This is a genomic window from Streptomyces monomycini (assembly GCF_022271435.1).
In the GTDB taxonomy this organism is placed as follows: Bacteria; Actinomycetota; Actinomycetes; order Streptomycetales; family Streptomycetaceae; genus Streptomyces; species Streptomyces monomycini.
The window spans coordinates 115,343-230,685 of sequence record NZ_JAFIQY010000003.1; the positions used below are offsets into that span (position 1 = coordinate 115,343).

A 115,343-nucleotide genomic window follows, 5' to 3' on the forward strand; every position below is an offset into this window, starting at 1 on the left:
AACACGGCGAGCACCCCGCCGCCCGCCTGCAACCGCACCGCGGCGGCACGGTCGTAGTGGATCAGCCGGGCCAGGAAGGCGGCGAGATCCGCCGCCTCCCCGGCATCGGCCAGGCGCAACGCCGTCATGCGGCGACGGCCCCCTCCTGCTGCTGGGCGCCGTCCGCGTCGTCCATGTACTCCTTGAGGAAGGACTTCTCCTCGGCGGTGATACGGCGGGGCCGCTCCGCGCCGAAGTCGTACGGGACGACGACGGTCGAGGCGCGGACGTACACCGTGTCCTCGTCCTTGATCTCGTAGGCGATCGTCATCGACGCGGCGCCTACCTTCGTCACCCAGGACTCGACGGTCACCGGCGCGTGCCGGTGGACCAGCGGCCGTACGTAGTCGATCTCGTGGCGGACCACGACGGACCCGCCGGAGAAGGACGTGCTGCCCTCGCCCGGCGCCAGCCGCCACATGAAGTCGATCCGCGCCTCTTCCAGGTAGCGGACGAAGACCGCGTTGTTGACATGGCCGAAAGCGTCCATGTCGGACCAGCGCAGCGGGCAGGAGTACAGGTGTCGCACGCGGCTCAGCCCCGGGTGAGCTTCTTGTACGTGGCGCGGTGCGGACGGGCCGCGTCCGGGCCCAGCCGCTCGACCTTGTTCTTCTCGTACGACTCGAAGTTGCCCTCGAACCAGAACCACTTGGACTCGCCCTCGTACGCCAGGATGTGCGTGGCGACACGGTCCAGGAACCAGCGGTCGTGGGAGACGACCACGGCGCAGCCGGGGAACTCCAGCAGCGCGTTCTCCAGCGAGGACAGGGTCTCGACGTCGAGGTCGTTGGTCGGCTCGTCGAGGAGCAGCAGGTTGCCGCCCTGCTTGAGGGTGAGCGCCAGGTTCAGGCGGTTGCGCTCACCGCCGGAGAGCACGCCGGCCGGCTTCTGCTGGTCCGGGCCCTTGAAGCCGAACGCCGAGACGTAGGCGCGGGACGGCATCTCGACCTGGCCGACGTTGATGTAGTCCAGCTCGTCGGAGACGACGGCCCACAGCGTCTTCTTGGGGTCGATGTTGGCGCGGTTCTGGTCGACGTAGGAGATCTTGACCGTGTCGCCGACCTTGATCTGGCCGGAGTCCGGCTCCTCCAGGCCCTGGATCATCTTGAACAGCGTGGTCTTGCCGGCGCCGTTCGGGCCGATGACGCCGACGATGCCGTTGCGCGGCAGGGTGAACGACAGGTCGTCGATGAGGACCTTGTCACCGAACGCCTTGCTGAGGTTCTCGACCTCGACGACGATGTTGCCCAGTCGCGGGCCCGGCGGGATCTGGATCTCCTCGAAGTCCAGCTTCCGGGTCTTCTCCGCCTCGGCCGCCATCTCCTCGTAACGGGACAGACGCGACTTGGACTTGGCCTGACGGCCCTTGGCGTTGGAGCGGACCCACTCCAGCTCTTCCTTCAGACGCTTCGCGCGCTTGGCGTCCTTCTGGCCCTCGACCTTCAGGCGGGTCTGCTTCTTGTCGAGGTAGGTGGAGTAGTTGCCCTCGTACGGGTGCGCGCGGCCGCGGTCGAGTTCGAGGATCCACTCGGCGACGTTGTCGAGGAAGTACCGGTCGTGGGTGACGGCGACGACGGTGCCGGCGTACTGGGCGAGGTGCTGCTCCAGCCACTGGACGGACTCGGCGTCCAGGTGGTTGGTGGGCTCGTCGAGGAGCAGCAGGTCGGGGGCCTCCAGCAGGAGCTTGCACAGCGCGACGCGGCGCTTCTCACCACCGGAGAGGTTGGTGACCGACCAGTCGCCGGGCGGGCAGCCCAGCGCGTCCATGGCCTGCTCCAGCTGGGTGTCGAGGTCCCAGGCGTTGGCGTGGTCCAGGTCCTCCTGGAGCCTGCCCATCTCCTCCAGCAGCGCGTCGCTGTAGTCGGTCGCCATCAGCTCGGCGACCTCGTTGAAGCGCTTGAGCTTGTCCATGGTCTCGCGGGCGCCGTCCTGGACGTTCTCCAGGACCGTCTTGGTCTCGTCCAGCGGCGGCTCCTGGAGGAGCATGCCGACGGAGAAGCCCGGGGACAGGAACGCGTCACCGTTCGACGGCTGCTCAAGACCGGCCATGATCTTCAGCACCGTCGACTTGCCGGCGCCGTTGGGGCCCACGACACCGATCTTCGCGCCAGGCAGGAAGTTCAGCGTCACGTCGTCAAGAATGACCTTGTCGCCGTGCGCCTTACGCGCCTTGCGCATCGTGTAGATGTACTCAGCCAAGAGAAACCGTCCGGCAGTCTGGATCTGTCATGGTCAATGCGGCTCCGCCGCGTGGGCCGATGAGCGGCTCCGCCGCGCGAGGGCAGATACACCCCATCTTGCCGTACGGCCAGCCCGCGATGGAAACGAGTACCTCGGGGGCGGTGGTCCGGGACGGTGATCGGGGCGCTGGGGAGAGGGGAACCGGGGGCGGGGCCAGGGGCTTCCGTGGCAGGGCCAGGGGCTTCAGGGGCAGGGCCCGGGCCTTGATCGTGAGCCCCGGATGCGTCCGGGCCGGGAATGTCCCCGGCCGGAAACGCCGCCGCCCTCCGTGGCCGAGGAGCGGTTTCGCTCGGGCACGGAGGGCGGTGGGTGGTGCGCGTACGGTCACAGGGTGACCCGCATCTCGCTTACGGGGTGACGCCCGCCTTCTTCTTACGGAGGAAGAAGACCGCGCCACCGCCGACGACGACCAGCGCGACCGCGACACCCGCGATCACCGGGGTGGCGCTGCTGGAGCCGGTCTCGGCGAGGTCGCCGCCCGCACCGCCGGTGCCGCCGCCGGTGCTGCCGGCGCTGGTGCCGCCGGCCGAGGCCGGGCTGGGCTGCGAGGAGGGCTTGCCGGGAGTGGTACCGGCGGTCTTGCAGTCGAGGACACCGGTGAAGGTCTTCTTGAAGCCGCCCTCACCCGCGATCGTGATCTCGTACGCCTGGTCCTCGCCGACCGGGACGGTGATCGTCTCGGACTTGCCCGGCGCGATCACGTGCTCCTTGCCGGACAGCTGGAACTTGAACGGCGCGTCGCCCTTGTTGCTGGCGGTGACGTCCACGCCGCCCTTGGAGCAGTTCTTCTCCGCGGTGACGGCCGGGGCCGCGCCCTCCTTCTTCCAGGAGGCGGTGGCGGTCGCGGTGGCGGTGGACTCGCTGGAGCCGGCCAGGATCATGGTCTGGCTCTTGACGCGGCCGACGCTGCCGGTGAAGGCGCGGCCGACCGAGACCTTCGTGGCGGCCTGCGCGGTCAGCGAGGTGGCGCCGTCCTTCGCGCCGGCGGGCACGTCGAAGAAGAGCTGGGTGCCGTTGACCGCCTTGGTGACGGGCTTGCCGTCGGCGCCGACCACCTTGACGCCGGCGGGGGTACCGGCGGCCGGGGAGACGGTCACGCTGCCGGCGTTGGTGCGGACCGTGACCGGGCCGAGCTTGCTGCCGGACTTGCCGGAGACGGCCGGCGAGTCCAGCTTCAGCGACGCCTCGGGCTCGCTGAGGCTCTTCGCGTTCTTCTCCAGGTAGTCGGCGAGCTTCCCGGCCGCGGGGTCGACGGCGTCGACCTTCACGTGGTCGGAGAAGCGCCAGATCGCGACCTGGGTACCGGCGGCAGCGGTCTTCTCGCTCAGGCTCCCGGCACCGGCCTTCTGGGCGAGCGAGGCCAGGTCGTTGACCTGCGGGTAGGAGTTCTGCAGGATCCAGCGGATCTTGCCGGCGTCCTGGTTGTCGTGCAGCGACGAGGCGCTCCAGGGCACCTCCTTGTACTTCGCCATCTGCTGCGTCGGCGTGCCGATGTCGATGCAGTACGTCTGGAGGGTGCCGCCGTTGTCGACCTTCATCTCGAAGAGTCCGGCGCCGATCCGCTGGTCATGACCGTCGGCGTGGAGGACGGCCTGACCGTAGGTCTTCAGACCGTCGAGCGTGGCACTGGCGCCACCGTGGACCGGCGCCGCTTCGTCAGCCGCGGCGGGACCCGCGGTGGCTATCGCGCCCGCCGCGACCAGACCCGACGCCAGGACCGCGGCGGCAAGGCGGGCTGCGCCCCGCCTCTTCACTGAAATCATGAATTTCCCCTCTGGGCGAGGCGGGATCGATAGGGGAGTTGCCTCGCCGGAATGAACCCAAAGAACTCAACAGCCGAATACATCAGCCCCCGTGAGTACTCGTGAGTACCCGACGGATCCTAGAGAGCGGGCGGAACACGATCCCCCGCAATACCGTCCTATAAGCGATCCGAATCACAATCGTTACCGACTACACCCCACTTGACCTGGCAATATCGACAAATCACCGGGACGTTCCGGGCACTGATCGCTTCTCCGGCGTAAGGCGCATCGGGGGTGCGGGGGAGATCCGGGAGACGGGCGGGAGAGAGCCGGAAGAGGGTCCGGAGAGGATGGGGCGGGGCAGCCTCGGAGGCTGCCGACAGCCGGTGTCGGCGAGGCTCCACCAGAAGGTTCGGAACCGCTCGGGCCAGGTGTCAGGCCGGGGCAATACCGCCCTCCTCCCGAGTGGGTGCCGGGGGCGGTGACGACCAGTCAGGTTCTGTGGCCGGTCCGGCGGCTGGAGGGGCCGGAGAGGGTGAAAGGGGCGGAGGGGTTGCCGCCTCGGTGGGTTCTTCCCCGTCGCCCGGCCGGCCGCTCGGGGGCGTCGGATCCGTACCCGTCCGGTTGATCCGCCGGAAGGCCGAGGTGCCGCGCGACAGGTCGTGCCCGACGGCCACGGCGTCCACCTCGACCGACACCCGCCGCTGTCCGCCCTTCTCCTCGGGCAGTTCCCGGTCCCACACCCGCATGCGGCCGTGCACGACCAGGGGTTCGCCGCGCGAGACGGAGGCGGCGACGTGGTCCGCCAGCGTCCGCCACGCGCGGACGGTGTAGAAGCTCGTGTCCCCGTCGACCCAGCATCCGCGCTCCTTGTCCCAGCGCCGCGCGGACGTCGCCAGACGGAACCGCGCCGCCGAAGCGCCTGTCGTGGTCAGCCGGTGCTCCACCGCCGTCGCGGCGTTCCCCACCAGCGTCACCATCGTTTCGTACATTGCCGTCGCCTCCCCCGTCATGGGCCCGGGCGGGCCCTGCGGCCCGGCCCCGGGCCTGCGTGGAACCCATGCTGCACGGATTCGCCGGAGCCTGCCGGGGCCTGTGTGCTACCGCGGAGTTGTGGACAACTGCGTCACTCCGGCGAGGGATCATCGTGTCGGCGGGCCCCAGCGCCCCGCCCCCTCACAGCCCCGAAGCCGTACAGCTCCGAAGCCGTACAGCTGCGAAGCCGCACAACCCCGCTGCCTCGCTGCCCCGCTGTCTCCCATTCCCGCTGTCTCCCAGTCCCGCTGCCCCACCGCCTCACAACCCCGCCGCCACCGCGTACTGCTCCCGCACCTCCCGATAGCGCAGCAGTTCGGCGGCGACCGGCTCCAGCACCGCGGCGCGGCCGCAGCCCGCCGCCGCCGTACGCAGCCGGCGTTCCGCTTCCTGGCCGTACCGACGGGCCGCACCGCGCCCCGACACTCCGCACACCCACGACAGAACCGGGCCACCCGTCGTCCCGATGACCGTCACCAGCAGCGCGGACAGCCACTCCCCCGCATCCGCCGCGCCCACCACCACGGCCAGCAGCCACAGCACCCCGGTCACCTGCAACACCGTCAGCAACCCCTGCGTCACCGCGGCCACCGACCACCACCGCGGCCGCACCAGCGGCCCCGCACGCAAGGTCCCTTCCGAGACCGCCGCCGCCCGGTCCAGCGCCTCCGGCAGCCCCTCGGCGCCCCGGAACGCCGCCTCGCGCACCGCCTGCGCCCAGGGCGCCGGCAGCCCTTCCGACGCCTCCCCCGCCACGGCCCGTACGGCCTGCTCGACCAGCGGCCGCGCCGTCGCCCGCCCGTCCACCGGCACCCAGCCGCTCACGGTGCCGTACTCGTCCTCGCCGTCCACATCACCGGCTGCGTCCGCTTCCGCGTACGGGTCCGCGCACGCGTCCCGGTGCCACAGTCCGGACCGTCCCGTACGCCCCGGGCTCGTCCGCCCGGACCGCCCGCGCGCCGCGCCCGGCCGCCGTCCGCGCAGCCGCAGGCGCAGCCACGGCGTGCCGCAGGCCCGCTCCCCGTGGCGCAGCCAGTCGCGTTCCGCCGCGCTGCCCATGGCCCCGGCGCCGACCGCCTCGGCGAGCCAGTCCTCGAACTCCTCCCGGGCCGCTTCCGTCAGCCCGTACCGTCCGTCCGCCACGTACACCGGCCACAGCCGCCCCGCCGCCGCGTCCACGTCGGCGGTCAGCCGCCGGTCCGCCGCGCCGCGCTCCGCGACGAACTGGCGCAGGGCCTCCCGCAGATCCCCGACGCCCTCTCCGGTGGCCGCCGACAGCGCCAGTACCGCGGCGCCCGGTTCGCCATGCTCACCGAGGGCCAGGCCGTCCTCGTCGAGCAGCCGCCGCAGATCGTCGACCACCTGTACGGCGGCATCCCCCGGCAGCCGGTCCACCTGGTTGAGGACGACGAACATGACCTCGGCATGGCCCGCCAGCGGCCGCAGATACCTTTCGTGCAGCACCGCGTCCGCGTACTTCTCCGGGTCGACCACCCAGATCACCGCGTCCACCAGCTCCAGCATCCGGTCGACCTGCTCACGGTGCCCGGCCGCGGCCGAGTCGTGGTCGGGCAGGTCCAGGAGGACGAGACCGGGCAGCGTGGCCGAACCGGCGGCCGGCGCGTGTCTGCGGCGCACCGGTACTCCGAGCCGGTCCAGCAGGCCGTGCGCGCCCGGCTGCCCGCCGGACCACACGCAGGCCACCGGCTCCGAAGTCGTCGGCCGGCGCGCCCCCACGTCCGAGTGGTCCGCCCCCACCAGCGCGTTGAACAGGGACGACTTCCCGCTGCCGGTGGCCCCCGCGACAGCGATGACGGTGTGTTCCCCGGACAGCCGGTAGCGCTCGTCCGCCGCGCCGAGCACCCGTCCCGCCTCGGCCAGCGTCGCCCCGTCCAGGCGCGTCCGGGACAGCCCGACGAGCTCCCGGAGAGCGTCGAGGCGGGGCCGCAGCCGCTGGGCGGGGGTCGGCCGGGTTCTGGGGGCTCCAGGGGTTGCAGGAGTCCCAGGGGCCCCAGGAGTCCTAGGTGTTCCAGGGGGCCTGAGGGTTCCTGGTCTGCCTGGGGACGCGTGGTCGTCGCGGTCTTCGGGGGTTTCTGGGCCTACGGGGGCACTGCGCTCTCTGCGCTGCCTGATGCCACTGGTCCCTCTGACAGCTCTGGTTCCTCTGGGCTCTCTAGGGGTCCGGGGGTCGGGGGCGCACTCCTTCGCCTCCTGGGCGCGGCCGCGCCGGCCCCGCGGCTCCTGCACGGGCTCCGCGGGTTCCTGGAGCACGGCCAGTACGGCTTCGAGTTCGCTGTCGCCCTCGTCCTCCCACTCCTGCCAGTCGCGCTGCTGGTGCCACTCGTCCCCGTCGTCCAGCCACTCGTTCCCGTCCGGGTGGGAACTCCGGTCCCGGTCTTCCCACTCCAGCCACTCGGGCCATTCACGCCACTCGGGCTGTCGGCCTTCGCGTGGCTCCGCCGCCGCTTCCCGTGTGCGGGCGTGTCGCCGCCCGGCGGCGGGCTTCGTGTCGGCACCGTCCTTCGCACGGCGGGCGATCAGCCCGTCGTTCCAGGAGGTGCGCGCCTCGGCCTGGCCGGGGGCCGGCCGGGCAGCTGCCGCGTCCGGGGCTGTCGGGGTTTCCGGGGCCGACGAGGCTCCCGCGGCTGTCAGATCTGCCGAGGCTCCAGGGGCTCCAGGGGCTCCAGGGGCTCCAGGGGCTCCCGGAACTTCCGCATCATCCGAAACATCCGGGGCTGTCTTCGGAGACGCCGCGGAGGCCGCCCCTACGACCGTCGCCGTCTCGGTGGCCATCGCCGTCTCGGTAGCCGTCACCGTCTCGGTGGCCACCGGCGAACCCTCCGCCATCTCCGGCCGCGCCCCGACGTCCCCATCCGCGTACCCGCCGCCCACATCCCCGTCCCCGCTCCCGCCCACATCCCCATCCATACGCCCCACACGAGCAGTCACCGCGTCACCTTCTCCTTCTGCAGTAGAGACAGCGCGGCGATCAGCGCGGCCTGGTGGTCCGGCCGTACGCCCAGCGATTCCAGCGGCGTCAGGCGCCGCTCCCGTTCGCCGTCCAGCGCGCGCCGGAGGTACGTGTCGAGCAGTCGGCCACCCCGGTCGCGCAGCCGTACCGCGGCCTGCGCGCCCAGCAGGTCGGCTAGGGCCTCGCCTGCTGTACGGGCCCGGCGGCCGCCCAGCAAGGTGGTGGCCAGCAGTGCCGCGGCCTCCTCCGGGTCGGCGGCGGACTTCGCGCGCTCCCCGGCCCGTGCCCTGCGCGCCGCGCGCCCGCCTCGTGGCGCGCGCGCTTCCCGTACGCCTTCCTCCGCCAGTTCCTCCAAGCAGCGCCGCCAGCGCCGTACGAGCACGCCCAGGCGGGCCGCCGAGGCCGCGGCGTCCGCCACCTCCGCCAGGGCCGCGTCCGCCGCCGCGGGGTCCCCGCGCCACGCCTCGGCGGCCCGCTCGTCGGCTTCTTCCACCGCGCAGCGCAGCAGGGAGGTCAGTCCGTGGGTCAGGGCGTCCAGCAGTTCGTCGGGGCGGCCGCCGAGTTCGTGGTCGCGCCAGTGGGCGCGGGCGTCGCCGGACAGCACCTCGCCCTGCTCGACCTCGCGCCGTACCCGGGCCGCGGCCTCCTCGTACGCCTGCTCCACCTGGTCGGCCAGCCGCAGCGTGGCGGCGTGCTGGGAGGCGGAGGCTCCGGCGAGGGCCGGCATACGGGAGTGCAGCGAGGCCAGCACCCCGGCGGTGGTACGGGCGGCCGCCGCGTTCCGGACCACGGGGTCCTGCGCGTGCCGTTCCAGCCAGCGCCGCAGGGCCGCCACCGCCGTGGCGGGCAGCAGCCCGCTGCCGCCGCCCGCCGACTCGGGCAGCTCGGGGATGGTGAAGCGGGGTACGTCTCCGAGCCCGGCGCGGGTCAGCAGGGCGGCGTACCGCGCTGAGATGTCGGTGGCGATCTGGTGCGGCACCCGGTCCAGCACGGTGACGAGGGTGACGTCGTACTCCTTGGCCGTACGCAGCAGGTGCCACGGCACCGCGTCCGCATACCGGGCGGCGGTGGTGACCAGTACCCATACGTCGGCCGCGCAGATCAGCTCGGCGGCCAGCTCCCGGTTGCGCGCGACGAGCGAGTCGATGTCGGGGGCGTCCAGGAGGGCCAGTCCGCTGGGCAGGGCCGGATCCGTCTCGATGCGCAGGGGCGCCATGCCCGCCGTGCTCGCCGGCGCGCCGCCGCCCTCCTCCCCGTCCTCACCTTCGTAGGTGTACTCGCACTCGCGTTCACACGCGTCGTCGTACGCGTCGAGCCCCTCGGGGCCGTCCTGCTCGGGCACCCAGACGCGGGTGAACTGTGGCAGTACGCGCCGTCCCGCGAACCAGTGATGATCGTCGGGGTGACACACGAGCACCGGCGTACGTGTCGTGGGCCGCAGTACGCCCGCCTCGCTGACGCGCCGGCCCACCAGGGAATTGACGAGCGTGGACTTGCCGGCGCCGGTGGATCCGCCGACGACCGCGAGCAGCGGGGCCTGAGGAGCGCGTAGCCGGGGCATCACATAGTCGTCGAGCTGGTCCAGCAACTCGGACCGGGTACGCCGGGCGCGGGCGGCGCCGGGCAGTGGCAGCGGGAAGCGCGCGGCGTCGACGCGGTCGCGCAGCGCGGACAGGACGTCAAGGAGCCGGGGTTGTACATCCAAGGTTGCCACTCGTGCAGAATGCCCAATTTTGGCAGGTTTTTGAAGCGTATAGCCCTCTGTGCGTGCCGCGTAAACCCGTACAGATCGGGATCAGCGACGCATGGGGCAGTCGCGATCAGAGGGGCTCAGGCATAACGAGTGCACAACACCCGACGCGTGAGGCGCCAAAAACGGTGCAGAATTCGTACCTGCCTGCGATTATCGGGACCGCTTCACCGAACCTCCACAACGTGCCACGGAGGTGAAGCAACCGGGACGAGGCACACGGAGCCCTATCCTTGTCGGCGGCCCGTGTGATCCACGCCCACCACCTGGCCCCCGTAGCTCAGTGGATAGAGCAGGTGCCTTCTAAGCACTTGGCCGCAGGTTCGAGTCCTGCCGGGGGCGCTCATTTATGCAGGTCAGAGGCCATTTCGAGTCCTCCGCAAGATCACTTGCGGAGGGCCTTTTCGTTGCCTAGGAGTGAACTTTGCCCCGATTTTCACCCTCGCCTTTGGCTCCCCGTCCCACATACGTCCCCCAGTTCGGGAGACAACCGTCGGGCTGTCTCCCGCCGCGAGAGAGTAATACCTGGTCAGAGCCATCCTGACGGCCCATCGGGAACACACAGAGCGGGTGCCAAAGCGGCGCCTGCCCTGTTCATGGCTGCTGGCTCAATCTGCTCCACGCATGTCATCGCAACGCCGCACACGTAAGATTTGATCTCGGTGCCAACCACCCGGTGTGGCGCAGCCGCCGGACCATGCAGGTCGCGGAGCCAGCGGCCCTGCATCGATCACTGACCGGGAGAACCGCTTCGTCCCACAGCCCAGCAACCCGCCGCAGAGGAGCCTCACCCCTCGTCGTCTCCCTCTTCGGGTTCCATGGTCAGCTCGGCCGCGTCCACGAGGTCCGGGTCCGAATCGTTGTCCGTCGTGCTCCCCTGGTCCTGCTCCACAGTGGGCCCCGCCGTCGCTCCTGCTGAACTCCCATCACCCTCCACGAGCATCGGGAGGACGTATGCCTGGGCCAGTCCCGCCAGATGAAGCGGGAGCGGCAGGGACAGCGCCGCCGCATAGTCCGGTGCCTGCCGCAGTTGGTGTACGGCGAGGGCCAGAGCCTCGGCCTCGTCCGGCTTTCCCAGGGCGAGGGCGCCCGGGTCGTCGTCCGCGTGGCAGCCGAGCACCGCGATCTCGAGCAAGGTCGGGTTCCAGGCACTGGTGCCCGCCTGCGAGGTGAGGTTGCCCGCGGCGTTGACCCTGGTGGCCAGGCGGTCGAGGGCGGGCGACACGGCGTGGGTACCCGGGCGTTCCGTGGTGCTGTAGAAGACCCGGTCCCCTGATGAGGCAACGCCCTGCGACGGGATGGTCTGGGCCCAGAAGCCGGCCGGCTGGCCGTGCGGCTTACCGGGTACCGCCAGGCCCCACCACTGCGCGGCCTCCCGCCCGCCGCACCCTCGGACGCGCACAAGGCGGAGTTCGTCGTCGAGCCGGCCCGCGGGGGCGTGGCCCGTCCGGATCAGATCCCGCTCGATCCGGCCGTCCTGCAACCACGGCCAGTGCAGCCTGCTGTTCTGTGCGTGAGTGATCAGCACGGTGGGCTGACCGCGGAGCGAGTGCAGTACGCGCTGGAGGAATGCCGCGGTCTCCTTGCGCTGCTGGGCGAGGTTGGTGCGCCACTGCTTGCCGGTCACACGGGGGGTACTTGATTGCGGGCCGCCGTTCTGCGGGTCGGGCTCCGCGCATGCCTCGGGATCGATCTCGGCCTGTTTCACCAGGCCCAGGAGGAAGCGCGGATACGGCACCCACTCCCCCGCGGCGTCGTCCCAGCCTCGTACGGCAGCCTGACCCGTCGCGTGCGGCAGCGGCGTGGCCAGGACGGCGACGGGCAGGTGCTTGGGCAGCCGGGTCGGACCGTCCTTGCGGCGCTTCACCATCCAAACTGCGGCGTACTGAAGCCCATCGGGCAGGTCGTCACCGAGGGTGTGCTGCGGCAGTACGCGGACGCCGAGCTGACGCAGCCCGTCGAGCCAGGAACTGTGGGTGCGATGCCCGATGCTGTCAGCGTTGTCGATCTGCCGGTCAGTGGACGGAGTCACAACGAACTGGGTCAGTACGCCTGCGTCAGCGCACCCCAGCCGAACGGCGAATTTGGGGTCGGTCGTCGACGGGCGGAAGGTGCTGCGGTGGGCGATCTCCACCAGGGCGAGTTCAGGGCGGCCGGGGTCCGCGCCGTCCGCGCGCAGCCATGAGTCCAGGGAACTGCGGCGCTCGACGACGGCCGTCGAGATGGCCGCACCCTTGCCTTTGACGGCCGGGTCGGGCGTCAGCCGGTCTCCGAGTCCGTCGGCCAGGGGCAGGCACCGCAGCCGCAGGGTGAGTTCCTCCGTCTGCCATTCGAGGACGACCGGTGCCCCGGGCCGGGCTTCGTCGAAGTCCCGGTCCTTGATCGCGGCTGCGGAGGCGCCGCCGTCACCGTCAAGACCCAGGGCGTGCGCGAACTGGGCCACTGCTTCCTTGCGTACCTCTGGTGACTGCCACAGCAACCGGACCTCCACCAGCGGTGGACCACTGTGGTGCGGGGCCGAGCCGGCGATCCGTGCCTGCGCCGCGAGGTTCGCCCTGCGCGCCTGGGTCTCGCGCAGCAGCTCGGTCTTCTTGGCCTCGTCGGTCCTCGGTTTGGGCCGCCGGTTCCCCGGTGCGCCGATGCCCTTGCCGCGCCCCCGCTGCAGATCGGGTACCCGCACCACGGGCTCCGGAAGGGCCTGTTCGGCCCATTCGGTCAGCTGGGCGCGCTGGTTGGGCATGAAGCCGGTGCCGATCTCATGCTTTCCCATCCGGGTGCTGTGCACCACTGCGGCGCGGACCCCTCCACCCTCGCCGATCCAGGAGCCCGGTTCGGCGAGGAGTTGTTCGGGGTCGGGGAAATTGCCGGCGAGGCTGAGTCCGCGCAGGATGCCGGCCGTATCGTTCTCGGACCAGGCGAAGGTGTCCGCTGCCCGGTCCCGGCGCAGTCGGGCGAGTGCGTAGCGCTCGGTGGCCGGTGCTCCGGGGAGCCAGGGGATGGTGGGCCTCAAGTAGACCGTGGTGGCTTCCCGGTAGGAGAGGTTGAGGCGTTTGGTGGTGGCCCGCGGATGCGTCGCCCACCGCCGTACGCTCCAGTGCAGATGCAGACGCGGCCTGGCATCGAACGGCGCGGTGTGCAGGGAGATGTTGAGTACGACGGAGAACCACCACTCCTTGCGCTTGACCGTCCGGCACAGGGGCTGCGACATAAGTTCGGCCCCCTGGTCGCGAGGTCCGCGAGGTACAGCCCGAAAGCGCAGCTCCCCTCCTTCGAAGTGATAGGGATCGAGGGACAGGATGCGGCGGGCCAACGCGTCGGTGGCGAGCTGGAACTGCCGGGGGTCAGGGGCGGCGGTCCCGCCGGGGGTGACAGGACCGGTGAGCAGTTCGACGCCGGTGACCGGCTGCCACTCGGGCAGGTTCCGCTTGAGGTCGGCGCTGCTCGCGAGCAGCAGCGAACGGAACCCGGGGTCCTGCCCCGCACCCTTGGGGCCGAGTGTGCGCAGCCATGCGTCCAGGAGCTGCCGTAGGGATCGCTCCGGGAGAGGATCGGTCGCCGAGGCGGGGACGTACATCCAGAAGTCCGCGGCGGTCGGGGGGCCCTGCTCCGGTCCCGGCTCGACGGGGACACGGGGGCGGGGGCGCACGATCACGTCGGGAGCGAGGGTCTGCAGGACACCGTCGAGCCGGCGCGTGGGCAGGGTCAGCTGCCTTTTCTCCTCGTCGCGCCCGTGGTTGTGCAGTTCGAGGAGATCCGCGTGCCAGTGTTCGGGAAAGGCGAGGGCGCGGTAGTCCTCGGTCCAGGGCTCGCTGCCCTCGGCGAGGTGGTACGCGGATCGGCGAATGCGCTGGTACATGTCCGTTCTCCCTGCGATGTCGTACGTGGTCGGTGAAGCGCCGTGTCTTCGGCAGCCTTGGCAGCGGCGGCGTCCCGGTGTGTCAGTCGGTGCCGCGCGGCGCGGGCGGAGCGCCAAGGCCGCACAGCGCTTCATACAGCGGCCGGTAGAGCAGCTTGACGAGTTCGATGTCGGCAGGGTCGGGCCTGTCGGCAGTGTTCTCGGTACCGCTGAAGTACGGGGCGAGGACGTCCCGGAGGCGTACCAGCAGTCCCGGGTCGTTGGTACGGGACCGCCTGTTCCTGCCTGCGACGGGTGCCTGTGCCGCAGCCAGCCGCGGCGCGAAGGCGGCGTCGACGAACACGACGCGGGCGGGTACCCCACCGCGGACGAGGCGGCCGATGACCTGCCAGATGGTGACGAGCTGGTCCCAGACGAAGGATTCCTTCTCGTCGTCGGAGAGAGAGGAGTAGATGTAGGGGCGGGACAGCACGTGCCGCCAGACCCGGCGGGCGACGGTGCGGAAGGTGCCGCCTGCCGCATCGAGACCGTCGGCTTCCGCCACCAGATCACCGAATGTCGCCCCCTCGCTGATCAGTTGCCCTCGTACGAACCGGCTCGCCCAGTCGTTGATGGCGAACACGGCCAGGGACAGGTCATCGGGACGAGGGTGGGGACGGACCAGGAAGAACACCGTTCCGAACGCCGCTACCCTTTCCTCGCCGGGACGCTGGGGGGTGGTGAGGATGTTGTGCCCGCGCTCGACGGCGAGCAGAGGAGCGACGAGCAGTTCGGCATCCGGGTCCTCGGCGAAGGAGGCGAGGTCACCGCGTCGCACCGCTCCGGTGCTCCGTGTCCGACTCCCAGCCGGTGCCCTTCCGTCGACCGCGGCTTCGAGTTCCGCGTCGTCAGCGGCCAGGACACGAACCCGGCCGCGCCAGCGCGGGATCTCGTCCAGGGCCGTGGCGGCCACCCCGGCCTCCGCGTAGCTACCGACCAGAAGGAGGGCCCGCCTGCGGCGCTGGTCGGGGATCTGAGCGAGTTCGCTCTGCAGCGGAGAGGTGGTTCCGTCCCTGCGGGGACGGGCCAGCCGGTCGATCATCAGGCGTAGGACGTCCTCGCGTTTGTCAGGGTCCTGCCCGGAGAGGCGGATCGGCTGCCCGGCCGCGTCGTAGAGGAACTCGGTGCGGAACACGGTGTCCCGGATGGACCGCAGCGCCTTGCTCTGCGGTTTCAGGACCGCTCGGACGGGAGCGAGGACATGGGCGCGGGTGGACGTGCCGGCCCAGCTGGTGCCGGACATCAGCAGAACGTGTGGACCGGTTTCCTCCCGGGCGGGATCGGCGCCGAGCTGGGGAAGGCCGAGGAGCAGTTCGCGGCCCACGCCCGCGCAGCGGAAGAAGCGCAGGGTTCCGGTGCGGCGACCGTCCTTGTCGCGGGCGGCCGCCCGTTCGTCGATGAGGTACTGGAAGCCGAGGACGTTGCCCATGGGTGCCTCGGGCAGGAGCGGCGCGTAGTCGAGAGGTGGCCGGCGGGTCAGTTCGTGGCTCGCCGCGTCGAGCCGCAGCGCCGCCTCCACCTGGGGCCACAGGAAGGTCACCCGGTCCAGGCGCTGGTGCAGTGCGGCGAGCACAAGGGTAAACTCCATTCGCCGCGCGTGCAGTTCGCGCCATTCCTCGGTAAGCGGCACCTCCTCGCGCGCCGGTTCCCTGCCCTGACGGACGGTGGACGGCGGCCGCTGCTGGGGCCCCGGCGCTCCGACGAGGAAGGAATCGAGGAGCGCGCGGACCCGGGCGCGCGTCCGCTTCTCGTCGAGAGTGTGCAGGACGTCGTGGGCGAGGGCGGTGAGCTCGTCGGCGGGCGTCAGATAGGGGCCCCGCCCGCCAAGCGGATCGTCCCGGAACGTGTCGAAGAACCCGGTGATCTCACTGCGGCGGTGTGCCCAGGGCGCCTCCGGCCCAGGGAGATCCGCCTCTCCTGGGCCGTCCCCGGCGCCCCTTTCGCCGTCGCCCTCGTCCTCGTACAGCGCGGCCTCGTCCTCGACGTCGCCCGCCTCCGTGCCGTCCGCACGCCGGACGGCACGGTCGGACGTCAGCGGATACCATGCGTTCAGCAGCTTCTCCTGAAGAGTCCATGCGCTGAAGTAGTCGATCTGTGCCCAGTTCCGCAGACCTTCATCGTCGATGAGCATGGCGTACAGCCGGTCCGCCGCGGTGCCGACGATGTCCAGGGCGGCGGACCACCGCTCCACGTCCTGGTCGGAGAGCGGCAGTCGTCCCTGCCGGGCGAGTTCGGCGATCTCATGGGTCTGCAACTGGTCGAGCCAGGAATCGGAGACACCGGTGGTGACGAGGGTGGCCGACGGCGCAAACATCTGGTCCAGCTGCATCTGTACGCGGTCGGCCTCGTCGACGATCACGATGTCGCTGCGCAGACAGGCCAGTTCCAGGTAGCGCAGGCGTTCGGCGTTGAGCTGGCGTGGAACAGCCGTCTGAACGAGGCTGGCGGGGTTCGCCACCCAGATCAGCGCGTCGACGAGGTCGCGCGCGGCGGAGTGCCGGGGGCAGACGCTCCACAGCGGACAGGCGTGCGGGGTGCCCCATTCCTCCTCTTCCCCGGCACCTTCCTCAGGAGTCGGCCTGCCGGAAGCGCCGCGGGCGCGTTCGAGTGCGCGCAGGGCGTTCTCGGCCGCCGCTTCGTCACCACCCTCGGCGGCCCCGTCCCTGCGCACGGGGTGCAGGCCGCCGCACGGTGCGTCGTTGTAGCGCAGCGGCTCTGATGTGTCGAGTGCGCGCAGCGCGTCCAGTGGACAGGCGGTGCTGAGATGTCTGAAGGTCGCGTCGGTGTGGACGAGCAGTGAGTGCGCTCCGCGCGCGGCGAGCCTGCGGTGCAGCCGCTGAGTGTGTTGGGGGCGCGTGGTGCCGCCCTGGATCAAGGCGGCATTCAGGCCGAGGCCGCGGAAGAGTTCGGTGAGGGTGAGCTGTTCGGCCACATCGCCCACGACGAGTGTGGTGCGCAGGCCGTTGTGGTGCGCCCAGACGGCGAGCAGGGTCATCAGGGTCGATTTACCCGCGCCGACCATACCGACGAGGTGGGTGAGCCGGTCCAGCGGCAGCGCGGAGGCCGACACGAAGGCGGTTCCGTCGGAGGTACGGGTGTCGAGATCGAGGTCGTCGAGGCGCTGGGCCCAATTACCTGCCTTGCGGCCGCGCCGCCGTTCCTCCTCGTCCATCCACCGTGCCACGTCGGCGAGCTCGTCGAGCGGTACCTCCAGAGGTCCTGCGGTGGCCGGGCGTCCGGTGGTGAGGGGGTGGCCCGGGAGGGGGCCCCGTACGAGGTCGGCCGGGATGGTGACGGAGGTACGCCGGTGGCGGCGGTCCATGAAGCGATGCTCGCCCGCCTCCGCCTGATCCATCGGTTTGACGGCGAAGCCCGGCAGGCTCGCCAGCGCCTCGTCGTACACGGCGAAGCGGTCGGCGGCGACCTTGGGAGGAACCCGGTATGCCTCCTCCCCGTGCACCGGGACACGGTACGCCCGCAGCCGTTCCGGCAGTTCCAGGTACGCGTCCAGAGACTGCCGCCACATCCGGCCGCGGCGCATCGGCCACAGCAGGTGCCGGGCGGCGGTCAGTGCAACCTGTTCCGCGGCGCCCACGGGCAGCTTCGCGGCGCGTGCGAAGGCGAGGCCGTAGCCGCCCAGGAGTGTCCACGCCCCGTCGGCGGCGTGGCCGGGTGCCACGGTCTCCATCAGCCGCAGGGCAAGCTCGACCTGGCAGAGCAGGGCGGGCCGGGTCCTGGCGTGCTCCTCGGGCCAGGGTCCGAGCGCGGCCACGACCGGCTGGTACCAACTGCTGCGGTCACGCATCGTCCGCTCCGTCCTCCTGCCCGGCGTCCTCGTCCGGGGTCATATTGTCCATGGGGCGGTGTCCGGCGGGCCCTCGGCGGGGGCTCGACGGTTCGCCCGCTCCCGCGCGGAACGGACCGATGGAGGCGTTCGGCCCTCGGTCACCGGCCAGGCGCAGCCGGGCCGCCCGCACGAGTTGGCGATCCGTCAGGAGCCTGAGCCCGTCCGCCTGAGCGCCCCGCTCCCTGGCATAGCTGTCGAGATAGTCACGGCGTGCGCGGACCCTGAACTCCGGGACAACCCAGCACGCCTCGTCGTAGGGAGGTTCGGCCCGCACCGCGGTCGCGCTGCGGCCGAGGAAGGCGGGATGCGCCCAGTCCTTGACGTCCACGGCCCACACATGACCGTCGGGAAAGATGACGCGCACGTCGTACGAATCGAAGTTGGGCCACATCTCGACGGTGAGACCCAGTGCCCGCAGCTCGCCCTCCAGGGAGGTCTCCGCCTGGCCGGGTCCGGTGACGAACAGACGCAACGGTTTGCGCAGTTGTCGCAGTTCCCCGGCCTCTGCTGCCACGAGCTCACGGCCGTGCGGCGCGGGGCCCTGGTGGCGGCACTGATCCCGCTCGCACCACCACTCGGCGTCGGACACCGGGTGCAGCAAAGTCAGGCAGCGGTGACAGCACAGATACGAACCGTCGCGCCGGAACCCGGCGGGGACGGGAGCGTAGATCTCCTCGACGAGGAACCGCACCGGGTCGAGGAAAAGGTCGCAGCTGATCTCGGCCCAGTCGTCCTCCGTGACCACGGGCCTGGTGACCAGCAGGCGCCGGAAGGCCGTGTACGACTCGGGCGCCGACATCGCACGGCAGACCCGCAGGGCCTCGTGAATGACCATGCGGTCGTACTGTCGCCCGGTGCTGTCGCCGTGCCCACGCACGGAAAGTTCGTGGCAGAGCTGGGAGGGTTCTCCCGAGCTCTCGTCGATCAGCCGGTCCGCGGCGTCGAACAGGTCGGCGGGCAGCTGGTCGAGAGGCCAGCTGCTGAGCGGCCGGGCGCGGGCCCAGCGGACCATCTCGGGCACACCGGCCGGGGGAGTGGCCCCGTTGCGCAGGCACTGGAGGGTCAGGGCATCCAGGGCGCGCTGCGCGCCGGCCGGGTAGGGCAGGGCGAAGGCGTCGAGGTCGTCGACGGCCGCCAGGTGAAGGACCGCGGTGGCCACGTCCCTCAGCAGAACGACGTCCCGGTTGAACATCCAGTCCGGGGCTGCCTGTTGGTCAGTCATCGGACGCAATACCCCCTCGCGGCGCCAGGTCGGCACTCGGCTCGGACCCGTCGGCGGACGAGGACGCACCGGGGCCGCGCGGCAGCGGATGGTCGGCGGCGTAGGCGCTGCCGGGACGGCACCAGGTGCGCGCCAGGCAGCTGTGGCAGTGGCGCCCGGTCCTCGGTTCGTACGTGGTGTCCTCGATGAGCGGCTGGGCGAGATCGGCGATGACGTGCTGGGCCTCGTCGACGATCTCGGCGCGCCCGGGATCGACGCGTTCGAGCCTGCTCTCCCCGCGGCCCTCGCGCAGGTGCTCCAGCTCGACCCAGGAGCGGCGCGGGTCGTCGCCCACAACCCCAGCGTGGAACAGCAGTACGCCGAGCGCCAGTTGCGGATACGTACGCAGCAGTGAATCCCGCTCCCACAGCGGGCGGGAGGATGTCTTCGTCTCGCGCCAGATCCACCGGCCACGATGGGTGTACACCAGATCGGGTACGGCAAGGACGACGACATCGAGTTCGGGAACGTAGGCCGCCACCCGATGCTGCACGAGGACGCGCTCGTCGGCGCCGAGTCCGTCGAGCGGGCACAGCAACCGATGCCCGGCCAGCATTCCGGCGGTCTCACGCGCGGACGCCTCGTCCAGACCGGTTTCGGACCGCAGCGCGTCCGGATCGGGGGCCGCACGGTCCCGGCAGCCGCGCAGCGGCTTTTCACCGTGGAGTGCGTCCAGCCGGGAGTCGACGAACCTGCCACGCCGTGCCCCGTCGTTCTCGCCGGACAGGTCGTTGAGATGCAGACGCCGCACCAGGTGGTACTGGGCGGGGCATTCCGCGTACAGGCGCAGGTCCCAGGCGGAGACGGAACGGCGCTTGCGGACGGCCGACGGGCGCCGCCCTCCCCACAGACCCTGGGCGCGCTTCAGGTCCGTGCATCCGGCGATGGCCTTGCACGCGACGCAACTCTCGCCGGGCGTGGTGCCGGTCGCGGCCGCGGCGGAGAGGAACGCCGGCACGGCGTCGCCCTCGAACCGCTCCTTCGCCTCGGCGGGCCCCTCGCCGAACAACGGCGGCGCACCGAGCAGCGGTTCCACCGAACCATCGGCGCACCCGACGTCGAAGACGCGCACCAGGGCGGGCGGGCGGCCGGTGCCGGTCGCCCCGGCTGGGGGTTCGTCCCGCGCCCTGCGCCGGGGCGTGGGCGCCCCATGGGCCATCACCTGCGCCACGGCCCCGAGTTCAGCGCTGGGGCGGCCGACCTTGGCCCGACCCAGCGAGGGCAGCCAGAGGTCGCGCACCGTCCCGTCGGTGGAGGCGTACATGCGACCCCACAGGGTGTGCTCGTACTGCCGGGCACCGCGCGCATCGGGTGCGTCCAGTCGGCGGGTGCGCCACGTCCACGGCTGCTTGACCGCCAGGGTGGGCGGCAGCCCTGCTTCCGCGGCGGCGGCCTGCTCCCGGGCGCGGGCCGCGACGTACCGCTCCAGGGCGTGCGCGGTCCACGCGAGATGTACGGGGTGGACCGGGGCACCCCTGCCTCGGAACGGTCCACGGGTGTTCCGCAGCTCCTCGCGCACCTGCTCGACGGACCGGCCGTCATGCTCCACACGATCGAGCGCCGCGAAGAGCGGGCCGAATCCGAACTCCTCATACGGCGTGGACAGGAACGGCACGGCCGGTTCGGCGACGAGCTGAGGCCGCATCGCGATGCGGCGGTGCGTAGGGCAGGCTGCGGCGTCGGGCCGAGCCATCCGGGGACTCGCCTTGATCAGCCAGTCCTCTCCGGCCACACCCGGTGGGTTTTGCATTGTGACCCCCGTTGCAAGGCGGCAAGGGCAAAGTGGACGTACAGAACCAAGGGGCCTGGCAGGCTATGAACGGCACCCTGGACGCGATCCAGCATGACATACATATGTGAACTGAGTCCATGAAGATCTAACATTGCAGTCACTTCACGCTAGTCTGTTGTGCCGGATGGTGCGGAAGGACGAAGGGGCGGCGCGGCGTGGACGCGGATTCGTACGCGGAGATGTACAGGCCCGGCACGGGTGATCTGATCGACGGGCGTTACGAGTTGACGGAGTCGCTCGGCAAGGGCGGGATGGCCCACGTCTGGCGGGCCCGCGAGATCTCCACGGACAGCGAGGTTTCCGAAGGTCGCGCGACGTCAGCGGATCGCGAGGTCGCGGTGAAGTTCCTGCGCCACGACTCTGAGGCCCTGTACGCCCTGGACCCGGAGGAAAGGGAGGCCGAACTCTCTGTCAGGAACGCCCGGTTCCGGCGCGAGGCCACGCTTCTGGGCACGCTCGACCATCCGGGCATCACGGAGCTGTATGGCTGCGGAACGCACCGGGGCGTGCCGTACATCGCCATGCGGCTGGTGACCGGGGTGAGCCTGCGAACCTTCCTCGACGAGCACACACCGCTGCCGCTGGCGACGGCGATCGCGGTCGCCGTGCAGATGGCGGGGGCGCTGGCCTGCGCGCATACGCTGCCTGTCGTGCACCGGGACCTCAAGCCGGCCAACATCATGATCGACGACGAGGGGGCGGTCGTCCTGATCGACTTCGGCATCGCCAAGCCGCTGCGGTCCGACGCCACCCGGTACACGGCGCACGGTTCCACCCTCGGCACCCGCGGTTATCTCGCACCGGAGCAGCTGCTGGAGCGCGAGCCCACCGCGCGGACGGACGTGTACTGCTTCGGCTGCGTCTTCTACGAACTGCTCACCGCGCGCCCGCCGTTCCCGCTCGGCGCGGACTCCGGGCTGACCGAAAGGCATCTCTACGAGGAGCCGCTGCCGCCGAGTGTGTACGCCGCGGGTATCCCCGAGGCGATCGACGATCTCGTGCTGCGCATGCTCGCCAAGCAGCCCGGACAGCGACCGCCTGTGGACGAGGTTCTGGCGGTCCTCGAACCGCTCGGTCCGCAACCCGGTGACCCCGGGCCCCGTCCGCGCACCCACCCCGACGCCACGGCACCGCTTCGCCGACCCGCGGACTGGGCCGTACGCACACGCCGCGCTCCCACCGCGCCCCCTGTCCCGTCCTTGGCGGAGGGCGAGGCGGAGTGGTTGGACACCCGCGCGGTGGAACTGCTGTGCGCGCGGGCCGAGTCGGAGATCGCCACCGGTGAACCCGGTGACGCGACCGGCCGTCTGAGCGCGCTGACGGAACGTGTGCGCGGGGAGTGGGGAGCCCGCCGCCCACTGGTGCGCCGTGTGTGGCGGGCAGCGGCGGACGGGCTCCGTCTGGCCGGGGACTTCGGCTCCGCGGCTCGTCTCTATGAGGGGATCGACGACGCTCTCCTGCACGGCGACGGCCCGGCCGAGCGGGCGGAGCGCGCCGTGATCCGGCTGCGGCTGGCCGAATGCCGACTCACCTTCGGTGAACTGGAGGCCGCCGTCGCCACGGTCGACGCCGCCGGCCGCACGGCCGCGGGCCTGCCGCGCGAGCACGCCGTACTGGTCGAGTCCGTACGGCGCGAGGTCGACGCCCAGCTCTCGGCCCGACTCGCGGACGCGGACGGTCACGGCTCCTCGCAGGTCCGGACCGACGGCGAGGCGCTGTGACGCGCTACGCCCCACCCGCGAGCCGCCCGGCCGCCAGTTCGTCACCGAGGTCGTGAACGAGGTCACCGCCGAGCTCGGCCGTGCGGCGCGCCAGCTGTTCGAAGGCGGCGAGCTCACGGAACGCCTCGCCGTAGCGTCGCTGCTCGCGCAGGGGCACCTGGCGGACCTGGAGGCGGCGGACATCGATGCGGGAAGAACTCGTCGCATGGGTCCCGGCCTGGCGGACGTTGGCCGGGGCGCGCAGCGAACCGGCGAGGAACCAGGCATCCAGCTGCTCGGGGTGCACCCGCACGGCGTGCAGTTGAGCACCCAGGGCGGTGGGTGCTCCTTCGTGGACCCAGGCGGAGAAGGCCCGCGCCACTCCCACCACGACGATGTCTCCGGGTTCGGCGATCACGGCTTCGCGTACCGCTGGGTCGTCGGCGGCGAGGTGCCCCCTGGGTGCGCCGCCCGACAGGAGGTCGGGAACCGTCAGGAATGGAATGTCCTCGGCGGACGCCGTCCCGGTGCGGACCGCGGTCTCCGGCAGCTGCTGGCCGCCGCGCAGGGTGAGCGCCCCCGCCCGCGCCAGTTCGGCAACGGTGGTGGCCGGGGGCGTCTCCTGTGCGGCAGAGGCGAGTTCGAGCGCCGCAAGCAGCCGGGCGGACTTGGCCACCTTGGCGGTGATGTCCTTGAACTCCCGCCAAGACGCGGCTAGTCGGGGCGCGCTGTCCGCCGGGGACGGGGTGATGTGGCGTCCCGGAGTGAGGTCGACCTCGTCGTCGAGCAGCTCGATGACGGGTACGCGCCGTACATAGGACTCTTCGGCAGGGTCCGTCCCCCCCACGGCCTCACGCAGGAAATCACCGATCGCCGCCCAGTCGGGGGCCCATTCACGGCCCGGGTCCCGGGGGAAGCGGGACACTCCGTCGGCCACCAGCAGGTGACCGCCCACGGGTGGCTCCTCACCTGCCGCGGGTGCCCGTAGTACCCACAGGTGCAGGGAGACGCTGTGCGGTGCGGCGCACCCCGGTGGCAGCGCCACGACGGCCTTCAGCTGGCCGGTGCGCAGCAGGGACCCGCGGATGCGCCGGCCCGCCTTGCGCGCCGCCACAGCGGGGGGCAGCAGCAGCACGGCCGCACCTCCGGGCCGCAGCCCCGCCAGGCAGTGCTGAACCCAGGCGAGTTCCGGTTCGGTACGCGGCGGCAACCCGTGGCTCCAGCGTGCGTCCGTGGCCAGCTCCTCGTACCCCCAGTCCCGTTCGTTGAACGGCGGATTGCACAACACGATGTCGGCGGGGTTGTCGGCGAACGGGTCATCGCGCAGAGAGTCCCCCGCGCGTACGTCGATGGAGGCGGGCTCTGTCCTCGGTGCCTGCTCGGCGAGGTTCAGTCGTGCTTCGGCGAGCGCCGCCAGGGCGGGGTCACGGTCGCCGCCGAGCAGGGTCGGCGCCCCGCTGCCCCTCTCCTCGGCCACCTCGGCCGTGGCCGTCAGGAGGTGGCCGGTGCCGCAGGCGGGATCCATCGCCGTGATGCCGCCGTCGACGGCCGCGACGCGGGTGGCGATGTCCGCCATGAGCGCGGCGAGCTGCTGGGGGGTCGTGGCGACCTGGCGTACGTGGACGTCAAGCCAGCGGCGCAGCAGGAAAGAAAAGGTCTCCGTGCCTCCTTCGCGCTGCCCGAGGTCCACGGCCCGTTCGATCAGGTCCGCCGCCTCTTTCGGGTACGCGGACTCTTTCGCGCGCACGGACTCCTCTGTCGCGCCCCGCCCGGCGAGCCGCCTGCCCACCTCCGCGATCGCCGCCCCCGTCTCGTCCCGTCCGCCGAGCGCCTCGAAGCGGGGCCAGAGCCATTCGCGCTCGGCGGACTTCTTGAGCTTCTTGTTCTCGCGCAGCCAGTTCTCAATGTCGGTAAGGGAGAATTGGGGGTTGACGTCCGTGCCGGCGATCCGGGCGGGGAACGACGGATGACGCCGCCGCCAGTTGCTGACGGCGGCCCGCCCGACGCCCGCGAGACGAGCGATTTCCGCCAGGGACACGGGTACGGCACGCGGCGTGGACATCTGAACTCCCTGGACGTTTTCTCAATAAATGTGGACGCTCCCCCACCTACAGGCGCGTGATCAAGCCACTTTCCCCCTCCCGCACGTCCCGCAGACTACTACGACAGAGACAGCTATTGACTTTGTTCACAGGACATCACCCTTCCTGCCACTTCACCTCGTCGAGGAAGCTGCTCGGCCGCCCGCTGTACGACATGTACAACGCCTCTCTCGCCCGGGTGCTCGCGACGAACAGCAGGCACCGTTCGGCCACGAGGTCGGTCGCGTTCTGCAGCGGATCGACCTCGGCCGGTGTCACCGCCGGCGCGAACGGGAACGCCGACGCGGTCACTCCTGTCACGGCCACGCAGCGGAACTCAAGACCCTTCAGGCTGTGCAGGCTCGACACCCGCACTCCGGGCGTGTCACCGGACTGCCCGTCCTTGACCCGCACCACGGGCAGCCCGGCCCGGGCGAGCCGGTCGCCGATCCGCGCGATCTGCGTGTGGAACCGGGCGCAGACAGCGATGTCGGACGGTGCGACACCGGCCGCCACCCACGCCGCCACCGTGCGCACGACGGCGTCGGCCTCGGCCGCTTCCGTCCCGTGTCCCTCGCACACGGGCCGCTCCCCGTGCAGCAGGGACCGGTACCCGGAGAGCGAATCCGGTTCGTCACCAGTCAGTCCCGCCACCGGCTCCCCGTCAAGAAGCGCCCGCGACCAGCGCAGGATCTCCTCCGTGGACCGGTAGTTGAGACGCAGCCGCGCGCCTCGTCCCGCGACGGAGATGCCGAGGGAGCGCAGCGAGACCCGGGAGTCGTAGATCCGCTGGTGCGGGTCGCCGGTGAGGAACAGGTCGTCGGGCCCTTCGGGCACCAGCGCACGCAGCAGCCGCCACTGGGCGGGGTGCAGGTCCTGCGCCTCGTCCACCACCACATGGTCGTACGAGAGGCCCTCGCCCGGCCTGTCCTTCAGCAGCCGGGCGGCTCTGGCGCACAGCTGCAGCCAGGTGCAGGTGCGGTCGCGGGCGAGTTCCTCCTCGAACCGAGCCATCGCCTGCCACAGCCGCTGACGCTGCCCGGCCGGCAGCTTGCTGCCGCGTCCGCGCCGCAGGCACTTCTCGTACTCCTCGCGGGTGCGCAGGTCCTGAGCGAGCAGCACATGCCGGTACTCCTGAGCCAAGAAGGCGTCCGCCCACGGCAGTTCGAGCCGGTGGGCCAGGCGCTGCCAGCGTCGCCGCTCGTCCTTGCCGCCGAGGACGTCCCGGGTTCCCGTGCAGCTCGCGCACGATGCGGTGGGCGGTGGCGTCGACCGTGGTGACGGTGACCCGGTCGAGAAGCGCCTGGTCGTGGTCGAGGAGCAGGGCAAGCCCGGAGCGCAGCGAGCGGGCAAGCGCGCCGGTGTACGTGGTGAGCAGGACGCGGGTGTCGGGTGAGCGCCCGAGCAGATGCCTGACCCTATGCAGGGCGACCACGGTCTTGCCGGTGCCGGGACCACCCGTGATCTGGGCGGGGCCCGTGTACGCGGGACGGTAGGCAACCCGCCGCTGGGTGGGATGCAGGAAGATCCGCCACGCGTCGAAGGGCTTGGCGAGGATGTCGGCGAGCTCCTCGGGCCCGGTGACCAGGGCGATCCGGCTGCGGGTACGGCTGACGGCGGCGGCCAGCTCGCCCTGCTTACCCTCGGCCTCCTCGACGGCGACCGCCTGTCGCGCCGCGACGAGGTCACGGTAGATGTCCTCGGGCTCGAACCCTTCCGCAAGCAGCCACAGCGCCTCGAACTGGTCCTCCGGCATCAGCGACCCGAACGCCTCCAGCTGCGCCGTGCCGGTGATGACGGGGGCGGCGCGCAGCATGACGTCGTCGACGCCGAGGTGGCGCAGCACGGTGTCCGACCACCGGGCGAACAGGGGCTCCGGCGCAGCCTCGGCCTCCTGGGCGAAGAGCGGGGTGATCTGTTCCATGGCGGTCAGATCACGTACTTCGAGACAGCGCGTGACCGCGTTGACCGAGTACAGCCGCCGCTTGGCCCAGGAGTACGCCTTGTCGTGGGAGACCACATGGACGAAGACGAACACGTCACTGCCGTCGTCGGGCGCGAGCAGGACAATGCGCTGCCCGTCGTCGACCCGGACGGTGCGCATGCGCGGATCACGGGAGCCGACCACGGACTCTAGATGCAGGCCCTTATCCGCGTGCAACTGGTGCACCGTCAGCTGCTGGAACTTCCCCATCGCCTTGTGGACACGGGCACGGGACGGCTTGTCGAGCCGGTCCACGCCCTCCCAGAAGGTGTTGGTAATCGCGATCTGCGGCATGCCCCAGCCTTCCCCTCAACCGCACAGTGTAAACGTTGACTGAGTTTACAACTCTCAGGTAACGAAAAGACACTCGCTCGCGCGTCCAATTGATTGACAACGCCTGGGAACTCCCCTTAACTTTGCCTGGGAGAAAATCATAGAGAAAACGGAGGGCGGATGTCCGGACACACCATCACCGTCGACGCCGAGGTCTTCGAGCGTCTTCAGCGTGAGGCCCAGCCGCTCATCGATACACCCAACAGCGTTCTGCGTCGCCTTCTCGCCCTCGACTCGACCGGCGCCCAGTCCGGTGCACTCACGCCGCTGCTCGACGCGGGCAAGCTGCAACCAGGCCAGCGGCTGGTCTGGCGGCGCCGCAATCTCGGGCACGAGTACCGGGTACACGTCACCACCGAGGGCAATCTTCAGCTGGAGGATGGCCGGATCTGCGATTCCCCCTCCGGCGCCTGTAGCGCGCTGGCCCAGGGCAGTGTCAACGGATGGGACGCCTGGCGCACCGACGGAGGCACGTCCCTGAACGTGCTGCGCGGTCGGCACTGAACACTTCGACGGGGGCTCCGATCACGTGGACTTCACTCAGCGCATGCTCGCGCAGCTCACCCTGCGCCAGCAGCTCACCGACATGCCGAGCGAGAGCTTCGAGCAGCTGATCCACAAGCTGCTGAGTCTGCGGCACCCCGACTTCGTGCCCGTACGCACACACGGAAATCTCGGGGACATGGGCGCTGATGGGCTCCTCCTGTGGGACCGGGTGCTCTGGGCGTGCTACTCACCGCAGACCGACGACATCGCCCGGGTCAAGCGCAAGTTCGCCTCCGACTTGAAGAAGGCCCTCGTCAAACGGCCGGACGCCTTCGACACGTTCCGCTTCGCGGTCAACGACCTCAAGGGCGTACACCCGGAGTTGAGCGTGATGATGTCCGAGGCTCAGGAGAAGCTGCGCCCGCGTCGGGTGGAGCACTACGGCTGGCACCGGCTTTGGAACGACGTCATGCGACTGGGCTGGATCGCCACGGAAGAGCTCCTTGGCTGTGAACTGCCGGTCCAGAACAAGACGTACGGCATCGGGCTCACCGATCTCGAGGCGCTCCTTGCCCGGCTCGGTGAGCAGCGGCGCACATCGCAGCCGCTCGCCGCCCTACTCGAAGTCAACAAGTACAAGATCGAGTGGAACGGTCTGTCCGGTGACGTCCGCGGTGCACTGATCCAGGGGATCGGGCACAGCCATCTCGTCGAGGGGTACTACGCCGGGCTCGGCGCGCCGGACGAGGCGGACCGGGTCGCACAGGGTTTCCGGGTGTACTACGACCAGGTCCGCACCGCCACCGACGACCAGGACAAGCTGTGGGCCGCACTGCAGGAGTACATCCTCGGAAATGCCGCGCCCAGCCTGAACTCGATGTACTGCGCCTGGATCGTCATCGCCCACTTCTTCCAGCGGTGCGACGTCTTCGACGTGCCACCCGACGGCTGGATTCCGGGTGCTGCGGACCGGAGCGCAGCGTGATCACGCCGACGAAGGGCATCTCCCCGGACCGCTCCCTGCTGGCCGTCGGTGCGCAGATCCTGCGGGTCCTCGACATGCCGATGACCGTGACCCAGACCTGGTCGAGGTTCCGCGCCGAACGTGTCCGGCTCGGCCATCACTCTCCGGTCTCCTTCCAGTGGTTCGTCCTCGGGCTCGATGTGCTGTATGCGCTCGGTTTGATCGAATTCCGCAACGAGCTGCTGACGAGAAGGCGAGCCGACTCGCCGACCAGGAGGAGGGGCGATGCTGCGTCGTCTGAGCGCTGACGATCCACGGTTCCGTTCCGTTGAGTTCCGGCGCGGCCTCAACCTCCTGGTCGCCGAGGCGCACCCCGGGGCGGTGAAGACGGACAGCCGCAACGGCACCGGCAAGTCCAGTCTGGTGGAGCTGCTGCACTTCGCCCTGGGGGCCCAGGCCGGCAAAGGCAGCCTTCCCAGCCACACCCGGCTCCGTCACACCCTCTTCACGCTGACCTTGGACTGGCCCGGACGCGAGGAGCCGGTGCGAGTGAGCAGGCGCGGTGCCCAGCAGGGCATCGTCCTGACCGACGCCCCAGGCGGCAGCGAGGGCGACGCCGGAGGGCTCTTCGAGTTCAACCTCACCCGTGAGATGCCGGTGCCGGAGTGGAGAACATGTATAGAGGCAGACCTCTTCCGGCTGCCCGCCGACCACCCCGGCATTTCGGGGCGCGCCCTGCTGTCGCTTCTCGTACGCCGTGTCGGATCGCACGCCTTCAACGACCCGGTGCGGACCTATCCACAGCAGTCCACGGCCGAGGCCGCGGCCAACCTCGCCTATCTCCTCGGCCTGGACTGGCGGCTCGCCGCCGGCTACCGCGACATCGCCGCTCGGGAGGCAACCCGACGGCAGCTGCGGTCGGCGATGAACGATCCGTCCTGGCACCAGGTCGTCGGTACGACGGCGGACCTGCGCGGCCGGATCATCGTCGCGGAGGGCGACGTGAACCGGCTCCGCGAGCAGATCGCCTCCTTCCGCGTGGTGCCCGCATACGCAGAACTTCAAGCGCGGGCCGACGATTTGGACAAGAGAGTCCGTTCGCTGCCGGAGCAGGACGTGATCGACCGTCGGAACCTGGCGGAACTGCGGCGAGCGGTGGAGGAGGCGAACGAACCAGACACGGCGTACGTAGACGCCATATACCAGGAACTGGGTGTTGTCCTGCCCGACCGGGTGCACCGCTCCTTTGAGGTCGTACGCGGCTTCCACGCCTCCATCGTCCGCAACCGCCGCCGCTACCTCGCCGACGAGATCGAGGAGACGCAGGCCAGGCTCACGGCGCGCGAACACGAGCGCGCCCGTCTCGGCGAGGAGCTCACCGAGACACTGAGCGCACTGCGCGACGGAGGCGCCCTCGACGGCCTGACGGCACTCCAGCAGTTGCTCGCCCAGAAGCAGGCGGCGCTGGAGGCGCTGCGCAAACAGCATGAGACGGCGCAGTACATGGAAGCCAGCCAACGGGAGATCGCGGCACAACGGGTCGAGCTTCAGGAGGAGCTGGAGCTCGACCTTGAAGAACGCGGCGAGCAGACCCGGGAGGCCACCTGGCTCTTCGCCCGCTTCGCCCGCCGTCTCTACGGGCAGGACCGACAGGCATACCTCACCATCAGGGCCGGCACCAGCAGCCTGGAAATCTCCGCCCATGTCGACAGTCAAGGCAGCGTCGGCATTAACAAGATGGTGATCTTCTGCCTTGATCTCACGGCCGCGGTGATCGCCCACCGCCACGACCGTGGGCCCGACTTCCTGGTCCACGACAGCCATCTCTTCGACGGGGTGGACGACCGCCAGGTGACCGAGGCATTGATCCTGGCGTCCGAGGTCACCGAGCAGGAAGGGCTCCAGTACATCGTGACCTTCAACTCGGACAAGCTGGAACGTGCCCGCCTGGGCGGTTTCGACCCCTCCCCCTACCTCATCGAGCCACGCCTGACCGACGCCTACGACGAAGGCGGACTGTTCGGGTTCCGCTTCTGACCCGACCGTCGCATCTCACCGGCGGCACACGGCCCACACCGTCTTGCCCCCGGGATGGTGCGGGCGCACGCCCAGTCGTCGGCGAGCGCCTCGACGAGGATCAGTTTACGCCCCGACTCGCGGTCGCCACCGGGGTGTTGTGGCGTCGGACATCTGTCGCCGCGAGCGTCGGTGACCTCGATCCGCAATTCGCTCGCGTCCAGGCGGCCGTCAAGTCGGGCCTCACGGCCGCGCACCCGGCCGTGCAGGGCGGAGTTCGCCATCGGGCGTGAGGAGCACGAACGCCCCGCCCATCACGGCGGGCTCGCTGCGATTGCTCGGCATTACTTGCAGCTCCATGTTGCGCAGGCGTCCGCGGTGGAGTAGTTGAATCCGCGCGACTCGTTTGGTTCAAGAGCGGCAACGAAGGCGGCGAAGGCTTGGAGGTCGCTGCTGATGTGACCGCCATCCATGTGCGCGACGCCCAGGAGAGCCGCGGCTCTCAGCTCGCGTTCACACGTTCCGCCCAGGCCGGGTTCGTCGCCGAGGTCGGGCGGCGCCGGCCCATTTCACCGACTCCGCCCGCGACTTCACGGTTCAGTCCTCGTGGCGGGGGCCCTTGCCCGGCGGCGGGTCCAGCACGGTCTGGTACACCCGGCCGGTCTCGCGGGCTTCCGCCATGCGGTCGTAAAGGCCGAGGATGAGGTCCTTGGTGCGATAGGTGCCGCACAGGGTCTCCTCCTTCTTCTTGACCGAGGGGAACATCTCCATGACGTATTCCACGTCATCACGGCTTAGCCCGTACGCATGGAACAGCGCGGCGTCCAGCTCCGCGCGCAGCAGCTCGCGGCGTTCCGCGTTCCAGCGGAACGGGGCTCCTTCGTCCCCATGACTCTTGGCGAAGGACGCCATGTCTCTTGATGTATAGGACAGTTCCAGCACTCGGAGTGTGATCCACACCGCCAGGTTCCTCCCATCCGCAGTGTTGAACGGCAGGTCGACGTCCGGCACCGGAACAGGAAACTGCATCACGTAGCCATAGGTCATGGACGTTCCGGCGACCTTCTGGCGTGCCACGTAATCGAAGACGTACGACGCCAGAATCCCGTTCAGCGCCGCAGCCCCGGATTGGACGAACATCAGTGGAAACTTGTGGCCCACGCCGTACGCCGGAAGGGGCGTACTGATCACCGTTCGCGTGTCCGTGGAGCGTGCGACATCCCGCCACCCCATCAACCACCCGTTCCACCACTCCCGCTCACCCAGCCGCGAGGCGACCCCCGGCCACATGATCCGGTTCCCCTTCTTGTCCCGCCTCCCCGAGTCCACGTCGAACTCCGGCACCCAGTACCGAGGCATCGGCGCGAACTCCGGGTCATCGTGCTGCTCCGGCGTCACCCGCGGCAGCGTCCCCACATTCGCCTGCGCCTGCGTCTGCCCCTCGTACGTACCGAGCCGGTGATCGAAGTGGTGCAGCATCTTCGCCTCGTACAGCGGGAGATAGCGGCGACCGTCGGACGGATGCGTGAAGATGTTGCCCTTCAGCTTCCAGCCCTCGGCCTCCAGCTCCGCCTTGCCGCGGAACAGGTGTGAGTCGTTGGACATGTGGAACATGGTCATGAAGGTCAGGCCCCATGAGTCCGTGCCCCCCTTGCCGTCCGCGTCCGGTTCCCGCCTGAGCACCGGGACGCGCCGGTAGATGCCCAGCGTGATCTCCGCGTCCCTGCGGGTGCGGAACACCGGCAGTGTGCCCGTGTTGGGGTTGACCAGGAGGATCTCCTCGGGCGGCATCGCGAAGCAGCGCTCGTCGAGGTCTTCCATGTAGCGGGTGCCGAACGCGAAGGACGCCGAATGCACCCGCTCGCCCCGACCGGTGACGGTCAGCAGCGAGAACCGGACCGAGTGGTGTACGTCCCGGCTGAGGATGAACGCCTCGTTCTCGAAGTCCAGGAACGAGGCGAGCCGAGAGGTGCGGACCAGGTCGGAGAAGAACGGCGCGGTCGTCGCGTCGGTGGCGATGCCGGTCGGCAGGACCAGGCCGAAGCGCCCCTCGGGGGCGATGCCGAGCGAGGCAGCCTCGGCGAAGACCGCGTACGTGTTGACGTCGCCGCGTCCGGCGAGCGGAAAGCGGCCCGAGCCGCGCAGCAGGTGGCTGACCCCCTCAGAGAGGCGGCGTGCGGCGATGAACTCGGCGTGCAGGGCCCGGTCAGCCTCCTCCTCGCTGGTGGCCAGCGCGGCGATCCGGCGCTCGCGGACCGCCTTGTTCGCGGCGCCCGCTACCGACGCGTCACGGGTGGCGAAGAACTCCTGCTCCTGGAGCTTGACCCGCTCCCACGGCGGGTTGCCAAGGACACAGCTGAATCCGCCCTTCCACCCGGTCCGGTCGTCCACCCCCGGCGCCTGCAGATCGGCCGGCACCCGGAACACCTCCGGGAACTCCAGGTGCCAGTGGAAGAAGCGGTACTCCTCGCGTAGGCGCAACACCTTCTCCACCGTGCCCGGCGGCAGGCTCGCGCCGCCGTCGGAGGAGTGCAGGGCGAGCAGGGAGTCCGTGGTGAGCGCGGGCGGGAACGTCTCGTCCGTCCGCCTGGTGCCATCGGTGCGTTCAGTCTTCTCCCAGACGAACGCCGCGCACCACGCGTCGGCGAGTTCCAGGGCCCTCAGGTAGTCCCTGGAGGTAGTGAGTTCGTAGTAGGCGCGGGCCTGGTTCTGGACGTCCTCCAGTTCCTCCGACCGTGCGGTCGTGATGTCCGACGTCTTGCTGCTGATCGCCGCGTTGGAGATCTCCAGGGCGTGCTGCTCCGAGAACAGTGCATCTTGGTTCGCGTGGTGGCGCAGCGCTGCCAGCCACCGTTCACGCTCGCTGGCGTTGCGGGCCTTCAGGTTCCTGACGGCCTTGGACTCATCACCCTCCAGGACCTTGAACGCCTCGTCGGGCAGACCGCCCGCGAGGAGCTTCGGTGTCGTGCCAAGCAGGCCGTTGCCGTGCTTGATGTGCGCGTCGAGGAAGGTGAGCGGGCGGCCCGGCTTCATGGCCTCGATCCACAGGGAGACCTTGGCCAGCTCCACGGCCATCGGGTTGAGGTCGACGCCGTACACGCAGCGGGAGACGACCTCGCGCAGGGCATCGCGGACGGCCTCGGCAGTCGGCTCCGGGTCGTCGGTCTCGATCTCGGCGAGCCGGCGGGCGATGCGGCGGGCCGCCGCGACCAGGAAGTGGCCGCTGCCGCAGGCCGGGTCGCACACGGTCAGGGCGAGCAGCGCTGCCTTCCGCTCCTGCTTCGTCGTGCCCGAGCGCACGGCCCGCTCGATGACGGGGTCGAGGGCCGAGTCCAGGAGGCAGTCGATCAGCGGTGAGGGCGTGTAGTAGGAGCCGGAGGTCTTGCGGTCGTTGCCGTCCAGCTTCTTCAGGACGTACGAGCCGTCCTCGTCCTGGCGGGGTTCGAGTTCGAGCAACGACTCGTAGACCGAACCGAGCTCGTCCGCGCCCAGGTGCCGGTAGTCGACCTTGCGGGGGCGGCCGAGCTTGGCGTCGAAGATGACGGCGAGGGCGCGCACCGCCTCGTACAGGGACTCGTTGGTGAGGGCGAGACCGGCCAGCCGCTCGTCCACAGGGGTGGGTTCGAAGAGACCGCCGAGTGCGGGCAGGCCCAGTTCGGGGCGCCCGCCGGGCTCACCGAGGCCCTTGATGACGAGGGTGAGGGCTTCCCACTGGTCGCCGTGCGGGCTGCCGGAGCGGCGGGCGAGACGGCGCAGGCGGCCGGTGGAGAAGTACTTCTCGTAGCGGTCGCGTACGGTCTTGTCGGCGTCCGGGTGCAGGAGCAGGCCGCGGTCTTCGGTGACGAAGAGGAACAGCAGCCGGTAGACGAGCCGCAGCAGGGCGGGGTGCAGGTCGCGGACGGTGAGCGTTCGGGAGTGCAGGGCCTCGCGCAGCTTCGCGTTGTCGGGGTGGGCGATGAGCCCGCTGCCGATCACCGTGAGGGCCTTCTCAACGCCCTTGCGGAGCTCCTTGAGGGCGCGGGTGCCGGAGTCGATGGCCTCGGTGCGCCACTTCTCCAGCGGGCAGGAGGCGGCAGGGTCTCCCTCGAAGCGGGTGCGGTGCAGCAGGCGCCACAGGAGGACGAAGTCGTCGGACCGCTTGCCCTCGAAGATCGCCTGGAGGTCGAACTCGATGAACGCGGCGCCGGTCAGCGACGCGGACTCGCGCAGCAGCCGCAGCTGGCGGCCGTTGGACAGGACACCCCACAGGGCCTTGTCGCCCGAGCGGTTGAGGTACTCCTGCACCATGGACTGCGGGGCCTGCGGCGCCACGAGCGGGGTGCGGACGTCCAGCGGGACGTTCCAGCCGGTGAGATGCACGGGCACATGCGCCCACGCATGGCTGACCGGGAAGTCCTTCGTATCGTCGTGAGCGGGCAGGCCAGGCTCCGGCACGGCGGACAGCGCGCCGAAGCCGAGCTGCTCGAACAGGGGCAGCAGCCAGCGTTCGGTGGTGAGCCCCACCGCGTGCACACCACTGTCGTCGTCCGCGCCGTCGCGGGCCAGGGCGTCCTGGTAGGCGGCCCAGACGCCGCGCAGATAGCCCCAGGAGCGCTCGGCGGCGTCTCGTACGGACTCGCCCTTGGCGAACAGCCGGTAGTCGGCGGGCTTCGAGCCGGACTGCTCCTTGCCCTCCTTGATACGGACGAGGAGGTCGTAGGGCAGCAGTCCGCCGACGGTAGCGACGGTGTCGGTGACCAGGGTTCTCGCGGTGCTCACGCGTCGGCTCCCAGCTGGATCGTGGCGGCCGGACGGTAAAGGAAGACACCGAGGACGTCCGGATCGCCCTGCGGGACGGCCTTCAGGCCGGCGAGACGGGCCCGGGCGGCGGTGCGGACCCGGTGGTGCGAGGCTTCCAGCTCCTTCGCGGCCGCCTGGGAGCGCAGGCGCAGTTCGTCCATGAGTCCGGTTTTCAGGGCGGCGAGGATCGACGCGATGTGGTCGGTGGCGAAACCCGGGTCGGAGTTCCCCGTGGCGCGGGCCTCCAGGAGGGCCAGCGCCTCCTCGTCCGGCAGCCAATGCGGAGCGTCGGGTCTGCCCTGGTAGGCCACCACCCTCGCGTCCTCGGCGAGTTGGGGGCGGATTTTGCCGTCGCGGGTGGGCAGGCTGAGCTGGAAGCGGTGGCGCACGAGGAGCATGGTGGTGGGCCGTCGTACGGCGTTCGTACGGATCACGCCGCAGCGACGGGCCGGGCGCTGCCAGGCCGGGAACTTCTCGTCTAGGGCGGTGTCCAGGACGAAGCGGGCGATCGCGGCCACCACCGGGTCGGTGCGGGTGAGCGCCGCCTCGCCGCGCGGAGCGCTCGGCGCGTCGTGGAAGACCACCGGGCGCGGGTGGCGGGGGCCGAGCGCCGCGGTCACGGCGTCGCGCAGGCCCTGCGGAAGCGCGTCGGTGTGGGCGGTGAACCCGCCCTGCTTGCGGTCGGCGGGCACCCCGCGCAGTGCGCCGAGCGCGCGGCGGGTGAACTCCCTGACCTCCTCGCCGGTGCCGAGCGCGGCACGGATCTCAGCGACCTCGGTGGCCACGTCCTCCTTCTTGATCCGGTTCTGGGCGTAGAGGGACCGGGACGCCTTCTCGCGCTCGGCGGAGGACTCCCAGGCGAGCTCCAACTGCTGGGCAGTGGGCAGCTGTTCGCGCTCGAACAGCCCCTCCTGCTCGAAGGAAGGGGTCTCGCCGCGCAGGATCAGCTCTTCGAAGACCGCCTGCATGGCGCTCTCCGCCTGCTGCGGCACGGGGACGGAGATGCCGGTGGCGCGGCGGATGCGCTCGTGCTTGCGTAGCAGCACCTTCAGGACGATGTCGTCGACCGGGTTGTCCGCCCCGTACAGGGTCAGGGCCTTCACTGTGTCCGTGCGCTGCCCGAAGCGGTCGACACGACCCTCGCGCTGCTCGTGACGGGTCGGATTCCAGGCCAGGTCGTAGTGGATGACGGCGTCGAAGGACTCCTGGAGGTTGACGCCCTCGGACAGGCAGTCGGTGGCCACCAGGACGCGCCGCTCGGGGGCGGGCTCGCCGTTCTCGTCCGCGCTGGTGAGTTCGGCGATCCGGTTCAGGCGCATGTCGGGCGAGAGTTCGCCGGTGACGGATGCGACCGCTACCGGGTGGTCGGTGCCTCTCTTGTTGAGCACCTTCTTCAGGTGGTCGGCGACGTAGTCGGATGTGGCGATGTAGCGGCAGAACACGATCGGCCGGTAACCGGAGTCGAGGAGGTCGGTCACCGTCGCCACCAGCTTCTTCAGCTTGGTGTCGCGCGTGGGGCCGGCGAGCTTGCCCGCGGCCTCGGCCATGGCGACGAGACGGGCCTTCTCCTCGGCATCGAGATCGTCGGGGCCGGTCGCTTCGGTCGTGGTCGTGGCGGTGGGCAGCAGGCTGCCCGGGACCTCGTCCGCGGACTGAGCGTTGTCGGTGTCCGCCGGGTCCGAGACGGTCACCTGCCCGGTGCGGTCCACCTCGTCGGGGGTGTCAGCCTCCTGGACACCGGCCCTGGTGTTCAACGACCGTACGGCGGCAGCGGGCGAGGAGGACAGAGTGCGCAGCAGCGCCAGCGTCGACCACCAGCGCTGCCGCTGCTGCAACGCCCCGTCGGCGGAACGCACCGTCTCGCGGGCGTACGCGAGGACCTCGGCGAGCAGGGCACGGTAGTCGCGGTGCAGAGTGTAGGAGACTTCGGCGGTGTCCCGGCTGGAGGGGAAGTGCGCTCCGTCCTGGAAGTCCTCACGGATGTCGGCACGGCGGCGCTGCACGAAGAACTGGGCGAGCAGCTCACGGCCTGCGCGGGATTCGAAGCCCACGGTGGCGAGGCGGGCGTCGAGCAGCCCGAGCAGCCGTCGGAAGGGCTCCTCCTTGCCGCTGTGCGGGGTCGCGGTGACCAGGAGGAGGTGGCGGTCGGGGACGTCGGCGAGCGCGCGCAGCAGTCCGTAGCGCTGCTGCGAGGCGCGCGCCGAGACCTGCGCCGTGGAGTCCGCGACACAGGTGTGCGCCTCGTCGACGATCACTAGGTCGGGGCAGTTGTTCAGGAAGTCCTCGCGGTGGCGGGGCGACTTGATGAAGTCGGTGGAGACGACGTAGGCGCCGTCGGGGCGGAACACCGTCTGCCCGTACGGTGTCTCGCGCTCAAGGCGGCCGATCGTGGCGGGCAGCACCAGCCGCGCGTCGATGCCGAACTTGCCCCGCAGCTCGGCCCGCCACTGCTCGGCGAGCGCAGGGGAGCACAGCACGACCAGGCCGCGGGCGTCGCCCTGGGCGAGCAGTTCGGCCGCGATGAGACCGGCCTCGACGGTCTTGCCGATGCCCACGTCGTCGGCGATCAGCAGCCGCACGGTGTCCTGGCGCAGCGCCATCATCAGCGGTACCAGCTGATACGGACGCGGGTCCACGGCGATCGAGGCGAGCGACCGGAAGGGGCCCGCCCCGGCCCGGAACCCGATCCGCAGGGCGGTGCGCAGCAGACCGGCGGTGTGCTGGTCGCCGAGGTCACCGGGCGTGGGCGGGGCGAATGTGGCGGGCACCACGGTCTCCAGGTCAGGCAGCACCCCCGCGATGTCGACATCGGCGCCGCCCAGCGGGCGCAGCACGAGGAGGTCCTCGGTGGAGTCCGGCAGCACCACCCATTCGCGGCCCCGGGCATGGACGAGGGAGCCGACGGCGTACTTCGGGGCCGGCGTGGCGGCGGTGGTCATACGGGCCTTCCGGGTGGGCGCGGGCGGGTTTGGCGTACGTACAGAACTGGGGAGAGGCGGCCGTCGGCCGACGCTGCTGGGCGTGGCGTCCGGCCGCAGGTCAGCGGCGGGGTTCGCCGAACACCTGAGGATACTCGGCGACCTTCTTGGACCAGTCGTCGTCGTAACGGACGCGGACCACTTCCCAGCCGAAGTCCTTCAGCCGTTCCTCCGCCTCTTCGTCACGCAGCACGATGTCGTCGTGGTCGTGGTGCGGGCCGTCGACGAAGACCGCGATCGGACCGAACCCGGTGTCGTACACGAAGTCCGGTTTGGACAGCGCCTCGCGCACCTTGATCTGCTGGTGATCCGGGAGCCGGTGGCCGTGCGACCTCAGGTACTCGACGAAGCGCTCCTCCAGGGTGGAGTCGGCGCCCTGCCGAAGCGCATCGGCGTGCTCGTCGCGCGAACGTCCTGGGGTGGACTCGCCGACGGTGCCGTCCGCGAACGCCTGAAGCAGGTCGCGCACCAGCTGCCGGTCGATGACGCGGTGGTGACGCTGGTTGGCGAAAGACAGCAGGCAGTCGTAGCAGCCCTTCTCGCACGGATCACCATTTGTCTTCTCGTCGCCGCGGTCACGCCCCAGCTGATCGAAGTGGGCGATCTCCAGAGCCTTGCGCGCAGCGTTCGCCAGGGCTCCTGGCTCGGCCTGGAGCCGCCGCAGCACGCCCGCGCCGCCCTCCGCGCTCTCGATGAACAGGAGGCGCTCACGCGGCCCGTCGTGCGGCGGCAGCTCCTCGGTGTCGAGTTCGGCGTCCTCCAGCTGGAACTCGGCCTCGATGCCCCGCTCCAGGGCGTACTGGAGGGTGAGGGCGGTGTCCCGGTCGACCGGCTCGGCCAGGTGGAGGACGAGAATGTTCCGGGTGTCCTGCACGTACGGGATCACCGGCATCTTGCGGTGGGCCTTCTCGGCGTCCGCGAGTCCTTCCTGCTCCTGGGGAGTCTCCCTGCCGCCCTTCTTGGCCGCGCCGCCCGCGAGCCACTCGCCCGTCACCGGGTCCATCCAGAAGCCGATCTCGCCCCTGGCGACGGAGCGGCGGTAGCCGAGGTTGGTGAGCCTGATGGTGGCGCTGTCTCCGTACGCCAGCTCGGCGAGGGCACGGCCGGAGGCGGTCTGCGCCATGGCGCGCAGGGATCCGTCGCGGCCGTCCTCGTGCTTCTTGAAGCGGTAGGAGATCTCCACCTTGTAACCGGTGCGCTGGCGCTCCTCCTCGTCGGAGGAGATCCGATCGCGGCGGTGGGTGAAGACGGTGTGCAGGTGCAGCAGACCCGTCCGCGCGTCGCCGAGGCCGCTGCCGCAACCCATACAGACGTCCTCGTGCTGCTCCTCCGGGGACAGGTAGCCGCAGGCCCCGCACACCTTCGCGCTCTCGGTAGTCAGCTCACCCGCGGTGTCCGGCGGCAGCTGTACCCGGTCCACCTTGTAGCGGCTGCCCTCGTGGTAGATGAGCGCGCCGGGCCCGAACTCGCGGATCGCGATGAACCGGGAGCGCTGCAGGTAGTCGCCGTCGTAGCCGCCACGGCTGGTGCGGCCGGTGCCCGGGATGTACGCGGCGAGCGGCAGCCTGGGGAAGGAGTAGCCCGGCAGGAAGCCCTCGGAGGCGAAGTAGCGGTACGGGAAGAAATCCGACATTACGGTCCGCTCGCCGCCCTGTTCGTTGCGCAGCAATGCGAGCTGACTCTCGGCCTGCGCGCGACGGCGCTTGGCCTGGTCCTTGGAGCGGCCCGTGGCGGTGCGGTTGAGAATGTTGCGGTGCTGGATCTCGCGCTCTTCGAGGGCCTGCCTGAAGAGGTTTTTCCAGCGCCCGCACGCCTTGCGGAAGCTGCCCGGCGCGGCCTCAACGGTCTGCTCCAGCCATCGCTCGTGCCACCAGGACGTGGCGCGCAGCAGATCGCCACAGCCGTCCAGGACAGTACGGGCACGCTCCAGGGCGCGGCGGCGGGCAGCCGGCTCCTCGATGGCCGTGACCACAGACGATGCCAGCTCCAGCGAGGGGTGGTCGCCATCGGCATCGATCAGCCGGGCCATGCTGGTGCCGAGATCGAGCCGGGTCTCGGCGAGCCAGATCGCGTGCACGTGGGAGGCGAGCAGATCCTCGTTGGCTAGATCGAGCCGGGGCGGGGCAACCCGGCCAGCCACCATCTGCTCGCGTCGGGTGAAGTAGTACTGGTCGTGACTGTTGCCGGTCGCGCAGTACGTGGTCACGAGCGCGGGCTGGCCGCTGCGGCCCGCGCGGCCGGAGCGCTGCGCGTAGTTGGCGGGGGTCGGCGGCACGTTACGCAGGTTGACGGCGTTGAGGTTCTTGATGTCGACGCCGAGTTCCATCGTCGGCGAGCAGTACAGGAGGGGAAGCCGGGTGCCCTCGCCGAAGAGGTCCTCGCGCTCCTGGCGGACGTCGGGGTGGACCTGGGCCGTGTGCTCGGCGGCGTGCAGACCGGCGAAGGTGGCGGCGATGTCCTGGTAGAGCCGCTTGAAGAAGGCGTTGACGCGGGGGCCGCGCTCGTCACGGTAGGTACGGCGCAGGCGGTCCACGGCGCCGTGATCGTCGTCGCGGGCGTGCCAGCGGATGACGGTGTGGTTGATCCGGTAGCCGGGCTCCTCGCCCCGCCCCTGGGAGACCTCGGCCAGGACTCCGCCGTCGGCCAGGACCCGGAGCAGGTCGCGGATGACGTCCTGGGCTTCGTCAAGGGAGAGTCCCTGCCCCCAGCCGGGGAAGGTCGTGTCCTTGCGGACATGGCGGCCGAACGCGGTGCGGCCGGTCAGGTTCAGCTCGCTGCGGCCGCGCCCCGTGCGGCCGGGGCGACCGGGCCGGGCCACGGCGAACTTGGCCGGAGGCGGCGCCGCCTCCGTGTCTGCGATCCCCCACGCGTCGTTGAGCCGCGCCGACTCCTTGCGGAGTTCGGCGAACTTGGCCTCGGTGAAGTAGGGCGTGTCCACGGCCCGTTGGCGCCGCAGTTCGTCCATGAGGACCTTGGACAGCCGTTGGCGTGCCTCGGGAGTGGCCGTGCGCAGCGGGCCCACGGTGTCCCGCCACCGGTCCTCGTCGCCGGCGATGGCGTCGAGCCCCCCGTACTCCAGACCGAGCAGCCCGGTCTGTTCCAGGTTGGGCATGGTGACACGCCAGCCGCGTTCCAGGTCGAGGAAGAGGCGGTACTCAGCGACCGTGGCCAGTGCCTCCAGTGTGCTCTCGGCCAGCTCCTCGATCTCGGTGGGCTTGGCCGCGTACTCGTGCGGGGAGAGCCCCATCGCCGCCACCACGTCCTCGCCGAGCCGCTTCCAGCGGAGCCCCTTGTCACCGGCGGCGATCATCGCCCGGTACAGGGCACCGCGCAGCTGCGTGACCATGACGAAGTCGTTGAAGTGGCCCGACTGCAGGCTCGCGTCCTGCCGGTTGTCAACGAAGGTCAGCAACTTCCTTGCGTCCTTGTCGAGCTCGCCCTCAGGAATGCTCTTGAGGTGACGCACGATCGAGGCACTGACGACGGATGTGGCGGTTGAGCGGCCCTCCTGATCGAGGGTCATCAGCTTGGCGAAGTCCCGCTCCTTGACCTGCTCGTAGCCGACGCCGCACTCCAGGCAGAAGAGGAACGGAGCAGGCAGATACGCCGCGTAGACGCCGCCGTTCGCCTTTCCTCCTCCGATGCCGTCCGGGCGCACCCACACCGGCTGCGGCGCCCGCTTCCTGCGGCTCGCGGTGAGCACCGGGGCACCCTTGCGCTCGTCGAAGGTGAGCCAGCTGTCGGGGAAGCGCCGCTGCTCAATGGCGTCGCCGACCTGCTCCGGCCACGGGTTGGCGGCCGAGATGTACAGATATCCCTGCTCGTCGTCCTCGTCCTCGCGCGTACGGAAGGCGACGGAGCCGTCGTCCCCCTCATCGCGGGCAACCATCAGGTACTCCTGCCCGCATTCGCGGCAGAAGGACAGCGGCAGCAGCAGCTTCTCGGGGGCGTTCGGGACACGCTGCTGGTAGGTGCGGGTGATGTGACGGTCGGCCTCTCCCTCGAGGGATACGTAGACAGATCCGCCCTTGGACAGGAACTGGTGCAGCCTGAAGGCGAACAGCGGACGGTTGTCCTCGGTACTGCGGGCGGCCGCTCCCGCCTGGAGGGTGGACCGGATACCCTCCGCGCACGCCTCGTACCGGCGCTCCTCCGGGTCGTCCTCCGCGATGCCGAACGCCTCGGAGCGCAGGCGCACCGCAGCGGCCTCCACGGTGAGCGGTTCTGCACGGACCAGGAGCGTGCTGCCGTCCTCGTCCTCGGTCTCGACCAGGCCGAAGGCGGTCTCGATCCAGCGGGCCAGCGGATCGGCGGCCAGCCGCCCGTACTCGGCCGGAGGGTTGTTGTCCCTCACTCGCGCGGAGAGTTCGGATGGCGTGGGCACGGCGTCGCCAGTCGCCCGCACCAGGGTCTCGCCGACCACTCTCTCCGGGGAGATCTCCGTGTCGAAGAGGGTGGAGGCGACGCGGGCGACCTCGCTGCGGCGCGCGGCGGGCGTGCCGTCGGTGGCCATCGTCGCGGACGTGCCCACGCACTGCAGGTCGGGTGACTCGCATGCCTCGCGTACACGCCGCACCAGCACGGCGACGTCGGCACCCTGCCGCCCCCGGTAGGTGTGCAGCTCGTCGAGGACGAGGAAGCGCAGCCCCTTAGCCGCCCCGATGAGCTTCTCGCGCTCCTTGGGCCGGGTGAGCATCAGCTCCAACATCACGTAGTTGGTGAGCAGGATGTCCGGCTTGGACTCGCGGATGGCCTCCTTCTCGTCGTCCCTCTCCTGACCGGTGTAGCGGGCATAGGTGACCGGCTCGCCCCCCTCCCCGTACCCGGCGGTGAGGAACTTCGCCAGCTCCCGCTCCTGGCTGTTGGCGAGGGCGTTCATGGGGTAGACGATGATCGCCTTGATGCCGGGCGCGGCGCCGGCCTCCTTCTCGCGCAGCACCCGGTCGACGATCGGCACGATGTAGCCGAGGCTCTTGCCGGAGCCGGTACCGGTGGTCAGGACGTACGACTCCCCGGAGCCGGCCGCCTCGATCGCCTCCAGCTGGTGCTGGTGGAAATGGATCGGGCGGACGGTGGCGCCCCGCTCGTCCTTGCCCGCACGGAAGATGTCCGCGCACGCCGGGTGCAGGAGTCCCCCCGGCCGCGCAAGGTCCTCGACCGAACCACCGGCCGCGAAGCTCGGGTTGAGGGAGAGATAAGGGTCGGGCCACTGGTCTCCGTCGGCGAGCGACTTCGCTACCTGTGCGTCGATACGGGCGTCGTCGATCACCACCGATCCGGACGTGTACTCCTTATAGTCCCGGATGAGCCGCTGGTGCACCTTGAAGACGTCCACGTGTTCCCCACTTGTTCCCGAGGCGGTACGAAGCAACGGTAGCCACCCGCCGACCGCGGCGCGCCACACCCTTGATTGTAACGTCACACATCACAATATGCAGCCGTGAACTTAGTCAATGAATATTTGCTATGAAGATGTTGATTCACGGAACAACGTGCCCATGCCACACTCTGTCCGATGCGCCCGCTCGGCAGGCGCGTCGGGCCTCGAAGACGGACGCGGACGGAGTCGCCCCGCACATGAACATCGGACCTGTGATCGCCAAGCGCTACCGGATCAAGCGGGAGATCGGCTCCGGCGGCATGGGGGTCGTCTGGCTCGCCCACGACGAACACCTCGGCCGCGACGTCGCGCTCAAGACCATGAACACGCCCCCTGGCCTGACTCAGGACCAGAACGCCCGGGACGCCGAACGCTTCCGACACGAGGCCCGCGCCGCCGCGCGCCTCGACCACACGGGCATCGCGACCGTCTACGACCTCGGCGAGGAACGCGGCACACGATTCCTGGTCATGCAGTACGTGACCGGCATCGACCTTGAGGACCGGATCGCCGAGCAGGAGCGACTGAGCATCGAGGAAGCCGCTTCGGTCGGGGTGCAGATCGCCTCCGTCCTCGGCTCCGTACACGCTCGCGACGTGGTCCACCGCGACCTCAAGGGCCGCAACGTCATCATTCGCACCGACGGCGTGGTCAAGGTCCTCGACTTCGGCGTCGCCGCTTTCCTCGAACCCGGCATCGCCAAGCTGACCACCACGGGCGAGCGGCCGGGCAGCCTGGAATGCATGGCACCCGAACAGATCTTGGGCAAACCCGTCGACCACCGCACCGACCTGTACGCGCTCGGCTGCCTGCTCCACAAGATGCTCACCGGTGAACCCGTCTTCGAGCACCGCTCGGAACTCATGCTCCCCGGCCTTATCCTCGACCACCAGCCCGTCCCTCTGCGCGACCTGCGTCCCAACACTCCCTCGGACCTGGAAACCCTCGTACTCGAACTCCTCTCCAAGGCGCCGAACGACCGCCCGGCCCACGCCGGCGAAGTCTGGCGGCGGCTCGCCACCTGGCTCCCCGAACGCGGCGCCCCGGCAGCCGCACTCACCCCCTGGGCCGAGGTCGACCCACTGCGCCCTTTCCGGCACCCGATGGGGCCGGATGCACGTCCGGTCCGCTCATGGGCAAGACCTTCACGACCGGGGCGGCCGGACTGATACCGGCACACACCACCTGCACCACGGAAGAGCGGGAGGCTGCATGCCACAGCCAAAAGCCCGCAGCAGCGAGGGAGCTGCCAGGGAAAGGAATCACCCCAGCGACAGGTTGACTCCATGACACAATTATCATGTCATGGAGTCATGCTGTATCTAACACCTTCCCTGGACGCCGACGACCGCCGCGCCCTCGACGAGATCGAAAGCATGCGCCGCTCCCTGCGCCACATGCTCCGGGCCACCCCGCGCTGGACCCGCCAGCTACGCCGCAACCTCACAGCCCGCGCGATCGCCGGCTCGAACACCATCGAGGGCTACGCCGCGACGGTCGACGACGTGGAAGCGCTCATGTCCGGCGAGGAGCCCCTGGAGACCGGGGAGAAGACGCGTGCCGAGCTAGAGGGCTACCAGCGCGGCATGACCTACATCCAGGCCCTCGCCGACGCCGGAAACGACTTCCGCTACGACGCCGGCCTACTCAACGGCCTGCACTTCATGCTCCAGGGGCACCACGTCGACAAACACCCCGGCCGCTGGCGCGACGGACCTGTCTACGTCACCAGCCCCGACGACCCCCTGGTCCCCGCCTACACCGCACCGGACAAGGCGGACGTTCCCGCTCTGATGTCGGAGTTGATCGACTGGCTCAACGAGGGCGACCTCGACGCCCCCGTCCACGTCCGCGCATCCATGGCCCATCTCAACCTCGTCAAGATCCACCCGTGGAAGGACGGCAACGGGCGCATGTCCCGCGCCCTATCCACCCTGGTGTTCTCCCGGGAGGCCCTAATGCCGCCCGAATTCTCCTCCATCGAGGAATGGCTCGGCCGGGGACAGAACACGTACGCCTACTACCAGGTTCTGGAGGACGTGGGCGGCCCACACTGGAGCCCCGAGCGGGACACCCGACCCTGGATCCGATTCTGCCTGACCGCCCACCATCGCCAGGCTCAGCAGGCCCAGCGTCGATTCGACGTGATGTCGCGGGCCTGGACCCGCCTGGTCGAAGGCATCGAGGCAGTCGGCCTGGACGAACGGGTCGTCTATGCCCTGCTGCCCGCGTTCTCGGACGCGAAGGTCCGCCGCACTGTCTACCAGCAGGACGCCGACCTCAGCGACCAACAAGCAATCCGCGATATCCGGGAGCTCGTGGCCCGAGGCTGGCTTGTCCCCCACGGCAAGGCACGTGCCCGCTACTACGCCCCCGGCCCTCTCATGGACCCGGTCCGGGAAGAGGTCCGCCAGTCCATGGAGCCGTACGTGGATCCGTACCGGCGGGAGCGCTGACTTACCCCGCCCACGGTGCTCACACCGTCAGGTAGGCGGCCGAGGTGTCCTGCATCTCATCGAGCCGCTGCCGCAGCTCCTGCTCCTGACCGCTGATGCATTGCGCGTAAGCGGCGAACAGCGTGGCCACACTGGTGCCAGCCCACTCAGCCACCTGGGCCGGTGGGATGCCGTTGTTCAGCCACGTCGTCAGGCGGGTGTGTCGCAGGTCGTAGACTCGCCGGCCTGTCGACGATGCGCATACATGCGGTGGCAAGGTCTCGATGCGTGCGTGGTTCCACGTGCGGCGGTAGACGGACCCCGCGAGGGCCCCGCCGTGCTCCCCGACGAAGAAGCGGTCGCCGGGGAGCATGCATGCTTCTTGAATGCGTGCCCGCAGAATGCGGACGAGACAGGGAGGACAAGGGACAATGCGCGTCTCGCCCTCTGCTCTCCCTTTCAGATGCCGCTGATCATGGCAGGTTCCGCTGTCGGTCCACGTACGCCCGATCTCAGGCTCGGCAGCGTGCACCACGATCTCGGCCCACTGATTCGGGTTCCCCGAACCGGACACGACAAGGTCTGCGGCGCGCAGTGCGACAGCCTCTTCCGGCCGCACCCCCGTGTAATACAGCGTGGCGTAGAACGCATGGAGTCTTCGCCCGCCTCGGGGACGATCACGTATCCAGTCGAGCAGCGCTGCCGCCTGCTGAGGATTGAGCAGACGGCGTCGATCAATCGCGTCGGCGGTTCGCAGTGCGCGACTCCGTCCCTTGGGCAGCGGATTGAATGCCAGAACCCCGCGATCGATCGCGTACCTCATCACCAGGTTCAGGACCCGCCGATAGCGTTTCACGGACGAGGCTGCCGCCCTTCTGCCGTCCAGCAACGTTCCCAGTACCAGCAGTACGTCCTGCACCACGAGCGGATCAGTCCAAGCGTCCATGGTCGGAGTGTGCCGTCGCACCCAACCAAGCACCGCGGCGGCATCCTCCGGCGCACCGTCACGACGGCCGGCGTTGAAAGCCCACTCGGTCAGCGCCGTACGGACCCGGCGAGAGGGAACGCCGGGTGGATCCCGGTCCATCAGCGCGGTGGTGACGATCATCAGTGTGCGAGCGGTGTTCTTCCGGTGATTCGCCGAAACTCGCGGCCACTGGGCGTCCACGAACTGGACAGCGAAGTCGTACCACGCGACTGAGGAAGCTCTCGGCGCAAACCGCTCCGGCAAGCCCGTCGAGACATTGAACGGCTCACCGACGTGCGTCGCGGTCACCAGCTCCGCGCGGAAACCATCGGCCAACGCAAACGTCTGGAATGACTTGCGATGGCGTTTCCCCGCGACGGCCCAGCGCACCCCGTACGACTCGCGATGGTGTCCGGAGCCTCTCTCGATCTGCCACACCCTGACTTCGAAGGTGGTGTCCATCGTCCGCACCTCGATCCAGCCCTACCTTCGGTGCCGACCTCGCGGAGACCAAGGCAGAAGACCAAGGCATCGGGGCTTCCGCGGGCTCTACCTCCATGATCCCACCGATAGCAGACGTCCGAAGAAGCCCTTCCTCACTGGCACCTCACGCAATCCCTAAGCGGTCGCCGTCCTCGCGCCCCGCCTATGCAGACGAACACGCAAGACCCCTCGCACCTCGCCACGCTCAGACGGCTGGACCGAGCGAGAGCGTCCCACATACGTCCCCCGAAACGCCTGACACACCATCACGACATCGCAAAACCGCAGGTCAGGCGGATAAAGGTATGATTACGCTGGGTGCCTTCTAAGCACTTGGCCGCAGGTTCGAGTCCTGCCGGGGGCGCCACATCGCTCGCCGTCGAGGCCGCCCGGGCGTGGCGAGTGCCGTACGTGCGTGACAGTCGCCGTACGGGGCGATGACTGCCGTACGAGCGTGACCAGCCGCCGTCGAGCGCGACCGGCCGCCGTACGGGCGCGATGACTGCCTGTACGGGCGCGACAGGCCGTCGGCGCGGCGCGCAGGCGGTCGCCGTACGGGCGCGCGGCTACTTCTCCCGTTCACGCTTCAGCTGACGGCGCTCGCGGGCGTTGGGATGACGGACGATCACGCCGGCCATGCCCACGGACCCGGTGAGCCGGATGAGCGGCGTGTCCGGGAGCCGCTCGGGGGTGGTCTTGTCCCGGAGGGCGCCGAGGCCCGTCGCGACGCCGTCGCAGTTCGCGGCCCACCCCTCGGGGATGACGACCGTGACGCCCGCCATCTCTCCGTACACCTCCACCTCGACCTCGGGGAGTCGGCACCCGGTACGGGTGAAGTCGAGCCGGACGCCGCCCATACCGCCGTGCGCGGTGATGTGTGCGGGTACTTCCCAGCGTCCCGTACGGGACGCGCCGTGGATGCCGCCCTTGAGGACCAGCGCCTCGCCCGGGTCCGCCGCGGGGCCGGCCTGCGGCAGGTCGGCGGTGAGCGGCGCGAGGTCGGCGAACGTCTTGGCGGTCAGTGCCCGTTCCAGCCGGTCCTCCAGTTCCGCGAGGTCGATCCGGCCCTCGGCCGCCGCCTCCCTCAGCTGTTCCACCACGGCCTCCCGGTCGGCGTGGGAGGCGCGCAGTTCGCCCCAGGAGGCGGGTTCCGGAGTCTTGGCGGTCATGAGCCGATGATACGAACATCACGGACAACAGCGGGTCCTGCCCGGGGAGTAGGGGATATGGACCAGCTACCGGATCCGCCCCGCAGGGTGCTGTCCCCCTGGGCCGCGGTGAGGTTTGCCCCACCCTGATACGGGTTCTGTCCCGACTGCTTTCGCAGGCTCCTCGCACCAGCATGGAAGGCGATCGCCCCATCACCTTCATGACGGACCCTCGGCAGGCCCGTGGCACGCCCATGCGCCGACCGTGTGCGAGAAGAGGAAAGCTGCCATGCGGAAAGCCTCCATACGGGATGCCTGCATACGGAAGGCCGCGGTACGGGATGTCCGCATACGGAAGGCCGCGGTGCGGGGAGCCTGCCTACGGGAAGCCGCAGTACGGGATGCCTGCATACGGGATGCCTGCGTACGGGAAGTTGCCGTGCCGCGCGCCGCGGACGGCGTGGGTTCCGGAGCATGAGCCTGGACGAGCGGTCCCGCTCGCACACACCGCTGCCAGGCGCGGCCGGCCGCGTCCCGGTCGTCCAGCGCGACCGGGCCGTCGACGGGCTGCGGGCGCTGGCCCTGCTGGCCGTGCCGACCGGCCACTGGCTCGTCGGCGGCTTGGTCCTCGGCCCCGACAGCTCGCTGCACAACGCCAGTCCACTCTCCACGTTCGCGCCGCTCGCGCCGATCACCTGGGTGCTCCAGATGCTCGGCATCTTCTTCCTCGTCGGCGGCTACGCCTCCGTGCAGTCCTACCGGCGCGCCACCGCGCGGGGCACGACACCGGGCGACTGGCTGGTGGGCCGGCTGGCCCGGTTGCTACGGCCCGCCGTCGGCGTCACCGCCGTGTGGGCCGTGCTCGCTGCCGTCCTGTACGCGGCCGGAGTTCCTCTCACGACGCTGCACACGGCCGCGACGCTGGTCGTCCAGCCCCTGTGGTTCGTGGGCGTGTACGCGGCGGTGACGGCGCTGACGCCGTACTGCATGGCAACCTCGCGGAGGCTCGGGGGCTGGGCGGCGGCCCCCTTGGCGGCGGTCGTCGCTGTCGTGGACTTCCTGCGCTACGGCCCGTACGCCGACTCGATCCCGTACTGGGCCACGCTGATCAGCCTGATCCCCGGCTGGCTCTTCGGCTACCAACTGGGCGTCTCCTGGGGCGAGAAACGGCTCGGCAGGCGCGGCGCCCAGCTGCTGCTCGTCGGCGGCGCCGTCCTCTTCGCGGTACTGCTTCTCGTCTTCCACTACCCGGCGAGCATGGTCGGCGTCCCCGGCCAGGACCGTACGAACTCGCACCCGCCGTCCCTGCTGGTGATCGCCCTAGCCGCGGCACAGTCGGGCGCGGCGATCCTGCTCCGCGACCGGATCACGGCCCTGCTGCGGCGGCCCGCGCTGTGGGCTCCGGTGACGGCCGTCAACCGGTCCGCGATGACGATCCTGTGCTGGCACCAGACGGCCATGCTGGCCGTCGCCGTACCGGCCTCGTTCGTCGGTACGACGGTGGAGGGCCTGACCACCGCGCCGGACTTCGCCGCCTGGATGGCGACCCGGCTGCCGTGGCTGCCGCTCTTCGCCGTCGTACTCGTCCTCGTCGCCCGGCCGGCACGGCGGCTGGAGATGCCCTGGGCGGGGATCCCCCGGGGGCCGCGGGTGTGTGCCGGGGTGCTGGCGGTGGGATTCGCGGCGTTCGCGCTGCGGTTGACGGGGGTGTGACGGTAACGACGGCGGCGCGCTGGGGACGATGGCGAAGCCACGGAGATGACGGCGGCGAAGCCACGGTGACGACGGCGGCGAAGCCACGGAGATGACGACGGTGCGACGGTGAGGCGGGGAGCATCCCGAGTGCCGTCGGCAAACGAAAAGCACCCGTTCCGGGACCGGAACGGGTGCTTTCGCATGGGGCGGGGCGGGAGGCGAAAGGTTCAGTCGGCCATCGCCTCCGCCAGGCTGCGCGGCCGCATGTCGGTCCAGTGCTCCTCGACGTAGTCCAGGCACGCCTGCCGGCCCTCCGGGCCGAACACGCTCTGCCAGCCGGCCGGGATCTCCGCGAACGAGGGCCACAGCGAGTGCTGGTTCTCGTCGTTCGTCAGGACGTGGTACTGCGCCTCCGGGTCTTCGAAGGGGTTCGTCATGCGAGTGGCCTCTCGGTGAGGGAGTTACCAGTGGAGAATTGGATTATGCGTGAGGTTGCGTCGACGCCGTAGTACGGGGCCAGGAATGGCCGGATTTGTGGCGGTTCCGCGCGGTTCGGGGAGCATGGCACGGTGGGGCGGGGTGCGCCCCGGGCGGAAGGTCGGTCGGCCGGTCGGCCGGTCGGCCGGTCGGCCACTGACCGTCGCGGAAAAGCGCGAGGGCTGCGGTGCCAGTACGGCCCCGCAGCCCTCGCGCTCGTTTCCCGGATAATCGATTATCAGCCCCCGGCCGAACCTCGCGGCTGTTCCTCGCGCCCCTCAGCGTCCTCCGGGACCCGCCGGATGACGCTTGCGGAGCGCGGGCCGCATCGGCAGCAGGGTGCCCGCCGCGACCGTCACCGCCACCACCGCCACGATCGTCCCGGCCTGCGCGGGCGGCAGGTACGGCAGCGTCCCGGCCAGCGGCAGGCTCAGCGCGATCAGCGGCACCAGCGCGACCGCCGTGCCGACCACCAGGCCCGCCAGCCCCACGACGGCCGCCTCGATGCGCAGCATCCGCCGGATCTGGCGCCGCCCCGCGCCCACGAGGCGCAGCAGCTGAATCTCCTGCCGGCGGCCGATCATGATGAGGGTGAGCGTGCTGAGTACGGCGATGACGGTGAAGCCGCCGATCACGCTCACCGCGACCACGGTGATCACTTCTCCGACACCCCGGTCCTCGGCCTGCCGCTGCTCCCCCGCCGGGTCCGGCGTGACGCGAGCGCCTGTCGTGGAGTCCGCCAGTACCCGCCGCACGACGGCCTGTGTCTGATCGCCCGGGGAGTCGAGGCTGAGCAGGACGCGGGAGTGCAGGGGTGCGGACATGTGGGGCGCCAGTTCCTCGGGGGCGAAGAGGAAGTCGCCGAGGGCGAGCGAGCGTTCGTAGATGGCCGCCACGCGCAGGGAAACGTTTGCCCCGTCGCCGTACCGCAGCGTGACGGCGGACCCGATGCCGAGCCCCAGCGACCGCGCCCGGTCCTTGCCCACCGCGACCGTGCCACGGCCCAGCTCCGCCGTGTCGCCCTCGACCACACCCGGGTCCAGTACGCGCGGCAGCGCCGCGGGGCTGACCGCCAGGACCGGCAGCCGGTCCAGCCGCGGGTCGCCGAGTTCCTTGCGCGCCAGGACGACCGTGCTGTGCAGCACGCCCGATGCGGCCGCCACTCCTGGTACCCGCCCGAGCCGGCCGACCGTCTCCTGCGTGATGCCCGGGCCGTCCGTGGTGACCGCCAGATCGGCGTGCACCGCGTCCTCGCCCTGCCGGCCACCCTGCCGGTCCAGCGTCGCGCCACCCGACATCTGGACCACGACGAAGGCCACCATCAGCACGATCGGCGTGATCGCGGCACCCAACCGACGCGCGTTGGCCTGTGCGGCGGCGGCAGCCAAGTAGCCACCCACACCGCCGAACCGCCGTGCGGGCGCGCCGAGCACCCGTAGGGCGCCGCGGGCGATCCAGGGCCCGAGCAGCGCGCACCCGATCACCAGCGTCATCGCCGCGGTGCTCGCGGCCATCGCGGCCACCTCGCCGAACTGGAGCACCGCCGTACCGGCCGACATCACGCCGAGGAACAGCATCACCAGGCCGGTCACGGTACGGCCGCGGCCCGGCCGCTCCGGCTCGCCCTGCGCCTCGCCCATCGCCTGCGCGGGACTCACCCTGGCTGTCCGCCGGCAGGCCAGGGTGCCGGCGATCCACGCCACGAGGACGGTCAGTCCGGCGGTCAGCAGGGGCGCCGCGTACAGCCACCAGGGGGTGGGCAGTTCGAGGCCGGCGGGTACGGCGTCGCGGCTGCGCAGCAGGCTCAGCAGAAGCCCGAAGACGGGTACCGCACCGATCGCGCCGATCACGGCGGCGACGACGGCGACCGTACGGACCTCCCGGCTCACCGTCGCGCGCAGCTGCCCCGGCGTGGCGCCGACCGCGCGCAGCAACGCCATCTCGCGGGCGCGCTGATGCACGGCCTGCGCGACCGTGCCGGCCACCACGAGTACGGCGATCATCACGACGAGAGCGCAGACCGACGCCAGCAGTTGCAGCAGCCCCCAGCGACTGGGAGCCGCTTCGAGGAACTCCGGTTCCCCGCGGCTGTCGCCGGTCAGCACCGTCAGCGCGGTGTCGTCCTCCTCGTAACGCTGCCCGGCGGTGACACTGCGGGCCGGATCGGCGCCGCCCAGCGCCGCACGCACCCCGGCGTGGATCTGCTCGTCGCTCACCCCGGGTTCGGCGAGTACACCGATGGCGTCGGTACTTTCGGGGTGCCCCGCCAGTTGCCGCGCGCGCTGGTCGGTGAAGAAGACGGCGCCCTGGTGCCCCAGGCCGGTGCGGTCGCCCTGTCCCTCGGGGGCCGCGATGCCGCAGACCTCGTACGTCGCGGGGGCGCCGAGCGACTGCACGGTGATCTCGTCGCCTACGCGTACGCCCGCGCGGTCGGCCAGGTCGCCGTCGAGGACCACCTGCCGGGGGCCGGTGGGGGCGCGCCCTTCGCGCAGTGTGAAGGGGGCGAGGGCGGCGGCTTGCCAGGGATGCCCGTAGATGGGGTTGGCGGGGGAAACGGGGGCAGAGGTGGAGCTGGTGTTGGGAGTGGAGGTCGGGGTGTTGGTGGGGGCGCTGGTGCGCGTGGCGGTGCGTGTGGCGGTGGGCTTCGCGGACATGGCGACCGGGAAGGCATCGTCCGCGACGGCGGCCCGTACGCCCGGCACGGCCGCGATCCTGGGCAGCACCGAACGCGGCACCCGCACCCGTTCCGTCAGCTCCGCCGAAGTCGATTGGGTCTCGCCGCCCAGGGCCTCCGCCGTGTAACGGGTGGTCTGGTCGCCTGTGACGACCGCCGCGGCGCCCGCATAGCGCTCCACCCGCGCGTGGCCGGTCACCGCGGACAGCGTGGCCAACGCGAAACCGCCGAGTACCAGAGAAGTGAGCACCAGTACCGCGAACACCGCGGCCCACGCCTTGCGGTGCAGCTTCAGCGAGCGGGCAGCGAGGAAACGGGCGGTACGGCGGGGGCGTACGGGATGGTCGTGAGGCGCGTACGTCATGACCTCGCGCCTCCACCCAGCCGCTTCATCGTCTGGGCGACGCCGTCGGGTTGCGGCTGGTCCAGTACGCCGACGACGCGCCCGGCGTCGATGAAGAGCGCCCGGTCCGTCCAGGAGGCGGCGACCGGGTCATGGGTGACCATCACGACCGTGTGCCCCGCGCGGTCCACCGCGTCGCGCAGCAGGGTCAGTACGTCGACGGCGGTGACCGGGTCGAGGGCGCCGGTCGGCTCGTCCGCGAAGATCACCGCAGGGTCGGTGACCAGCGCGCGGGCGATGGCCACCCGCTGCTGCTGCCCGCCGGAGAGCAGCAGCGGAGAGTCGTCGGCCCGGTCCGCCAGCCCCACCGAGTCCAGGACGCGCAGCGCTCGCACCCGTACGTCCGCGCTGCCCGGCTCCTCGCCGCCCAGCAGCAAGGGCAGTGCGGCGTTCTCGACGACCGAGAGCGAAGGCACCAGATTGAGCGACTGGAAGACGAAACCGACGCGTTCGCGGCGGAGCCGGGTGAGGGCGGCTTCGTCGATCCGGGACAGGTCGGTGCCGTCGATACGTACGGTCCCCGAGGTCGGCCGGTCCAGGCCGGCGGCGCACTGGAGGAACGTCGTCTTGCCGGAGCCGGAACGTCCCATCACGGCCACGAAGCTGCCCCGGGCAACCGTGACGCTGACGTCGTCCAGGGCGGCTACGGTCCTGACTCCGCGCCGGTAGCTGCGGGTCACGGATTCCAGCGTCAACGCGGCGCCGTCGTTGCCGCGCGTGCCGAGCGGCTCCGCGTCCCTCGTCGCTCTGCCGCTTCCTCGCGGGCGAAGCCTGATCATTCCGTAACCCCTCCGGCCTTGCGCTTGCTCGCCGATGTTTCGGCTGCTCAGACGCTATGGGCGGAGCGTGACGATCACGAGGGCGTCCGCACCCCGCTTGAGGGGGGACCCAGCGACACCATGGGGGTGGGGGCAACGGCACCGGGTGCTGGGGAACGAGTGACGGGAGACGGGAGACGGGTGACGGGCCGGAGACGGGTCACGGGAGACGAAGGGCAGGAGCCTTGATCAACCGACGGGCATCCGAGGGACGGCCCGGCGAACGGCGACGGACGGCCGACGAACGGCCACCACATACGAACGCTGACCGTTCAGGCCTTAGCCCCGAACGGTCAGCGCACGAACATCGGTGCTCGGCTTTCGGTGTTCGGTGTTCGGTGTTCGGTGTTCGGTGTTCGGTGTTCGATGCTCAACCAGCCGACGGCGTCAGTCGATCAAGCCCCGGCCAGCGAGTGCAGGTACCGCATCAGCGTCATCAGTACGTCGCGGCTGGAAGTACGCAGCCGGGCGTCGCAATCGATGATCGGAACCTCGGCCGGCAGGTCGAGGGCACCCCGGATCTCCTCGACGGCATGGACGGGGGCGTCCGGGAAGGAGTTGATGGCGACCACGAAGGGGACGCCGCGCTCCTCCAGGCGGCCGATGACGTCGAAGCTGACCTCCAGGCGACGGGTGTCGATGAGGACCACCGCCCCCAGCGCGCCGTCGAACAGTCCGTTCCACAGGAACCAGAAGCGCTGCTGGCCCGGTGTGCCGAACAGGTACAGCACCAGTTCGTCGTTGAGGCTGATGCGGCCGAAGTCCATCGCCACGGTCGTCGAGGTCTTGCGCTCGACACCGACGATGTCGTCCACGCCGACACCGGCCTGCGTCATCGTTTCCTCAGTGGTCAGCGGGCGGATCTCGCTCACCGATCCCACCAGGGTCGTCTTGCCGACCCCGAAACCGCCCACGATCACGACCTTGACCGCGGCGGCGGCCGTCTCGGGCAGTTCGTCCTCGCTCCGCGGCCCCTGAGCGGGGCGCTCGACGAGCGTTTCAGAGCTTTTGAAGTCCATGGATCACCGCCTCAATAAGGGCACGGTCGGGAAGTTGGGCGGGGGGTACGGGCGCGCGTGCCACCACCCGCCCGTCGGCCAGCAGGTCACCGAGCAGGACGGTGACCACACTGATCGGCAACTGCATGTAGGCGGAGAGTTCCGCCACGGACAGCGGGGAATGGCACAGTCGCATGATCGACGCCTGCTCCGGCTGCATTCCCGGCTTCGGTCCGGCCTTCGACACGATCAGCGTGACCAGGTCGAGGGAGGTGGTGTGGCCGGAGGCGCCGCTGCGCCCACCGGTGATCACGTAGAGCCGCTCGGGGCTCTGCTCCTCCCAGTCCTGGTCCGCTCCGCTCATGCCGTGTCCCCGCTTCGCCCCGCCGTACCCGCGCGCGGCCGACGCCGCCGGCTGATCCGCCTGCTGCGCCCGCTCATGCGTCCTGTCCGTCGTGGCGCGGTGGGCTGCTGAGGTGCTCGCCGATACGGGCCACCAGGTCCCGCATCCGCTGCCCGATCAGCCCGGCGTCCACACCCTCATCGGCCAGGACGGCGAGGTACGCGCCGGCGCCCGCCGCCATCAAGTAGAAGAAGCCACCGTCCAGTTCGATCACGACCATGCGCATCCGGCCGTCGCTGTGCGGGAACTCCGCGGACACCGCGCCCGCCAGACTCTGCAGTCCGGCACAGGCCGCCGCCAGTCGGTCGGCGGTATCGGTCTCCGTACCGTACTGGGCCATGCGCAGGCCGTCCGAGGACAGCACGACCACGTGACGGGTCTGCGGAACGCTCTCCGCGAGATCCTTGAGCATCCAGTCCATGTTGGGCCGGTGCTGAATCATGGCTACTCACTCTTTTCCGACGACTCGTCACTCTTCTCACTGGCTGCACTTGCGGCACTGACTGAAGTCCCCGTTCCAGCGGCCGGGTCCGGACGGCCGGCCCGGCCGGCATTCGGCCCGGGACGCTCGGCGGCTCCGTCCCACGGGCCCGGCTGACCATGCTGGCCTTGCTGGCCTTGCTGGCCTTGCTGGCCTTGGTCCGGCCGGCTGTACTGGCCGTGCTGGTCCTGGCCGTACTGGCCGTGGTCTTGCCGGCTGTGGTCTTGCCGGCCGCCGCCCGGCTGGCCGTACTGGCCGTGGCCCTGCCCGCCGTACTGGCCGTCGTCCTGCCGGCCGTACTGCTCGTGGCTCTGCCGGTCGTACTGGTCGCCGTTCGGCTGGTGCTGGGTGTGAGGCTGGGCTTGGGCTTGGGCTTGGGCCTGGGCCTGGGCCTGGGCCTGGGCTGGCGCCGAAGTCGGGGCCGACGCCGGGGCCTGCTGGCCTCGGGCCGACTGCGACTGCGACTGCGACTGCGACTGCCCCGACGCTCCCGACCCGCTCTCGCCGGACAGGCCGCTCTGGAACGCGGCGAGCCACATACCGGGCTGCACCGGCGCGGCCTCCTCCGTCCCGGCGGCGGGAGAGGCGGGCGCGGGCGCCGCGTGGGCGCCGGGCGCCGCCGGGGGTACGGGCGCGGTGGCGCGGGACTTGCGGCGTCGCTGCGGCAGTCCGTTGGCGGTCCGCTCGGTCACGAGAGGGAGGTCATCCTGGGTCTCCTCCCGGACGTCGTCCCGGAATTGCGGAGGTGCTGCCGCGGCGGCAGGCGCGGGTACGGACGGTGCGGCCGGAGCCGGGTGCCGGGCGGGAGCCGGGGCGGGGGCCGGCTGCGCGGCCGGGGTCGCCGCGGCGTGCCGGGGGCCGGCGGCCTGCGGTGCCGCGTTCACCTCGCGGCGCTCCGTACGGGCCGTACGCGGGCCCGAGGACGCGCCGATGCCGTGCGCCCGGCCGGTCGCCGCGGCGGTGGTGATCAGGTCCTGCGGAACGATCAGCACCGCGCGGACACCGCCGTACGCGGAAGGCCGCAGCGACACATGGAAGTTGTACGCCTGCGCCAGCCGGCCGACCACGGCGAGACCCAGGCGCGGGGTCTCCCCCAGGTCGTTGACATCGATGCCCTGCTGCGCCTGCTGGAGCATCCGCTCGGCTCGCGCGCGGGCCTCCTCGCTCATGCTGACGCCACCGTCCTCGATCTCCACGGCGATGCCGGACTGCACCTCCACGGCGGTCAGGTGCACCCGGGTCTGCGGCGGGGAGTAGCGGGTGGCGTTGTCGAGCAGTTCGGCGAGCGCGTGGATCAGCGGCTCGACGGCGGTACCGACGACCGCGACCTCCGACACGGAGTGCAACTCGACGCGCTGATAATCGATTATTCGCGACATCGCGCCGCGCAACACGCTGAACAGCGGGACGGCGCGGCTCCACTGGCGGCCCGGTCGTGCGCCGCCGAGAACGGCGATGGAGTCGGCGAGACGGCCGATCAGCGCCGTACCGTGGTCCAGGCGCAGGAGGTCGCCGAAGACCTCCGGGGACTGACCGTGCCGGTCCTCCATGTCCCGCAGTTCCTGCGCCTGTTGGTGGACGATCGCCTGCACGCGGCGCGCGATGTTCACGAAGGCGCGCTGCGCGGACTCGCGCAGGTCCTCCTCGGCGACGACCGCGTCGAGGACGGAGCGCAGTACCGCCTGGTGCGCCGCGGTGAACTCGGGCGTCAGCCCCGACTCCCGTCCCTGCCGCGTCACCTCCTCGGTGATCGCCGCGTGCACGTCCTCGGGGAACTCGCCTCGGCCGAGCCGGGCCACCACCTCGGGCAGCAGTTCCTCGGCCAGCCGTACGGTCTCGGCCTCCTGCCGGTCCAGCGCGGCCTGCTGCGCCGCGGCCTGCGCGCGGAGCGCGGCGAGCGCCTGGCCGCGGCGGGTGACCTCGGCGGTGACCAGCGCGACCGCCACGGTGGCGACCGCGCCGATCCACACCACGGGCGTGGTCGCCTGCGGGGGGACCGTCACCGCGGCGACGGCCGCGGCCACGGCGGTCGCCGCGGCGGGCAGTATCCACGCGAGAACCGAGGCAGGACGCGGCCCCTCGGGCGACGATCCTTCTCGAACCATCTGCACCCTAAAACCCTCAAAACATCGACAGATCACAGGACGTCTAGCGGGCCCCAGCTCCCCGTTCGGCGCCGCCACAGAGGTACCTGCGGTAACTGCCTTCATACACTGGGCCGGTAGTAGCATAACCGCCTTTGATCAAGGCCTGACGCCAGGTCACTCCTGCGCCCCCGCAGGCGGATCCGCGCACTCCGCCGGGGTGGTCGGGGACGGGGTACGAGCCGGAGCACGTGGATGAAGAAACGGTTGACTTGAGCCGGATTACCCATGGATGCAAGGTGAATGGGCTCCGGCCGTCAGCGGTGATCCGTTACCCGTGCGACGTCGGTGCCATCCGTCAAACGTCCGCGTCCGGCTCGTCGAGCATCCACGTCCGGTCCGGCTCGTCAAGCGTCCGCGTCCGGTCCGGCTCGTCGAGCGTCCACGTCCACGTCCGCGTCCGCGTCCGCGTCCGGTCAGAGTTCCTCGCCCGACAGCAGCGGTTCGAAGCGTTCGTAGGCCGCGTAGTCGCGGAAGTGCCGTGCGTACAGGTCGGCGTCCTGTGTCAGGTCCTCGTCCAGCGCCGCGCTCACGTCCACCACGCACTTGAAGCACCAGGACACGGTCTCGCCCCGGTCATCGAGGTAGCTCGTCTCCCGGGAGCGGGCTCGCCGTTCGGCCCGGCGCCGCGCGTCCGCCTCGTCCGCCGCGTGCACGAGCAGCACGCTCTCCTCGTACAGCAGATCGCCGCCACCCTCGCCCAGCACTCCGCCGCCGCCCTTGCCCGGCGACTCCATGAGGACGATCGCGATGTACGGCCTGGGGCCGCCGACCGGAACCTCTCGCTCCTCGCCGGTTGCCACGGCGTACTCACCTTCCTCGGCGATCGACCGGGCGTGCGCCACGGCCCAGCGGCGTCGCGGGACCGAGCCCGTCCGCACCCGTTCGGCCGGCTGGAAGGCCTTCGCGTTCAGCATGGGAGCCGGCTTCCCGGAACCGGCCCTTTATCGATCATGAGCGCCAACCGGTTCGGCATGATCGTTCCTCCAGGGTGAACAGTGACTCACCGCGACCGGCCTCGCAGCCGGCGCAATCATCTTCACCCGTTTCGGGGGTTACCGCACGTCGACGGCTTCCGGCGGGGGACGGACGGGAAGCGGACCCGCCGACTCCGCAGGCGGCACCGCACGGCCCCGCCCGTCTCAGAGCCGTACGGCCTTGCGCGGCTGCTCCAGGGCTCCGGCCAGCAGCCCCTGCAGCGTGGCGAATTCGTCGACGCACCGGCCCGTACCGTTGACCACACAGTCCAGCGGGTCGTCGGCGACCACCACCGGCACGCCCATCTCCTGGCGCAGCCGCTGGCTGAGGCCGCGCAGCAGCGCGCCGCCGCCGGTCAGCGCTATACCGCGCTCGATGATGTCCCCGGAGAGCTCGGGCGGGCACTCGTCGAGGGTGCGGTGCACGGCCCGAACGATCGCCTCGACCGGTTCGGCGAGCGCCGAACGGATCTCCTCCTCGGTGATCTCCTGGATCCGCGGCAGCCCGCTGACGTGGTCCCGGCCCCGCACGGTGTAGGAGGTACGGCGCTCGGGCTCGCCCTCCTCGTCCACGTCGACCGGGGTCCAGGCCGCCGAGCCGATCGCGATCTTGATGTCTTCGGCGGTGCGCTCGCCGATCGCCAGCGAGTGCTTCTTCTTCACGTACGTGATGATCGCCGCGTCCAGCGCGTCGCCCGCGACCCGTACCGACTGGGCGGTGACGATGCCCCCCATGGAGACGACGGCCACCTCGGTCGTGCCGCCGCCGATGTCCACCACCATGCAGCCGACCGGCTCGGCCACCGGCAGACCGGCGCCGATCGCCGCCGCCATCGGCTCCTCGATCAGGTGCACCTCACGGGCGCCGGCGCTGCGCGCCGAGTCGATGACGGCCCGCCGCTCGACGCCGGTGATGCCGGAGGGCACGCAGATGACGACCCGCGGCTTGGAGAAGCGGCGGGTGGGCAGCGCCTTCTTCATCAGGGCGCGCAGCATCTGTTCGGCCGCGTCGAAGTCCGCGATCACCCCTTCCTGGAGCGGGCGCATCGCGGTGATGCCGGACGGGGTGCGACCGATGGTGCGCTTGGCCTCCGACCCGACGGCGATCACCTCGCCGGACGCGTTCACGGCGACGACGGACGGCTCGTTCAGGACGACGCCCTTGCCGCGTGAGTAGACCAGGGTGTTGGCGGTGCCCAGGTCGATGCCTATGTCGTACGTACCGGACGAAGTGCTGGACGCCATGGGAGGTTCGCTTGCTCTCTCTCGACTGGACGACAGGACCCCGCGCGCAGGGCCCTCGAACATCGCGCCCCGGACGGCCTGGATGGCTCGCTGAGCCGCTCGGGAATGCAGTCCACCGAGCTCGTCAAGCTCGCCAATGGCGCCATTTGCGGGCAATTATCAAGACTACAGGCGGGGCCAAATGGTTCCGGGCGGCACCGAGCCGTTCAGCGGCACCGAGCCGTTCAGGTACGCCGAGCCGTTCGGCAGCGACGAGCCGTCCGGCGGCGCCGCGTCGTTCACGGGCACCGAGCCGTTCGACGGAGCCGAGCGGCTCAGCAGCGCTGAGAGGTTCCGCTCCGACGTATTCAGCTCGTCGCGGACGTCCGTGACGTTCCCGGGCCGCCGTTCTCCCGCACCGTCCTCGTGCCTTCCGTGTCCCCCGCTCTCCTGGTACCTCCCGTGTCCCCCACTCTCCGCGTGCTTCCCGTGTCCCCCACTCTGCGCATCCCTCCCGTGTCCCCGGCGCCCCGCGTCGCCCGGTTCTTGCCGCCGGGGCCCCGCGACAGCGCCTCGGCCAGGTCGTCCAGCGCGTCCAGCAGCAGTTCGGCGCCGCGCAGCGCGACGCCGCGGGTCTCGGACTGCGCGGCCCACTCCTCCCATACGGCGCGCAGCGCGCTCCAGTCCAGGTCGCGCCGCTCCCGTACGGCATCGACCGCGCGCGGCAGGGACTCGCGCAGCTCTTCCGTGAACGTCTGGGCACCCGGTGAAGGTTCCGCGTCCTTGTCCGGAAGGTGCGCCTCCAAAATCATCGTCACCCGGCCCATCGTGGACAGGGCGGACTGTGCCGCCGCTGCCGCGCTCAGCGACAGCCCGCGATGGCGCACCGGCTCCTTCTCGGCGCGCGCCTCGCTCTCCTCCCAGTCGGCGCGGGCCGCGCGGGCGTCCAGGAGGGCTTCGCGGACCTGGCGGGGGCGGCGTTCGGCGGGCCGCGCGTAGCGGTCGAAGACGGCGATGGCGTACCGGCCGTTGGCCTCCAGCCACTGGGCCAGCCGTTCGCGCAGCCGCGGGGTCTCCCAGGCGGGGAAGAGCGCGTAGGACAGCATGGCCAGCAGTCCGCCGACGAGGGTGAGGACGACACGTTCCTGGACGGTCTGTTCCCAGCCGGCGCCCGCGATGCCGAGCAGGAAGACGACGTACGCGGCGACGCACGCCGAGGTCACCGACACGCCCGTACGCATCAGGAGGTACATCGCCAGGACGCACACGATCGCCAGCGCCGCGCTGACGTACAGGTTCGGGTGGGTGAGGCCCATGATCGCGCCGCCCACCGCGACCCCGACCAGGGTGCCGATGAACCGTGCGACGCCCCGCGAGTACGTCTGCCCGAAGTCCGGCCGCATCACCATCACCGAGGCCAGCGGCGCCCAGTACCCGTGTCCGAAGGGCAGCGCCTGGCCGATGAGGTACCCCGCGGCGGCCACCGCGCTGACGCGCAGCGCGTGCCGGAAGATGTGCGAGGACCAGCGGATCTCGCGGCGTACGGCACGCAGCGCCAGCGGTACCAGCTTGGGCACGCTCGGGCGCAGCAGGTGCCCGCGCTCCGCCTCGGTGGTGGGCCGGGTGGCCTGGACCGGCTCGTCGGTGAACTCCACGGCGTCGGCGAGCAGCGAGATCAGCCGCAGCGCGGAGCGGCGGGCGGCGCCGGTCAGCCGCGGCCCGTCGCCGTCCTGCGGCATCTCGAGGGTGGCCATCGCCTCGGGCGGCAGCCGTACGGGCTTGCCGCGCCGGATGGCGGTCGCGACGACGTCCAGTACGGTGGCGGCCGCCCCGAGCAGTTCGCGCGCCCGGTCGCGTTCGGGGCCTTCCACGGGCGCGCCGACGACCGGGTCGGCGAGCGACGCCAGGACGGGCCTGACCTGCTCGGCCAGGGCCCGGGGCCCGTGCAGCTGGACGGGCCGGCGTTTGGCCTGACGCGGGGTCACGGCGGAGGCGAGGCGGGCGTTCATCAGGGGCTGCGGGTCGAAGGGGGCCACCGGGTCGTGCCGCAGCCGGCGCGCGTAGTCCGCTTCGGCGGCCAGCGCGTCGGCGAGCGCGTCGCGCTGCACACCCCACGGCCGTACGGGGAAGAGCACGATGAGCGCGGCCTGGACGAACCCGCCGAACGCGATGATGGCCGCGTGCTCCAGGGCGCCGAGGATCGAGGTCGGCAGCGTGACGGTGACGAGCATGACCGAGACGGTCTGGGTGCCGACCAGCCCGGACACCGGTCCGACCGACCAGGCCAGGCCGGCCAGGAAGGTCCACAGGGAGAGCAGGACCAGGAAGCCGACGATGTGCGCGGCGGCCAGATAGCCCAGGAAGGTGGAGACGGAGAGGCCGCCCGCGACCGCGAGGGCCAGCACGGGCCGTGGCCGCCAGCTGCGCTGGAAGGTCGCGATGCCGGCGGCGAACGCGCCGAAGGCCGACGAGACCGCGAGGGCCGGGTTGCCGAGATAGAGGCACAGGCCGATGACGATGGCGACACCGACCGAGCCGCGGATCGCGATCAGCGGGGTGAGCTTGGCCTTCTCGATGGTCAGCCCGGAGCGGGCGGTCTTCTTCAGCGCTCGCGACCAGGTCATGCCCCCGAGAATACGTACTCGGAAGCGCCGAAACGGAATGATCTGCGCCGGTTTGCGGGCGGGTTGCGACGGGAACTCGGACGGGTTCGCGTGGGGGCGCGCGGACGGATTCGCGAGCGGGTTCACGGGCGGATTCACGGGGATTCGCGGGGGGGGGATTCGCAGAGCGGGCACGGACGGGCGCACGGCGCGGGCACGGGCGGGTCTACGAAGGGGGCACGGCAGGTCTACGGAGGGAATCCCCCGACGACTCGCCGAGAATATCACCGTAAAGCCGGTTTCTGCGCCAGGTAAACCGCGCAGGTCGCGGGCGTGTCCCGGCCGTGGCGCCGATCCGCGCGGGCAACGTGGCGCCGGAAAGGGAAACCGCGGCACCGGCCGCCCCCTCTTGCTCGTCAACCGGACGTTTCCCAGGCCCGCTCAGCAAGGAGGGATTCCCGTGCGCAAGCCCCTGCTCGCCCCGTTGGTCGTACTGACCACCCTGGCCGCCCTCGCCGCCACCGCCGGCTGCGGCTCAAGCGGAACCGACGACACCCAGGTCCGCTTCGGTGGCGCCGAGCAGTCCGGCTCGCACGGCGCCACGCGGCCGGGTCGGGCGTCGCTCGCCCGGATGCCCACCGACCCGATCAGTTTCAAGGAGCAGCGCAAGGTCGGCGGCGCCGGGGACGGCACCCCGATCGGCATGGCCACGTACCACGGCCCCAAGTCCGGGTTCACCGGGAAGGTGTGGGTGTGGGCGCCGCCGGAGTACTACGAGAAGAAGAACGCCGACAAGGGGTTCCCGGTTCTGATGGCGCTGCCCGGCGCCGAGGGCTACCCGGTCAATTACTGGATCGGCGGCGACCTGAAGCTGGAGGAGAACCTGGCGCAGTGGTCGAAGGAGGGCAAGAGCCTGCCCTTCATCGTCGTCATGCCGGTGCTCAACCCCGACGCCGATCAGTATTACGACGCCAGCGACATACCCGGCCGGCCGAAGATGGGCACCTGGCTGAACGAGGACGTCCCCGACTTCGTCCGGCAGAACTTCCGTACGCTCAAGGGCCGGGACGGCTGGGCGATCATGGGGTCCTCGTCCGGCGGCTTCGCCGCGCTGAAGAACGTTCTGCAGCACCCGGAGACCTTCAAGGCCGCGATACCGAGCGGTCCGGACATCGTGCCGGACTCACCGCTGTGGCGCGGGCACGCGAAGGAGCAGCGGGAGAACGACCCCGAGGTCCTGGCCCGGCGGCTGATCGCCAAGGGCGGGCCCGACGTCTACCTGGCCTTCCAGGACGGCTCCAAGGAATCCACGGTCGTGCCGAAGGTCAAGAAATTCATCGCACGCTACGGACGTGGCCCGGTCAAGACGCGCTTGCAGACGGTGGCCGGCGGTATGCACGGCGCCGACACCTATGTGAAGGGCATGGGCGAAGGCACGATGCAGTGGATCAGCGCCCACATGCAGGGGCCGGCGGAGTGACGTCCGCTGTGCGGGGACCGGCGGTGTAGCTTCCGCCCCTTCCCGCACACGGGTCCCGTCCGACCCACCGCACCGTGTCCCCTCCTCCTCGTCCCCACGCCACTTCACCCGCGCCCCGGCCCCGGGCCCGCGCTTCGCGTTTCGCGCCTCGCGGCTTGCCCTTCGCGTCTTCGGGCCTTACGTCGAGCAGGCCACGTCCAGCAATTCGATGGGCCGTGTCGCGTCGAGATCCACGTACGCGGTGAAGTGTTCCTTGCGGTTCCCGCTCCAGTACGTGGTGATGGTCGCCCAGCCGACGCGGGCGGACTGGGCGGTGGTGACCTTGCCTACGGAGATGTCGCGCGGCGTGTTCTGCGCGCACAGCAGCAGGTCGTAGTCGGGCGTCTCGGCCGCCTTCTTCTTGAGCTCGGCGGAGACCTGGTGCTCGCGCTTCCAGGCGCTGGGGCCGTGCTTTCCGTAGAAGGAGACCAGGAAGCGGCGGATCTCCTCGGCGGTATAGCGGCCGTTCGGGTCGGTACGCAGATTCGCCTGGGACTGCTGCTGCACAGAAGCGCCCCGGGCTCCGGCGTCCGGAGCGGCGGAGGCGACGGGCGCGGCGGTCAGGGTGAGGGCGACAGCGGTCGCGATGGCGATGACCGTCGCGGCGGCGGATCTGGTGGCGGTGGCGGGACTGGTGGCGGCGGACCTGGTGGCAGTGCCGGTGGCGGTGGTGCGCGAAGCGTGACGGAGCATGAGATGTCCTCGACTTCCGACTTCTGTCCTATGTGCGCATTGCCGGTCTTCACCAACTGAGACAAGCGGACGCCACGGATGGTTGCGGGCCTCCGCACACACCACCCGGCTGGAGCAACGGGCCCGCCGAGCCCCCGCTCCGCTACGACACGATGTCCTTCTTCCCGAACCCCCGGAACGCCAGCGCGAACAGCACCAGCGCGTACGCCACGGAAACCGACGCCCCTTGGAGCATGCCCGTACCGTCGAGCTGCGGCTGCAACGCGTCGGCCCAAGCGAACTGCCAGTGCGCCGGCAGGAAGTCGCGCCACTGCTCCAGGGCGGTGACCTGGTCCAGCACATTGCCGACGATGGTCAGCCCGACCGCGCCGCCGACCGCGCCCAGCGGCGCGTCCGTCACCGTGGAGAGCCAGAAGGCGAGGGCCGCCGTGACCAGCTGGCTGATGAAGATGTACGCGACGGCGAGCGCGAGGCGGGGCAGCGCGTCGCCGGCGGCCAGCGCGCCTCCGGTGGGCAGTTGCAGCGGCCCCCAGCCGTACGCGGCGGTTCCGACGCCGAGGGCGACCAGCGGCAGCAGCACCATCGCCGCCGCGCTGAACAGCAGGGCCACGGTGAGTTTGCTCAGCAGCAGCCGGGTGCGCGGTACGGGCGCCGCGAGCAGGTAGCGCAGCGACGACCAGCTCGCCTCGGAGGCGACCGTGTCGCCGCAGAACAGCGCCACGGGGACGACCAGCAGGAAGCCCGCCGAGACGAACAGGACGGTCGCGGTGAAGTTGGCGCCGGAGGCGGTCGCGGTGTCCATCAGGGTGATCCGGTTGTTACGGCCGCCCGGATCACCGCCGATCGCGAAGGCCGCGACCAGGACGAACGGCAGCACCGCCAGGATCGCGCCGATGACCAGCGTGCGGCGTCGTCTGAGCTGCCGCATCGCCTCGACGCGCAGCGGCAGGGTCCGGCGCGGGCGGTAACCGGGAGCGTGCGACGCGCCGGGCACGGACGAGCCCGCGGGCCCGCCGGAGAGCGTGGAACCACCGGCGAGCGCGGGCGCGCCACCGGAGCGCGCGGGCTCACCGGCGCTCCCGAGGTCACCCCCGAGCGCGGACGCGCCGGGGCGTGCGGCTGCACCGGAGCGCGCGGCTCCACCGGAATGCGCGGCTCCACCGGAATGCGCGGGCTGCCCGTCGTTGCCGGGCTCGGTGACGGGGGTCACCGGTCACCTCCGATCATGGTGAGGAAGGCGTCTTCCAGGCGCCGGTGCGGGCCGATCCGGGCCACCGGGAGCTCCAGCCGGAGCAGTTCGGGCAGCAGGCGCGAGGTGCTCGTCGTGCCGTCGAGCGTGACGAGCAGTCCCTCGTCGGCCCGGACAGCCGCCGCGATCCCGGGCAGCGCGGCCACCTTCTCCAGCAGGACGTCGGACAGCGGTTCGCCGCCCTCCACGCCGACGAGCAGGGTGTCGCCGGTGCCGACGATGTCGGCGACGGGTCCTGTCCGGACCAGTTGGCCACGGTCCATGACGACCAGATGCGTGCAGGTCTGCTCGACCTCGGCCAGCAAGTGACTGGAGACGATCACGGTCCGGCCGCCGGCCGCATAGCGGATCATCACGTCCCGCATCTCGCGGATCTGCGGCGGGTCGAGCCCGTTGGTCGGTTCGTCCAGGATGAGCAGGTCCGGGAGACCCAGCATGGCCTGCGCGATGGCCAGGCGCTGCCGCATGCCCTGGGAGTACGTACGGACCGCGCGCTGCAACGCGTCGCCCAGCCCGGCGATCTCCAGCGCCTCGTCAAGGTGCGCGTCCTCGGCCGGGCGGCCGGTGGCCTGCCAGTACAGGTCCAGGTTGGCGCGCCCGGACAGGTGCGGCAGGAAACCGGCGCCCTCCACGAACGCGCCGACCCGCGACAGCACCGGCGCGCCGGGCCGGATCGCGTGCCCGAAGACGCGGATCTCACCGGCGTCCGGCCCGATCAGCCCCATGAGCATCCGCAGGGTGGTGGTCTTGCCCGCGCCGTTCGGTCCGAGCAGCCCGAGCACCTGGCCCTTCTCGACGCGGAAGGAGAGGTCCCGTACGGCGTAGCGGTCGGCGGACTTGGCGTACCGCTTGCTCAGACCGGTGATCTGCAGCGGTACGTCCGCCAGGTCCGGGTCGGGCGCGCCGGCCGCGGCCCGTCGCCGTCCGACGAGCAGGAGCAGTACGGCGACGACCGCGCCCGCGGCGGGCAGTGCCCAGGTCCACGCGGGCAGCGGAGCCGCCGCGCTCGTGACGGCGGGCGCGGTCGGCATGTTCAGCACGCCGCCGCCGTCACCGCCCCCTTCGCCATCGCCTTCGAGGGAGGCGGTGTACGTGGCGGGCTCGGCGGGCGAGGCGTACGCGAGGTCCGTCGAGGAGAGCACCAGGCGCAGCCGGTGCCCGGCCGCGAATTCGTGGTCGATGGCGGGCATCCGCAGTTCGACGCTCTTGCCGGCCTTGGCGCCCGTGATGCGGTACGGCTCGGCGAGCCCGGCGGGCAGCACCGGCCGGCTGCTGCCGTTCGGCCCGATGTCGTACACCTTGGCGAAGAGCACCGCGTCGTCGCTGGTGGAGCCGATGCGTACGCGGGCGGTCGGCGCGCCGGTGACGCGCAGCGGGTCGCGCAGCGGCTGCGACTCGAAACGGGCGTACTGGCCCGGGGAGTCGAGGGAGAGGCCGGCGCCGACACTGGAGAGACTGTTGAGGGCGCCGACGCCGGGCACGGTGGAAATGGACGGCGGGCTCGCCCCGGCCGGGTTGGCGAAGCGCTGTTCGCGGCCGGTCAGGCGGACCGGCCGCGGATCGTTGTCCAGGCCGGGGTAGTGGTCGCCGCTCGCGCCGCGCAGCCGGGCGGCGCCGTTGGTGGAGTCCACGGCCCCGCCACGGCTGACGCGGAAGGCGGGCCCGGTGTCCGTGTTTTTTTCGTCCCTCTCGTTCTTCAGGTAGCGGTCGAACCAAGCCTTCGTACGGTCGGCGAGACGGCCGGTCTCGCGGTCGCCGCCGTCGTGTCCGCCGGCGAGCCAGTCGACGGAGACGGGGGCGCCGTTCTTGCGGAGCGCCTTGTACGCCGCGTCGGCCTGGCCGAGCGGGAAGAGCGAATCGGTTCTGCCCTGCATGAGGAGCGTCGGAACCTTGATCCGGTCCGCGACGGCGGAAGGGCTGCGGGCCTCGAGGAGTTCACGTGCGGCGGCGTCCGGCTTGCCGGCGACGGCGATCCGCTCGTACATGTCGCACAACTGGCGCTCGAACCGGCCGCATCCGTCGGTGATGTCCCGGGGCGCGGCCTGTGCGGCGGACTTCCCTCTGCCACCGGCGCCCGATCCGTCACCGGTACCGCTGCCGGTTCCCGTACCGCTGCCGGTTCCCGTACCGCTGTCGGTACCGGAGCCCGTACCGGTACCAGAGCCCGTGCCCGTACCGCTACCGGCGTCGCCACCGGCTCCACCGCCGCTTCCGGCCCCCGAACCGCCCGTCGTCCCAGCCCCCTCAGCCGCCTCGATCCCCTCAGCCGCACCAACCGACCCCGTCGAGAAGAACATTCCGGCCCACAGCTTCTTGAACACGCCGTTGGGAAAGAGCGCGTCGGCCAGGTTCCAGTACGTGATCTGCGGAGCGATCGCGTCGACGCGCTTGTCGTAACCGGCCGCCAGCAGCGCGATCGCTCCCCCGTACGAGCCTCCGGCCACACCGACCCGCGGGTCGCCGGCGCCGTCGAGCCGTACCTCGGGGCGCTTCGCCAGCCAGTCGATCAGCCGCCGGACGTCGGCCACCTCCCGGTCCGGGGCGTTGAGCCCGATCTCCCCCGTCGACTTGCCGAAACCGCGCGCCGACCAGGTCAGCACGGCGTAGCCGTCCCGCGCGAGCTGCTCGGCCTGCCCGCGTACCGACTCCTTGCTGCCGCCGAAACCGTGCCCCAGGAGGACGGCGGGGCGGCGGCCGGAACCGCCCGCGGTGAAGAAGGAGGCGTCGACACGGACCTTCCCCGGACCGTCAGCGCCCTTGCCGGTACCCCCGCCGGCACCCTCGTCAGCACCGCCGGCGCTCTCGGGCATGGCGAACGTCCGGTCCTCCCGGTGCACGGCGGGCGGGTCGTCCGCGGCCACGGCCGCCCACGTGCCTGACCCGGCGAGTACGGCCAGCACGGCCGCCGTCGCGTACAGCCGTCGTCCGCGGAGTCGGAAAGTCATACGGTGAATCCTAAGGATGTCCTGCCACGGGCCACCGAGCCGCCGGGGCGAACCCGTACACCTCCTCCGGCAGTACGGCCACCGCCGGGCGTACCGCGTCCGTAGTACGCGCAACGCGCCCGTGCGCGCCCCGTGGCCCTCTGTACACCGCACCACCCCGCCGCTACAAAAGACGATGTGGGGCGGGCCGGGTCGGCCCAGGGGAGGCGGCAATGCGCAGGATCGCCATCGTCGGCGCTGGGCAGGCGGGGCTGCATCTCGCCCTGGCTCTCCTCGCCGCGGACTACGACGTCACACTGGTCACCGACCGTACGGCGCAGGAGGTGCGCGCCGGGCGGGTGATGTCCACGCAGCTCATGTTCGGCCCGGCGCGGCGGCTGGAGCGCGCCGTCGGGCTCAATCTCTGGGACGCGACCGCGCCCGGCGCGAGTTCGCTGCGCGTGACGGTGTGGGACCCGCCCGGAAAATCCGCGCTGACCTTCAGCGGGCAGTTCGACGAGCCGCCGCACTCCGTCGACCAGCGGGTCAAGACCGCCGGCTGGCTCGGTCTGTACGAGGCCAGGGGCGGCCGGGTCCGGTACGGCTCCGTGACCCCCGCCATGCTGCCCGCGCTCGCCGCCGAACACGATCTGACGATCGTCGCGTCCGGGCGCGGCGACCTCACCCGGATCTTCGCCCGCAACCCGCTGTACTGCCCCTTCGACCGGCCCCAGCGCACGCTGGCCTGCGTGTACGTGCACGGCGTCGCCTCGCCGCCCGGTGAACCTGAGCCGCAGACGCGGATCAACGCGGTGGCCGGAGCCGGTGAGGTCTTCGTGCTGCCCGCGCTCACCACGGGCGGGCCGTGCGGCATCGTGCTGTTCGAGGCGCTGCCGGGCGGGCCGTTCGACTGCTGGCACGACCAGCCGTCGCCGGACAGCTGTGTGTCGCGCGCGCTGGGACTGCTGCGTACGTATACGCCCGGGGAGTACGAGCTGTGCAAGGACGCCACGCCCACGGACGCGGGCGCGACGCTGTACGGCGCGGTGACCCCCGTGGTCCGGCATCCGGTCGCCGAGGTCGCGCCGGACACGTACGTCCTGGGCATGGCGGACGCGGTCGTGACCAACGACCCGATCACCGGCCAGGGCTCGAACACCGCCGCCCGCGGCGCGGCCGTCTATCTGGACACGATCCTGGAGCGCGGTGCGGCACCCTTCGACCCGGAGTGGATGCGGTCGGCCTTCGCCGCGTTCTGGCGGCACGCCCAGCAGGTCACGGAGTTCACGAATCTGATGCTGGAACCGCTGCCGCAGCATGTGCAGCGCCTGCTGGTGGCCGCCGCCGAACACCCCGCCGTGGCGCACCGTTTCGTCAACGGGTACGCCGACCCGGCGGACTACCACGACTGGCTGATGACGGCGGCTCTCGCCGATTCCTACCTGGCCACCGCCACCGCCGGCACCAGGGGGTGAGAGCCGGCAGCCGGCCGGCCCCGCCCCGCTCTCAGCTTCTGCCGCCCGTCTCCAGCGCCAGCGTGAAACGTTTCTTGTCCTTGCGGGTCGCGCCGAACCGGTCGTAGAAGCGGATCGCTCCCGCGTTCCAGTCGGGCGTGTTCCACTGCATCTCCGCGACGCCCAGCGCCTTGCCCTCGCCGATGACCGCCTCGACCAGCAGGGCGCCCAGCCCGAGTCCGCGGTGCTCGGCGCGCAGGTAGAGGCAGTCCAGGCTCAGGTATTCGCGGCCCTGCCAGGTGTCGAAGGCCGTCGAGCAGGTGGCGTACCCGGCGAGTTCGCCGCCGGAGAGTTCGGCGACCAGGCAGCGCAGCCACTGCGGCCGCGGCCCGAAGAGCGCGTCCGCTAGCCGTTCCTCCAGGTCGGCGGCGGGCGGCGCGGACCGTTCGTACGCGGCGTGTTCCGCGGCCAGCGCGACCACGTCCGCCAAATCCGTCCGGACCGCGTGGCGGATCACCGGGGCCCTCGTCATGGAGCACCTGCCGCGGCACGCTGCATGTCCACGGCTCCTGTGGGCTGTTGTTCGTCATTCATACGCAGCATCATGCGCCATCCGGCCGGAACGGTTCCCCGGTATTACGACGGGATTTCCGCGACGGCGGTGAAGGACGGGACGTCACGGGCCCGTCAGGCCTCCAGCGCCCCGGCCCGCCCACGCCGGCCGGGCCCGTGCATCCGTCCCACACGGGCCCGCGGATCTCCGCCACTGTCAGTGGTTGCTGGGGAAGCCCAGGTTGATGCCGCCGTCGGACGGGTCGGGCCAGCGGGTGGTGACGACCTTGCCGCGGGTGTAGAAGTGCACGCCGTCATTGCCGTAGATGTGGTGGTCGCCGAAGAGGGAGTCCTTCCAGCCGCCGAAGGAGTGGTAGCCGACCGGCACCGGGATCGGCACGTTCACGCCGACCATGCCGGCCTCCACCTCCAGCTGGAAGCGGCGGGCCGCGCCGCCGTCCCGGGTGAAGATGGCGGTGCCGTTGCCCCACGGCGAGGAGTTCATGAGCGAGATCGCCGCGTCGTAGGTGTCCACCCGGACGACGGAGAGCACGGGGCCGAAGATCTCGTCGCGGTACGCGTCCATCTCGGGCGTGACGTTGTCGAGCAGCGAGACGCCGATCCAGTGGCCGTTCTCGTGGCCGGCGACCGTGAAGTCCGTACCGTCGACGACGACGTCCGCGCCCTGGGCCGCGGCCCCGGCCACGTAGGAGGCGACCTTGTCGCGGTGCGCCTTGGTGATGAGCGGGCCCATCTCGGAGGCCGGGTCGTCGCCGGGGCCGATGGTCAGCGCGGCGGCCCGCTCCTTGATCTTCTCGATCAGCGGGTCGGCGGTGTCGCCGACGGCCACCACGACGGAGATCGCCATGCAGCGCTCGCCCGCCGAGCCGTACGCGGCGTTGATCGCGGAGTCCGCGGCGAGGTCCAGGTCGGCGTCCGGCAGGACCAGCATGTGGTTCTTGGCGCCGCCGAGGGCCTGGACGCGCTTGCCGTTGGCCGTGCCCGTGGCGTGGATGTACCGGGCGATGGGGGTGGAGCCGACGAAGGAGACGGCGGCGACGTCCGGGTGTTCCAGGATGCGGTCCACCGCGACCTTGTCGCCGTTGACGACGTTCAGCACTCCGTCCGGCAGGCCCGCCTCGGCCGCCAGCTCGGCCAGCTTGAGGGCCGCGGAGGGCACCTTCTCGCTGGGCTTGAGGACGAAGGTGTTCCCGCAGGCGACGGCCAGCGGGAACATCCACATCGGCACCATCGCCGGGAAGTTGAACGGCGTGATGCCGGCGACGACACCGAGGGACTGGCGGATCGCGGCCACGTCCACGCGGGTGGAGACCTGGGTGGACAGCTCGCCCTTCAGCTGCTGCGGAATGCCGCAGGCCAGTTCGACGATCTCCAGGCCGCGGGCGACCTCGCCCAGCGCGTCGCTGTGCACCTTGCCGTGCTCGGCGGTGATCAGCGCGGCCAGCTCCTCGCGGTGCGCGTCGATCAGCTCGCGGTAGGCGAACAGTACGGACGTGCGCTTGGCCAGCGAGCTGACGCCCCAGGAGCGGAACGCTTCCTTGGCGGCGGCGACGGCCGTGTCCACCTCGTCCACGGAGGCGAAGGCGACCTGCTTCTCCTGGGCGCCGGTCGCGGGGTTGTAGACCGGGCCGAACGAGCCGGACACGCCCTCGGCGGGCTTGCCGCCGATCCAGTGGTTGACGGTCTTCATGCGGGAGCCTTTCTGGGGTACGGCGGTGAGCGGATGCCGTGACGGGGGGGGACGGGCGGCGGGTCGGGGTGCGACGGTCCGATTCGGTTCGGTCGATTCGGTTCGATTCGGTTCGATTCGTTCCGGACTTATTCGGTTCGGCTCGGGGAGTACGGGCGGCTTCGGGTTCGCGGCGGGGGCGTGGTTCAGAGATGACGGCGGCGCGCGGTGGCGTGCCGGTCGTAGTCCTTACGGGCCTCGACCGCCGCCGGACGTGTCGCGATCTCGGCCACAGGGACATCCCACCAGGCTTGAGCCGCGGGCGCGCCCGGCACAGTGTCGGCCGTTGCGGTCTCGACATAGACACATGTGGGGCGCTCGTCGGCGCGGGCCGCGGCGAGCGCCGCGCGCAGGTCGCCGACGGTCGCGGCACGGATGACGTGCATCCCCAGGGACGCGGCGTTGGCGGCGAGGTCCACGGGCAGCGGGTCGCCCGTGTAGGAGCCGTCGGCGGCCCGGTAGCGGTAGGCGGTGCCGAAGCGCTCGCCGCCGGTCTGCTCGGACAGGCCGCCGATGGAGGCGTACCCGTGGTTCTGGACGAGCACGATGTTGATGTTGATGCCTTCCTGGACCGCGGTGACGATCTCGGTGGGCATCATCAGATACGTACCGTCGCCGACCAGCGCCCACACGGGCCGGTCGGGCGCCGCCAGCCGCACCCCGATGGCGGCGGGGATCTCGTAGCCCATGCAGGAGTAGCCGTATTCGAGGTGGTACTGGCGGCGGGAGCGGGCCCGCCACAGTTTGTGCAGGTCACCGGGGAGCGAACCGGCCGCGTTGATGACCACGTCCTGGTCGCCGACGGTGGCGTCCAGCGCGCCGAGCACCTGGGTCTGGGAGGGGCGTACGGAGGCGTCGGGCGCGGCGTAAGCGGCGTCGACGAGGGATTCCCAGCGGGCTTTGGCGGCGCCGTACTCCGCCTCGTACTCCGGTGTGACGCGGTGTCCGGACAGGGCCTCGGTCAGCGCTTCGAGGCCGGTACGGGCGTCGGCGACCAGCGAGGTCGCGGCGAGCTTGTGGGCGTCCCAGGAGGCGATGTTCAGGTTGACGAAGCGGACGCCGGGGGCGGCGAAGAGGGTGGCGGAGGCGGTGGTGAAGTCCGTGTAGCGGGTGCCGACACCGAGGACGAGATCGGCGCGGGCGGCCAGCGCGTCGGCCGTGGCGGTGCCGGTGTGGCCGATGCCGCCCACGTCGGCCGGGTGGTCGTGGCGCAGGGAACCCTTGCCGGCCTGGGTGGAGGCGACGGGGATGCCGGTGGTGTCGGCGAGGGCGCGCAGGGCGTCCTCGGCCTCGCTGTGGTGGACGCCGCCGCCCGCGACGATCAGCGGCCGCTCGGCGGCGCGTACCGCCCGTACGGCTTCGGCCAGCGCGGCGGCGTCGGGCGCGGGCCGGGGCACCCGCCACACCCGGTCGGCGAAGAACTCCTCGGGCCAGTCGTACGCCTCGGCCTGCACGTCCTGCGGCAGCGCGAGCGTGACGGCGCCGGTCTCCACGGGATCGGCGAGCACCCGCATCGCCTGGAGGGCGGCCGGAATCAGCGCCTCCGGGCGGGTCACGCGGTCGAAGTAGCGGGAGACCGGGCGCAGGGCGTCGTTGACGGACACATCGCCCGCGTACGGGACTTCGAGCTGCTGGAGCACGGGGTCGGCGGGGCGGGTGGCGAAGGTGTCGCCGGGCAGCAGCAATACCGGGAGGCGGTTGACCGTGGCGAGGGCCGCGCCGGTGACGAGGTTGGTGGCGCCGGGACCGATGGAGGTCGTGACGGCGTGTGCGGACAGACGGTCGCGCTGGCGTGCGTATCCGACCGCGGCGTGCACCATGGCCTGCTCGTTGCGGCCCTGGAGGTAGGGCATGGTGTCCGGGCCGGCCTCCAGGAGGGCCTGGCCGACGCCGGCCACATTGCCGTGCCCGAAGATGCCCCAGCAGGCGTTGATCAGGCGGTGTCTGGTGGGCGCCCCGGCCCGGCCGCCGGAGGCCGCGGGGGCGTCCCGCTCCGTGTACTGGTGGGCCAGAAAGGTGACCAGGGCCTGCGCCACCGTCAGGCGTCGAGTGGTCATCGTGGGTCTCCCTCGGGGTCGGCTTCCGGGGTGTCGTCCAAGTTCGGACGGGGGTCGGCTTCCGGTGCGTCGTACAGCGGCAGTCTGGGGTCGACGGGCTGGTCGGGCCAGGTGTCGCGGATCCAGCCGTGGTCCGGGTGGTCGCAGATCAGCCAGGCGCGCTCCTCCCCCGGGCCGGCCATGACGTTGAGGTAGTACATGGTGTGGCCGGGTGCGGCGATGGACGGGCCGTGCCAGCCGTCGGGGATCAGTACGGCGTCGCCGCTGCGGACCTCGGCGAGTACGTCCGTACCGCGTCCGCTGCCGGAAGGGGTGACGCGCTGATACCCGAGTCCTTCGGAGCCGTGAGCAGGGGCGATCTCGAAGTAGTAGATCTCCTCCAGCTCGCTCTCCTCCCCCGGCCGGCACTCGTCGTGCTTGTGGGGCGGGTACGACGACCAGTTGCCGCCGGGCGTGAGCACCTCCACGGCGATGAGCTGGTCGCACGCGAAGACACCGGCCGCGCCGAAATTGTTGACCTGGCGCGAGCAGTTGCCCGTACCGCGCAGTTCCACCGGCACGCCGCTCGCGGGGCCGTACCGCGCGGGCAGGCGGCGCGAGCAGCGGGCGCCGGTCAGCGCGAACCGGCCGCCTGAGGCGCTGCTGATCCGCGCCTCGGCGTCACGCGGTACGTAAGCGAAGTCGGTGACTCCGCTGAACACGTCCTCGCGCCCGGCCAGTTCGAAAGGCTCTTCGCCGCCGACCGTGACCGTACAGCCGCCGTTCAGCGGCAGCACGATCCACTCGCTGTCGCCGGCGGCAAACGTATGGCTCGCGCCGGGCGGCAGCCGGACGACGCGCAGGGACGCGTACCGCAGGGCCGTATCCTCGTCGGCCGTCCGGCCCGGGGCGATGTCCAGCTCGTACGGTCCGTGCTCGTCGGACCTGTCGCTGGCCCTGTCGCGGGCCCTGATGTGGAACTCGGTGTTGCGCAGCTCGGTCGTCATGACTGCAAGTCTCCTCCCTGCCACTGACAGTTACCGCGGTCGCCGCTGGAGCACGGTCACCGCTGAAGCGTGATCACCTCTGGAACAGGGAGACGGCGGTGTCCACGGCCGCCGCCACGTCCCCGTCCGCCGGATAGAGCAGCGAACGGCCCACCACCAGCCCCTGCACGGTCGGCAGACGCAGCGCCTTGCGCCACTTCTCGTACGCCGCTTCCTGGTCCGCGGCGCTGTCCTTGATGTCGCCGCCGAGCAGCACCGTCGGCAGCGTCGAGGCCTCGCAGACCTGCGCCATGCCGTCCGGATCGTCGGTGACCGGCAGCTTCAGCCATGTGTACGCGGAGGTGCCGCCGAGGCCGGAGGCGATGGCGACGGACTTCGTCACGGCCTCCGCGCTCAGGTCGTTACGGACGATGCCGTTCACCCGCCGGGAGAGAAACGGTTCGACGAAGACGGGCAACTCCCGTTCGGCCATGGCGTCTATGGCGCGGGCCGAGGACTCCAGAGTGGTCAGCGAGCCGGGGTCGTCGTAGTCGATACGCAGCAGCAGTTTTCCGGCGTCGAAACGGAGCCGGGCGATGTCCTGCGGACGGTGGCCGGTGAACCGGTCGTCCAGCTCGAAGGAGGCCCCGGTGATGCCGCCGCGATTCATGGAGCCCATCACGACCTTGTCTTCGAGGGCGCCGAGCAGGAGCAGATCCTCCAGGATGTCGGCGGTGGCGAGCACGCCGTCCACGCCGGGGCGGGAGAGCGCCAGGCACAGGCGCTCCAGGAGGTCGAGGCGGTTGGCCATGGCCAGCTTGCGGTCACCGACGGCGAGCGCGCCCCGCGCCGGGTGGTCGGCCGCGATGATCATCAACCGGCCGCTGTCGCCGATCAGCGGGCGGCGGGTGCGGCGCGCGGCGGCCTGGGCGACGGCCTGCGGGTTCCGGGCCCGCAGTGTCACGATGTCGGAGATCCGAGTGGTCAAGGCGGTTCTCACCTTCTGGTGGGACGAGTTCGTACGAGGGCCACCGGGCGGGGCCCGGTCGGGGACTCGGCCGGGCGGAGGGCGGTGCCACCGGGGCGGGGCCGGCGGCACGGGGGGGGCGGAGTGCGGTGCCACTGGGGCGGAGCCTGGCGTCACCGGGGGGCGGGGCGACCCGGCCGCGCGCACGCCGGCCGGACGTACGGCGATCGGCCGGGACGCTCAGCGAGCCGCGAGGAACTCCTCGACCTCGGCGCACGTCGGCATGGCGGACGAACAGGCCAGCCGGGACGCGACGATCGCGCCGGCGGCGTTGGCGTACCGCATCATCGGCTCCAGCTCCCACCCGGACAGCAGCCCGTGACACAGCGCTCCCCCGAAGGAGTCACCGGCTCCCAGGCCGTTGACGACTTCGACGGGAGTCGGCGGCACCTCGGCGGTACGGCCGTCGCGGTGCACGGCCAGCACGCCCTTGGGCCCCTGTTTGACGACGGCCAGTTCGACGCCCATGTCCAGCAACGCCTGCGCGCAGCGCTTCGGTTCGCGGACACCGGTGGCGACCTCCGCCTCGTCGACGTTGCCGACCGCGACCGTCGCGTGGGCGAGCGCGGCCTCGTAGTACGGGCGCGCCCGGTCCATCGCCGCCGTGCCGGTGACGCCGCCGGCACCGGACGCGCCGCCTTCACCGCCCCAGAACATCGGTCGCCAGTCCAGGTCGAAGACGGTGATTCCCGCCTTGGCGCGCGCTTCCAGTGCGGCGAGGGTGGCCGTACGGCTCGGCTCCTCGCACAGGCCGGTGCCGGTCATCCAGAAGATGCGGGCGGCCCGTACGGCGTCGCGGTCCAGCTCTTCGGGGTGGATGACCAGGTCGGGCGCCTTGGGGCGGCGGTAGAAGTAGAGCGGGAAGTCGTCCGGCGGGAAGATCTCGCAGAAGGTGACGGGAGTCGGGTACTCCGCCACGGACGTCACCCAGCGGTCGTCCACACCGAAGTCGCGGAGCGCCTGGTGGACGTACGCGCCGAAGGGGTCCGTGCCGGTACGGCTGATGACCGCCGTACGCCGCCCCAGCCGGGCGGCGGCGACCGCCACGTTGGTGGCCGAACCGCCGAGAAACTTCCCGAACGTCTCGACCCGGGAAAGCGGAACGCCCGTCTGCAACGGGTAGATGTCCACTCCGGTGCGGCCCATGGCGATCAGATCGTACGGGCCGTTCTCTGCGGTCTGCCGCGGCTCGGTCATGTGCGCCCCTCCGGTTCGTCGCTGGGCACAGGTCTAACCGGGCACCCGAGAGCCTGTCAATACTTTGTCCTTACATTCTGACGTCGGGACCGGAGTGCAGCGGCCGGCGCCACCACGGGGTACCGACCCGTACAAAGTCCTTAAGTCCTTATGTCATGACGAAGTCTTGACACTCCCCGGACCGGGATGGAGGCTGTGCCCCACAACCCAGCCCCCGCGCCTCCCGGTCACCGCCGACCGGCGAGAGGAGAGCCGCAGCATGTCCGTTCCCCATGCCGTCCCGCGCGTTCTGGACCGACTGCGCATCGGATCGGCCCCCGACTCGTGGGGCGTCTGGTTCCCCGACGACGAGCAGCAGGTCCCGTGGCAGCGCTTCCTGGACGAGGTCGCCGAGGCCCGGTACGAATGGATCGAACTCGGCCCGTACGGCTATCTGCCCACCGACCCCGCCGTCCTCCACGCGGAGCTCGCCCGGCGCGACCTGAAGGTCTCCGCGGGCACGATCTTCACTTCGCTGCACCACGGCCCGGGCGTGTGGGACAAGACCTGGGCACACGTCAGCGAAGTCGCCACCCTCACCCAGGCGATGGACGCCAGGCACCTGGTGGTCATCCCGTCCTTCTGGCGCGACGACAAGACCGCGGAAGAACTGGAGCCGCGCGAACTGACCACCGAGCAGTGGCACCACTTGAACAGCGGCATGGAACGGCTGGGCAGGCGGGTACGGGAGGAATTCGGCCTGGACATCGTCGTGCATCCGCACGCCGACACGCACATCGACACCGAGGAACACGTCGAACGCTTCCTCGACGGGACCGACTCCTCCCTGGTCAGCCTGTGCCTGGACACCGGGCACTACGCGTACTGCGGCGGCGACAGCGTCAAGCTCATCAAGACCTACGGCGAGCGGATCGGCTACCTCCATCTCAAGCAGGTCGACCCGGAGATCCTCGCGGACGTCGTCGCGAAGGGCACGCCCTTCGGGCCCGCGGTCCGGCAGGGCGTGATGTGCGAACCGCCGCTGGGGGTCCCGGCACTGCCGCCCGTCCTGGACGCCGCCCAGGACCTGGACATCGACCTCTTCGCCATCGTCGAACAGGACATGTACCCCTGTCCCGCCGACCAGCCCCTGCCCATCGCGCGGCGCACCCGCAACTTCCTGCGCTCCTGCGGCGCCTGAGTCCCGTCCGTACGGAGCGAGGAGTACCACGAGATGAGCCAGCAGCACGGAACGCTCGGCGTGGCCGTCATCGGCACCGGCCGCATGGGCGCCGACCACGTACGCCGGATCAGCGACGTCATCAGCGGAGCGCGGGTGGCGGCGGTCGTCGACATCGACGCGGACCGGGTGAAGCGCGTCGCCGACGCCGTCGAGGGGTGCACGCCCTACACCGAACCGGCGGCCGCCATGGCGGACCCGGACGTCGACGCCGTACTGATCGCCTCGCCGGGCGCGTCCCACGAGGACGCGCTGCTCGACGCGTTCGCGCGCGACCTGCCGGTGCTGTGCGAGAAGCCGCTCACCCCGGACCCGGCCTCCGCGCTGCGCGTCCTGGAGGCCGAGCAGCGACTGGGCCATCGGCGGGTGCAGGTCGGATTCATGCGCCGGTACGACGCCGACTACCTCAAACTCAAGTCGCTGCTCGACCAGGGCGCGTACGGCCGGCCCCTGATGCTCCACAACAAACACCGCAACGCCGGCACGCCCCCCGGCTTCACCAACGCCATGATGATCCACGACTCGGCCGTCCACGAGATCGACGTGACGCGCTGGCTGCTGGACGAGGAGATCACCGCCGTACGCGTCCTGCGCCCGACGCCCCTCGGCACCGCGCCCGACGGCCTCAGCGACCCGCAGCTCATCCTCTTCGAGACCGCCGCCGGGCAGCTCGTCGACACCGAACTCTTCGTCAACTGCGGCTTCGGCTACCAGGTCAGCTGCGAGGCGGTCTGCGAAGGCGGCACCGCGCGGATCGGCGACGACCACGGCGTGTTCGTCAACGCGGCCGGCAAATGGGGCGGCTCGATCACTCCTGGCTTCGTGGAACGTTTCGAGGAGGCGTACGACCGGCAGGTGCAGCGCTGGGTGAACGCCACGCGGCGCGGCGAGGTCGAGGGCCCGAGCTGCTGGGACGGCTACGCGGCGGCCGCGGTGTGCGCGGCGGGCGTACGCGCCCAGGCCACCGGCGAACGCGTCGAGGTCGAGCTGGGCGAGCGGCCTGCGCTGTATCGCTGAGCCACGGTCGGTTTACGGCCCGTCCGTGTCGCCGTTCTGGCCGTAGCGGCGCGCCGCTGCTTCATGTTGCGGTTGGCGCGCTGCTTTTCATCTTGGACGCGCGCTCCTCTCGTCGCGGTTCGCGCGCTTCCTCTCGCCGCGGTCGGCGCGGCGCTTCGCGTTGCGGTCCGTGCGCCACCCCACGCCACAGCGCGCGTTCCGGCCTGCCCGGAATGGTGACGCGAACCGCGTCACCGGCCGAAAGGCCTGCGCCAAGAAGAACTGGAGCCGCTGCCCATGTCCGCACTTGGCAGGCCTTCCTCCCCCTCCACACCTCCCACACCGTCCACACCATCCAGCACTTCTACAACATCCACACCATCGGCACCGTCCATGTCTTCCAAACTCAACACATCATCTGAACCTCACACCACCTCCACCTCGTCCGCTCCTCCCGTCTCCCCCACCCCTCGCAACGCCAAGCGCTTCATCATCGGTATCGCTGCCATCGCCGCTCTCGGCGGCGCCCTGTTCGGTTACGACACCGGCGTCATCTCCGGCGCGCTCCCCTTCATGGAGGCGCACTTCGGCCTCACCTCACTCGGTGAAGGCATCATCACCAGCGCCCTGCTGATCGGTGCGGCATTCGGGTCGCTGACCGGCGGGCGCATGTCGGACAAGCTGGGGCGGCGCGCCGCGCTGCTGTGGGCGGGCGCGGTGTTCATCGGCGGTGCCGTGGCCGTGGCGCTCGCCCCCACCGTCGTCTTCATGGTCGCGGCGCGCTTCGTGCTCGGTCTCGCGGTGGGCAGCGCCTCGGTGATCACACCGCTGTACCTCTCGGAGATCGCACCACCGCACATCCGGGGCCGGCTGGTCTCCTTCAACTCCCTCATGATCGTCAGTGGGCAGCTGCTGGCCTACCTGATCAACGCGGTCCTCGCCCGGTGGGAAGCGTGGCGCTGGATGCTGGGCCTGGCGACGCTACCGGCCATCGCCCTGTTCGTCGGGCTCTTCTTCCTGCCGGACACGCCACGCTGGTACATCAGCAAGGGACGTACGGAACAGGCCGCGAAAGTTCTGCGGCGCACCCTGCCCGCCGAGGAGGCCGAGGGGGAGCTGGACCGCATCGGCCAGGCCCGCGCGATGGAGGCCGACGCGCGGCGCGGCGTCCGGCAGGAACTGCGTACGCCCTGGGTACGGCGCATCCTGCTCATCGGCGTCGGGCTGGCGGTCGTCCAGCAGATCACCGGCGTCAACGCGGTCATCTACTTCGCGCCGAAGATCCTGGAGTCCACCGGCCTGGGCACCAACGCCGCGATCACGGCCACCATCGCGGTCGGCGCCATCTCCGTCGTCGCCACCGCGATCGGCATGTCGCTGATCGACAAGGTCGGACGACGACCGATGCTGCTCACGGGCCTTTCCGGAATGACCGTCTCACTGGCCCTACTGGGGGCCTCCTTCCACCTCCCGAGGTCCACCGGAGTCAGCTACCTCGTCCTCGCCCTCATGGTCCTCTACATGGGCTTCATGCAGGCGACCTTGAACACCGGAGTCTGGCTGCTGCTCGCCGAGATGTTCCCGCTGACGGTGCGCGGGCTGGCCATGGGCGCGACCGTGTTCGTGATGTGGCTGGCCAATTTCACGGTGGCGCTGGCGTTCCCGGTACTTCTCGACGCGGCGGGCGCGAGCATCACCTTCTGGCTCTTCGGCCTGATGTGCGTGATGTCCCTGCTCTTCTGCAAGCGGTACGCCCCGGAGACCAAGGGGATGGCCCTGGAGGACCTGGAGCACGAACTGCGCAGAGCGGGCAGCGGGGACGATGGTGGGGAGGCGCGGACGTGAAGCCGTGAGGACGTGAAGCCGTAAAGAGGTGCAGAGGTGGGCTGCGGTACGGAGGGACGAGGGCCGAACAGCGCCCCACCGTCTCTCCCCATCCGCACCCCTCCCCCTCTAGCTGCCCTTCTCCATCTCCCCCTTCTCCATCCCGTGACAGCGATGCCCCGTTCGTCACAGCTGTCACCATTACGCGGGTCTTCCGTCACAGCCGATCAACAGGCCCTCGCCCCTGCTCACCTGCTGTCGTTCACCGGGCACAGGCTGAGTGATCACCAAACCGCGTGCGGTTCTTCCGTCGGCTCCCCGGGCCGTCACCGCGCGCGGCCGAGGGAGGTGCGAGACAGATGACCGACCGCAGACTCTGGTCGTACAAGGAGATCGCCGCACACATCCGAGTCCAACCCGACACCGTGCGGTCCTACCGGAAACACGGGCTACTGCCGCCACCGGACCTGGTGGAGGGCGGCAGACCGTACTGGTTCGCCGACACCATCCGCACCTGGGTCGCCCAGCGCCCCGGACACGGCGGGCGCCGCGACAAGGACTGACGCCTCTCCCTCCCAGCGCCCCGCGCAATCGCCGCGCGGGGCCTCCGCAACCCGGCTGCGGCGGCGCTACGCTCGGCGCATGCCGTGCCTACCCGTACCGGCCGAGCCTGTTCGCATCGCTGTGATCGGCGGCGGCGCGATCGGCGGATTCGTGGCGACACTGACCTTCCTGACCGGGCACGACGTCACACTGTGCCGGCGCACACCGGTGGACCGGCTCGTCCTGGAAACGGACGGCGAGGTCATCGACGCCCCGATACGTTTCGCCGTCGATCCGGAGACGGCCGAGCCCGCGGACTGGGTCTTCCTGGCCACCAAGGCCCAGGACACCGCGGGCGCCGGCGGCTGGCTGCGCCGGCTCTGCCACTCGGGCACGGTCGTCGTCGTACTCCAGAACGGCATCGACCACACCGCACGCGTGGCCCCGCACACCCCCGACGGCACGGACATCCTGCCCGCGGTGATCTACGCGTCGGCCGAATGCACCGCCCCCGGCCGGGTCAGGCACTACGCGGGCAACGAGATCCACGTACCCGAAGGACCGTTGGCCACCCGTCTCGCCGATCTCCTCGCCGCCGGCCGTCTCAAGGTCGTACCCGCTCCGGACTTCACGACGGTCTCCTGGAAGAAGCTCCTCACCAACCTCGCGGCCAACCCGCTCACCGCCCTCCTCCAGCAGCGCATGGGCATCTTCACCGACCCCGGTATGGCCGCCCTCGCCCGGGACATTTTGGACGAGGCGGCCGCGGTCGCGCGGGCGGAGGGCGCGCACGTTCACGAGGCCGACATCGACCGCGTACTGGAGATGTACGCGATGGTTCCGCCGGACGGCGGCTCGTCGATGCTCTACGACCGCCTGGCCGGCCGCCCCATGGAGCACGAACACATCACGGGCGCGGTGGTACGTGCCGGTGAACGCCACGGCATCCGCACTCCGCTCAACGGGATGCTGCTCACTCTTCTGCGCGCGGTCGACCGCGGAATCGCCGCCGGGAAGAACACCGGCGAACGGCAAACGAAGCCGTAAGAACCGGGCTCGTCACCCGGGCATCTGAGTACCCGCGCGTGTACACCCAGGGGTTGACATCACTATGTCTTTACATGCACGCTGCGACGGAGCTTCGGTGGCCCCCAAGGCTGAAGAGTCGAGCCACGAGCCGCCCAAGCCTCTGAGGTCCCTGAAGCCTTGCGAAGAAACGCTTCCTCAACCGGTCGCCGTCCACCCCGGACGACAGGAGTCGGCACATGAAGATCGGCCTGATCGGCGCCGGACGCATCGGAGCGTTCCACGCCGAGACCTTGAAGTCCGTCCCCGGCGTGGACAGCGTCGTCGTCGCCGATGCCGACGCGGCCCGCGCACGCGTGCTCGCGGACACCCTCGGTACCGAGGCAGCCGAAACCCTCCCCCGGATGTACGCGGACGGCCTGGACGGCGTGGTGATCACCGCCGCGACGAGCGCGCACGCCGAACTGATCCACCAGGCCCTGGACGCCGACGTGCCGGTCTTCTGCGAGAAGCCAGTGGCGCTGGACGTCGCAGGGACGCTCGACGTGGTGAAACGTTCCGGCGCCGGCACCGTCCCCGTACAGATCGGCTTCCAGCGGCGTTTCGACCGTGGCTACCGGGCCGCCCGCGAGGCGCTGCGGTCCGGCGATCTCGGCTGGCTCCACACGCTCCGCGCCTGCACCAGCGACCAGTCGCCGCCGCCCGCGGCCTTCATCCCCTCGTCCGGCGGCCTCTTTCGCGACTGCAGCATTCACGACTTCGACATCCTGCGCTGGCTCACCGGCCGCGAAGTCGTCTCCGTGTACGCGCAAGGCGCCAACCGCGGCGCCCCCTTCTTCGCCGACGGCGACGACGTGGACACCTGCGCCGCCCTTCTGCGCTTCGACGACGACACGTTGGCCACGGTCACCGCGACCCGCTACAACGGCGCGGGCCACGACGTCCGCCTGGAAGTGTGCGGCTCCAAGGGCGCGCGCATCGTCGGTCTCGACGACCGGGCCCCGCTGCCGAGCGCCGAACCGCATGTCTCCTGGCGGCAGTCGGCCCCGTACGCGACGTTCATGCAACGTTTCCGCGATGCGTACGTCACCGAGCTGAGCGCCTTCGTGGACGTGGCCGCCGGCCGTACGAAGAACCCGTGTTCGCCCGCCGAGGCCTTGGAGGCGCTGTACGTCGCCGAGGCGTGCGACCGCTCCCGCCGCACCGGCGAGGCGGTGAGAGTCGCGGACGTGCGCGCCGCCGCGGAAGCCGCAGGAGAAGCGGGTGCGTACGGCCGCGACGGCGCACGCCCCTCGGAAAGCGCGGAGTGAACGAAAGCCCGCAAACGCCCGGAGTGGGCGGAGAGGGCGGAGTGGGCGGAGAGGGCGAGCGAAAAGGGAAGGCCCCCCACTCACCAGGACTCCGACGCGCCCTTCCGCGGCCCTTCCGGAATCGGCGCCAGCCCTTCCGCACCCGCCCGCAGCCGCATGGCCACCAGCGGGAAGACCAGCACGGAGATCATCGCCGCCCCCACCATGGCCGCCGCCTCGCCGGCGTCGAGCACACCGCTGTCCTGGCCGATCGTGGTGATCGCGACGACCAGGGGCAGCGCCGTCGACCCGTACAGCATCAGCGCGGCGCGGTCCTTGCGGCCCAGGTCGCGCGGCGCGAGCAGGACGAGCGGCAGTCCGCGTACGACGAGCAGCAGTACGAGGAAGAGCGGGAGCAGCAGGAGTGAGCGTCCGTTCTCGAAGAGGGACGACAGGTCGAACTCGACGCCGGTGACGATGAAGAACAGCGGCACCAGGAAGCCGAAGCCCATCGCCTCCAGCCGTCCGAGGATTTCCTGACTGCTGTCCGGCGCGGCCTCGTGCAGTACGAGCCGCATGATGATCCCGGCCGCGAACGCGCCCAGCAGGATGTCCAGCCCGAACACCTGCGAGATGCCGAGCATCACGGCCAGCAGCAGGACGAACAGCCGGATGGCGAACTGGCCGCTGCTGTGCAGCGTGCGGGCGATGATCCGGTAGAACCACATGGGGCTGGGCTTCAGGGCCCAGTAGACGGCACCGGCGGTCAGCAGCGCGAAAGCGAAGAGCAGGATGGTCGATTCGCCGGGGTCGCGTCCGCTGAGCAGCAGCGCCATCGCGATGATCGGCCCGAATTCGCCGACCGCACCGGTGGCCATCATCACCGATCCGAAGCGGGTTCCCAGGTCGCCGGAGTCGCGCAGTACGGGCAGTACGGTGCCGAGCGCCGTACTGGTGAGCGCGGTGCCGACCACGATCGCCTTGGTGAAGTCGCCGGCGGCGAAACCGAGAGCGACGGCCAGGCCGAGGACGAGCGCGACGATCCATGCGTACCCGGCGCGCTTGAGGGTGTCGCCGCGGACCTTGGCGAACTCGATCTCGTACCCGGCGATGAACATCAAGGTGGCCAGTCCGAGGTCGGAGAGGGCGTTGATGACTTCTCCGGAGTGCGCCCAGCCCAGGACGTCCGGGCCGATCAGGATGCCCAGCACGATCTCGAAGATGACCAGGGGTACGGGCAGCCAGCGGCCGAGGCCGTATGCGAGGAGCGGGGCGGCCACGGCGATCGCCATGATCAATACGAGCGTTGCGGACTGCGACATAAGCCGCTTTTCTACCACAAAGGGAAGATCATCCCTGTGTCGCGGGTCGACGCACCGGGCGCCCATCCCGCCCCGTCAGCCGACACGCCCGTCCGCACACACCACAGCCACAGCCACAGCCGCAGCGATCACACCCGGAAACCCGCGCCGCTACCGATAACCACCGTGCAGCGTGTCCCCGGCGCGACGCTCCCGAAACTTCCGCGCCCTATCGCGCGCCGCCGCGACAAGGGAACCCTCGGAGGCCCACTCGGAGAGCACCCGCCGTCACGCCCCGCGAAGCATCCCGGACCGTACGGGACCGCCGGAGCGCCACGCAACCAAGCGCCCAGCGGGCCGCCGAAGGCCACGCCACCTCCGCCCCACACCCCTCCAGCGCAAGCGGACACCTGACGTCCACACCTGGCATCTATACCCCCTAGGGGTATAGAGTTGAGATCGTCGGGAAACACCGGGGACTCTCGGGACTCCGGATTTCCCACGCCACCCGTGCATGGCAGTGAAAACTTCGAGCACGGCGACCACACGCACCAAGGAGAGACCCATGACTGCCGAACAGACCAACGGTTCCTGCTGCTCCCCCGAGGGTTCCTGCAACTCCGGGGCCACCGACGTCCAGGTGGGCGACGTGACCACCACCTACAAGGTGAGCGGTATGACCTGCGGTCACTGCGAAGGCGCCGTCTCCGCCGAGATTTCCGAGATTCCGGGCGTGCACTCGGTACAGGCGTCCGCCGCCACCGGCCTGGTGACCGTCGCCTCCAAGGCCCCGCTCGACGAGGCCGCCGTGCGCGCGGCGGTCGACGAGGCCGGCTACGAACTCGAAGGCCCGGCGGCCTGAGCCCGATGACCGGTACGACCGCACAGGCGCGGGTCGAGCTCGCCATCGGCGGCATGACCTGCGCCTCGTGCGCGGCGCGCGTGGAGAAGAAGCTCAACCGGATGCCGGGCGTCAGCGCCACCGTCAACTTCGCCACCGAGAAGGCCCGGGTCGAGTACGGCGACGAGGTATCGGTCGACGACCTGATCGCGACCGTCGAGAAGACGGGCTACACCGCGCAACGGCCCGCGCCCGCCGCATCCACGAAACCGTCGGGGCCGTCCCCGGCCGGCGCTTCGGGTCAGGACGCCGACGCCGCGTCCACCAGGGAGGACGGCTCAGGCGCTCACGACCGGGAACTGGCCGGACTGCGCCAGCGGCTCCTCGTCTCCGTCGCGCTGGCCGTTCCCGTCGTCCTGCTGTCGATGGTCCCCTCGCTCCAGTTCGACAACTGGCAGTGGCTGTGCCTGACGCTGGCCGCGCCCGTCGTGGCCTGGGGCGCGTATCCCTTCCATCGGGCCGCCTGGACGAATCTGCGGCACGGCGCCGCCACGATGGACACCCTGGTGTCCCTCGGGACGCTCGCCGCCTTCGGCTGGTCCCTGTGGGCACTGTTCTTCGGTGACGCGGGGATGCCCGGTATGCGGCACGGTTTCGACTTCACGGTGGCCCGCGCGGAGGGCTCCTCGGCCATCTACCTGGAGGCAGCGGCCGGGGTGACGGCGTTTCTGCTCCTGGGCCGCTACCTGGAGGCGCGCTCCAAGCGGAAGGCGGGCGCCGCGCTGCGCGCGCTGATGGAGCTGGGCGCGAAGGACGTGGTGCTGCTGCGGGGCGGGCGTGAGGTGCGCGTCCCGGTGGAGCAGCTGGCCGTCGGCGACCGGTTCGTCGTACGCCCCGGGGAAAAGATCGCCACGGACGGCACGGTCGTGGAGGGCTCCTCCGCCGTCGACGCTTCGATGCTGACCGGCGAATCGGTACCGGTCGATGTGGCCCCCGGTGACGGTGTGACGGGCGCGACGGTGAACACCAGCGGCCGGCTGGTGGTCGAAGCCACCCGGGTCGGCGGTGACACGCGGCTGTCGCGCATGGCGGCCCTGGTCGAGGACGCGCAGAGCGGCAAGGCCGATGTGCAGCGGCTCGCCGACCGGGTTTCCGCCGTCTTCGTCCCCGTCGTGCTGCTGGTGGCGCTCGGCACGTTGGCCGGGTGGCTGCTGGCGACCGGCGATGTGACCGCTTCGTTCACGGCGGCCGTCGCCGTACTGATCATCGCCTGTCCCTGCGCTCTCGGCCTGGCGACGCCCACCGCCCTGATGGTCGGAACGGGCCGAGGCGCCCAGCTCGGCATCCTCATCAAGGGGCCCGAGGTCCTGGAGTCCACCCGTCGCATCGACACCGTCGTGCTGGACAAGACCGGCACGGTGACCACGGGGCGGATGAGTCTGCACGAGGCCGTGCCGGCGCCGGGCGTCACGGCGGACGAGCTGTTGCGGCTGGCCGGGGCGCTGGAGCACGCCTCGGAACATCCGATCGCGCGCGCTGTCGCCGAGGGAGCCCGCGAGCGCCTGGGCGAGCTGCCGGAGCCGGAACATTTCGAGAACGTGGCGGGCCTCGGCGTACGTGGCGTGGTGGAAAACCGTCGTGTCCTCGTCGGGCGCGAACGGCTGCTGCGCGAGAACACGGAAGGCGGGACGGCGTCCAGTGCCCTTCCGGAGGCGCTGAGCGCCGCCAGGGAGGCCGCCGAAGCCGCGGGGCGGACCGCCGTACTCGTCGGCTGGGACGGGCAGCCACGCGGCCTGCTGTCGGTTGCCGACACCGTCAAGGAGGGCAGCACCGAAGCGGTACGCCGGCTGCGCGAGCTGGGGCTGTCTCCAGTACTGCTGACCGGGGACAATCAGGCGGTGGCCGACGCCGTGGCAGCCGAGGTGGGCATCGACGAGGTGATCGCCGAGGTGCTGCCCGAGGACAAGGTCGCGGTGGTCGAGCGGCTCCGCGGCGAGGGCCGCAGCGTGGCGATGGTCGGCGACGGCGTCAACGACGCGGCCGCCCTGGCCGCCGCCGACCTGGGCCTGGCGATGGGGACCGGTACGGACGCGGCCATCGAGGCGGGGGACCTGACCCTCGTACGCGGCGATCTGCGGGTCGCGCCGGACGCCATCCGGCTGGCCCGCCGGACACTCGCCACGATCAAGGGAAATCTCTTCTGGGCCTTCGGATACAACGTCGCGGCCGTTCCGCTGGCGGCGGCCGGCCTGCTGAACCCGATGATCGCGGGGGCGGCGATGGCCTTTTCTTCGGTCTTCGTGGTCAGCAACAGCCTCCGGTTGCGGCACTTCCGCTGACGGATGCGTGCGACGCGGGCTTTTTTCGCCTTCACAACTTCCCTACAACTGACACAACACCCATACGGAAGGGCCTCGATCTGCAGATCGAGGCCCTTGACCGTATTCGCCCAGTTATGGCAAGAGACCCAGATCACACCGCTTGGAACGTAACCATTGTGGGGGGTCGCGAGTCTAACCGTGCGGTGCAGGCACCTCGGCGGGGCCTGTACCGCAACGGCCAGGCTGGTCTTGGGGGACTTTGCCCGGCAACGCGTGGCCGGGGCGACGTGCCCGGGGAGCTTTGAGCGGCCCTCCCGTACGTGCGCGTCCCGGCAGATCGCGGGCACCACCCTGAAGCGCCCGGACGGATCCCGTGGGGGGAATCCGACCCGGGGAACAAGGGAAGCGCCCCGCGCTCCGGACCCGTGGGGGGATCTGGAGGCGGGGCGCTTTCTGCTGAACGGACCGGCCCGGGCCGCCACACGGCCGGCCGGCCGGTCAGCAGCTGTCCCGGCGGACGGAGTCGCTCAGCGCTCCTCGACCGGAACGAAGTCGCGCTCGACGACCCCGGTGTAGATCTGGCGCGGGCGGCCGATACGGGAACCCGGCTCCTTGATCATCTCGTGCCACTGGGCGATCCAGCCGGGCAGCCGGCCGAGCGCGAACAGCACGGTGAACATCTCGGTCGGGAAGCCCATGGCCCGGTAGATCAGGCCGGTGTAGAAGTCCACGTTCGGGTAGAGCTTGCGCGAGACGAAGTAGTCGTCGGAGAGCGCGTGCTCCTCCAGCTTGAGCGCGATGTCCAGCAGCTCGTCGGACTTGCCGAGCGCCGAGAGGACGTCGTGCGCCGCCGCCTTGATGATCTTCGCCCGGGGGTCGAAGTTCTTGTAGACGCGGTGCCCGAAGCCCATGAGCTTCACGCCGTCTTCCTTGTTCTTCACCTTGCGGATGAAGGCGTCGACGTCACCGCCGTCGCGCTGGATGCCCTCCAGCATCTCCAGCACCGACTGGTTGGCGCCGCCGTGCAGCGGGCCCCACAGCGCGTTGATGCCGGCCGAGATCGAGGCGAAAAGGTTCGCCTGCGAGGACCCGACCAGGCGCACGGTGGAGGTCGAGCAGTTCTGCTCGTGGTCCGCGTGCAGGATGAGCAGCTTGTCCAGAGCGCTGACCACGACCGGGTCCAGGTCGTACTCGGCGGCCGGCACCGAGAAGGTCATGCGCAGGAAGTTCTCGACGTAGCCGAGGTCGTTGCGCGGGTAGACCACCGGGTGGCCGACCGACTTCTTGTACGCGTACGCAGCAATCGTCGGAAGCTTGGCCAGCAGCCGGATCGTCGAGATGTGGCGCTGCCGCTCGTCGAACGGGTTGTGGCTGTCCTGGTAGAACGTCGACAGCGCGCTGACCACGGAGGACAGCATCGCCATCGGGTGGGCGTCCCGCGGGAAGCCGTCGAAGAACCGCTTGACGTCCTCGTGCAGCAGGGTGTGGTAGGTGATGTCCTGCTTGAAGGTCGCCAGCTGGTCGACGGTGGGCAGCTCACCGTTGATCAGCAGGTAGGCGGTCTCGACGAACGTGCTGCGCTCTGCGAGCTGCTCGATCGGGTAGCCGCGGTACCGAAGAACCCCGTTCTCACCGTCCAGATAGGTGATCGCGGATTTGTACGCGGCAGTGTTGCCATAACCGGAATCCAGGGTCACCAGACCGGTCTGGGCGCGCAGCTTCGAAATGTCGAAGCCCTTGTCGCCGACGCTGCTGTCGACGACCGGGTAGCTGTATTCGCCGTCCCCGTAACGCAGTACTACAGAGTTGTCGCTCACGTCATCCCTCACCGACGTTGTGCCTCTTCTTCGAGGTGCCCTGACTGCCTATACCTTCCCCCATTTGGACCTTGGCTGTGCACTCGGGGTCGGCCATAAGGCCTGTGGGCGGCACTCAGTGCCGCTCCAGCTGCCCATCCTGCTCCCCTTCGCCCCGATTGGGGAAGAGGTGACCACGCACCGCACCGACGAGTCGATGGCGCAGCGCGGTCCACCTTCGACCGGCGGACACGGTGCGTACAGCCTGCCCCAAAGCCTTGCGCGAGCCGACCAGCACCACCAGCTTTTTTGCCCGCGTGACGGCCGTGTAGAGCAGGTTCCGCTGCAGCATCATCCACGCGGCGGTGGTGACCGGAATCACCACTGCCGGATACTCGCTGCCCTGGGAACGGTGGATGGTCACCGCGTAGGCGTGCGCCAGCTCGTCCAGCTCGTCGAAATCGTACGAGATCTCCTCGTCCTCGTCCGTGAGCACCGTCAGCCACTGTTCATCCCGGTTGATCTTGATGACGACGCCGACCGTGCCGTTGAAGACGCCGCTGTGCCCCTTCTCGTAGTTGTTGCGGATCTGCGTCACCTTGTCGCCCACCCGGAACACCCGGCCTCCGGCGCGGCGCTCCGGCGATTCGGGCCGTGCCGGGGTGAGAGCCTGCTGGAGGAGGCCGTTCAGCGTTCCGGCTCCGGCCGGACCGCGGTGCATGGGGGCGAGCACCTGGACGTCCCGCCGCGGGTCCAGCCCGAACTTCGCGGGGATCCGGCGCGCGACCACGTCGACCGTGACCCGGCCGGCTTCCTCGGAGTCCTCCGCGATGAAGAGGTAGAAGTCGGCCATCCCTTCGACGATCGGCAGGAAGCCCTCGTTGATGCGGTGGGCGTTGGTGACCACGCCGGAGTGCTGGGCCTGGCGGAAGATCCGGGTCAGCCGTACGGCCGGGACCGGGCAGTTCTCGGCGAGCAGATCCCGCAGCACCTCGCCCGCACCCACCGAAGGAAGCTGGTCCACGTCGCCCACCAGGAGGAGGTGGGCACCTGGCGGCACCGCCTTGATCAGCTTGTTGGCCAGCAGCAGATCGAGCATGGACGCCTCGTCGACCACTACCAGGTCGGCGTCGAGCGGCCGGTCCCGGTCGTACGCGGCGTCCCCGCCCGGTTTGAGCTCCAGCAGCCGGTGCACCGTGGACGCCTCGGCACCAGTGAGCTCCGCCAGCCGTTTGGCGGCCCGTCCCGTGGGAGCCGCGAGCACCACCTTGGCCTGCTTCGCGCGGGCCAGCTCCACGATCGAGCGGACCGTGAAGGATTTGCCGCAGCCGGGGCCGCCGGTGAGCACGGAGACCTTCTCGGTGAGCGCCAGCCGTACGGCAGCCTCCTGCTCGGGCGCCAGCGTGGCTCCCGTCCGGTTGGCCAGCCAGGCCAGCGCCTTGTCCCACGCCACGGCCCGGAACAACGGCATCCGGTCCTCCTGCGTGCGCAACAGCCGCAGCAGCTGCGCCGCGAGAGAGGTTTCGGCCCGGTGGAACGGGACGAGGTAGATGGCCTCTATGGGGTTGCCCCCCTCCGGGGACGGCACGGTCTCGCGGATCACCCCCTCCGGGTCGCCCGCCAGCTCGCCCAGACAGTCGATGACCAGCCCCGTGTCGACCTGGAGCAGCTTGACCGCCGCGGCGATCAGCTCTTCTTCCGGGAGGTAGCAGTGCCCTTGGTCGGTGGACTGCGAGAGCGCGTACTGCAGACCCGACTTGACCCGGTCCGGGCTGTCGTGCGGGATGCCGACGGCCTGTGCGATGCGGTCGGCGGTCAGGAAACCGATGCCCCAGACGTCGGCGGCGAGACGGTAGGGCTGGTTCTTGACGACGGAGATCGAGGAATCGCCGTACTTCTTGTAGATGCGCACCGCGATGGAGGTCGAGACGCCGACCCCCTGCAAGAAGATCATGACCTCCTTGATGGCCTTCTGTTCTTCCCAGGCTTCGCCGATCATCTTCGTGCGTTTGGGACCGAGCCCGGGCACCTCGACGAGGCGCTTCGGGTCCTTCTCGATGATGTCGAGGGTGTCCAGGCCGAAGTGTCCGGTGATGCGGTCGGCCATGACCGGTCCGATGCCCTTGATGAGGCCCGAGCCGAGGTAGCGGCGTATGCCCTGGATCGTGGCAGGCAGGACCGTCGTGTAGTTCTCGGCGGTGAACTGCCGTCCGTACTGCGGGTGGGAGGTCCAACGGCCTTCCAGCCGCAGCGACTCCCCCGGCTGCGCGCCCAGCAGCGAACCGACGACAGTGAGGAGATCGCCGGAGCCGCCCGTGTCGAGACGGGCGACCGTGTAACCGGTCTCCTCATTGGCGTAGGTGATCCGCTCCAGGACCCCTTCGACCACGGCTGGAATGAACATGGACCGACGGTACCGCCGAGGTCCGACATCGCGTTCGGGCCTGTGGATAACTCGGTCGGAAGGCTCTGCTGCGGGGCACGACGGCTGCTGTCCGGTGATTCCCACAGCTACCACGGACCACTTCGTCACGCTGGATCGCCACCCGTGCCGCAGACGCTTCGAGGGGCCCGGTCCGCAGACCGGGCCCCTCGATTCCCCCTCCGTGCGGCCCCCAGATCCCCCCTCGGATCCCCCCGGTTCCCTCTCCCCTCGGGAGCCTGACGACAAGTACGACCCGCCCGGCCCGGGAACGGTTGCACGGATCCGGTGAGTTATTCCATCGTTACCTGGCGTGCACGAAGTGACGGGTGAACCGCTCGACGACTTCGGCCAGCACCTCTGCCCCCGGCCGCTCCCACAGCGCCGGATTGAAGATCTCCACTTCGACGGGCCCGCGGTAACCGGCGGCGTCCACCTGTTCCCGGAACCAGCGCAGGTCCACCGCGCCGTCCCCGAGTTGGCCCCGCCCCAGCAGGACGCCAGCGGGCAGTGGCGTCACCCAGTCGGCGAGCTGGAAAGCCGCGATACGGCCGCCGGCGCCCGCGCGGCCGATCTGCGAACCGATCGTGTCGTCCCACCACAAGTGGTAGGTGTCCACGACCACGCCCACCTGCTCGGACGGGAACCGCTCGGCCAGCGCCAGGGCTTGGGCGAGGGTGGACACGACGCAGCGGTCCGCCGCGTACATGGGATGGAGCGGTTCCAGCGCGAGGCGCACCCCCGCATCGGCTGCGTACGGGGCGAGTTCGCCCAGCGCATCGGCGACGCGCTCGCGGGCTCCCCGGAGGTCGCGGCTGCCCGGAGGCAGCCCGCCTGACACCAGGACGAGGGTTTCGGTGCCGAGGGTGGCGGCTTCCTCGATGGCGGCCCGGTTGTCGGCCAGCGCGTCCGCGCGTTCCTTCGAGTCGAGGGCGGTGAAGAAACCACCCCGGCAGAGGCTGGTGACAGTCAGCCCCGCGGCCCGCACCAGCCGGGCGGCGGCGGCCGCTCCGTAGTCCTGCACGGGAGCGCGCCAGAGGCCGACGCCGCGTACTCCCGCATTTGCGCAACCGTCGACGAGTTCGGGCAGCGACCATTGCCTGACGGTCTGCTGGTTGAGGCTGAAACGGGAGAACAGAGTGTCCGGTTCTTCCGGACGAGTGGGGAGGGCGCTGCTCATTCCGCGCCTCCGTACACCGAGGCGAGTCGGCGCATACGGGCCGCCGCCAGCTCCGGGTCCGGGAACAAGTGCAGGCCGTCGGCCAGTTCGTACGCCCGCTTCAGGTGGGTCAGCGAGCGCGCCGACTGGAGGCCGCCGACCATCGTGAAGTGCGACTGGTGCCCTGCGAGCCAGGCGAGCAGGACGACACCGGTCTTGTAGTACCGCGTCGGTGTCTGGAAAAGGTGTCGGGAGAGCGCGACGGTGGGGTCCAGCAGATTGCAGAATCCGGTGGTGTCACCGCCGTCCAGCAGACGCAGGGCGTCGGCCGCCAGCGGGGCGAGAGGATCGAAGATGCCGAGCAGCGCGTCACTGAAGCCGTGCGCGTCGCCGGCGATCAGCTCGGGGTAGTGAAAATCGTCGCCCGTGTAGCAACGCACACCTTCCGGGAGACGCCGACGCAGTCGCACCTCGCGGTCGGCGTCCAGCAACGACACCTTCACGCCGTCCACCTTGGCGGGATGCTCGGCGATGATCTGAAGAAACGTCCCGGTCGCCAGGTCCAGATCCGCGCTGCCCCAGTAGCCCCGCAGAGCCGGGTCGAACATCGGGCCGAGCCAATGAAGGATCACCGGCCCGACCGCCTGGCGCAGCAGGTGCCCATAGATTTCGACGTACGGTTCCGGCCCGGCAGCTGTCGCGGCGAGGTGCCGGGACGCCATGACGACGGCTTGGGCGCCTGCGCCTTCCACGAGTGAGAGCTGCTCCTCGTAGGCAGCCCGGATGTCAGCCAGGCTCACTTCGGCCGCGGCCAGTTGGTCCGTGCCGACTCCGCAGGCGATGCGCCCGCCCGCTCCTGCCGCTTCGGCGGCGGAGCGGCGGATCAGCTCTGCAGCCGAAGGCCAGTCGAGGCCCATACCGCGCTGCGCGGTGTCCATGGCCTCGGCCACGCCCAGACCGTGCGACCACAGGTGGTGGCGGAAGGCCAGGGTGGCATCCCAGTCGATGGCGGCAGGGCTTTCGGGGGTGGTGTCGGCGAAGGGGTCGGCGACCACGTGGGCAGCGGCGAAGACAGTACGAGAGGTGGGGGGAGCCCCGGTTGTCCGGTCCGGCCCGGGCGTCAGTCCGGTCGTGCGCACGGCTCCGTACGGAGGTGTGCCGACTGTAGGGAGGGGGTTGCTGGTGCGAGGTGTGCCGACTGTGGATGGCTTGCCGGGTGCACCGCTCCCCCGGCCGCTCATCGCCCGAGCTCCGGCACGTCCAGGCGGCGGCCTTCCGCCGACGACTTCAGTCCCAGTTCGGCCAGCTGGACACCGCGCGCGCCCGCGGTCAGGTCCCAGCGCCAGGGTTCGTCCCGTACAACATGGCGCAGAAACAGTTCCCATTGCGCCTTGAAGCCGTTGTCGAATTCGGCGTTGTCCGGTACTTCCTGCCACTGTTCGCGGAACGGTTCGGTTGCCGGGAGGTCCGGGTTCCAGACCGGCTTGGGGGTGGCGGCGCGGTGCTGAATGCGGCACGAGCGCAGTCCCGCGACGGCGGTGCCTTCCGTACCGTCCACCTGGAACTCGACCAGCTCGTCGCGTTGAACCCGCACCGCCCAGGAGGAGTTGATCTGGGCGACGACACCGCCGTCCAGTTGGAAAATTCCGTACGCGGCATCGTCCGCGGTGGCGTCGTACGGCTTGCCGTTCTCGTCCCAGCGACGCGGCAGGTGGGTGGCGACTTGGGCCTGCACGGTCCGCACTGGGCCGAAGAGTTCGCGCAGAACGTACTCCCAATGAGGGAACATGTCGGCCGCGATGCCGCCTCCGTCCTCAGCGCGGTAGTTCCAGGACGGGCGCTGCGCCGGCTGCCAGTCCCCTTCGAAGACCCAGTAGCCGAATTCCCCTCGCACGGACAGGATGCGCCCGAAGAACCCCCCTTCGACCAGGCGGCGCAACTTGAGCAGGCCGGGCAGGAAGAGCTTGTCCTGCACCACGCCGTGCTTGACGCCGGCTTCGTCGGCCAGGCGGGCCAGCTCCAGCGCGCCGTCGAGACTGGTGGCGGTGGGCTTTTCGCAGTACAGGTGTTTTCCGGCAGCAATCGCTTTCTTGACGGATTCCTCCCGCGCGGCGGTGACCTGGGCGTCGAAGTAGATGTCGACGCTGTCGTCCGCGAGCACCGCGTCGAGGTCGGTGCTCCAGTGCTCCAGGCCGTGGCGTTCGGCGAGCGCCCGCAGCTTGTGTTCGGCGCGGCCCACAAGAATCGGCTCGGGCCAGATCACCGTGCCGTCACCGAGGTCCAGTCCGCCGTTTTCTCGCAGCGCGAGGATGGAGCGGACCAGGTGCTGGCGGTAGCCCATGCGTCCGGTCACGCCGTTCATGGCGATGCGTACGGTCGTGCGTGTCACGGTCCGGCCCTTCCTTCTGGAGAACTCGGCTCACGGAGCAGGCGCGGTACGGACTCCGGCGCGCACGGCAAGCGGAGGACGGCGGTTGACGTTTCATGACGACGGTGGCCAAGCCGACGGTGAGCGCGGAGCAGAAACGCGTAGTAAGCGCTTTCCATCGCGGGAGAAGCTAGCCTGCGGCACGAGGCCAGGACAAGAGGCACGACAGGGGGCGGGGCGATCGATGGCAGTGACACTGGCGGACGTCGCGGCGCGGGCGCGGGTTTCGACAGCGACCGTTTCGCGTGTACTGAATGGCAACTACCCGGTCGCCGAGAACACCCGAGCCCGCGTGCTGCGCGCCGTGTCGGACCTGGAATACGTGGTCAACGGCCCGGCCAGTGCGCTGGCTGCCGCCACTTCGGGCCTGGTGGGCATTCTCGTCAACGACATCGCCGACCCGTTCTTCGGGATCCTCGCCTCAGCCGTACAGTCCGAGGTGAGCGGTGGCTCAGGCACCCCGAGGGCCGGCGGAGCGGCCACCCGAACGGGTGAGGGCGATACGCGTCGCCCTGGTAGCGCCTCGTACCCATTGGCGCGGACCGACGAAAAACTGGCTGTCGTGTGCAACACCGGCGGCTGCCCGGAACGTGAACTCACCTACCTGACACTGCTCCATCGGCAGCGAGCGTCCGCAGTTGTCCTGACTGGCGGCGCGGTCGAGGACGCCGTTCACGCTGAGGCCGTGGCTGCGGCCCTGATGCGCCTCGTTGGAGCAGGGACCCGGGTGGTGCTGTGCGGGCGCCCGCCTGTGACAGTCGGGACCGGCGCGCAGCGCCCTGGAGTCGCCCCGGACCCCCACGTACACGCCACCGTGGGGCATCTCCATGTCCGTACCGCCTCTCATGGCGGCCTTTTCGCCCAGCGGTCCGTCCCCCCGCGCCCCGTCACTCTCGCCTTCGACAACCGGGGTGGCGCCCGACGGCTGACCGAGCACCTGGTCTCGCTCGGTCACCGGAACATCGGATACGTCGCCGGTCCGCCCGGCCGTACCACCACCCGCCACCGCCTGGAGGGTCATCGGGCTGCCCTCGCCGCACACGGCATCCCTGACCCGGCCCACCGCACCGTCCACGGCGCTTACGACCGCGCCGCCGGCTACGACGCCGCCCAGGAGCTGCTCCGTAGAGACGCTTCCTTGACGGCCGTCGTCGCGGCCAATGACACCGCCGCTCTCGGCGTGTGCGCCGCGCTGCGTGACCGCGGCCTTCGGATACCCGGCGACGTTTCCGTGGCGGGCTTCGACGATCTTCCGTTCAGCGCGGACGCGGCTCCGGCGCTCACCACCGTACGGCTGCCACTTCAGGGAGCCGGCGCGCGGGCCGGGCGGCTGGCGATGGGGCGTGAGGTGTCGCCGCCGGGAGAAGTCGCCGCGTACCGCGGGGAGTTGATGGCGCGCGCTTCCACTTCCGTACCGTACTCTTGACGCAGTCAACCTTGACTGGGTCAACGGTAAGACGGGAAGCGCCATGTCAGCCCACGAGGTACAGGAACTCCGCAGGTTCAACCGCTTCTACACGAATCTCATCGGCGCGCTCGACTACGGCCGCCACCTCTACACCCCGTTCACGCTCACCGAAGCCCGGGTCCTGTACGAGATCGCGCACACCCAGCGGGTGGACGCCGCCGACCTGCGCACCGCGCTCTCCCTGGACGCGGGATACCTCAGCAGGCTGCTGAGCAGGTTCGAGGAGAGCGGACTGATCACCCGCGGGCCTTCCGACCGGGACGGGCGGCGGCAGCGCATCACGCTCACCGAGGACGGCCGCACGACAGCGAATCTCTTGGAGGAACGTTCGTGCGACTCCGCGGGGACGCTCCTCAACCGTCTTCACCCTTGGGACCGGGCACGCCTCACGGAGTCGATGGCGACCATACGGGAACTGCTCGGCAGCACGGCGGGACGCCCGGAACCCGCGCTGCGGCTGCGCGCCCCCGCGCCTGGCGATCTCGGCTGGATGGTGCAGCGCAATGCCGTCCTGTATGCGCGGGAGTACGGTTTCGATCTTGGTTACGAGGCGTTGGTGGCCCGTATCGTCGCCGAATACGGCGAGCGTCGCGACGCGCGCTGGGACCGCGTCTGGATCGCCGAACTGGACGGCGAACGGGTGGGCGCCGTCATGTGCGTACGGGCCGGGATCGACACGGCCGTCGGGCCGGCGGGCGGGACACCGCCTCGTACGGCCCGGCTGCGACTGCTCCTGGTCGAGCCGGAAGCCCGCGGGCACGGCGTCGGTGGAGCACTTGTATCCGCGTGCGTCGACTTCGCCCGCGAGGCCGGCTTCCGCGAACTGGTCCTGTGGACGAACTCCGTACTGCGTTCGGCGCGCGTCCTCTACGAGCGCGCGGGCTTCGAGCTGACCGCCGAGAAGCCGCACCACAGTTTCGGGCGGGACCTCATCGGACAGGACTGGCGTTTGCCGCTCTGATCTGTGTTCACATGGTTCTCATGAGCGATATGCGATATGCGTTCTCGACACTCGGAGTCCCCGGGATGCCGGTGGGCGAGGTCGTGCGGCTGGCGGCCGGCGCCGGATTCGACGGGGTGGAGCTGCGGGCCCACCCCGAGGAACAGGTGCATCCGCGCATCGGGCTGCGTGAGCGGACCGCGGTTCGTCAGCAGTTCGCCGACGCCGGAATGGAGATCCTGGCGGTGTCCGGGTACGCGCGGGTGGCCGCGGCCCATGACGAACGCGGCGAGGAGGAACTGGCGGCGGAGCTGACCGAGCTGGTCGTACTCGCTTCGGACCTGGGAGCGAAGTTCGTGCGGGTGTTCCCTGGCGGGGGTGACCGCCCCGCCGAGGAAGCCGATGCGGAGGCGGCCCGGCATCTGGCCGCGGTCGCGCCGTTCGCGGCGGAGCGGGACGTGCGCGTTCTTCTGGAGACGCACGACTCGCATCCCCGTGGTGCCGACGCGGCGCGGATCGTGGGGCCCGTGGGGCACCGGCACATCGGTGTGCTCTGGGACGTACTTCACCCGTGGCTCCGTGGCGAGGCGTCGGCCGACACGTTCGCTGCGCTCGCCCCGTATCTCGGGTTCGTGCAGGTCAAGGACGTTGCCTCGGCCGAGGACACCGCTCCCCTGCCGCTCGGCGCGGGCTCGGTCCCGCTGGCCGACTGCGTCGGCGCACTCGTCCGCGCCCAGTGGGACGGTTGGCTGTGCTGGGAGTACGAGAAGCGGTGGTATCCGCGCGCCGCTGACCTTCCCGGGCTGTTGAGCGCGGGGCGCGAGCATCTGGTGCGACTGGTGGCGTCGGCTGCGTCTTGAGGTGAGTGGAGTCGGGAGGCTTTGCCGACCGCGGCTGTTCGTGGCGCCCGGGCATGAGGGGGCCGGTTGGTAGGAGGCGTCACGCTTACATCGCTCACATCGCTTACGCGGATCGCGATGTCGGCGTGTGGTGGACCGGTCCGGAGGTACGGGCGTACGGAGGCACGGGCGTACGGAGCTACGGCCGTACGAGGTTACGGGCATACGGGTGCACGAAGGTACGGGGGTACTGAGTTACTGAGGTTCGGAGATCCCGGCCACCGCGCCCGGCATCGGAAACGTTTCTGCGCCCCCCTGTGACCGCCTCAAGAACACATCGCCCCACATCCGTACCTTTTCCCGTATTCACGCCGAACCGGGGAACCCACCCGGCCCGCCGACCGTCAAAACGGTGTGCTGTGTGACCCCGCAGTGCGGTGTCGGCCTCGCTGCTGGCTGCGTTGCTGACCACCCTCTCCGCCGCCTGCGGCCGGCAGCACCCGCCACCGGTGCACCCCCCTCCAAACGCGCCGGTGGCGGATCACCGTCCCGTCCCCAAGCCGTCCCCGGGCCCCCAGCCGTTCGCACCCGGGTGACCGTACGCACCCGGGCCGCCCACCTGCCGCCGCACCCATCCCCACCGCAAGCCCGGCATCGCCCGCAGCCGTTGCTTCCGCCGGCCTTTCCCTCCGAGCGCAGTTGCCTCGCACACCACCACATCCGCGCCGACCCTTCGTCGCCGCCGCTTCCCCCGACTGGCAGAGCCGTCGAGCATTGACCGGCAATGCTTTTCCGGTTACTCGTGACTTCTTGGAAGTTTCCTTCAGACCGCCGGGGCAGCACTCGGCGAGGAAGCTTTCCGGAAGGAGCGCAGATGCACTCCAGACGTACCGTCCTGACCACCGCCGCGGCCGCCGCCTGTGCCATGGGTACGGGCGGCGGCGCCGTTCACGCCGTTTCTTCCGGCCCGCGTGCCGCCGGGGCCGCCGGCGCCCGCTCCCGCGCGGCCCGACTCGTTTCCCGGATGAATCTGGAGGAAAAGGTCGGCCAGTTGTTCGTCATGCGGGTCTATGGACACTCCGCGACCGATCCGGACCCCGCCGACGCCGAGGCCAACCGCAAGGAGATGGGGGTCTCCAACGCTGCCGAACTGGTCGCCAAGTACCACCTCGGCGGCATCATCTACTTCGGCTGGGCGCACAACACCCGCGAGCCCCACCAGATCGCCGACCTCTCCAACGGCATTCAGCGGGCCGGGGCCGCCCAGCGTGTCCCCGTACCGTTGTTGATCTCCACCGACCAGGAGCACGGGATAGTGGCACGGATCGGATCGCCCGCCACGCTCTTCCCCGGCGCCATGGCGTTGGGCGCCGGCCGGTCCCGCGAGGACGCCCGTACGGCCGGCCGGATCGCGGGCGAGGAGCTGTACGCGATGGGCATCCGCCAGGACTACGCGCCGGTCGCCGACGTGAACGTCAATCCCGCGAATCCCGTGATCGGCGTGCGTTCCTTCGGTTCCGAGCCGAAGGCGGTGGCGCGGCTGGTCGCCGCGCAGGTGCAGGGGTACCAGCGCGCCGGGGTGGCCGCGACGGCGAAGCATTTCCCGGGGCACGGCGACACCGGCACCGACAGCCACGTCGGGCTGCCGTACATCCGGCACACCGCCGAGGAGTGGGAGCGGCTGGACGCGCCGCCGTTCCGGGCCGCCATCGAAGCCGGCATCGATTCGATCATGACGGCGCACATCGTCGTGCCCGCTTTTGACGCGAACGAGGACCCGGCCACGCTGTCCCGGCCGATCCTCACCGGCGTCCTGCGCGAGCGTCTCGGTTTCGACGGTGTGGTGGTGACCGACTCGCTCGGGATGCAGGGCGTACGGACGAAGTACGGTGACGCCCGGGTGCCGGTGCTCGCGCTCAAGGCGGGTGTCGACCAGTTGCTCAATCCGCCGGACATCGCCGTCGCTTTCGCGAGCGTGCTCAAGGCGGTACGGGCGGGCGAGCTGGACGAGCGCGACATCGACGAGAAGCTGATCCGCATTTTCCTGCTCAAGGAGCGACGCGGGCTGTTCGACGATCCGTACACGACGCACCGCGCGGTGGAACGTTCCGTCGGTACGCGGCGGCATCTCGCCACGGCGGACCGGATCGCGGACCGCACCACCACACTGCTGGTCAACGACGGCAGACTGTTGCCGTTGTCCCGGCGCTCACAGCGGCGTCTGCTGGTGACCGGTGCTGACGCGGCATCGCCGTCCGGGACCGGGGGCCCGCCCACCAAGGTGCTCGCAGAAACCTTCAGCCAGCTGGGCTTCACGGCAACCGCCCTCCCCACCGGCACCGCGCCCACCCGGGAACTGATCGACCGGGCGGTTTCGGCGCTCCATACGCAGGACGCGGCGATCGTGGCGACGTACAACGTCACGGCGTCGTCACCGCAGCGAGCGCTGGTCGAGGCGCTACTGGGCACCGGCAAGCCGGTCGTTCAGGTGGCCGTGCGTAATCCGTACGACGTCGCGCAGTTGCCGGGCGTACGGGCGGCGCTGGCCACCTACTCCTGGACGGACGTGGAACTGCGGGCCGCGGCCCGGGTGATCGCCGGACGGCGGGATCCGGAGGGAAAGTTGCCGGTACCGGTGATGCGTGCTGATGCTCCGGGGAGCGTTCTTCACCCGGTCGGGTACGGGCTCTCGTACTGATACTGAGCCGACGACGGACGCTTGTACGGGGCTTCGGCGCTGCCGGGCCCCGTACGGCTTCAGCTCTTACACCGGCAGTGCCCTTACGGAACGTGTGCCGCAGGCCCGTACGGTTCGGGTACCGCCGGCCCCGCAGCGCTGGGTACTGCGCGGCCCGTACCTCGTGCGCAATGCGTCCGTTACGCCTGGCGTGCGCCCGAATGGGCGGGTCACGCTGAGGTGCATGCACCGGGGGGACGCAGGGGGCCGCGATGCGCCGGGTCAAAGGGCACGGGGTCGGCACAGTGGGCCGTGTGGTGGCGGCTGTGCTGCTCGTGACGTTGTCCGCCTGCCAGCGCGATGGCAGCGGCTCGGCCGCGAACGGTGACGGGAATGCGGAGGGGAAGGGAAATGGGGGTGGAAACGGCAGTGCGGCGGCCGCGTCTCCGTCTCCGGTAGCAACGTTTCTCGCCCCGGGTACGTGCAGCAGTCGCGGGCGTACGGTCTTCCACCAAGTGTCCTGCCGCAGTGAGAAGGCCGCGGCCCTGGTGCTCTCCCGGCACGACGGCCCGCAGGCGCAGGGCCCGCCGTGTCCGGAACGGACGGACTTCGTCCTGCACATCAGCGAACGCCGGCCCGCTTCCGACGAGAACGGCGACGGCGCGGTGCCGCAGGGTTACGCCTGTATGCGCAATCTGGAGGCGCCGCATCCCGGTGATCCCGGCGGGGGCGGCGGGCCGCGCACCATCGTCGGGGACTGCGTCCGCCCGTCGCGGCAGGGCGAGGTGAGAGAAACCGCCTGTGTCGGGACGGGGATTCACGCCCCGCAGTTCAAAGTGACTGCGGCGGTCCGCACCCGTGCTGCCTGCCCGGCGGACACGGATTTGTACGTACAGCTGGGCGGCGGAGCACCGGTCGGGTGCGCCCGCCGCCTGTGAAGCGTAGGGCCGTGGCGCATCACGCACTTCGCGTCATGCGCCCCGTGCACGCCCCCGGCGCACGCGTCACGCGTCTCGCGTCACACGCACCGCCTCACCCTTCGCGCGACGACATCACGGACGCAGCATCTGCGTCTTCGAGTCGTCCCGCTTGTCCAGCTTCTTGTCGTACGGAGCCAGCGGCGCGGCCGCGGCGCCCTGCGGAGCATCGACGTCCGCCCATTCGAGCAGCGCCTCGGTCGCCTTCTTGCGGTCGGCCTCCCGCAGCTTCGCGATGTTCGAGCCGTGGTTGCCGCCGGGGACCTTGTAGACGTACGAATCCTCGGAGCCGGAGCCCAGCCGGAACGGCTCCGAGCTCCACGGGTCCCACTCACCGTTGACGAACATCATGCGCTCGCCGTGGTGGCGCACCCACCGGTCCACGTCGCGCATCGCGTGCTTGTCGAAGTGCAGGGGGATGTCGCGCGGCACGAAGGTCCGGGAGTTGTTGATGCCCGGGTAGCGCAGCAGGCCCTTGAGGTGGTCGTACTTGTAGCTCGGCTCACCGAGCTGGGTGCCCGCCTGGTAGTAGTACGGCAGGTTCCGCTCCAGACCCTGGTCGGTGTAGCTGTCGAAGCCGCCGACCTTGTCGATCCACTTCCACAGTTCGTCCGTGGAGGCGGTCTTCTTCGGGACCTCGGGGCAGGCGGTGGCAGCCGGCTGGTACTGCCAGAAGCCGAACACCAGGTCGGTGACGAGGACCTCGTACGCCTTGTCGATGTTGCCGACGAGCTTGAAGGTCTTCTTGTTGTCCTGCGCCCACTTCGCGTAGCGGTTGACGATCTCGCCGCGGCGCAGCAGCGCCTCGCGCTCCAGGGCCGCGAGGTCCTTGCGGCACTGGGCGGTGCCGACGGTGCGGAAGAACCGGTCGTACGCCGAGTCCTCCTTGTCGTTCACGTCGTTCGGCGCGACGTAGGCGACGGTGCCGTCCATGTCGTCCGGGAAGAAGCGGCGGTAGTAAGTGGCGGTCATGCCGCCCTTGCTGCCGCCGGTGGATATCCAGTTCTGGTCGTAGATCCGGTGCAGCGCCTTGAAGATGCGGTGCTGGTCGTTGGCCGCCTGCCGGATGGTGAGCTTCTTCCAGTCGGCGGGCTGCGGCCGCGACGGCGTGAAGTACCGGTACTCCATCGACACCTGGTTGCCGTCGATGATCTGCGTCGGCTCGCTGCGCCGTACGTCCGTGTTGAGGTTGTAACCGGAGGTGAAGAAGACCGTGGGCCGGTCGACGGACTTGTGCAGCAGGGTCAGCCGCTGCTGGAAGGACCCCTTGGAGGGGTGCTGGTGGTCGATCGGCTGGGTGTAGTTGAGGACGAAGAAGCGGTAGCCGTCGACCGGCTTCTCCTGAACGAGACTCATCCCCGGGATCGCGAGGATCCGGTCCTTGATGTCGGTTGCCTTCGGCTTCGCGGCGGTGGCCGCGGTCGCCGACGCCGTGCCCGCACTCGCCGTGCCTATGAGCACCGCCAGTGACAGCAGGCATCTGATGGCCTTACGCATTGCACCCTCCCCTTGGGATAGCAAAGGTCGGGGTGAACCTATCGGCGCGGCAACGGTCCCACCAGCCCCTTCTTTTCCGAGAGGAGCGGTGGTAGGGGGTCGCGCGGCCGACCGCCTGCCGCCTGCCGCCGACCGCCTGCCGCCTGCCGTCCGGCGCACGGCACCTCGGCGGACAGGGCGTCGCGGCGGGCGTTCAGGCCGCCACCGGCTCCTCCTCGCCCGTGAACGTGCGCCACAGTTCGGCGTAGCGGCCACCTCTGGCCAGAAGTTCGGCGTGGGTGCCGTCCTCGGCGACCCGGCCGTGGGCGAGGACCACGACCCGGTCGGCGCGGGCCGCGGTGGTCAGGCGGTGCGCCACGACGAGCGTCGTACGCCGTCCCGACAGCCGGTCCGTGGCCTCGTTGACTGCGGACTCGGTGGCCAGGTCGAGTGCGGCGGTGGCCTCGTCGAGCAACAGGATGTCGGGGTCGACGAGTTCGGCGCGGGCAAGCGCGAGCAGTTGGCGCTGGCCTGCGGAAAGGTTACGGCCGCGTTCGGCGACCTCGTGGAGGTAGCCGCCGTCCAGCCCGGCGATCATGTCGTGCGCGCCGACCGCCCGGGCCGCGGCCTCCACCTCGGCGTCGGTGGCGTCCGGCCGTCCGTACGCGATGGCGTCGCGCACCGTACCGGGGAACAGATAGGACTCCTGCGGTACGACGCCGAGGCGGTGCCGGTAGCCGGTGAGGTCGAGTTCGCGCAGGTCGGTACCGTCGACGCGGACCGTGCCGGCGGTCGGATCGTAGAACCGCGCCACCAGCTTGACCAGGGTGGACTTGCCCGCGCCGGTCTCACCGACGAAGGCGACGGTCTGCCCGGCGGGGATGGTCAGGTCGATGCCGGAGAGAGCTGTGACGGTGGAGCCGTCGGAGGCGGTAGAGACTTTAGAGCCCTCGGGGCTGTCAGAGCTGTTGGAACTGTCGGAGCTGTCGGAGCTGTCGGAGCTGCGTGAGGCTCCCGAGGCTTCGGTGACGGTTCCAGCCGCGGTTTCGGAGTCGGCACCCCCGTACCGGAAGTGCACGTCCTCGAAGGTGATCTCGCCGGCCAGCTCGCGCACCGCGCGCGGATTCTCGGCCTGGGGTGTGGTGGTCGGTTCGCGCAGCAGTTCCTGGATGCGGCCGAGCGAGACGGCGGCCTGCTGGTAGCCGTCGAAGACCTGCGAGAGCTGCTGTACGGGGGCGAAGAACAGGTCGATGTAGAGCAGGTACGCGACCAGCGCGCCCGCCGTGAGGGTGCCGTCGCCGACCCGGCCGGCGCCGACGATCAGAACGAGCGCCGCGGCGGCGGAGGACAGCAGCTGGACGAACGGGAAGTAGACCGAGATCAGGAACTGGCCGCGGACGCGGGCCGCGCGGTAGGCGTGGCTGCGTTCCGCGAACCGGTCGGCGCCGCTGCGCTCGCGGCGGAAGGCCTGCACGATCCGCAGTCCGGCGACGCTCTCCTGGAGGTCGCCGTTGACGACGCTGATGCGTTCGCGGGCGAGTTCGTACGCCTTCACGCTCTGCTTGCGGAAGAAGTACGTACCGATGACGAGCGGCGGGAGGGTGGCGAAGACGACCAGGGCCAGCTGGACGTCGATGACCAGGAGCGCGACGAGGATGCCGAAGAACGTCAGGACGGAGACGACGGCGGTGACCAGGCCGGTCTGCAGGAACGTGGACAGGGCGTCCACGTCCGTCGTCATCCGCGTCATGATCTTGCCGGTCAGTTCGCGCTCGTAGTAATCGAGGCCAAGGCGCTGGAGCTGCGCGAAGATTTTGACGCGCAGCGAGTAGAGGACGCGTTCGCCGGTGCGGCCGGTCATGCGGTTCGAGCCGATCTGGGCCGCCCACTGGACGAGTACGACGAACAGGGCGAGACCGGCGGCCGTCCAGACGCCCGCCAGTTGCGCGCGCCGTACGCCGTCGTCGATGCCGTGCCGGATGAGGACCGGAAGCAGCAGTCCGGCGACGGCGTCGACGGCGACCAGAGCGAGGGCGACGGCCAGCGGGCCGCCGAAACCGCGCAGGAGGCGGCGCAGACCGTAGGACTTCTCGGGGCGGGCGGCCCGCTCCTCGTCGATGTCGGGGGTGTCGGTCGCGGGCGGGAGGGCGGCGACCCGGGCGAGGAGTTCCGGGTCGGCGGACATGCCGGGCTCAGTGTCAGCTTCCGTCTCGGCGCGCTTCCACAAGTACGGAGTGATGCCGTTGACGCGGTGGTCGGGGGCCGCTGTGGGCGGAGCGACGGCGCCGGAATCCGCCGTGACCGGGCGTTCCAGCAAGCCGCTCGCCGCGGATTCACCGCCGAAGCCGGGGCGCCCCGGGCTGGTACCGCCCAGCTTGCCGGAACCTTCCAGCTCGTCAATCCCACCCGGCTCGTCGATCCCACCCGTCTCACCGGTACCGACCGGCTCACCGGTACCGCCCAGCTCCTCCGGGTCGGTCAGCAGTCGGCGGTACAGCTCGCAGCGGCTCTCCAGTTCCTCGCGCGTACCGATGTCGACCAGCCGGCCGCCGTCCAGGACGGCGACGCGGTCGGCGAGGGCGAGGGTGGAGGCGCGGTGGGCGATCAGCAGCGTCGTACGGCCCGCCATCACTCCGCGCAGGGCCTCGTGTATGTCGTGTTCGACGCGGGCGTCGACGGCGGAGGTCGCGTCGTCCAGGACCAGCAGTCGCGGGTCGGTGAGGATCGCGCGGGCCAGTGCGACGCGCTGGCGCTGGCCGCCGGAGAGGGTCAGGCCCTGTTCGCCGACCTCGGTGTCGTACCCGTCCGGCAGGGCGGATATGAAGCCGTCGGCCTGTGCGGCACGCGCGGCGATACGTATCTGCTCGTCGGTCGCGTCCGGAGTTCCGTAGGCGATGTTGTCGCGCAGGGAGTCGGAGAACAGGAAGCTGTTCTCCGGTACGAGGCCGATGGCCGCGCGCAGCGACGCGAGGCTCAGGTCGCGTACGTCGTGCCCGCCCACCAGGACCCGGCCCGCGGTCGCGTCGTAGAAGCGGGGCAGCAGCAGCGAGACGGTGGACTTGCCGCTGCCGGACGTACCGACGACGGCGACGGTCTCGCCTGGCTCGATACGCAGCGAGAAATCCTCCAGCACGGGCCGCCCGTTGCCGTAGCCGAAGGAGACCTGCTCGAACTCGACGGTGGCCGGCGCGTCGGCGGGGAGTTCCAGCGCGTCCTGGCGCTCTTCGATCATCGGCTCGGTGTCGACGAGCTCGAAGACGCGCTCCACGCCGGCCCGTGCCTGCTGCCCGACGGTCAGCATCATCGCGAGCATCCGCACGGGCGCGACGAGCTGCGCGAGATAGGTGGAGAAGGCGACGAAGGTGCCGAGGGTGATCTGCCCGTTGGTGGCCAGCCAGCCGCCGAGGGCCAGCATGGCGACCTGCCCGAGCGAGGGCACGGCCTGGAGGGCGGGGGTGTAGCGGGCGTTCATCCGTACGGTACGGAGCCGGCCGGCGAAGAGGCGGCGGCTGACCGTACGCAGCTTGCCGGTCTCCTGTTCCTCCTGGCCGAAGCCCTTGACGACGCGGACGCCGGAGACCGCGCCGTCGACGACGCCCGCGACCGCGGCGGCCTGGCCCTGCGCGTACCAGGTGGCGGGGTAGAGACGGTCGCGGCTGCGCTGGGCGATGAACCACAGCGCGGGGGCGACGGCCAGGGCGACGAGGGTGAGCAGCGGGGAGAGCACCACCATCACGACCAGCGAGATCGCGAAGAGCAGTACGTTCCCGATCATCATCGGCAGCATGAACAGCAGGCTCTGGATGAGCTGCAGATCGCTGGTGGCCCGGCCGACGACCTGGCCGGTGCTCAGTTCGTCCTGACGGTGCCCGTCCAGCCGCGCGATCGACCGGAACATCCGGGTGCGCAGGTCGTGCTGGACGTCGAGGGCCAGCCGTCCGCCGTAGTAGCGGCGTACGTACGTCAGCGCGTAGACGGCGAGCGCGGCGACGATCAGCAGCGTCGCCCACGGGGCGAGCGGACGGTCGTGGCTGACGATGACATCATCGATTATCAGCTTCGGAATGAGCGGGACGAGAGCCATCACGCCCATTCCGGCGAGTGACGAGCCGAGTGCGAGCAGTACGTCCTTCTTGTACTGCCAGCACAGGCGCGTCAGCCGCCGCGCCCAGCCGCCGCCTTTTTCCGATGGACCGCTCCGCGTCCCCGTCACGCGCTGCCTCCCGCGTCTCGTCGTTCACCAGGAGGCACCAACGCCGTGGGCAGCGGATTTCATCCCGCCGCAACGATCGGGAACGGGAAAACCTTTGACGCCGTCAACGGTCAGTGGCCGCCGGGCCGCACCGTCAGGCTGTACAGGCGGGTGATCTGCTTCGCGCTCTCGTTGTCGTCGCTGACCAGGAGGACGCGCACCCGTCCGCCGGGCGCGCGGCCGGTGATCGCCATGCCCTCGATGTTGTCCAGCAGCGGATTGGCCTGCGGCTGGTGCGCGGGGGCGCCCAGGGAAGGGCAGGCGCCGAGATCGGCGAGGAGCTTCTTGCGGGCGGGGCGTACGGCCTTGCCGCCCGGCAGCCCGCCGACGCCGCTGACGTCGCTCGCCCGGCGCGGGTCGGCGAGGTAGAGGCGGACCGTGTTGCCGACGCCGGCGGTGAAGCCGCGTTCCAGGACGAGCAGCCGGCCGTCGGGGAGCGCGGCGATCTCGGAGACGCCCAGTCCGGCGTCCACCGGGTACGCGTACTGCCGGCCCAGCCGGTACGGGGTGGGCCGGGAGCCGGAGCCCTGCCGCTGCCAGGTCTGGAAGCGCAGCAGGGGGCGGTTGGCGCTGTCCTTGCCGTCGCCGGTGAGCTGTCCTTCCATGGCGGCGGTCAGTGTGCCGCTGCCGGTTTCGAGCGTAAGGCCCTCGAAGGTCTGGTTGGACCGGGCGCGCCCGGCCGGCTCGACCTGGAGCGGCTTGGGGAGGGGCAGCCGCCCGAGGAGCGCGCCGGAACGGTCGTACCGTCGTACGGAAGGTTCCGTCTCGGACGAGACGAGGTAGCGCCCGCCCGGTTCGACGGCCAGGCCCTCGGCGTCGAGGGCGGCGCCCTTCTCGTCGGTGATCTTGGCTGCCCGTACCGGCCGGTGGCTCCGGCCGTCCAAGCCGATCAGTACGGAACGGTCGGAGAGGGCGGCGAGGGTGCCGTCGGTGTCGCGGGTGAGGGCGGAGAGGTTGCCCACGAAGGTGCCCTGGAAGGTGGTTTTGTCCAGGGCGTCGGAGTAGCGGTCGAGGGAGACGGACGGAGAGCAGGGGTGTCCGCCTGCGGCCGAGGAGCGGTCGTTCTGGCCCGAGGGGGCAGAGGAGCCCGAGAGGCCCGAGGAGTCCGAAGAGCCCGAAGAGGAGCCCGAGGAGTCCGAGGTCCGGCCGCCCGTGGTTGAAGGGTGACCACCGCTCTTGTCCGTACGTGCCGACGCGGCGGACGCGCCCGGTCCCGCGGCGGACGAGTCGGTCCGGCCGGCGGTGGCCGAGGCGGCCGAGTCCGCGGCGGTCGATGCCGCCCGGTCCGGGTCCGCCGCCGGTGCCCCCTCGGCGCACGCCGTGAGACAGCCGGCGGCCAGCACTGCTGCGGTGACACGGACAACCGCGGAACGTACGCGCACGAGGGGTCCTCCCGTTCGTCGACGCCCGGGGGCAGGCGTGCCCCCGGGATGCGGGCAGGCCCCGACGCGGGCACGCCCCAGTGTCGACCCTTCCCCTCAGCGGCGCGCCGCGAGCACCCTTCGGACAATCGGGCCCGCCGCGTCGCCGCCGTGACCACCCTGCTGGACGACCGCGGCCGCCGCGGCGTCGTTGCGGTAACCGAGGAACCAACTGTTGGCGTCGCCCTGGCCGTCGGCCTCCGCCGAACCGGTCTTCGCGCCGATGTCGCCGCTGAGTCCGGCCATCGCCCGCGCGCCGGTGCCGCTCACGGCCGTACGCCGCATCATGGCCCGCAGTTGCGCGGCGACCGAGGGAGGAAGCGCGCGGCTCGCGTGGGCGACCGGCCGGCCGTCCAGTTCCGGCGAGACCAGGACGGGCTGGGAGAAGTACCCGGCCTTGGCGGTGGCGGCCACGGACGCCATGTTCAGCGGGTTGGCCTGGACGCGGCCCTGGCCGATGAGCGCCGCCGGGGTGTCCGCGCCGTCGCTCTGCGGCACGCTGCCGTCGAACGTCGGAATCCCGGCCTTCCAGTCCTTGCCGAGTCCGAAGACTTCCTGCGCTTCGTTGCTCAGGTCCGTGCCCGAGAGGCGGTCGGCCAGGCCGATGAAGGCGGTGTTGCAGGAGCGCGCGAAACTGTCGGAGAACGTGCCGCCGCTGATCGCGAACATGCCCTGGTTGTGGAACGAGCGCCCGCCCGCCGAGGCGTACTTCGGGCACTCCACGCTCTTGCCCGCGGAGACCAGGCCCTTCTCCATCAGCATCGCGGCCGTGACGACCTTCATCGTGGAGCCGGGCGCCAGCCGTCCCTGGAAGGCCGCGTTGAACTGGTCCGTACGGTGATTGGCCACCGCGAGGATGTCTCCGCTGCCCGGCTTGACCACGACGACCGACGCCTGGCGGTAGTCCTTGACCGCCGCTTCGGCCGCGCGCTGCACGTTCACGTCCAGCGTCGTGCGCAGCGTTCCTTCGCGGCCCTTGACGATGGTGTGCAGCGTCTTGCCCGGCTCGCCGCTTTCGCTCGTCACGCGTACTTCGATGCCCTGGACGCCGCCCGCCTTCTCCCCGTAGCTCTCCCGGAGGGCGGGCAGGACGGCGCCGAGCGAGGGGAGGGCCTCGGCGTCCAGTTCCGCGCCGTTACGGTCGACCGCCTTGACGGGCGGCGCGCCGCCGGAGCCGGTCTGCAGGCTCTCGCCGCGGTGCAGGGCCGGGTGGACCACGGTGGGCTGCCAGTCGACGAGCGCCTTGCCGGTGGTCTTGCCGCGTACGACGCGCAGCGCGGAATCGTACGACCAGGTGGCGTGCTCCGGTCCGCCCTTGCCCTCGGCCTCTGCCTTGTCCTCGGCCGTGTCCTCGTCCTTGCTCTCGGCCTTGCCCTTGTCCTTGTCCTTGCCTACCGAGAGTTCGGCGGTGACGTGGAAGGGGACTTTCGCACCGTCGCTCCGGCCGGCCTCGAAGGTCACCTTCGACACCCGGGCCTCGTCGTGGAAGCCGGTCAGCGCCTGGCGTGCGCCCTCGGCGTTGTCGGTGAGGAGGGCGGCGGACTCGGTATCACCCTTGCTCCAGGCCGCGAGAAAGTCGCGCGCGGTGTCGCGTATTTCTTCCTCGCTCGGTGGGCCGGTCTGTCTGGAGGCGGTCGTACCGGCCGCTGTCCCGGACGTGCCGGAGTTGTCGGAGAACGCCTCGTAGACGTTGTACGCGCCCACGCCGGCCACACCCACCATCGCGGCGAAGACCCCGCCGACCACATACTTCACACCCGTACGCACAGTTCCCCTCCCAGGTCAGACACACCGTGCGTGTCCGGACACTATGTGACGGAAGCGGTCACAGATGTCTCGTTCAGGGGACGGATTGGTCACTTTCGGTCCAGACCAATGGCCCAGATCGATGCCTCAAATCGATGCCTCAGGTCAGTGGCCCAGGCCAGTGCCCCAGACCAGTGCCCCAGAGCAGCGACCAGAGCCCACTCGACCAGCGATCCGGCCAGCGATCCGCCCAGCGATCCGCCCAGCGACCGAATCATTGACTGCGTCAAAGAAAAACGGCCCGGATCGCCGCGTCACCGATACGTCATCTACGTCATCGACACGCCGTCGATCCGGGCCGTTCCGCGGGAGGGCCTGAACCGCTCTGGGCTACTCCCCCGCCACCGGCCCCGCGGCCTTCTGTACCGTCAGCTCCGCGAGCCCTGGGCGCCGGCCGTCCTTCGCCGCGTCGGCACCGTGCACCGTGAGCCGTACGTAGCGGGCCGTCGTACGCCCGTCGTACCCGGTGCCGTACCAGTGCTTGCCGTCGGTCGAGACCTGCGCCACGTACGAGGCGGGCTCACCGCCCTTCCAGTGCGGGGAGATTTGCCCGATCCGTGACGACTTACCGAGGTCGACGGTCAGGGTGCCGTCGGGACCGTCCGGCGTCCAGGAGGTGGCCGCGTTGCCGTCCACCGCGGCGCCCGCGTACATACCGGGCTCCTCCGAGGTGGCTCGCGCCGTGGCGCACCGGGCCGCGTTGTCCGTAGCCGCGAGGTCGGGGCGCCGGGTCTTGAGCGTCAGTGGTACGCCACGACTCACCACCCGCTCCCCCTCCGGCGCCTCGACGCGCATCGGCGCGCCCGCTGTCAGCCGTACCGTCGTGCTGTGCGCGCCGATCTCCACGTCGTACGTGCGTCCCTGCCAGCGCAGCCCGCGCAGCGTGACGCCGTCGGACAGCTGCGGCGGCAGCGTCGGGTCCAGGTGGACCCGGTCCTCGCGCATCCGCATTCCGGTCAGCCCGTTGGTGAAGGTCTGCAGGAAACCGCCCTTGCCGGTGAGGAAGTCCTGCGCGGGTGATCCGGCGTGCGGGTCGCCCGCGCCGGCCTTGTCGCCGCGCGCTTCGGAGAACTGGTGGAAGGCGCCGCGTACGAACGGCTTGATGGAACGCATCATGTACGTGTACGTCGAGCAGCCCGGCTCACCGGCTCCGGCGGCGGCGACGGCGTGCACCGAGTCGGTCATGGCCGGGCCGTCCGGGTCGGTGAGGCCGGCGTAGTGGTCGAGCGTGCCGACCCTGGCCCGCTGCGACATCGGCCATTCCAGCGGGTACATGAGCAGGACGGTGTCGGCCTGCTTGATCATCGTGTTCTTGTAGCCGTCGTACTGCTGGAAGACGTCGTTCTTCGCGTCGTACGGGATGCGGATGCGGTCGGCGATGTCCTTCCACGCGGCGGGGGCGGACTCGCCGAGGAGCGCGGCGGTGCGTCCGGCGTTGCGCAGCGCGGTGACCGCGCCGGCGTTGGTGAAGACGCCGTCGTCCACGCCGTTGCTGTACTCGTCCGGACCGGCGACGTTTTTGATCGAGTAGCTGCCGTCGGCGTTACGGGTGACGCGCGAGGCCCAGAATTCCGCGATGCCCTTCAGCACCGGCCAGCCGCGTTCGCGCAGCCAGGTGATGTCCTTGGTGGCGAGGTAGTACTGCCAGGCGGCCAGGGACACGTCGCCCATCAGATGGTTCTGCGTCTTGCAGTGCGGCGGATCCCAGCTGTGGCACTCGTTCCAGAG

Annotated in this window: 70 protein-coding genes, 1 tRNA gene and 3 pseudogenes (2 of these 74 running past the window's edge); 25 read left to right on the plus strand and 49 right to left on the minus strand. The window is 70.5% G+C overall.

The genetic code is table 11. The features are described 5' to 3' along the window. The 7 genes from JXZ78_RS05170 to JXZ78_RS05200 all read right to left on the minus strand — a co-directional run. A protein-coding gene (locus JXZ78_RS05170) for a DUF8010 domain-containing protein (protein WP_030018983.1) crosses the window boundary here: on the minus strand, positions 1–128 show its 5' end (the start). It extends 736 nt beyond the left edge of the window; only the first 128 of its 864 coding nucleotides appear in the window; the start codon lies at positions 126–128; its stop codon lies beyond the left edge, outside the window. Then, positions 125–568, minus strand: a complete 444-nt coding sequence (locus tag JXZ78_RS05175; protein ID WP_030018982.1) for an acyl-CoA thioesterase — start codon at positions 566–568, stop codon at positions 125–127. The genes JXZ78_RS05170 and JXZ78_RS05175 overlap by 4 nt, the downstream gene beginning before the upstream one ends. Positions 569–573: 5 nt before the next feature. Next, complete coding sequence (gene ettA, locus JXZ78_RS05180; RefSeq protein ID WP_078624084.1) at positions 574–2,238, minus strand: energy-dependent translational throttle protein EttA; 1,665 nt, start codon at positions 2,236–2,238, stop codon at positions 574–576. Positions 2,239–2,627: 389 nt separating this feature from the next. After that, positions 2,628–4,043 (minus strand): LAETG motif-containing sortase-dependent surface protein, encoded by a 1,416-nt coding sequence (locus JXZ78_RS05185; RefSeq protein ID WP_030018980.1) that lies wholly within the window; start codon positions 4,041–4,043, stop codon positions 2,628–2,630. Positions 4,044–4,459: 416 nt separating this feature from the next. Next, the gene (locus tag JXZ78_RS05190) at positions 4,460–5,017 is read right to left on the minus strand and encodes a single-stranded DNA-binding protein (protein WP_050502245.1); all 558 of its coding nucleotides are present in this window, start codon (positions 5,015–5,017) and stop codon (positions 4,460–4,462) included. A 304-nt stretch (positions 5,018–5,321) separates the two neighbouring features. Next, a complete protein-coding gene (locus JXZ78_RS05195; RefSeq protein ID WP_425274949.1) occupies positions 5,322–7,853 on the minus strand; it encodes a YfjP family GTPase in 2,532 nt (843 codons plus the stop codon). Positions 7,854–8,005: 152 nt separating this feature from the next. Beyond that, positions 8,006–9,736, minus strand: a complete 1,731-nt coding sequence (locus JXZ78_RS05200; protein ID WP_030018977.1) for a dynamin family protein — start codon at positions 9,734–9,736, stop codon at positions 8,006–8,008. Between the two features lie 314 nt (positions 9,737–10,050). On the opposite strand from JXZ78_RS05200, the gene JXZ78_RS05205 reads away from it, so the two are divergent. Further along, a tRNA-Arg gene (locus JXZ78_RS05205) sits at positions 10,051–10,123 on the plus strand. Positions 10,124–10,568: 445 nt separating this feature from the next. On the opposite strand, the gene JXZ78_RS05210 is transcribed toward JXZ78_RS05205, so the two are convergent. The 4 genes from JXZ78_RS05210 to JXZ78_RS05225 all read right to left on the minus strand — a co-directional run bounded on the left by JXZ78_RS05210 (position 10,569) and on the right by JXZ78_RS05225 (position 20,477). Further along, positions 10,569–13,637: a pPIWI_RE module domain-containing protein gene (locus JXZ78_RS05210; protein WP_030018976.1), complete on the minus strand. Its 3,069-nt coding sequence runs from the start codon at positions 13,635–13,637 to the stop codon at positions 10,569–10,571. A gap of 82 nt (positions 13,638–13,719) precedes the next feature. Continuing rightward, entirely contained in the window at positions 13,720–17,481 is a 3,762-nt protein-coding gene (locus JXZ78_RS05215; protein ID WP_030018975.1) for a pPIWI_RE_Z domain-containing protein, read from the minus strand. Next, on the minus strand, positions 17,474–18,745 hold the full coding sequence (locus JXZ78_RS05220; RefSeq protein ID WP_157851504.1) for a pPIWI_RE_Y domain-containing protein: 1,272 nt from the start codon (positions 18,743–18,745) through the stop codon (positions 17,474–17,476). The genes JXZ78_RS05215 and JXZ78_RS05220 overlap by 8 nt, the downstream gene beginning before the upstream one ends. Next, entirely contained in the window at positions 18,738–20,477 is a 1,740-nt protein-coding gene (locus JXZ78_RS05225) for a PD-(D/E)XK nuclease family protein (protein WP_078624083.1), read from the minus strand. The genes JXZ78_RS05220 and JXZ78_RS05225 overlap by 8 nt, the downstream gene beginning before the upstream one ends. Positions 20,478–20,731: 254 nt before the next feature. Between JXZ78_RS05225 and JXZ78_RS05230 the strand changes: the two genes are divergently transcribed. Further along, a complete protein-coding gene (locus tag JXZ78_RS05230) occupies positions 20,732–22,297 on the plus strand; it encodes a serine/threonine-protein kinase (protein ID WP_050502244.1) in 1,566 nt (521 codons plus the stop codon). A gap of 4 nt (positions 22,298–22,301) precedes the next feature. On the opposite strand, the gene JXZ78_RS05235 is transcribed toward JXZ78_RS05230, so the two are convergent. Then, positions 22,302–24,338, minus strand: coding sequence for an N-6 DNA methylase (locus tag JXZ78_RS05235; protein ID WP_030018971.1), 2,037 nt, complete (start codon positions 24,336–24,338; stop codon positions 22,302–22,304). Between the two features lie 136 nt (positions 24,339–24,474). Continuing rightward, positions 24,475–26,635, minus strand: a pseudogene (locus tag JXZ78_RS05240) (UvrD-helicase domain-containing protein). Positions 26,636–26,794: 159 nt separating this feature from the next. On the opposite strand from JXZ78_RS05240, the gene JXZ78_RS05245 reads away from it, so the two are divergent. The 5 genes and pseudogenes from JXZ78_RS05245 to JXZ78_RS40645 all read left to right on the plus strand — a co-directional run. Continuing rightward, complete coding sequence (locus tag JXZ78_RS05245) at positions 26,795–27,178, plus strand: DUF4357 domain-containing protein (protein ID WP_030018970.1); 384 nt, start codon at positions 26,795–26,797, stop codon at positions 27,176–27,178. A 43-nt stretch (positions 27,179–27,221) separates the two neighbouring features. Then, the gene (locus JXZ78_RS05250) at positions 27,222–28,145 is read left to right on the plus strand and encodes an ABC-three component system protein (protein WP_030018969.1); all 924 of its coding nucleotides are present in this window, start codon (positions 27,222–27,224) and stop codon (positions 28,143–28,145) included. Continuing rightward, entirely contained in the window at positions 28,142–28,432 is a 291-nt protein-coding gene (locus tag JXZ78_RS05255) for an ABC-three component system middle component 6 (protein ID WP_030018968.1), read from the plus strand. Before JXZ78_RS05250 ends, JXZ78_RS05255 begins: the two co-directional genes overlap by 4 nt. Then, positions 28,410–30,161 carry an ABC-three component system protein gene (locus JXZ78_RS05260; protein ID WP_030018967.1) on the plus strand — a complete coding sequence of 584 codons (1,752 nt, stop codon included), beginning with the start codon at positions 28,410–28,412 and terminating at the stop codon, positions 30,159–30,161. Before JXZ78_RS05255 ends, JXZ78_RS05260 begins: the two co-directional genes overlap by 23 nt. A gap of 395 nt (positions 30,162–30,556) precedes the next feature. Beyond that, positions 30,557–30,844, plus strand: a pseudogene (locus tag JXZ78_RS40645) (DUF397 domain-containing protein); the annotation flags it as partial. Here the strand turns inward: JXZ78_RS40645 and JXZ78_RS05275 are convergent. From JXZ78_RS05275 to JXZ78_RS05285, 3 genes are all read right to left on the minus strand, one after another. Next, on the minus strand, positions 30,738–34,898 hold the full coding sequence (locus JXZ78_RS05275) for an Eco57I restriction-modification methylase domain-containing protein (protein ID WP_050502242.1): 4,161 nt from the start codon (positions 34,896–34,898) through the stop codon (positions 30,738–30,740). The pseudogene JXZ78_RS40645 and the gene JXZ78_RS05275 sit on opposite strands and share 107 nt — an antisense overlap. Further along, positions 34,895–37,858 carry a DUF8741 domain-containing protein gene (locus JXZ78_RS05280; protein ID WP_030018965.1) on the minus strand — a complete coding sequence of 988 codons (2,964 nt, stop codon included), beginning with the start codon at positions 37,856–37,858 and terminating at the stop codon, positions 34,895–34,897. The genes JXZ78_RS05275 and JXZ78_RS05280 overlap by 4 nt, the downstream gene beginning before the upstream one ends. A 100-nt stretch (positions 37,859–37,958) precedes the next feature. Then, positions 37,959–43,232, minus strand: a complete 5,274-nt coding sequence (locus JXZ78_RS05285) for a DEAD/DEAH box helicase (protein WP_030018964.1) — start codon at positions 43,230–43,232, stop codon at positions 37,959–37,961. Between the two features lie 242 nt (positions 43,233–43,474). On the opposite strand from JXZ78_RS05285, the gene JXZ78_RS05290 reads away from it, so the two are divergent. Next, positions 43,475–44,446 (plus strand): serine/threonine-protein kinase, encoded by a 972-nt coding sequence (locus tag JXZ78_RS05290; RefSeq protein WP_050502241.1) that lies wholly within the window; start codon positions 43,475–43,477, stop codon positions 44,444–44,446. Positions 44,447–44,590: 144 nt separating this feature from the next. Further along, entirely contained in the window at positions 44,591–45,733 is a 1,143-nt protein-coding gene (locus tag JXZ78_RS05295; RefSeq protein WP_033037331.1) for a Fic family protein, read from the plus strand. Between the two features lie 19 nt (positions 45,734–45,752). On the opposite strand, the gene JXZ78_RS05300 is transcribed toward JXZ78_RS05295, so the two are convergent. Both JXZ78_RS05300 and JXZ78_RS05305 read right to left on the minus strand, forming a co-directional pair. After that, entirely contained in the window at positions 45,753–47,141 is a 1,389-nt protein-coding gene (locus JXZ78_RS05300; RefSeq protein ID WP_030018961.1) for a tyrosine-type recombinase/integrase, read from the minus strand. Positions 47,142–47,728: 587 nt separating this feature from the next. Continuing rightward, complete coding sequence (locus JXZ78_RS05305; protein ID WP_030018960.1) at positions 47,729–48,331, minus strand: DUF1707 SHOCT-like domain-containing protein; 603 nt, start codon at positions 48,329–48,331, stop codon at positions 47,729–47,731. A gap of 453 nt (positions 48,332–48,784) precedes the next feature. Here JXZ78_RS05305 and JXZ78_RS05310 point away from each other — a divergent pair, with 453 nt between their 5' ends. After that, complete coding sequence (locus tag JXZ78_RS05310; RefSeq protein WP_030018959.1) at positions 48,785–50,023, plus strand: acyltransferase family protein; 1,239 nt, start codon at positions 48,785–48,787, stop codon at positions 50,021–50,023. Positions 50,024–50,232: 209 nt separating this feature from the next. Here JXZ78_RS05310 and JXZ78_RS05315 read toward each other — a convergent pair whose 3' ends face one another. The 11 genes and pseudogenes from JXZ78_RS05315 to JXZ78_RS05360 all read right to left on the minus strand — a co-directional run bounded on the left by JXZ78_RS05315 (position 50,233) and on the right by JXZ78_RS05360 (position 63,228). Further along, positions 50,233–50,442 carry an MbtH family protein gene (locus tag JXZ78_RS05315; RefSeq protein ID WP_030018958.1) on the minus strand — a complete coding sequence of 70 codons (210 nt, stop codon included), beginning with the start codon at positions 50,440–50,442 and terminating at the stop codon, positions 50,233–50,235. A gap of 318 nt (positions 50,443–50,760) precedes the next feature. Further along, the gene (locus tag JXZ78_RS05320) at positions 50,761–53,520 is read right to left on the minus strand and encodes an FtsX-like permease family protein (RefSeq protein ID WP_030018957.1); all 2,760 of its coding nucleotides are present in this window, start codon (positions 53,518–53,520) and stop codon (positions 50,761–50,763) included. Next, a complete protein-coding gene (locus JXZ78_RS05325) occupies positions 53,517–54,338 on the minus strand; it encodes an ABC transporter ATP-binding protein (RefSeq protein WP_030018956.1) in 822 nt (273 codons plus the stop codon). The genes JXZ78_RS05320 and JXZ78_RS05325 overlap by 4 nt, the downstream gene beginning before the upstream one ends. A 434-nt stretch (positions 54,339–54,772) precedes the next feature. Beyond that, on the minus strand, positions 54,773–55,396 hold the full coding sequence (locus JXZ78_RS05330; protein ID WP_030018955.1) for a GTP-binding protein: 624 nt from the start codon (positions 55,394–55,396) through the stop codon (positions 54,773–54,775). Next, on the minus strand, positions 55,377–55,739 hold the full coding sequence (locus tag JXZ78_RS05335) for a DUF742 domain-containing protein (protein ID WP_030018954.1): 363 nt from the start codon (positions 55,737–55,739) through the stop codon (positions 55,377–55,379). Before JXZ78_RS05335 ends, JXZ78_RS05330 begins: the two co-directional genes overlap by 20 nt. A 73-nt stretch (positions 55,740–55,812) precedes the next feature. Then, a complete protein-coding gene (locus JXZ78_RS05340; protein ID WP_030018953.1) occupies positions 55,813–56,220 on the minus strand; it encodes a roadblock/LC7 domain-containing protein in 408 nt (135 codons plus the stop codon). 506 nt (positions 56,221–56,726) lie between these two features. Further along, a pseudogene (locus tag JXZ78_RS05345) lies at positions 56,727–58,364 on the minus strand (sensor histidine kinase); the annotation flags it as partial. Between the two features lie 455 nt (positions 58,365–58,819). Continuing rightward, positions 58,820–59,320: a DUF4288 domain-containing protein gene (locus JXZ78_RS05350; RefSeq protein WP_033037329.1), complete on the minus strand. Its 501-nt coding sequence runs from the start codon at positions 59,318–59,320 to the stop codon at positions 58,820–58,822. A gap of 225 nt (positions 59,321–59,545) precedes the next feature. Next, positions 59,546–60,625, minus strand: coding sequence for a rod shape-determining protein (locus tag JXZ78_RS05355; protein WP_030018950.1), 1,080 nt, complete (start codon positions 60,623–60,625; stop codon positions 59,546–59,548). 165 nt (positions 60,626–60,790) lie between these two features. Continuing rightward, entirely contained in the window at positions 60,791–60,913 is a 123-nt protein-coding gene (locus tag JXZ78_RS40135) for a hypothetical protein (RefSeq protein WP_275127479.1), read from the minus strand. A 59-nt stretch (positions 60,914–60,972) separates the two neighbouring features. Then, complete coding sequence (locus JXZ78_RS05360) at positions 60,973–63,228, minus strand: FUSC family protein (RefSeq protein WP_238782683.1); 2,256 nt, start codon at positions 63,226–63,228, stop codon at positions 60,973–60,975. Positions 63,229–63,667: 439 nt separating this feature from the next. Between JXZ78_RS05360 and JXZ78_RS05365 the strand changes: the two genes are divergently transcribed. Then, positions 63,668–64,687, plus strand: a complete 1,020-nt coding sequence (locus JXZ78_RS05365; RefSeq protein WP_030018948.1) for an alpha/beta hydrolase — start codon at positions 63,668–63,670, stop codon at positions 64,685–64,687. Positions 64,688–64,864: 177 nt separating this feature from the next. Here the strand turns inward: JXZ78_RS05365 and JXZ78_RS40650 are convergent, their stop codons facing one another. The 3 genes from JXZ78_RS40650 to JXZ78_RS05380 all read right to left on the minus strand — a co-directional run bounded on the left by JXZ78_RS40650 (position 64,865) and on the right by JXZ78_RS05380 (position 69,613). Further along, the gene (locus JXZ78_RS40650) at positions 64,865–65,419 is read right to left on the minus strand and encodes a hypothetical protein (protein ID WP_308280981.1); all 555 of its coding nucleotides are present in this window, start codon (positions 65,417–65,419) and stop codon (positions 64,865–64,867) included. A 142-nt stretch (positions 65,420–65,561) separates the two neighbouring features. Then, the gene (locus JXZ78_RS05375) at positions 65,562–66,347 is read right to left on the minus strand and encodes an ABC transporter permease (protein WP_238782709.1); all 786 of its coding nucleotides are present in this window, start codon (positions 66,345–66,347) and stop codon (positions 65,562–65,564) included. A 278-nt stretch (positions 66,348–66,625) separates the two neighbouring features. After that, positions 66,626–69,613, minus strand: coding sequence for an alpha/beta fold hydrolase (locus JXZ78_RS05380; protein ID WP_030018945.1), 2,988 nt, complete (start codon positions 69,611–69,613; stop codon positions 66,626–66,628). A gap of 212 nt (positions 69,614–69,825) precedes the next feature. Between JXZ78_RS05380 and JXZ78_RS05385 the strand changes: the two genes are divergently transcribed. Continuing rightward, a complete protein-coding gene (locus JXZ78_RS05385; RefSeq protein ID WP_030018944.1) occupies positions 69,826–71,067 on the plus strand; it encodes a styrene monooxygenase/indole monooxygenase family protein in 1,242 nt (413 codons plus the stop codon). A 31-nt stretch (positions 71,068–71,098) separates the two neighbouring features. On the opposite strand, the gene JXZ78_RS05390 is transcribed toward JXZ78_RS05385, so the two are convergent. The 6 genes from JXZ78_RS05390 to iolC form a co-directional block, all read right to left on the minus strand. Further along, positions 71,099–71,578 carry a GNAT family N-acetyltransferase gene (locus JXZ78_RS05390; protein ID WP_030018943.1) on the minus strand — a complete coding sequence of 160 codons (480 nt, stop codon included), beginning with the start codon at positions 71,576–71,578 and terminating at the stop codon, positions 71,099–71,101. 237 nt (positions 71,579–71,815) lie between these two features. Beyond that, the gene (locus tag JXZ78_RS05395) at positions 71,816–73,309 is read right to left on the minus strand and encodes a CoA-acylating methylmalonate-semialdehyde dehydrogenase (RefSeq protein ID WP_030018942.1); all 1,494 of its coding nucleotides are present in this window, start codon (positions 73,307–73,309) and stop codon (positions 71,816–71,818) included. A gap of 185 nt (positions 73,310–73,494) precedes the next feature. Continuing rightward, positions 73,495–75,405, minus strand: coding sequence for a 3D-(3,5/4)-trihydroxycyclohexane-1,2-dione acylhydrolase (decyclizing) (gene iolD / locus JXZ78_RS05400; RefSeq protein ID WP_030018941.1), 1,911 nt, complete (start codon positions 75,403–75,405; stop codon positions 73,495–73,497). Continuing rightward, a complete protein-coding gene (iolB, locus tag JXZ78_RS05405; protein ID WP_030018940.1) occupies positions 75,402–76,391 on the minus strand; it encodes a 5-deoxy-glucuronate isomerase in 990 nt (329 codons plus the stop codon). The genes iolD and iolB overlap by 4 nt, the downstream gene beginning before the upstream one ends. A 73-nt stretch (positions 76,392–76,464) precedes the next feature. Then, positions 76,465–77,358: a Cgl0159 family (beta/alpha)8-fold protein gene (locus tag JXZ78_RS05410; RefSeq protein ID WP_030018939.1), complete on the minus strand. Its 894-nt coding sequence runs from the start codon at positions 77,356–77,358 to the stop codon at positions 76,465–76,467. Between the two features lie 219 nt (positions 77,359–77,577). Further along, positions 77,578–78,594 carry a 5-dehydro-2-deoxygluconokinase gene (gene iolC / locus JXZ78_RS05415; RefSeq protein WP_030018938.1) on the minus strand — a complete coding sequence of 339 codons (1,017 nt, stop codon included), beginning with the start codon at positions 78,592–78,594 and terminating at the stop codon, positions 77,578–77,580. Positions 78,595–78,853: 259 nt separating this feature from the next. On the opposite strand from iolC, the gene JXZ78_RS05420 reads away from it, so the two are divergent. The 6 genes from JXZ78_RS05420 to JXZ78_RS05445 all read left to right on the plus strand — a co-directional run bounded on the left by JXZ78_RS05420 (position 78,854) and on the right by JXZ78_RS05445 (position 85,512). After that, positions 78,854–79,774, plus strand: a complete 921-nt coding sequence (locus tag JXZ78_RS05420) for a sugar phosphate isomerase/epimerase family protein (protein ID WP_030018937.1) — start codon at positions 78,854–78,856, stop codon at positions 79,772–79,774. Positions 79,775–79,807: 33 nt separating this feature from the next. Continuing rightward, entirely contained in the window at positions 79,808–80,830 is a 1,023-nt protein-coding gene (locus JXZ78_RS05425; RefSeq protein ID WP_030018936.1) for a Gfo/Idh/MocA family protein, read from the plus strand. Positions 80,831–81,202: 372 nt separating this feature from the next. Then, positions 81,203–82,654: a sugar porter family MFS transporter gene (locus JXZ78_RS05430; RefSeq protein WP_078624080.1), complete on the plus strand. Its 1,452-nt coding sequence runs from the start codon at positions 81,203–81,205 to the stop codon at positions 82,652–82,654. 338 nt (positions 82,655–82,992) lie between these two features. Further along, positions 82,993–83,196 (plus strand): helix-turn-helix transcriptional regulator, encoded by a 204-nt coding sequence (locus JXZ78_RS05435; RefSeq protein ID WP_030018934.1) that lies wholly within the window; start codon positions 82,993–82,995, stop codon positions 83,194–83,196. Positions 83,197–83,275: 79 nt separating this feature from the next. Further along, on the plus strand, positions 83,276–84,223 hold the full coding sequence (locus JXZ78_RS05440) for a 2-dehydropantoate 2-reductase (RefSeq protein ID WP_030018933.1): 948 nt from the start codon (positions 83,276–83,278) through the stop codon (positions 84,221–84,223). A gap of 218 nt (positions 84,224–84,441) precedes the next feature. Beyond that, the gene (locus tag JXZ78_RS05445) at positions 84,442–85,512 is read left to right on the plus strand and encodes a Gfo/Idh/MocA family protein (protein WP_050502238.1); all 1,071 of its coding nucleotides are present in this window, start codon (positions 84,442–84,444) and stop codon (positions 85,510–85,512) included. Between the two features lie 80 nt (positions 85,513–85,592). Here JXZ78_RS05445 and JXZ78_RS05450 read toward each other — a convergent pair whose 3' ends face one another. Then, positions 85,593–86,813, minus strand: coding sequence for a cation:proton antiporter (locus JXZ78_RS05450; protein WP_030018931.1), 1,221 nt, complete (start codon positions 86,811–86,813; stop codon positions 85,593–85,595). Positions 86,814–87,357: 544 nt separating this feature from the next. Between JXZ78_RS05450 and JXZ78_RS05455 the strand changes: the two genes are divergently transcribed. Both JXZ78_RS05455 and JXZ78_RS05460 read left to right on the plus strand, forming a co-directional pair. Next, positions 87,358–87,654 (plus strand): heavy-metal-associated domain-containing protein, encoded by a 297-nt coding sequence (locus JXZ78_RS05455; RefSeq protein ID WP_030018930.1) that lies wholly within the window; start codon positions 87,358–87,360, stop codon positions 87,652–87,654. Positions 87,655–87,659: 5 nt separating this feature from the next. Further along, the gene (locus tag JXZ78_RS05460; RefSeq protein ID WP_238782684.1) at positions 87,660–89,972 is read left to right on the plus strand and encodes a heavy metal translocating P-type ATPase; all 2,313 of its coding nucleotides are present in this window, start codon (positions 87,660–87,662) and stop codon (positions 89,970–89,972) included. Positions 89,973–90,481: 509 nt separating this feature from the next. Here JXZ78_RS05460 and JXZ78_RS05465 read toward each other — a convergent pair. The 5 genes from JXZ78_RS05465 to JXZ78_RS05485 all read right to left on the minus strand — a co-directional run bounded on the left by JXZ78_RS05465 (position 90,482) and on the right by JXZ78_RS05485 (position 97,720). Continuing rightward, positions 90,482–91,771 (minus strand): citrate synthase, encoded by a 1,290-nt coding sequence (locus JXZ78_RS05465; RefSeq protein ID WP_030018929.1) that lies wholly within the window; start codon positions 91,769–91,771, stop codon positions 90,482–90,484. Between the two features lie 115 nt (positions 91,772–91,886). Further along, entirely contained in the window at positions 91,887–94,154 is a 2,268-nt protein-coding gene (gene recD2 / locus JXZ78_RS05470) for an SF1B family DNA helicase RecD2 (protein ID WP_033037327.1), read from the minus strand. Positions 94,155–94,476: 322 nt separating this feature from the next. Next, entirely contained in the window at positions 94,477–95,352 is an 876-nt protein-coding gene (locus JXZ78_RS05475) for a sugar phosphate isomerase/epimerase family protein (RefSeq protein WP_050502237.1), read from the minus strand. Beyond that, positions 95,349–96,572 carry a dihydrodipicolinate synthase family protein gene (locus JXZ78_RS05480; RefSeq protein ID WP_078624079.1) on the minus strand — a complete coding sequence of 408 codons (1,224 nt, stop codon included), beginning with the start codon at positions 96,570–96,572 and terminating at the stop codon, positions 95,349–95,351. The genes JXZ78_RS05475 and JXZ78_RS05480 overlap by 4 nt, the downstream gene beginning before the upstream one ends. Further along, complete coding sequence (locus JXZ78_RS05485) at positions 96,569–97,720, minus strand: Gfo/Idh/MocA family protein (protein ID WP_030018925.1); 1,152 nt, start codon at positions 97,718–97,720, stop codon at positions 96,569–96,571. Before JXZ78_RS05485 ends, JXZ78_RS05480 begins: the two co-directional genes overlap by 4 nt. Before the next feature lie 223 nt (positions 97,721–97,943). Between JXZ78_RS05485 and JXZ78_RS05490 the strand changes: the two genes are divergently transcribed. The 5 genes from JXZ78_RS05490 (at position 97,944) to JXZ78_RS05510 (ending at position 104,621) form a co-directional block, all read left to right on the plus strand. Next, positions 97,944–99,185: a LacI family DNA-binding transcriptional regulator gene (locus JXZ78_RS05490; protein WP_030018924.1), complete on the plus strand. Its 1,242-nt coding sequence runs from the start codon at positions 97,944–97,946 to the stop codon at positions 99,183–99,185. Between the two features lie 43 nt (positions 99,186–99,228). Beyond that, positions 99,229–100,188 carry a bifunctional helix-turn-helix transcriptional regulator/GNAT family N-acetyltransferase gene (locus JXZ78_RS05495; protein WP_030018923.1) on the plus strand — a complete coding sequence of 320 codons (960 nt, stop codon included), beginning with the start codon at positions 99,229–99,231 and terminating at the stop codon, positions 100,186–100,188. 29 nt (positions 100,189–100,217) lie between these two features. Beyond that, positions 100,218–101,027 carry a sugar phosphate isomerase/epimerase family protein gene (locus tag JXZ78_RS05500; RefSeq protein ID WP_030018922.1) on the plus strand — a complete coding sequence of 270 codons (810 nt, stop codon included), beginning with the start codon at positions 100,218–100,220 and terminating at the stop codon, positions 101,025–101,027. Between the two features lie 853 nt (positions 101,028–101,880). Beyond that, positions 101,881–103,704, plus strand: a complete 1,824-nt coding sequence (locus tag JXZ78_RS05505; protein ID WP_030018921.1) for a glycoside hydrolase family 3 protein — start codon at positions 101,881–101,883, stop codon at positions 103,702–103,704. Positions 103,705–103,955: 251 nt separating this feature from the next. Next, positions 103,956–104,621 (plus strand): hypothetical protein, encoded by a 666-nt coding sequence (locus JXZ78_RS05510; protein ID WP_050502235.1) that lies wholly within the window; start codon positions 103,956–103,958, stop codon positions 104,619–104,621. A gap of 114 nt (positions 104,622–104,735) precedes the next feature. Here JXZ78_RS05510 and JXZ78_RS05515 read toward each other — a convergent pair whose 3' ends face one another. The 5 genes from JXZ78_RS05515 to JXZ78_RS05535 all read right to left on the minus strand — a co-directional run. Further along, positions 104,736–106,157 (minus strand): S28 family serine protease, encoded by a 1,422-nt coding sequence (locus tag JXZ78_RS05515; protein WP_030018919.1) that lies wholly within the window; start codon positions 106,155–106,157, stop codon positions 104,736–104,738. Positions 106,158–106,350: 193 nt separating this feature from the next. Beyond that, complete coding sequence (locus JXZ78_RS05520) at positions 106,351–110,349, minus strand: ABC transporter ATP-binding protein (protein ID WP_033037326.1); 3,999 nt, start codon at positions 110,347–110,349, stop codon at positions 106,351–106,353. A 110-nt stretch (positions 110,350–110,459) separates the two neighbouring features. After that, entirely contained in the window at positions 110,460–111,770 is a 1,311-nt protein-coding gene (locus tag JXZ78_RS05525; protein WP_030018917.1) for an esterase-like activity of phytase family protein, read from the minus strand. A 96-nt stretch (positions 111,771–111,866) separates the two neighbouring features. Continuing rightward, positions 111,867–113,531, minus strand: coding sequence for a penicillin-binding transpeptidase domain-containing protein (locus JXZ78_RS05530; RefSeq protein WP_275127511.1), 1,665 nt, complete (start codon positions 113,529–113,531; stop codon positions 111,867–111,869). Between the two features lie 414 nt (positions 113,532–113,945). Beyond that, positions 113,946–115,343, minus strand: the 3' portion of a protein-coding gene (locus JXZ78_RS05535; RefSeq protein ID WP_030018915.1) for a discoidin domain-containing protein. The gene runs 1,518 nt beyond the window's last position; 1,398 of the gene's 2,916 nt are visible here — the last part of the coding sequence; its start codon lies beyond the right edge, outside the window; the stop codon is at positions 113,946–113,948.

Bases quoted from the DNA above. Each gene is read 5' to 3' on its own strand.
- JXZ78_RS05185 (WP_030018980.1), bottom strand. From the start codon at position 4,043: ATGATTTCAGTGAAGAGGCGGGGCGCAGCCCGCCTTGCCGCCGCGGTC.
- JXZ78_RS05190 (WP_050502245.1), bottom strand. From the start codon at position 5,017: ATGTACGAAACGATGGTGACGCTGGTGGGGAACGCCGCGACGGCGGTG.
- JXZ78_RS05195 (WP_425274949.1), bottom strand. From the start codon at position 7,853: ATGGCCACCGAGACGGCGACGGTCGTAGGGGCGGCCTCCGCGGCGTCT.
- JXZ78_RS05210 (WP_030018976.1), bottom strand. From the start codon at position 13,637: ATGTACCAGCGCATTCGCCGATCCGCGTACCACCTCGCCGAGGGCAGC.
- JXZ78_RS05215 (WP_030018975.1), bottom strand. From the start codon at position 17,481: ATGCGTGACCGCAGCAGTTGGTACCAGCCGGTCGTGGCCGCGCTCGGA.
- JXZ78_RS05220 (WP_157851504.1), bottom strand. From the start codon at position 18,745: ATGACTGACCAACAGGCAGCCCCGGACTGGATGTTCAACCGGGACGTC.
- JXZ78_RS05225 (WP_078624083.1), bottom strand. From the start codon at position 20,477: ATGGCTCGGCCCGACGCCGCAGCCTGCCCTACGCACCGCCGCATCGCG.
- JXZ78_RS05235 (WP_030018971.1), bottom strand. From the start codon at position 24,338: ATGTCCACGCCGCGTGCCGTACCCGTGTCCCTGGCGGAAATCGCTCGT.
- JXZ78_RS05245 (WP_030018970.1), top strand. From the start codon at position 26,795: ATGTCCGGACACACCATCACCGTCGACGCCGAGGTCTTCGAGCGTCTT.
- JXZ78_RS05250 (WP_030018969.1), top strand. From the start codon at position 27,222: ATGCTCGCGCAGCTCACCCTGCGCCAGCAGCTCACCGACATGCCGAGC.
- JXZ78_RS05260 (WP_030018967.1), top strand. From the start codon at position 28,410: ATGCTGCGTCGTCTGAGCGCTGACGATCCACGGTTCCGTTCCGTTGAG.
- JXZ78_RS05280 (WP_030018965.1), bottom strand. From the start codon at position 37,858: ATGACCACCGCCGCCACGCCGGCCCCGAAGTACGCCGTCGGCTCCCTC.
- JXZ78_RS05290 (WP_050502241.1), top strand. From the start codon at position 43,475: ATGAACATCGGACCTGTGATCGCCAAGCGCTACCGGATCAAGCGGGAG.
- JXZ78_RS05295 (WP_033037331.1), top strand. From the start codon at position 44,591: ATGCTGTATCTAACACCTTCCCTGGACGCCGACGACCGCCGCGCCCTC.
- JXZ78_RS05300 (WP_030018961.1), bottom strand. From the start codon at position 47,141: ATGGACACCACCTTCGAAGTCAGGGTGTGGCAGATCGAGAGAGGCTCC.
- JXZ78_RS05305 (WP_030018960.1), bottom strand. From the start codon at position 48,331: ATGACCGCCAAGACTCCGGAACCCGCCTCCTGGGGCGAACTGCGCGCC.
- JXZ78_RS05310 (WP_030018959.1), top strand. From the start codon at position 48,785: ATGAGCCTGGACGAGCGGTCCCGCTCGCACACACCGCTGCCAGGCGCG.
- JXZ78_RS05315 (WP_030018958.1), bottom strand. From the start codon at position 50,442: ATGACGAACCCCTTCGAAGACCCGGAGGCGCAGTACCACGTCCTGACG.
- JXZ78_RS05320 (WP_030018957.1), bottom strand. From the start codon at position 53,520: ATGACGTACGCGCCTCACGACCATCCCGTACGCCCCCGCCGTACCGCC.
- JXZ78_RS05325 (WP_030018956.1), bottom strand. From the start codon at position 54,338: ATGATCAGGCTTCGCCCGCGAGGAAGCGGCAGAGCGACGAGGGACGCG.
- JXZ78_RS05330 (WP_030018955.1), bottom strand. From the start codon at position 55,396: ATGGACTTCAAAAGCTCTGAAACGCTCGTCGAGCGCCCCGCTCAGGGG.
- JXZ78_RS05335 (WP_030018954.1), bottom strand. From the start codon at position 55,739: ATGAGCGGAGCGGACCAGGACTGGGAGGAGCAGAGCCCCGAGCGGCTC.
- JXZ78_RS05340 (WP_030018953.1), bottom strand. From the start codon at position 56,220: ATGATTCAGCACCGGCCCAACATGGACTGGATGCTCAAGGATCTCGCG.
- JXZ78_RS05350 (WP_033037329.1), bottom strand. From the start codon at position 59,320: ATGCTGAACGCGAAGGCCTTCCAGCCGGCCGAACGGGTGCGGACGGGC.
- JXZ78_RS05355 (WP_030018950.1), bottom strand. From the start codon at position 60,625: ATGGCGTCCAGCACTTCGTCCGGTACGTACGACATAGGCATCGACCTG.
- JXZ78_RS05360 (WP_238782683.1), bottom strand. From the start codon at position 63,228: ATGACCTGGTCGCGAGCGCTGAAGAAGACCGCCCGCTCCGGGCTGACC.
- JXZ78_RS40650 (WP_308280981.1), bottom strand. From the start codon at position 65,419: ATGCTCCGTCACGCTTCGCGCACCACCGCCACCGGCACTGCCACCAGG.
- JXZ78_RS05375 (WP_238782709.1), bottom strand. From the start codon at position 66,347: ATGCGGCAGCTCAGACGACGCCGCACGCTGGTCATCGGCGCGATCCTG.
- JXZ78_RS05380 (WP_030018945.1), bottom strand. From the start codon at position 69,613: ATGACTTTCCGACTCCGCGGACGACGGCTGTACGCGACGGCGGCCGTG.
- JXZ78_RS05385 (WP_030018944.1), top strand. From the start codon at position 69,826: ATGCGCAGGATCGCCATCGTCGGCGCTGGGCAGGCGGGGCTGCATCTC.
- JXZ78_RS05390 (WP_030018943.1), bottom strand. From the start codon at position 71,578: ATGACGAGGGCCCCGGTGATCCGCCACGCGGTCCGGACGGATTTGGCG.
- JXZ78_RS05395 (WP_030018942.1), bottom strand. From the start codon at position 73,309: ATGAAGACCGTCAACCACTGGATCGGCGGCAAGCCCGCCGAGGGCGTG.
- iolD (WP_030018941.1), bottom strand. From the start codon at position 75,405: ATGACCACTCGACGCCTGACGGTGGCGCAGGCCCTGGTCACCTTTCTG.
- iolB (WP_030018940.1), bottom strand. From the start codon at position 76,391: ATGACGACCGAGCTGCGCAACACCGAGTTCCACATCAGGGCCCGCGAC.
- iolC (WP_030018938.1), bottom strand. From the start codon at position 78,594: ATGACCGAGCCGCGGCAGACCGCAGAGAACGGCCCGTACGATCTGATC.
- JXZ78_RS05420 (WP_030018937.1), top strand. From the start codon at position 78,854: ATGTCCGTTCCCCATGCCGTCCCGCGCGTTCTGGACCGACTGCGCATC.
- JXZ78_RS05425 (WP_030018936.1), top strand. From the start codon at position 79,808: ATGAGCCAGCAGCACGGAACGCTCGGCGTGGCCGTCATCGGCACCGGC.
- JXZ78_RS05430 (WP_078624080.1), top strand. From the start codon at position 81,203: ATGTCTTCCAAACTCAACACATCATCTGAACCTCACACCACCTCCACC.
- JXZ78_RS05435 (WP_030018934.1), top strand. From the start codon at position 82,993: ATGACCGACCGCAGACTCTGGTCGTACAAGGAGATCGCCGCACACATC.
- JXZ78_RS05440 (WP_030018933.1), top strand. From the start codon at position 83,276: ATGCCGTGCCTACCCGTACCGGCCGAGCCTGTTCGCATCGCTGTGATC.
- JXZ78_RS05445 (WP_050502238.1), top strand. From the start codon at position 84,442: ATGAAGATCGGCCTGATCGGCGCCGGACGCATCGGAGCGTTCCACGCC.
- JXZ78_RS05450 (WP_030018931.1), bottom strand. From the start codon at position 86,813: ATGTCGCAGTCCGCAACGCTCGTATTGATCATGGCGATCGCCGTGGCC.
- JXZ78_RS05455 (WP_030018930.1), top strand. From the start codon at position 87,358: ATGACTGCCGAACAGACCAACGGTTCCTGCTGCTCCCCCGAGGGTTCC.
- JXZ78_RS05460 (WP_238782684.1), top strand. From the start codon at position 87,660: ATGACCGGTACGACCGCACAGGCGCGGGTCGAGCTCGCCATCGGCGGC.
- recD2 (WP_033037327.1), bottom strand. From the start codon at position 94,154: ATGTTCATTCCAGCCGTGGTCGAAGGGGTCCTGGAGCGGATCACCTAC.
- JXZ78_RS05475 (WP_050502237.1), bottom strand. From the start codon at position 95,352: ATGAGCAGCGCCCTCCCCACTCGTCCGGAAGAACCGGACACTCTGTTC.
- JXZ78_RS05480 (WP_078624079.1), bottom strand. From the start codon at position 96,572: ATGAGCGGCCGGGGGAGCGGTGCACCCGGCAAGCCATCCACAGTCGGC.
- JXZ78_RS05490 (WP_030018924.1), top strand. From the start codon at position 97,944: ATGGCAGTGACACTGGCGGACGTCGCGGCGCGGGCGCGGGTTTCGACA.
- JXZ78_RS05495 (WP_030018923.1), top strand. From the start codon at position 99,229: ATGTCAGCCCACGAGGTACAGGAACTCCGCAGGTTCAACCGCTTCTAC.
- JXZ78_RS05500 (WP_030018922.1), top strand. From the start codon at position 100,218: ATGCGATATGCGTTCTCGACACTCGGAGTCCCCGGGATGCCGGTGGGC.
- JXZ78_RS05505 (WP_030018921.1), top strand. From the start codon at position 101,881: ATGCACTCCAGACGTACCGTCCTGACCACCGCCGCGGCCGCCGCCTGT.
- JXZ78_RS05510 (WP_050502235.1), top strand. From the start codon at position 103,956: ATGCGCCGGGTCAAAGGGCACGGGGTCGGCACAGTGGGCCGTGTGGTG.
- JXZ78_RS05515 (WP_030018919.1), bottom strand. From the start codon at position 106,157: ATGCGTAAGGCCATCAGATGCCTGCTGTCACTGGCGGTGCTCATAGGC.
- JXZ78_RS05530 (WP_275127511.1), bottom strand. From the start codon at position 113,531: ATGGTGGGTGTGGCCGGCGTGGGCGCGTACAACGTCTACGAGGCGTTC.